At 73.1% G+C, this 114524-nt stretch carries 90 protein-coding genes, 2 tRNA genes, 1 other RNA gene, 18 pseudogenes and 1 riboswitch (2 of these 112 running past the window's edge); of the genes and pseudogenes, 78 read left to right on the top strand and 33 right to left on the bottom strand.

Annotated elements, in window-relative coordinates:
- A protein-coding gene (locus ABEB13_RS16460; protein WP_345706111.1) for an FHA domain-containing protein crosses the window boundary here: on the bottom strand, positions 1-970 show its 5' end (the start). The gene continues 1805 nt to the left of window position 1, outside the view; 970 of the gene's 2775 nt are visible here — the first part of the coding sequence; it begins with the start codon at positions 968-970; its stop codon lies beyond the left edge, outside the window.
- A gap of 279 nt (positions 971-1249) precedes the next feature.
- Between ABEB13_RS16460 and ABEB13_RS16455 the strand changes: the two are divergent.
- The 3 genes and pseudogenes from ABEB13_RS16455 to prfB all read left to right on the top strand — a co-directional run bounded on the left by ABEB13_RS16455 (position 1250) and on the right by prfB (position 5637).
- Positions 1250-3078: pseudogene (locus tag ABEB13_RS16455) on the top strand (serine/threonine-protein kinase).
- Between the two features lie 158 nt (positions 3079-3236).
- Positions 3237-4524 (top strand): annotated as a pseudogene (locus ABEB13_RS16450) (serine/threonine-protein kinase).
- 3 nt (positions 4525-4527) lie between these two features.
- Positions 4528-5637 (top strand): peptide chain release factor 2, encoded by a 1110-nt coding sequence (gene prfB / locus ABEB13_RS16445; RefSeq protein WP_345706110.1) that lies wholly within the window; start codon positions 4528-4530, stop codon positions 5635-5637.
- 169 nt (positions 5638-5806) lie between these two features.
- Here prfB and ABEB13_RS16440 read toward each other — a convergent pair whose 3' ends face one another.
- Positions 5807-6001, bottom strand: a complete 195-nt coding sequence (locus ABEB13_RS16440) for a hypothetical protein (protein WP_100889969.1) — start codon at positions 5999-6001, stop codon at positions 5807-5809.
- 340 nt (positions 6002-6341) lie between these two features.
- Between ABEB13_RS16440 and ftsE the strand changes: the two genes are divergently transcribed.
- The 10 genes and pseudogenes from ftsE (at position 6342) to ABEB13_RS16390 (ending at position 18289) form a co-directional block, all read left to right on the top strand.
- Entirely contained in the window at positions 6342-7031 is a 690-nt protein-coding gene (gene ftsE / locus ABEB13_RS16435; RefSeq protein ID WP_100889970.1) for a cell division ATP-binding protein FtsE, read from the top strand.
- Positions 7032-7097: 66 nt separating this feature from the next.
- A complete protein-coding gene (ftsX, locus tag ABEB13_RS16430; RefSeq protein ID WP_345706109.1) occupies positions 7098-8009 on the top strand; it encodes a permease-like cell division protein FtsX in 912 nt (303 codons plus the stop codon).
- A 112-nt stretch (positions 8010-8121) separates the two neighbouring features.
- The gene (locus ABEB13_RS16425; protein ID WP_345706108.1) at positions 8122-9243 is read left to right on the top strand and encodes a S41 family peptidase; all 1122 of its coding nucleotides are present in this window, start codon (positions 8122-8124) and stop codon (positions 9241-9243) included.
- 44 nt (positions 9244-9287) lie between these two features.
- Entirely contained in the window at positions 9288-9773 is a 486-nt protein-coding gene (gene smpB / locus ABEB13_RS16420; protein ID WP_345706107.1) for an SsrA-binding protein SmpB, read from the top strand.
- Between the two features lie 118 nt (positions 9774-9891).
- Positions 9892-10269, top strand: a transfer-messenger RNA (tmRNA) gene (ssrA, locus tag ABEB13_RS16415).
- 198 nt (positions 10270-10467) lie between these two features.
- A complete protein-coding gene (locus ABEB13_RS16410; RefSeq protein WP_345706106.1) occupies positions 10468-11835 on the top strand; it encodes a nitrate/nitrite transporter in 1368 nt (455 codons plus the stop codon).
- A gap of 215 nt (positions 11836-12050) precedes the next feature.
- Positions 12051-13207 (top strand): annotated as a pseudogene (locus ABEB13_RS16405) (uroporphyrinogen-III synthase); the annotation flags it as partial.
- A 157-nt stretch (positions 13208-13364) separates the two neighbouring features.
- Positions 13365-15653, top strand: coding sequence for a HelD family protein (locus ABEB13_RS16400; RefSeq protein ID WP_345706105.1), 2289 nt, complete (start codon positions 13365-13367; stop codon positions 15651-15653).
- Between the two features lie 382 nt (positions 15654-16035).
- On the top strand, positions 16036-17511 hold the full coding sequence (locus tag ABEB13_RS16395; protein WP_345706104.1) for an NAD-dependent malic enzyme: 1476 nt from the start codon (positions 16036-16038) through the stop codon (positions 17509-17511).
- A 496-nt stretch (positions 17512-18007) separates the two neighbouring features.
- Positions 18008-18289: an HU family DNA-binding protein gene (locus ABEB13_RS16390; protein WP_030271959.1), complete on the top strand. Its 282-nt coding sequence runs from the start codon at positions 18008-18010 to the stop codon at positions 18287-18289.
- A 75-nt stretch (positions 18290-18364) separates the two neighbouring features.
- Here ABEB13_RS16390 and murA read toward each other — a convergent pair whose 3' ends face one another.
- Positions 18365-19705 carry a UDP-N-acetylglucosamine 1-carboxyvinyltransferase gene (murA, locus tag ABEB13_RS16385; RefSeq protein WP_100889978.1) on the bottom strand — a complete coding sequence of 447 codons (1341 nt, stop codon included), beginning with the start codon at positions 19703-19705 and terminating at the stop codon, positions 18365-18367.
- A gap of 320 nt (positions 19706-20025) precedes the next feature.
- Between murA and ABEB13_RS16380 the strand changes: the two genes are divergently transcribed.
- The 6 genes and pseudogenes from ABEB13_RS16380 (at position 20026) to ABEB13_RS16355 (ending at position 27525) form a co-directional block, all read left to right on the top strand.
- Positions 20026-20595: a YqgE/AlgH family protein gene (locus ABEB13_RS16380; protein WP_345706103.1), complete on the top strand. Its 570-nt coding sequence runs from the start codon at positions 20026-20028 to the stop codon at positions 20593-20595.
- A 90-nt stretch (positions 20596-20685) separates the two neighbouring features.
- Positions 20686-20973 (top strand): DUF3039 domain-containing protein, encoded by a 288-nt coding sequence (locus ABEB13_RS16375; RefSeq protein WP_198524093.1) that lies wholly within the window; start codon positions 20686-20688, stop codon positions 20971-20973.
- Positions 20974-21033: 60 nt separating this feature from the next.
- The gene (locus tag ABEB13_RS16370) at positions 21034-22671 is read left to right on the top strand and encodes a beta-N-acetylhexosaminidase (protein WP_345706102.1); all 1638 of its coding nucleotides are present in this window, start codon (positions 21034-21036) and stop codon (positions 22669-22671) included.
- 331 nt (positions 22672-23002) lie between these two features.
- Complete coding sequence (locus ABEB13_RS16365) at positions 23003-23869, top strand: FAD binding domain-containing protein (protein ID WP_345709694.1); 867 nt, start codon at positions 23003-23005, stop codon at positions 23867-23869.
- Positions 23752-24308: pseudogene (locus ABEB13_RS16360) on the top strand ((2Fe-2S)-binding protein); the annotation flags it as partial. The gene ABEB13_RS16365 and the pseudogene ABEB13_RS16360, both read left to right, overlap by 118 nt.
- A 949-nt stretch (positions 24309-25257) precedes the next feature.
- Positions 25258-27525 carry a xanthine dehydrogenase family protein molybdopterin-binding subunit gene (locus tag ABEB13_RS16355; protein WP_345706101.1) on the top strand — a complete coding sequence of 756 codons (2268 nt, stop codon included), beginning with the start codon at positions 25258-25260 and terminating at the stop codon, positions 27523-27525.
- A gap of 119 nt (positions 27526-27644) precedes the next feature.
- Here the strand turns inward: ABEB13_RS16355 and ABEB13_RS16350 are convergent.
- Positions 27645-27719: transfer RNA gene (locus ABEB13_RS16350), tRNA-Cys, on the bottom strand.
- Between the two features lie 245 nt (positions 27720-27964).
- Positions 27965-28027: riboswitch (guanidine-III (ykkC-III) riboswitch) on the top strand.
- A 51-nt stretch (positions 28028-28078) separates the two neighbouring features.
- Between ABEB13_RS16350 and ABEB13_RS16345 the strand changes: the two genes are divergently transcribed.
- Together ABEB13_RS16345 and ABEB13_RS16340 are read left to right on the top strand one after the other, a co-directional pair.
- On the top strand, positions 28079-28393 hold the full coding sequence (locus ABEB13_RS16345) for a DMT family transporter (protein ID WP_345706100.1): 315 nt from the start codon (positions 28079-28081) through the stop codon (positions 28391-28393).
- Positions 28394-28494: 101 nt separating this feature from the next.
- On the top strand, positions 28495-29922 hold the full coding sequence (locus tag ABEB13_RS16340; protein ID WP_345706099.1) for an MFS transporter: 1428 nt from the start codon (positions 28495-28497) through the stop codon (positions 29920-29922).
- A 21-nt stretch (positions 29923-29943) separates the two neighbouring features.
- Here the strand turns inward: ABEB13_RS16340 and ABEB13_RS16335 are convergent.
- Positions 29944-31196: pseudogene (locus tag ABEB13_RS16335) on the bottom strand (polysaccharide deacetylase family protein).
- A 238-nt stretch (positions 31197-31434) separates the two neighbouring features.
- Here ABEB13_RS16335 and ABEB13_RS16330 point away from each other — a divergent pair.
- The 5 genes from ABEB13_RS16330 to ABEB13_RS16310 all read left to right on the top strand — a co-directional run bounded on the left by ABEB13_RS16330 (position 31435) and on the right by ABEB13_RS16310 (position 37445).
- A complete protein-coding gene (locus ABEB13_RS16330; protein WP_345706098.1) occupies positions 31435-32460 on the top strand; it encodes a hypothetical protein in 1026 nt (341 codons plus the stop codon).
- Positions 32448-34127: a phosphatidylglycerol lysyltransferase domain-containing protein gene (locus ABEB13_RS16325; protein ID WP_345706097.1), complete on the top strand. Its 1680-nt coding sequence runs from the start codon at positions 32448-32450 to the stop codon at positions 34125-34127. Before ABEB13_RS16330 ends, ABEB13_RS16325 begins: the two co-directional genes overlap by 13 nt.
- Before the next feature lie 85 nt (positions 34128-34212).
- Positions 34213-34839 (top strand): class F sortase, encoded by a 627-nt coding sequence (locus ABEB13_RS16320; RefSeq protein WP_345706096.1) that lies wholly within the window; start codon positions 34213-34215, stop codon positions 34837-34839.
- A gap of 81 nt (positions 34840-34920) precedes the next feature.
- A complete protein-coding gene (locus tag ABEB13_RS16315) occupies positions 34921-35583 on the top strand; it encodes a rhomboid family intramembrane serine protease (RefSeq protein WP_345706095.1) in 663 nt (220 codons plus the stop codon).
- Positions 35535-37445, top strand: coding sequence for a bifunctional lysylphosphatidylglycerol flippase/synthetase MprF (locus ABEB13_RS16310; protein WP_345706094.1), 1911 nt, complete (start codon positions 35535-35537; stop codon positions 37443-37445). The genes ABEB13_RS16315 and ABEB13_RS16310 overlap by 49 nt, the downstream gene beginning before the upstream one ends.
- Before the next feature lie 16 nt (positions 37446-37461).
- Here the strand turns inward: ABEB13_RS16310 and ABEB13_RS16305 are convergent, their stop codons facing one another.
- On the bottom strand, positions 37462-37899 hold the full coding sequence (locus tag ABEB13_RS16305; RefSeq protein ID WP_100889988.1) for an SsgA family sporulation/cell division regulator: 438 nt from the start codon (positions 37897-37899) through the stop codon (positions 37462-37464).
- 207 nt (positions 37900-38106) lie between these two features.
- On the opposite strand from ABEB13_RS16305, the gene ABEB13_RS16300 reads away from it, so the two are divergent.
- The 5 genes from ABEB13_RS16300 to ABEB13_RS16280 all read left to right on the top strand — a co-directional run bounded on the left by ABEB13_RS16300 (position 38107) and on the right by ABEB13_RS16280 (position 42569).
- Positions 38107-38280, top strand: a complete 174-nt coding sequence (locus ABEB13_RS16300; RefSeq protein ID WP_345706093.1) for a hypothetical protein — start codon at positions 38107-38109, stop codon at positions 38278-38280.
- Positions 38277-38663: a type II toxin-antitoxin system death-on-curing family toxin gene (locus ABEB13_RS16295; protein ID WP_345706092.1), complete on the top strand. Its 387-nt coding sequence runs from the start codon at positions 38277-38279 to the stop codon at positions 38661-38663. The genes ABEB13_RS16300 and ABEB13_RS16295 overlap by 4 nt, the downstream gene beginning before the upstream one ends.
- Positions 38664-38798: 135 nt before the next feature.
- Entirely contained in the window at positions 38799-40628 is a 1830-nt protein-coding gene (locus ABEB13_RS16290) for a DEAD/DEAH box helicase (RefSeq protein WP_345709693.1), read from the top strand.
- A gap of 366 nt (positions 40629-40994) precedes the next feature.
- The gene (locus tag ABEB13_RS16285) at positions 40995-41645 is read left to right on the top strand and encodes an IclR family transcriptional regulator (protein ID WP_345706091.1); all 651 of its coding nucleotides are present in this window, start codon (positions 40995-40997) and stop codon (positions 41643-41645) included.
- A 117-nt stretch (positions 41646-41762) separates the two neighbouring features.
- Complete coding sequence (locus ABEB13_RS16280) at positions 41763-42569, top strand: hypothetical protein (protein ID WP_380231459.1); 807 nt, start codon at positions 41763-41765, stop codon at positions 42567-42569.
- Between the two features lie 13 nt (positions 42570-42582).
- On the opposite strand, the gene ABEB13_RS16275 is transcribed toward ABEB13_RS16280, so the two are convergent.
- Positions 42583-43080: an Lrp/AsnC family transcriptional regulator gene (locus ABEB13_RS16275; RefSeq protein ID WP_345709691.1), complete on the bottom strand. Its 498-nt coding sequence runs from the start codon at positions 43078-43080 to the stop codon at positions 42583-42585.
- 161 nt (positions 43081-43241) lie between these two features.
- Positions 43242-43772, bottom strand: a complete 531-nt coding sequence (locus ABEB13_RS16270; protein ID WP_345706090.1) for a hypothetical protein — start codon at positions 43770-43772, stop codon at positions 43242-43244.
- A gap of 145 nt (positions 43773-43917) precedes the next feature.
- Here ABEB13_RS16270 and ABEB13_RS16265 point away from each other — a divergent pair.
- The 4 genes and pseudogenes from ABEB13_RS16265 to ABEB13_RS16250 all read left to right on the top strand — a co-directional run bounded on the left by ABEB13_RS16265 (position 43918) and on the right by ABEB13_RS16250 (position 49335).
- Positions 43918-44633, top strand: a pseudogene (locus ABEB13_RS16265) (response regulator transcription factor).
- Between the two features lie 17 nt (positions 44634-44650).
- Entirely contained in the window at positions 44651-46048 is a 1398-nt protein-coding gene (locus tag ABEB13_RS16260) for a sensor histidine kinase (RefSeq protein WP_345709690.1), read from the top strand.
- A gap of 179 nt (positions 46049-46227) precedes the next feature.
- Positions 46228-47750: pseudogene (locus tag ABEB13_RS16255) on the top strand (glycoside hydrolase family 18 protein).
- Positions 47751-48072: 322 nt separating this feature from the next.
- The gene (locus ABEB13_RS16250; RefSeq protein WP_345706089.1) at positions 48073-49335 is read left to right on the top strand and encodes a glycosyltransferase 87 family protein; all 1263 of its coding nucleotides are present in this window, start codon (positions 48073-48075) and stop codon (positions 49333-49335) included.
- Positions 49336-49444: 109 nt separating this feature from the next.
- Here ABEB13_RS16250 and ABEB13_RS16245 read toward each other — a convergent pair whose 3' ends face one another.
- Positions 49445-49861, bottom strand: a complete 417-nt coding sequence (locus ABEB13_RS16245; RefSeq protein WP_345706088.1) for an SsgA family sporulation/cell division regulator — start codon at positions 49859-49861, stop codon at positions 49445-49447.
- A gap of 264 nt (positions 49862-50125) precedes the next feature.
- Between ABEB13_RS16245 and ABEB13_RS16240 the strand changes: the two are divergent.
- The 3 genes and pseudogenes from ABEB13_RS16240 to ABEB13_RS16230 all read left to right on the top strand — a co-directional run.
- Positions 50126-50260: pseudogene (locus ABEB13_RS16240) on the top strand (DUF2510 domain-containing protein); the annotation flags it as partial.
- A 1746-nt stretch (positions 50261-52006) separates the two neighbouring features.
- Positions 52007-52402, top strand: a complete 396-nt coding sequence (locus ABEB13_RS16235; protein ID WP_345710009.1) for an RDD family protein — start codon at positions 52007-52009, stop codon at positions 52400-52402.
- Between the two features lie 403 nt (positions 52403-52805).
- Positions 52806-53111 (top strand): RDD family protein, encoded by a 306-nt coding sequence (locus ABEB13_RS16230; RefSeq protein WP_345706087.1) that lies wholly within the window; start codon positions 52806-52808, stop codon positions 53109-53111.
- A gap of 186 nt (positions 53112-53297) precedes the next feature.
- On the opposite strand, the gene ABEB13_RS16225 is transcribed toward ABEB13_RS16230, so the two are convergent.
- Entirely contained in the window at positions 53298-53594 is a 297-nt protein-coding gene (locus ABEB13_RS16225; protein WP_345706086.1) for a hypothetical protein, read from the bottom strand.
- A gap of 254 nt (positions 53595-53848) precedes the next feature.
- Between ABEB13_RS16225 and ABEB13_RS16220 the strand changes: the two are divergent.
- The 6 genes and pseudogenes from ABEB13_RS16220 (at position 53849) to ABEB13_RS16195 (ending at position 58917) form a co-directional block, all read left to right on the top strand.
- Positions 53849-54525 (top strand): annotated as a pseudogene (locus tag ABEB13_RS16220) (endonuclease V).
- 122 nt (positions 54526-54647) lie between these two features.
- The gene (locus tag ABEB13_RS16215; protein ID WP_345706085.1) at positions 54648-55181 is read left to right on the top strand and encodes a hypothetical protein; all 534 of its coding nucleotides are present in this window, start codon (positions 54648-54650) and stop codon (positions 55179-55181) included.
- Positions 55182-55260: 79 nt separating this feature from the next.
- The gene (locus tag ABEB13_RS16210; protein ID WP_345706084.1) at positions 55261-56619 is read left to right on the top strand and encodes a PPE domain-containing protein; all 1359 of its coding nucleotides are present in this window, start codon (positions 55261-55263) and stop codon (positions 56617-56619) included.
- 113 nt (positions 56620-56732) lie between these two features.
- On the top strand, positions 56733-58139 hold the full coding sequence (gene mycP / locus ABEB13_RS16205; RefSeq protein ID WP_345706083.1) for a type VII secretion-associated serine protease mycosin: 1407 nt from the start codon (positions 56733-56735) through the stop codon (positions 58137-58139).
- 101 nt (positions 58140-58240) lie between these two features.
- Positions 58241-58444, top strand: a complete 204-nt coding sequence (locus tag ABEB13_RS16200) for a hypothetical protein (RefSeq protein WP_100890004.1) — start codon at positions 58241-58243, stop codon at positions 58442-58444.
- Between the two features lie 26 nt (positions 58445-58470).
- Positions 58471-58917 carry an HIT family protein gene (locus ABEB13_RS16195; protein ID WP_345706082.1) on the top strand — a complete coding sequence of 149 codons (447 nt, stop codon included), beginning with the start codon at positions 58471-58473 and terminating at the stop codon, positions 58915-58917.
- A gap of 31 nt (positions 58918-58948) precedes the next feature.
- On the opposite strand, the gene ABEB13_RS16190 is transcribed toward ABEB13_RS16195, so the two are convergent.
- Positions 58949-59446: a GNAT family N-acetyltransferase gene (locus ABEB13_RS16190; RefSeq protein WP_345706081.1), complete on the bottom strand. Its 498-nt coding sequence runs from the start codon at positions 59444-59446 to the stop codon at positions 58949-58951.
- Between the two features lie 288 nt (positions 59447-59734).
- Here ABEB13_RS16190 and ABEB13_RS16185 point away from each other — a divergent pair, with 288 nt between their 5' ends.
- Positions 59735-60139: a DinB family protein gene (locus ABEB13_RS16185; RefSeq protein ID WP_345706080.1), complete on the top strand. Its 405-nt coding sequence runs from the start codon at positions 59735-59737 to the stop codon at positions 60137-60139.
- Between the two features lie 74 nt (positions 60140-60213).
- On the opposite strand, the gene ABEB13_RS16180 is transcribed toward ABEB13_RS16185, so the two are convergent.
- The 3 genes from ABEB13_RS16180 to ABEB13_RS16170 all read right to left on the bottom strand — a co-directional run bounded on the left by ABEB13_RS16180 (position 60214) and on the right by ABEB13_RS16170 (position 62882).
- Positions 60214-61317 (bottom strand): DUF2332 domain-containing protein, encoded by a 1104-nt coding sequence (locus ABEB13_RS16180; protein WP_345706079.1) that lies wholly within the window; start codon positions 61315-61317, stop codon positions 60214-60216.
- Between the two features lie 107 nt (positions 61318-61424).
- Positions 61425-61847, bottom strand: a complete 423-nt coding sequence (locus ABEB13_RS16175; RefSeq protein WP_345706078.1) for a hypothetical protein — start codon at positions 61845-61847, stop codon at positions 61425-61427.
- Between the two features lie 570 nt (positions 61848-62417).
- Complete coding sequence (locus ABEB13_RS16170) at positions 62418-62882, bottom strand: hypothetical protein (RefSeq protein WP_345706077.1); 465 nt, start codon at positions 62880-62882, stop codon at positions 62418-62420.
- Positions 62883-63197: 315 nt separating this feature from the next.
- Between ABEB13_RS16170 and ABEB13_RS16165 the strand changes: the two genes are divergently transcribed.
- The gene (locus ABEB13_RS16165; protein ID WP_345706076.1) at positions 63198-64271 is read left to right on the top strand and encodes a hypothetical protein; all 1074 of its coding nucleotides are present in this window, start codon (positions 63198-63200) and stop codon (positions 64269-64271) included.
- Between the two features lie 122 nt (positions 64272-64393).
- Here the strand turns inward: ABEB13_RS16165 and ABEB13_RS16160 are convergent, their stop codons facing one another.
- Together ABEB13_RS16160 and ABEB13_RS16155 are read right to left on the bottom strand one after the other, a co-directional pair.
- A complete protein-coding gene (locus ABEB13_RS16160; protein WP_345706075.1) occupies positions 64394-64984 on the bottom strand; it encodes an isochorismatase family protein in 591 nt (196 codons plus the stop codon).
- Between the two features lie 143 nt (positions 64985-65127).
- Positions 65128-66449, bottom strand: a pseudogene (locus tag ABEB13_RS16155) (nicotinate phosphoribosyltransferase).
- Between the two features lie 149 nt (positions 66450-66598).
- Here ABEB13_RS16155 and clpS point away from each other — a divergent pair.
- The 9 genes from clpS to ABEB13_RS16110 all read left to right on the top strand — a co-directional run bounded on the left by clpS (position 66599) and on the right by ABEB13_RS16110 (position 72615).
- Positions 66599-66892 carry an ATP-dependent Clp protease adapter ClpS gene (gene clpS, locus ABEB13_RS16150; protein WP_100890014.1) on the top strand — a complete coding sequence of 98 codons (294 nt, stop codon included), beginning with the start codon at positions 66599-66601 and terminating at the stop codon, positions 66890-66892.
- A 69-nt stretch (positions 66893-66961) separates the two neighbouring features.
- Positions 66962-67537, top strand: a complete 576-nt coding sequence (locus tag ABEB13_RS16145) for a DUF2017 domain-containing protein (protein WP_345706074.1) — start codon at positions 66962-66964, stop codon at positions 67535-67537.
- Positions 67538-67709: 172 nt separating this feature from the next.
- A complete protein-coding gene (locus tag ABEB13_RS16140; protein WP_345706073.1) occupies positions 67710-69155 on the top strand; it encodes an amino acid permease in 1446 nt (481 codons plus the stop codon).
- A gap of 55 nt (positions 69156-69210) precedes the next feature.
- Positions 69211-69642 (top strand): M67 family metallopeptidase, encoded by a 432-nt coding sequence (locus ABEB13_RS16135; RefSeq protein ID WP_345706072.1) that lies wholly within the window; start codon positions 69211-69213, stop codon positions 69640-69642.
- A 138-nt stretch (positions 69643-69780) separates the two neighbouring features.
- Complete coding sequence (locus ABEB13_RS16130; RefSeq protein WP_345706071.1) at positions 69781-69897, top strand: putative leader peptide; 117 nt, start codon at positions 69781-69783, stop codon at positions 69895-69897.
- A gap of 94 nt (positions 69898-69991) precedes the next feature.
- Positions 69992-70270 carry a MoaD/ThiS family protein gene (locus tag ABEB13_RS16125; RefSeq protein WP_100890018.1) on the top strand — a complete coding sequence of 93 codons (279 nt, stop codon included), beginning with the start codon at positions 69992-69994 and terminating at the stop codon, positions 70268-70270.
- Positions 70270-71238: a PLP-dependent cysteine synthase family protein gene (locus tag ABEB13_RS16120; protein ID WP_345706070.1), complete on the top strand. Its 969-nt coding sequence runs from the start codon at positions 70270-70272 to the stop codon at positions 71236-71238. Before ABEB13_RS16125 ends, ABEB13_RS16120 begins: the two co-directional genes overlap by 1 nt.
- A gap of 242 nt (positions 71239-71480) precedes the next feature.
- On the top strand, positions 71481-71672 hold the full coding sequence (locus ABEB13_RS16115) for a MarR family transcriptional regulator (RefSeq protein WP_345706069.1): 192 nt from the start codon (positions 71481-71483) through the stop codon (positions 71670-71672).
- Between the two features lie 193 nt (positions 71673-71865).
- Positions 71866-72615 carry an MBL fold metallo-hydrolase gene (locus ABEB13_RS16110; RefSeq protein WP_345706068.1) on the top strand — a complete coding sequence of 250 codons (750 nt, stop codon included), beginning with the start codon at positions 71866-71868 and terminating at the stop codon, positions 72613-72615.
- On the opposite strand, the pseudogene ABEB13_RS16105 reads toward ABEB13_RS16110, so the two are convergent.
- Both ABEB13_RS16105 and ABEB13_RS16100 read right to left on the bottom strand, forming a co-directional pair.
- Positions 72612-73516 (bottom strand): annotated as a pseudogene (locus ABEB13_RS16105) (branched-chain amino acid transaminase). The gene ABEB13_RS16110 and the pseudogene ABEB13_RS16105 overlap by 4 nt on opposite strands.
- Positions 73492-73944: a hypothetical protein gene (locus ABEB13_RS16100; RefSeq protein ID WP_345706067.1), complete on the bottom strand. Its 453-nt coding sequence runs from the start codon at positions 73942-73944 to the stop codon at positions 73492-73494. Before ABEB13_RS16100 ends, ABEB13_RS16105 begins: the two are co-directional and overlap by 25 nt.
- A 235-nt stretch (positions 73945-74179) precedes the next feature.
- Here ABEB13_RS16100 and ABEB13_RS16095 point away from each other — a divergent pair, with 235 nt between their 5' ends.
- Positions 74180-74602 (top strand): helix-turn-helix transcriptional regulator, encoded by a 423-nt coding sequence (locus tag ABEB13_RS16095; protein ID WP_345706066.1) that lies wholly within the window; start codon positions 74180-74182, stop codon positions 74600-74602.
- 69 nt (positions 74603-74671) lie between these two features.
- On the opposite strand, the gene ABEB13_RS16090 is transcribed toward ABEB13_RS16095, so the two are convergent.
- A complete protein-coding gene (locus ABEB13_RS16090; protein ID WP_345706065.1) occupies positions 74672-75946 on the bottom strand; it encodes a PTS transporter subunit EIIC in 1275 nt (424 codons plus the stop codon).
- A 240-nt stretch (positions 75947-76186) separates the two neighbouring features.
- A complete protein-coding gene (locus tag ABEB13_RS16085) occupies positions 76187-77479 on the bottom strand; it encodes a PTS transporter subunit EIIC (RefSeq protein ID WP_345706064.1) in 1293 nt (430 codons plus the stop codon).
- A gap of 398 nt (positions 77480-77877) precedes the next feature.
- Between ABEB13_RS16085 and ABEB13_RS16080 the strand changes: the two genes are divergently transcribed.
- The 4 genes and pseudogenes from ABEB13_RS16080 to rdgB all read left to right on the top strand — a co-directional run bounded on the left by ABEB13_RS16080 (position 77878) and on the right by rdgB (position 80076).
- Positions 77878-78111 (top strand): PTS sugar transporter subunit IIB, encoded by a 234-nt coding sequence (locus ABEB13_RS16080; protein ID WP_030060521.1) that lies wholly within the window; start codon positions 77878-77880, stop codon positions 78109-78111.
- 85 nt (positions 78112-78196) lie between these two features.
- Positions 78197-78929: pseudogene (gene rph / locus ABEB13_RS16075) on the top strand (ribonuclease PH).
- Positions 78930-79057: 128 nt separating this feature from the next.
- Positions 79058-79447, top strand: a complete 390-nt coding sequence (locus ABEB13_RS16070) for a hypothetical protein (protein WP_345706063.1) — start codon at positions 79058-79060, stop codon at positions 79445-79447.
- 20 nt (positions 79448-79467) lie between these two features.
- Entirely contained in the window at positions 79468-80076 is a 609-nt protein-coding gene (gene rdgB, locus ABEB13_RS16065; RefSeq protein ID WP_345706062.1) for an RdgB/HAM1 family non-canonical purine NTP pyrophosphatase, read from the top strand.
- Positions 80077-80141: 65 nt separating this feature from the next.
- Here the strand turns inward: rdgB and ABEB13_RS16060 are convergent.
- A tRNA-Leu gene (locus tag ABEB13_RS16060) sits at positions 80142-80223 on the bottom strand.
- Between the two features lie 451 nt (positions 80224-80674).
- Between ABEB13_RS16060 and ABEB13_RS16055 the strand changes: the two genes are divergently transcribed.
- Positions 80675-83080 (top strand): chitinase C-terminal domain-containing protein, encoded by a 2406-nt coding sequence (locus ABEB13_RS16055; RefSeq protein WP_345709689.1) that lies wholly within the window; start codon positions 80675-80677, stop codon positions 83078-83080.
- 66 nt (positions 83081-83146) lie between these two features.
- Here the strand turns inward: ABEB13_RS16055 and ABEB13_RS16050 are convergent, their stop codons facing one another.
- Entirely contained in the window at positions 83147-83380 is a 234-nt protein-coding gene (locus tag ABEB13_RS16050; protein WP_345706061.1) for a hypothetical protein, read from the bottom strand.
- 643 nt (positions 83381-84023) lie between these two features.
- Positions 84024-84500: a thioredoxin-dependent thiol peroxidase gene (gene bcp, locus ABEB13_RS16045; RefSeq protein WP_345706060.1), complete on the bottom strand. Its 477-nt coding sequence runs from the start codon at positions 84498-84500 to the stop codon at positions 84024-84026.
- A gap of 142 nt (positions 84501-84642) precedes the next feature.
- On the opposite strand from bcp, the gene ABEB13_RS16040 reads away from it, so the two are divergent.
- Both ABEB13_RS16040 and ABEB13_RS16035 read left to right on the top strand, forming a co-directional pair.
- The gene (locus ABEB13_RS16040) at positions 84643-84987 is read left to right on the top strand and encodes a DUF3618 domain-containing protein (protein WP_345706059.1); all 345 of its coding nucleotides are present in this window, start codon (positions 84643-84645) and stop codon (positions 84985-84987) included.
- Between the two features lie 172 nt (positions 84988-85159).
- Positions 85160-85461: pseudogene (locus ABEB13_RS16035) on the top strand (GroES family chaperonin).
- A gap of 42 nt (positions 85462-85503) precedes the next feature.
- Here the strand turns inward: ABEB13_RS16035 and ABEB13_RS16030 are convergent.
- Positions 85504-87915 carry a transglycosylase domain-containing protein gene (locus tag ABEB13_RS16030; protein ID WP_345706058.1) on the bottom strand — a complete coding sequence of 804 codons (2412 nt, stop codon included), beginning with the start codon at positions 87913-87915 and terminating at the stop codon, positions 85504-85506.
- A 224-nt stretch (positions 87916-88139) separates the two neighbouring features.
- On the opposite strand from ABEB13_RS16030, the gene ABEB13_RS16025 reads away from it, so the two are divergent.
- From ABEB13_RS16025 to ABEB13_RS16005, 5 genes and pseudogenes are all read left to right on the top strand, one after another.
- Complete coding sequence (locus ABEB13_RS16025) at positions 88140-89057, top strand: ABC transporter permease (protein WP_345706057.1); 918 nt, start codon at positions 88140-88142, stop codon at positions 89055-89057.
- On the top strand, positions 89050-89916 hold the full coding sequence (locus ABEB13_RS16020) for an ABC transporter permease (protein ID WP_345706056.1): 867 nt from the start codon (positions 89050-89052) through the stop codon (positions 89914-89916). Before ABEB13_RS16025 ends, ABEB13_RS16020 begins: the two co-directional genes overlap by 8 nt.
- A 133-nt stretch (positions 89917-90049) precedes the next feature.
- On the top strand, positions 90050-91012 hold the full coding sequence (locus tag ABEB13_RS16015; RefSeq protein ID WP_345706055.1) for an ABC transporter ATP-binding protein: 963 nt from the start codon (positions 90050-90052) through the stop codon (positions 91010-91012).
- Positions 91013-91113: 101 nt separating this feature from the next.
- Positions 91114-92459, top strand: a pseudogene (locus tag ABEB13_RS16010) (DUF445 domain-containing protein).
- Positions 92460-92620: 161 nt separating this feature from the next.
- Positions 92621-93619, top strand: coding sequence for an adenosine deaminase (locus ABEB13_RS16005; protein WP_425559965.1), 999 nt, complete (start codon positions 92621-92623; stop codon positions 93617-93619).
- 47 nt (positions 93620-93666) lie between these two features.
- On the opposite strand, the gene ABEB13_RS16000 is transcribed toward ABEB13_RS16005, so the two are convergent.
- Positions 93667-94437, bottom strand: a complete 771-nt coding sequence (locus tag ABEB13_RS16000; RefSeq protein WP_345706053.1) for a YidC/Oxa1 family membrane protein insertase — start codon at positions 94435-94437, stop codon at positions 93667-93669.
- Positions 94438-94611: 174 nt separating this feature from the next.
- Entirely contained in the window at positions 94612-94908 is a 297-nt protein-coding gene (locus tag ABEB13_RS15995; protein WP_345706052.1) for a DUF6412 domain-containing protein, read from the bottom strand.
- A gap of 332 nt (positions 94909-95240) precedes the next feature.
- On the opposite strand from ABEB13_RS15995, the gene ABEB13_RS15990 reads away from it, so the two are divergent.
- The 4 genes from ABEB13_RS15990 (at position 95241) to ABEB13_RS15975 (ending at position 99016) form a co-directional block, all read left to right on the top strand.
- Positions 95241-95618, top strand: a complete 378-nt coding sequence (locus ABEB13_RS15990) for a hypothetical protein (RefSeq protein WP_345706051.1) — start codon at positions 95241-95243, stop codon at positions 95616-95618.
- Positions 95615-95845, top strand: coding sequence for a hypothetical protein (locus ABEB13_RS15985; protein ID WP_345706050.1), 231 nt, complete (start codon positions 95615-95617; stop codon positions 95843-95845). Before ABEB13_RS15990 ends, ABEB13_RS15985 begins: the two co-directional genes overlap by 4 nt.
- Before the next feature lie 34 nt (positions 95846-95879).
- A complete protein-coding gene (locus ABEB13_RS15980; RefSeq protein WP_345706049.1) occupies positions 95880-97463 on the top strand; it encodes a WXG100 family type VII secretion target in 1584 nt (527 codons plus the stop codon).
- Between the two features lie 134 nt (positions 97464-97597).
- On the top strand, positions 97598-99016 hold the full coding sequence (locus ABEB13_RS15975; RefSeq protein ID WP_345706048.1) for a S8 family serine peptidase: 1419 nt from the start codon (positions 97598-97600) through the stop codon (positions 99014-99016).
- A 73-nt stretch (positions 99017-99089) separates the two neighbouring features.
- Here ABEB13_RS15975 and ABEB13_RS15970 read toward each other — a convergent pair whose 3' ends face one another.
- Together ABEB13_RS15970 and ABEB13_RS15965 are read right to left on the bottom strand one after the other, a co-directional pair.
- Positions 99090-100160: a Gfo/Idh/MocA family oxidoreductase gene (locus ABEB13_RS15970; protein WP_345706047.1), complete on the bottom strand. Its 1071-nt coding sequence runs from the start codon at positions 100158-100160 to the stop codon at positions 99090-99092.
- 36 nt (positions 100161-100196) lie between these two features.
- Entirely contained in the window at positions 100197-101201 is a 1005-nt protein-coding gene (locus tag ABEB13_RS15965; RefSeq protein ID WP_345706046.1) for a lytic polysaccharide monooxygenase auxiliary activity family 9 protein, read from the bottom strand.
- Positions 101202-101611: 410 nt separating this feature from the next.
- On the opposite strand from ABEB13_RS15965, the pseudogene ABEB13_RS15960 reads away from it, so the two are divergent.
- The 3 genes and pseudogenes from ABEB13_RS15960 to ABEB13_RS15950 all read left to right on the top strand — a co-directional run bounded on the left by ABEB13_RS15960 (position 101612) and on the right by ABEB13_RS15950 (position 104630).
- Positions 101612-102390 (top strand): annotated as a pseudogene (locus ABEB13_RS15960) (HAD-IIA family hydrolase).
- A gap of 218 nt (positions 102391-102608) precedes the next feature.
- Positions 102609-103763, top strand: a complete 1155-nt coding sequence (locus ABEB13_RS15955) for a low temperature requirement protein A (RefSeq protein ID WP_345706045.1) — start codon at positions 102609-102611, stop codon at positions 103761-103763.
- 156 nt (positions 103764-103919) lie between these two features.
- Positions 103920-104630 (top strand): uracil-DNA glycosylase, encoded by a 711-nt coding sequence (locus ABEB13_RS15950; protein WP_345706044.1) that lies wholly within the window; start codon positions 103920-103922, stop codon positions 104628-104630.
- Positions 104631-105221: 591 nt separating this feature from the next.
- Here the strand turns inward: ABEB13_RS15950 and ABEB13_RS15945 are convergent.
- Together ABEB13_RS15945 and ABEB13_RS15940 are read right to left on the bottom strand one after the other, a co-directional pair.
- Positions 105222-106485 (bottom strand): annotated as a pseudogene (locus ABEB13_RS15945) (polysaccharide deacetylase family protein).
- Positions 106486-106936: 451 nt separating this feature from the next.
- A complete protein-coding gene (locus ABEB13_RS15940) occupies positions 106937-107494 on the bottom strand; it encodes a DedA family protein (protein WP_345706043.1) in 558 nt (185 codons plus the stop codon).
- Positions 107495-108240: 746 nt separating this feature from the next.
- On the opposite strand from ABEB13_RS15940, the pseudogene ABEB13_RS15935 reads away from it, so the two are divergent.
- Positions 108241-109418 (top strand): annotated as a pseudogene (locus tag ABEB13_RS15935) (LLM class flavin-dependent oxidoreductase).
- On the opposite strand, the pseudogene ABEB13_RS15930 reads toward ABEB13_RS15935, so the two are convergent.
- Positions 109405-111551 (bottom strand): annotated as a pseudogene (locus ABEB13_RS15930) (putative bifunctional diguanylate cyclase/phosphodiesterase). The pseudogenes ABEB13_RS15935 and ABEB13_RS15930 sit on opposite strands and share 14 nt — an antisense overlap.
- Before the next feature lie 494 nt (positions 111552-112045).
- Positions 112046-112471 carry an OsmC family protein gene (locus ABEB13_RS15925; RefSeq protein WP_345706042.1) on the bottom strand — a complete coding sequence of 142 codons (426 nt, stop codon included), beginning with the start codon at positions 112469-112471 and terminating at the stop codon, positions 112046-112048.
- 441 nt (positions 112472-112912) lie between these two features.
- Between ABEB13_RS15925 and ABEB13_RS15920 the strand changes: the two genes are divergently transcribed.
- Together ABEB13_RS15920 and lepB are read left to right on the top strand one after the other, a co-directional pair.
- Complete coding sequence (locus ABEB13_RS15920) at positions 112913-113248, top strand: chorismate mutase (protein ID WP_198524096.1); 336 nt, start codon at positions 112913-112915, stop codon at positions 113246-113248.
- Positions 113249-113675: 427 nt separating this feature from the next.
- Positions 113676-114284: a signal peptidase I gene (gene lepB, locus ABEB13_RS15915; protein WP_345709688.1), complete on the top strand. Its 609-nt coding sequence runs from the start codon at positions 113676-113678 to the stop codon at positions 114282-114284.
- A 97-nt stretch (positions 114285-114381) separates the two neighbouring features.
- On the opposite strand, the gene ABEB13_RS15910 is transcribed toward lepB, so the two are convergent.
- Positions 114382-114524, bottom strand: the 3' portion of a protein-coding gene (locus tag ABEB13_RS15910) for an EamA family transporter (RefSeq protein ID WP_345706041.1). Its footprint extends 898 nt past the window's final position; the window shows 143 of its 1041 coding nt (coding positions 899-1041); its start codon lies beyond the right edge, outside the window — the gene reads right to left on this strand; it ends in the stop codon at positions 114382-114384.

The following is a 114524-nucleotide window of genomic DNA, read 5'->3' as shown; positions in this document are numbered from 1 at the left end:
CGGTGCCGAGCCGCAGGGTCAGGGCGTCGGGGTGGGTCGGGGTGCGCTCCCACAGTCGGGGGCCGGGGCCGAGCGCGGTGAGCAGCAGGGCGGCCGGGTCGGGCCAGCGTTCGCGCCGGTCGGCGGCCTGCCGGGCGCGCGCGGCGGCGTGCTGCCGCTCGGCTCCGGGACGGCCGGTGTCGGGTGCCGGGGTGCGGCTGCGCCGCAGGGAGAGCAGGGCGCGGGCGCGCCCGCCGGTGCCGGGGGCGGGCTGCTCGGCCGGGGGTGCCAGGGGTGCGGCAGCGGCGGTGCGGGCGGTGGGTCGGGGGGCGAGCTGCAGGTGGCCGTCGCCGTCCGGGCGTGGCGCCCCGGAGTTCTCCCCGATTTCCGGCCGGGCGGGGCCGGCGGCCGGGCGGCCGATGCGCAGGGTGGACTCGCCGAGCCGGACGAGCTCGCCGTCGGCGAGCTCGGCGGCCTCGTCGCGCAGGAAGCGCCCGTCGAGCCGGGTGCCGTTGGTGGATCCCAGGTCGCGGACGGTGATGCGGTCGCCGTCGAGGTGCAGCGAGAGGTGGAGCCGGGAGACGTCGGGGTCGTCCAGCGGGACGTCGGCGTCGCTGGAGCGGCCGACCCGGATCTCGTCGCCGTGCAGGTGGTGCACGCCGCCCGCGTCGGGCCCGCCGACGACCCGCAGCTCGGCGGTGGCGGGCAGGTCGGCCGGGTCGGCGTCGGGGTCGCTCTCGCCGAGCGAGAGGACGGCGCCGTCGATCAGGGGCGGCCGCCCGAGGAGCGCCTGGTCGTCGAGGCGTTCGGGGCCCGCGTACAGGTGCACATGGGTCGTCGAGCGCGGGCCGCGCACGCCGACGGCGCCCGCGAGCGCCCCGGCGACCGCGCCGAGCGCGGTGCCGGCGGGGGCCGTGACCAGCACGTCCGTGGACGGTCCGGGGCCTGCCGGGCCGCTGCGCGGTCGGAGGACGGTCAGCCGGATCTGCATCTCGCCCAGGTCCCTTCTGCACGCGTGTGGTGGCTGCCATCCTGCCACCCTGGGCCGACAGTCCGGGCACGGTACCGGATTTGACGATCTTGCGATCATCCCAGGGGTCGGCCCGACGGCATGTCAGCCCTCCCGCCCCCTAGGGGATGCCCCCGAGACTTCCGCCCAGCGCGCCGGGCGCTCGCCTCGGCAAGCCGCCCGGGCACCGTTAGAGTTTGCGAAAACGTGGGTCTCGTCCGTCCGGTCCCGGGCGACGGGGCGGGCGACTAGGAGTCACAGGTGCGGCCGGTCGGCAGCAAGTATCTGATCGAGGAGAGCCTCGGGCGCGGGGCCACCGGTACGGTCTGGCGCGGCCGCGTCCGGGACGACGTCGCCGTGCCGGGGCTGGCTCCCGGCCAGGCGGTCGCGGTCAAGGTGCTGCGCGAGGAGCTCGCGGCCGATCCGGACGTGGTGATGCGCTTCCTGCGGGAGCGCTCCGTGCTGCTGCGGCTGACCCACCCCAACATCGTCAGGGTCCGCGACCTGGTCGTCGAGGGCGAGCTGCTGGCCCTGGTGATGGACCTCGTCGAGGGCCCCGACCTCTTCCGCTACCTGCGCTCCAACGGTCCGCTCAGCCCGATCGCCGGCGCCCTGCTGATGGCGCAGATCGCCGACGCGCTGGCGGTCAGCCACGCCGACGGCGTGGTGCACCGCGACCTCAAGCCGGCGAACGTGCTGCTGGCCACCACCGTCACCGCCGACGGCATCGAGCAGATGCACCCGATGCTCACCGACTTCGGCATCGCCCGGCTGGCGGATTCCCCGGGCATCACGCGCACCCACGAGTTCGTCGGCACGCCCGCCTACGTCGCCCCGGAGTCGGCCGAGGGCCGCCCGCAGACCGCGGCCGTCGACGTGTACGGTGCCGGCATCATGCTGTACGAGCTGGTCACCGGCCGTCCGCCGTTCCAGGGCGACGGGCCGCTGGCGGTGCTCCAGGCGCACCTCGCGCAGGAGCCCGAGCGGCCCCGTTCGATGCCGGAGCCGCTGTGGACGGTGATCGAGCGCTGCCTGCGCAAGAACCCGGCCGAGCGCCCCACCGCCACCTCGCTCGGACAGGCCCTGCGGGCCGTCGCCCTGGGGATCGGCGTGCACTCCTCGCCGGCCGCGGTGGAGGCCGCGCTGGCGGTGGGCGAGCTGCTGGTGCCGGACCCGGCGCTCGCGGCCGCGGCCGCGACCCCGACGGTGTCTGGGGTGTTCGCGGGCGCCGCGGACGCCACCCAGGTGCTGCCCTCGCGCGGCTTCGACCCGGCCGCCGCGACCCAGGTCATGGGCACCGCCCCGGCCGCGGCCGCCGCGCAGGCCGCCGAGGACCGCACCCGGGTGATGCCCCCGATGCCGCTCGGCGCGCCCGGGCAGGGCGCCGGTGCGCCCGGTGCGGAGTCGCCGCACCCGTGGCAGACCCAGCTGCGCGCGGCCCGCGACCGCAACCAGCAGACCGAGGTCGGCTACTACGACCCGGAGGAGCTCGGCCGCCCCCAGGTCGCCCCGCAGCCGTACCAGGGCGGCGGCCAGGGCCGGCCGGCCCAGCAGCCGCCGCAGCCCCCGCCGGGCGACCCGTACGGGGGCCGGCACCAGGGCAACGGGCGGCAGGGCGGCTACGACCGGCGCCCGCCGGTCGCCCCGCCGCCGTACCAGTCCCGGCAGGCGGCGCCGCAGGGCTACCCGCCGCCCGGGTACCAGCAGCCCCCCAGCAGCCGCAGCAGCCGTACCGGCAGGCCGCGCCCGCCCCGCAGTCCTACCCGCCGCCGCAGCCGCCGGCCCCGCAGCGCCGGGCCGAGCCGGCCCCGCAGCGGCGCACCGAGCCGCCCGCGCCGCAGCGGCGCGAGCCCGCCCCGGCCCCGACGCGGGAGCCGCGCGGCCGCAGCCGCAACCGGATGTACATCCCGGGCCTCGGCTGCCTCAAGGGCTGCCTGATGGTGCTGCTGATCCTGGCCATCGCGGCGGTCGCGCTGTGGAACTTCACCGACCTGCCGGTCTACTGGCACCACGTGCGGGACTGGTTCACCACGGTCAGCGACTGGGTGACCAACCTGACCGGGAACGGGAGCGGGAACGGGAAGGCGTGACCTGACGGTCCGGCAGATCGCTCTTTTGGCGCTTTGTCGACAATTCACAAATTTCCCGCAAAAGGGTGTCTCCGCCGAGCCCTTCGGCGTCCCCCGGAGGCCGTGCAGGCGCGTAGGTTGGTCGCTGAGCACCGACCTACCGAGCCCACGGAGCAGCATTGGCACGCAAGATCGGCAGCCGCTACACCGTCCACCAGGTGATCGGCCGGGGATCCGCCGGCACCGTGTGGCTGGGAGAGGGCCCGGACGGGCCGGTGGCCGTCAAGTTGCTCCGCGAGGACCTCGCCACCGACCAGGTGCTGGTCGGCCGGTTCGTCCAGGAGCGCTCCGCCCTCACCGGCCTCGACCACCCGCGGGTCGTCGGGGTCCACGACATGGTGGTCGACGGCGACGACCTGGCCCTGGTGATGGACCTCGTCCGGGGCACCGACCTGCGGACGCGGCTGGAGCGCGAGGGCGTGCTCAGCCCGCTGCACGCCACCTCGATCATCGCGGACGTCGCCGACGGCCTGGCCGCCGCGCACGCCGCCGGCATCGTGCACCGCGACGTCAAGCCGGAGAACGTGCTCCTCGACCTCGCCGCCCCGCCCGGCGTCGGCGGCTCCCCGCGCGCCAAGCTCACCGACTTCGGCATCGCGCGGCTGGTCGACGCCCCCGGCGCACCCGCGCGACCCGGATCATCGGCACCCCCGACTACCTCGCCCCCGAGATCATCGAGGGCCTGGAGCCGCGCGCCGCCGTGGACATCTACGCCCTCGCCACCGTGCTCTACGAGCTGCTGGTCGGCCACACCCCTTCGGCGGCGGCCACACCGGCGCCGTGCTCCGCCGGCATGTCACCGAGAACGTGCCACCGGTCGCGGGCATGCCGGACGGCCTGTGGCGGATCATCTCCGAGTGCCTGGCCAAGGCCCCCGCCTCCCGGCTGCGTGCCGCCGAGCTCGGCACCCGGCTGCGCGAGCAGCTGCCGGTCCTCGCCGGGCTGCCGCCGCTGGCCGTGCCCGCCCAGCGCGGGCCGGCCGACGAGGTGCCCAGCCCCGCCGAGGCGGTCTACGCCGAGACGGACACGGGCGGCGGCGCCCACCGCCGCCGGCGCGGGCCCGCGGTGCCGCTGGTGCCGGCCCCCTCGCCGGACTCCACCCGGGACACCCACACCAGCCTGCGCCGCCCCTCCGCCCAGGAGCTCGCCTCGTACGCCGCGGAGTCGCGCGCCCAGCGCTCGGCCACCGCGCCGGTCACCAGCCACCGGCGGCGCAAGCTGGTGCGCAGGCGCCGGATGGCGGCCGTGCTGATCGCGGTCGTCCTGCTGCTCGCGGGCGCGGCGGCCGCCTGGACGGCGTTCGCCGCCGAGGCGCCCGCCGGGGCCGCCCGCGCGCTTCCCGGGGCGGCCCCGGCCGTGACCGGCCCCCGGTGTAGCCGAACGGTCTCCGCGAACCATTACGCTTGAGGCGTGGCAGCCGTCGATCCTTCCGAAGAGCTCAAGAACCTCGATACGACCATGGGGTCGATCGAGGCCGTCCTCGACCTGGACAGGATCCGGGCCGACATCGAACGCCTCGAGGAGGAGGCGGCCGCGCCGGACCTCTGGAACGACGTGGTGAACGCGCAGAAGGTCACCAGCCGACTCTCCTTCCTCCAGGGCGAGCTGCGGAAGGTCTCCACCCTGCGCAGCCGGGTCGAGGACCTGTCGGTCCTCTTCGAGCTGGCCGAGGCCGAGAACGACGCCGACACCAGGGCCGAGGCCGAGAACGAGCTGACGTCGGTCAAGAAGGCCGTCCAGGAGCTCGAGGTCCGCACCCTCCTGTCCGGCGAGTTCGACGCCCGTGAGGCGCTGGTGAACATCCGCGCCGAGGCCGGCGGCATCGACGCCGCCGACTTCGCCGAGCAGCTGATGCGCATGTACCTGCGCTGGGCCGAGCGGCACGGGTACCCGACCGAGGTCTACGACACCTCGTACGCGGAGGAGGCCGGCATCAAGTCCGCGACCTTCACCGTCAAGGCGCCCTACGCCTACGGCACCCTCTCGGTCGAGCAGGGCACCCACCGCCTGGTGCGCATCTCGCCCTTCGACAACCAGGGCCGGCGCCAGACCTCGTTCGCGGGTGTCGAGGTCCTCCCGGTCGTCGAGCAGTCGGACCACGTGGACATCGACGAGGGCGAGCTGCGGGTGGACGTGTACCGCGCCTCCGGCCCGGGCGGCCAGGGCGTCAACACCACCGACTCCGCGGTCCGCATCACCCACCTGCCGACCGGCATCGTCGTCTCCTGCCAGAACGAGCGTTCGCAGATCCAGAACAAGGCCTCGGCGATGAACGTCCTCCAGGCCAAGCTGCTGGAGCGGCGCCGCCAGGAGGAGAAGGCCGCGATGGACGCCCTCAAGGACAGCGGCAGCTCCTGGGGCAACCAGATGCGCTCGTACGTGCTGCACCCCTACCAGATGGTCAAGGACCTGCGCACCGAGCACGAGGTCGGCAACCCGCAGGCCGTGCTGGACGGCGACATCGACGGCTTCATCGAGGCCGGCATCCGGTGGCGCAAGCAGCGCGAGGCCGCGAGCTGAGGTCCCGCCCCCGTCGGCCTCGATGAACGACGAGCACGGCATCGAGGCCGGCATCCGGTGGCGCAAGCAGCGCGAGGCCGCGAGCTGAGGTCCCGCCCCGACGCGGGCAGGACGTAGGAAGGGCCCCGGAGCTTCGGCTCCGGGGCCCTTCGGGCGTCTGGGGGGACGGTCAGGCCAGGGCCTGCCGGGCGATGAGTGCCACCGCGAACAGTGCCGCGATCAGCGCCAGTAGCGTGGCCGGGCTCAGCGCGGCGAACGGCCCCTGCTGCTCGCGCAGGCGGGCACGGTTGGCACGGCACACCGGGCACCGGCCGTCGCTCACGCGGCCGTTGCAGTTGGCGCACACCAGATGGTCGCAGGTCATGCGATCTCCTCCTTGCTGTCACTGCAAACGCACCGGACGGGCCGATGGTTCCGCTCGTCTCTCCACTGTGCCAGGTTCGGAGGCGCTCGGCGCCCGCAGCGCAGGGCTTCACCGGTACGACTGTGAGATAGATCGCATCTGCGGCCCGGTCGTTTTGGTGACAGATCGGATCAAAAGCTGCCGAAACCACGGTCAGTACCCGACCGGCCACTGCGGGTCGGCGTCGGCTTCGCGTATGGTCCCATGACCTGGAGCGGTGGGGGAGGATGCCGTTCCTACCGCCGCCGCCCGGCCAGGGGCAGTGGGCGGCTCCACCTAGGATGGCCTCCGTGATGCAGCCGTGATCAGATTCGACAACGTCTCCAAGACCTATCCCAAGCAGAACCGTCCTGCCCTGGACAACGTCTCGCTGGAGATCGAGAAGGGCGAGTTCGTCTTCCTGGTCGGGTCCTCCGGCTCGGGCAAGTCCACCTTCCTGCGGCTGTGCCTGCGGGAGGAGCGGCCGAGCGTGGGCGCCGTCCACGTGCTCGGCAAGGACCTCGGCAAGCTCTCCAACTGGAAGGTGCCGCACATGCGGCGCCAGTTGGGCACGGTCTTCCAGGACTTCCGCCTGCTGCCGAACAAGACCGTGGCGCAGAACGTGGCGTTCGCCCTGGAGGTCATCGGCAAGCCGAAGAGCGCCATCGCCAAGGTGGTGCCCGAGGTGCTCGACCTGGTCGGCCTCGGCGGCAAGGAGGACCGGATGCCCGGTGAGCTCTCCGGTGGTGAGCAGCAGCGCGTCGCGATCGCCCGGGCCTTCGTGAACCGTCCGATGCTGCTGATCGCGGACGAGCCGACCGGAAACCTCGACCCGCAGAACTCGGTCGGCATCATGAAGCTCCTCGACCGCATCAACCGCACCGGCACCACGGTGCTGATGGCCACCCACGACCAGGCCATCGTCGACCAGATGCGCAAGCGCGTGATCGAGCTCGACAAGGGGCTGCTGGTCCGCGACCAGGCCCGCGGTGTGTACGGCTACCAGAGCTAGCCGGCACCGTGCCCGCCGCACCGCCTGTCCGCCCCTGCCTGCATCGACCCCTGGATTGAGAGAAGCATGCGCGCCCAGTTCGTCCTGTCGGAGATCGGAGTCGGTCTCCGCCGCAACCTGACGATGACCATCGCCGTGATCGTCAGTGTCGCGCTCTCCCTCGCCCTCGCCGGTGGCAGCCTCCTGGTCCGCGACCAGGTCAACTCGATGAAGGGCTACTGGTACGACAAGGTCGAGGTCAGCATCTCCTTCTGCACCAAGTTCGACGCACCGGCCTCGGCCCAGTGCGCGTCGGGTGCCGCGACCCAGCAGCAGATCCAGGACGTCAAGGTCACCCTCGACAAGATGACCACGCTGGTCCAGAAGGCGACCCTGGAGACCTCCCAGGAGGCGTACAAGCACTGGAAGGAGTCGAACCCGGACAACCCGCTGCTCGCGGCGGTCGGTCCGGAGGCGATGCCCCAGTCCTGGCGGGTGAAGCTGAACGACCCGACCAAGTACGACGTGATCCAGAGCGCCTTCGCCGGCAAGCCGGGCGTGAAGTCCGTCGACGACCAGCGGCGGATCCTGGAGAACCTGTTCGGCCTGCTGAACGGCCTGCAGACGGCCGCGTTCGTGATCATGGTGCTGATGCTCTTCGTGGCACTGCTGCTGATCGTCAACACCGTCCGCGTCTCCGCCTTCAGCCGACGGCGCGAGACCGGGATCATGCGCCTGGTCGGCGCCTCCAACTTCTACGTGCAGATGCCGTTCATCGCGGAGGCGGCGGTCTCCGCGCTGCTCGGCGCCGTGATGGCCTCCGGCCTGCTGCTGCTCGGTCACTTCTTCGTCCAGCACTGGCTGGCCAAGCGGGTGCTGTTCATCCAGTTCATCGGCCTGTCGTCGGTGCTCACGGTGATCCCGCTGCTGGTGGTGGTCGGTATGGCGATGGCCGGCGTGGCGGCGTTCTTCACGCTCCGCAAGTACCTCAAGGTCTGACCTGGTCACGACCCCGCGGCCCCGGACGGCACTGCGCCGTCCGGGGCCGCGTCACGGGTGGGCGCCCGGTTCCGGCACCCGGCTGCGGCTTCGCCCCCTACACTCCGGTGCTATGCCGGGAAGTCCGCGACGGGTCCGTCAGGGAGCCACCCTCACCCTGGTCTTCGGCGCGGTCCTGCTGACCGGAGCCGCGACCGGGGCCTGGGGCGAGCCGCTCCCGGTGCCGCTGCCGCCCTCCATGGACACCGCCGCGCAGGTCGCGGCCGGCCGTGACGTCACCGGCGCCGACCTGACGCCGCAGCAGGCCGAGCAGCTGGTGGACGGCAGCGGCGACCGCTGGGCCGCCTACCTCAGCCCGCAGCAGTACACGCAGTTCCTGCACGGCGGCTACCTCGGCGTCGGCCTCTCCGTGGACCGCACCCGGGACGGCTCCACCGCCGTCACCGAGGTCAGCGCCGGAGGGCCGGCCGCACTCGCCGGGATCGCCGCGGGCGACCGGCTGGAGGCCGTGGACGGCACCCCGGCGGACCGGCTGCCGGTCACCGAGGTGGTGTCCCGGCTGCGCGGCGCCGCGGACCCGGCCCGGGCCGGCACGTCGGTCGCGCTCACCGTGAGCCGCGGCGGCGCGGCCGCCCGCCGGGTGGTGCTCCACCGGGCCCTGCTGTCCGCCCAGGAGGTCGCCGTGGACGACCCCGCGCCCGGCGTGGTCCGGATCGCCGTGCACGGCTTCACCAGCGGCGTGGCCGAGCGGGTCAGGGACGCCGCCAAGGGCGCCCGGGCGGTGGTGCTGGACCTGCGCGGCAACTCCGGCGGCCTGGTCGAGGAGGCGGTGGAGACCGCCTCGGTGTTCCTGGACGGCGGGCCGGTGGCCTCGTACGAGGCGCGCGGCAGCCGGCGGGACCTGACCGCGGCGCCCGGCGGGGACACCGCGACGCCGCTGGTGGTGCTGGTGGACGGCGGCACGATGAGCGCGGCCGAGTTGCTGGCCGGTGCGCTGCAGGACCGCTGCCGGGCCGTCCTGGTCGGCTCCCGGACGTTCGGCAAGGGCACCGTCCAGCAGCCCAGCCGGCTGGCCGACGGCGGCGTGCTGGAGCTCACCGTGGGCCGCTACTTCACCCCCGACGGCCGGTCGCCCGACGGCACCGGCCTGCTGCCCGACGTCGCGGCCGGCGATCCGTCCGCCGTCGACGCCCTCGCCCTGCGCGTGCTGGCGGGCCTGGGGATGCACCCGTAAAGGGGCTGCCGCAGCCCTGTCGGAGATGCGAGAATGTCCGGGCTATGGCAAAGGAAAAGGGCAACAAGCTCATCGCGCAGAACAAGAAGGCGCGGCACGAGTACACCATCCTCGACACCTACGAGTGCGGGCTGGTGCTGACCGGCACCGAGGTGAAGTCGCTGCGCGAAGGCCGGGCCAACCTGGTGGACGGCTACGCGTACATCCAGGGCCACGAGGCCTGGATCGACAACGTCTTCATCCCGGAGTACACCCAGGGCACCTGGACGAACCACTCCGCCAAACGCAAGCGGAAGCTCCTGCTGCACAAGGAGGAGATCCGCAAGCTGGAGTCGAAGTCGAAGGAGACCGGCCACACCCTGGTGCCGCTCTCGCTCTACTTCAAGGACGGCCGGGTCAAGCTGGAGCTGGCCCTCGCGGTCGGCAAGAAGCTGTACGACAAGCGGCAGACCCTGCGCGAGCAGCAGGACCGCCGCGAGTCGGACCGTGCCATCGCGGCGGCCCGCCGCAAGCAGCGCGCCGCCTCCTGATCGGGGCCGTGCGCCCCGCCGCCCGGTAATGCGCTGGACCCTCCCGGGCCCGAGCGCGTACCATGGCTCTCGCACCGCCGGTGGGTCCGCCCTCCGGAGCTGTTTGTCAAATCAACATGGGGATGATCGGTTTCGACAGTGGTAGTCGAAACAGGAGAAGCGAGCCGAGGAACGCGGCAATGATCTCGTTAACCATCTGTCGCAAAAAAATAATCGCCAATTCTAAGCGCGATATCCCGCAGTTCGCTCTCGCTGCCTGATCAGCGAGCGAATAGGGTGTCAGACCGGAGCGTTCCCGATCCGGAACCTGGCATAATCTAGGGAACTCAACCAACCGCCCCGGCTACGGGGGCGGGCGGAAAATCAAACAGTAGCTGGGCCCGTCGGCGGCTTGTCCGCGTGACTGCCGGGGCCGAGAAAAGCACAGCGGACTGCGCTCGGAGAAGTCCTGAATCCACTCCATTGGACCCGGGTTCGATTCCCGGCATCTCCACCACCCCATGTGTACGGCAGGCCGTCCTCCACCCGGAGGGCGGCCTTCGTGCGTCCCGGACTCCTCACATCGCCCGCTCCGGCCGGGTGAGAGGACGGTTCCCAGGGCTTCACAGAGCACACCGGAACCGGAAACCGCGGCCTCCTAACGTCGTTCACGACAGCACGGGCAGGGCAGGCACCGGCACGCAAGGGGAGACCGATGAGCGACACAGCCCAGCGCAGAACAGGCGGCCGCTGGATTCAGGAATGGCAGCCCGAGGACACCGCATTCTGGGAGCGCACCGGCCGACGGGTCGCCAACCGGAACCTGATCTTCTCCGTCCTCTCCGAGCACATCGGCTTCTCCATCTGGAGCCTCTGGTCGGTGATGGTCCTCTTCATGGGGAAGAACTACCACATCGACCCGGCCGGAAAGTTCTTCCTGGTGGCCATGCCCACCCTGGTCGGCTCCTTCGTCCGCATCCCCTACACCTTCGCCGTCGCCCGTTTCGGCGGCCGCAACTGGACGATCGTCTCGGCGCTGATGCTCCTGGTGCCGAGCCTGGCCGGCGCGTACGTGATGCACCCCGGCACCTCGTACAGCACCTTCATGGTGGTGGCCGGCCTCACCGGGTTCGGCGGCGGCAACTTCGCCTCCTCCATGACCAACATCAACGCCTTCTTCCCGCTGCGCCGCAAGGGCTGGGCGCTCGGACTGAACGCCGGCGGCGGCAACATCGGCGTCCCGGTGATCCAGTTGGTCGCGCTCGCCGTGATCACCTGGGCCGGCGCGGACCGGCCCCGCCTGGTGCTCGCCCTGTACATCCCGCTGATCGTCGTCGCCGCCGCCTGCGCCGCCCTGTTCATGGACAACCTGGCGCCGATGAGCAACGACACCGGCACCTTCGCCGCGATCGTCCGGGAGAAGCACACCTGGCTGATGTCGGTCCTCTACGTCGGCAGCTTCGGCTCCTTCATCGGCTTCTCCTTCGCCTTCGGCCTCGTTCTGCAGAACCAGTTCGGCCGCACCCCGCTGCAGGCCGCGCAGCTCACCTTCATCGGCCCGCTGCTCGGCTCCCTGATCCGGCCGGTCGGCGGCCTGCTGGCCGACCGCTTCGGCGGCTCGAAGATCACCTTCTGGAACTTCGTCACCATGGCCGCCGCCACCGGCGTCGTGGTGTACGCCTCCTCGATCAAGTCGCTGCCGGTCTTCCTGGTGGGCTTCATCGCCCTGTTCGTCTTCGCCGGCCTCGGCAACGGATCGACCTACAAGATGATCCCCGGCATCTTCGAGGCCAAGGCGCAGGACCGGATCGCCGCCGGCGAGAGCGCCGCCGACGCCGCCGCCTGGTCGCGGCGGATGTCCGGCGCCGCGATCGGCGTCATCGGCGCCGTCGGCGCCCTCGGCGGCCTGTTCATCAACCTCGCCTTCCGGGAGTCCTTCCTCACGGCCAAGACCGGCACCCCCGCCTTCGTCTCCTTCCTGGTGGGGTACGCGATCTGCTTCGTCCTCACCTGGGCGGTCTACCTGCGCCGCCCCGCGGCCGCCCGCGCCGCGGCCGAGGCCCCGGCGCTCGCCGGGGTCTGACCCACCGGGCCGGGGCCGGTCCGCACCCGCGGACCGGCCCCCACCTGCGAAACACAGCGGAAATCGGACCGACCCGGCGGTGTCACCACGGGACGGGACGATGGCCGTCCACCCACCCACCCCGTCGCCGTCCCGACCAGCCGCCGGGATCGCGACAGGACCCCCGGCCCGCCGACAGCCGAGGGGCCGCCGCTCCACGAAGGACGTCTGTGCCCATGGCCGACCTGAGCGCCAGCGCGACCACCCGCCTCGTCCCCCCGCCGGACACGACCCCGCCCCTGGCCGGCTACACCGTCGGCATCACCGCCGCCCGCCGCGCCGACGAACTCGCCGCCCTGCTCCAGCGCCGCGGCGCCACCGTCCTGCGCGCCCCGGCCCTGCGGATCGTCCCGCTGGCCGACGACGCCGACCTGCTCACCGCCACCCGCGGCCTGATCGCCGCCCCGCCGGACATCGCGGTGGCGACCACCGGTATCGGCTTCCGCGGCTGGATCGAGGCCGCCGAGGGCTGGGGCCTGTTCGACGACCTGATCGGCGCGCTCGGCAAGGCCGTGGTGCTCGCCCGCGGCCCGAAGGCCAAGGGGGCGATCCGGGCGGCCGGGCTCCGTGAGGAGTGGTCACCGGAGTCCGAGTCCTCCGTCGAGGTGCTGGAGCGGCTGCTGGAGCAGGGGGTCGACGGCCGCCGGATCGCCGTCCAGCTGCACGGCGCCCCGCTGCGCGACTTCGTCGAGTCGCTCCGCGCGGCCGGCGCCGAGGTGGTCGAGGTGCCGGTCTACCGCTGGCTGCCGCCCGCCGACCTGGCGCCCGTCGACCGCCTCCTCGACGCCTGTTGCAACGGCTCCCTGGACGCCGTCACCTTCACCTCGGCGCCCGCCGCCATCAGCCTGCTGGACCGCGCCGCCGAACGGAACCTCACCGCGGAGCTGCTGCACGCCCTGCGCCGGGACGTCCTGCCGGTCTGCGTCGGGCCGGTCACCGCCGCCCCGCTGGAGGAGCTCGACGTGGCCACCGTCTGGCCCGAGCGGATGCGGCTCGGCGCGATGGTGCAGATCCTCACCGCCCAGCTGCCCGAACGCGCCCGCCGCCTCGCCGTGGCCGGCCACACCCTGGAACTGCGCGGCCAGGCGGCCCTGGTCGACGGCGACCTGCGGCCCGTCCCACCCGCCGGGATGGCCCTGCTGCGCAGCCTCGCCCGCCGTCCCGGCTGGGTGGTGCCCCGGGCCGAGCTGCTGCGCGCCCTGCCCGGCAGCGGCGACGACGAGCACGCCGTCGAGACCGCGATGGCCCGGCTGCGCGCCTCGCTCGGCACCCCCGGCTGATCGCCACCGTGGTCAAGCGCGGCTACCGCCTGTCGGTGGACCCGGTGGCCGACCCGGGGAGAAGTACGGCGACGGCGCCTGATCCGGCGGTCGTCGCGGGGGTCGCGGGCGGCGCGGCAGCGGCGGCGGGTCGGCCCGCCGCCCGGAGGGCCGGCTCAGGGAGTAGGATCTTCCGTCCGCCGGTTCCCCGCGCCGTACCCACCGAGGCCCATGCACACCACACCAGAGACCACCGACTCCGTCCGCGATCGCGAGATCGCCGAGGAGCAACGCCACCTCGACACCGTGTACCGGCGTCTGGGGGAGAAGCTCGCCGAGGCCGAGTACATCCTCGAGGACGCCGCGAAGCGCGTGCAGGTCGGCACTCCCGGCGCGCTCGCCGAGCGGGACGCCCAGGTCTACCGGGCCGGTGCGCACCTGCACCGGCTCAACAGCGAGTTCGAGGACTTCCTGTTCGGCCGGATCGACCTCCAGCAGGCGGATGCCCCGGAGGAGCACGGCATCCCGTCGCAGACCCCGCTGGACGCGGCCGACCCGGCCGTCGCCGAGACCCTGCACATCGGCCGGCTCGGCGTGCTCGACGCCGAGTACGGCCCGCTGGTCATCGACTGGCGGGCGCCGGCCGCGGCGCCGTTCTACCGTTCCACGCCGCTGGAGCCCGGCCGGGTGATCCGGCGCCGGGTGATCCGCTCCCGCGGCCGCCGGGTCATCGGCGTCGAGGACGACCTGCTGCGTCCCGACCTGACCCCCACCCTGGACGGCCGGGAGCTGCCCGTGGTCGGCGACGGGGCCCTGATGGCCTCGCTCGGCCGGGCCCGCAGCCACTCGATGCGCGACATCGTCTCCTCCATCCAGAAGGAGCAGGACGAGGTCATCCGGGCACCCGCCGCGGGCGCCACGCTGGTCACCGGCGGCCCCGGCACCGGCAAGACCGCCGTCGCCCTGCACCGTGCGGCGTTCCTGCTCTACCAGGACCGCCGCCGCTACGCGGGCGGCATCCTGGTGGTCAGCCCCACCCCGCTGCTGGTCTCGTACACCGAGGGCGTGCTGCCCTCGCTGGGCGAGGAGGGCCAGGTGGCGATCCGGGCGGTCGGCAGCCTGGTCGACGGCATCGAGGCGGCCCGCTACGACACGCCGGAGACGGCCCGGGTCAAGGGCTCGGCCAGGATGGTCCACCTGCTGCGGCGGGCCGCCCGGGCCGCACTGGAGCTCGACGCCCCGACCGAGCTGAAGGTCTTCGCCCGCGGTGAGGCCCTGCGGCTGGACGCCGGCCGGGTGAAGGCCGTCCGGGCGGCCGTGATCGGCGGCGGCGGAACCCCGCTCAACCTGCTGCGCCCGCGGGCCCGCAGGCTGCTGCTGGACGCCCTGTGGCAGGAGGCCACCCGGCACCTGCCCAAGCCGGCCAACCACTTCGAGCGCGAGCAGCGCCAGGACGAGCGGGAGGCCTTCGACGAGTACGTCTCGGACGAGGCGGCCTTCCTGGACTTCCTGGACGCCTGGTGGGTCCCGCTGACCCCGCGGCGGGTGCTGGCCACGCTGCGGCACCCGCGGTACATCAACCGGATCGCCCGCCGGGCGGTCACCCCGGAGGAGGCGCGGCTGCTCGCCGCGTCCTGGCGGCACCTGGACGAGCGCGGCGAGGGCGGCCTGTCGGCGCACGACGTGGCGCTCGCGGACGAGCTGCAGGTGCTGCTCGGCCTGCCGGCCCGGCCGAAGGCGCGCGAGGTGGACGCCGTCGACCTGCTGTCCGGCCTGGACGAGGTCACGACCTACGCCGACCGGATGTCCCGGCAGCGCGAGCGCGAGCCGGTGGAGCGCACCGAGTACGCGCACGTGATCGTGGACGAGGCGCAGGACCTCACCCCGATGCAGTGGCGGATGATCGGCCGGCGGGCCCGGATGGCGACCTGGACGATCGTCGGCGATCCGGCGCAGTCCTCGTGGCCGTTCCCGGCCGAGGCGCAGGCCGCGCTGGACGAGGTGCTGTCCGGCAAGCCGCGGCGCCGCTACACGCTGACCGTGAACTACCGGAACCCGGCCGAGATCGCCGAGGTGGCGGCGAAGGTGCTGGCGATCGCGGCGCCGGGCACGCCGTCGCCGAGCGCGGTGCGCTCGACCGGCGTGGTGCCGCGGTTCGCGGCCGTCCGGGAGGGCGGCGCGGAGGCGTTCGGCCGGGCCGCCCGGGCGGAGCTGGAGCACCTCCTCGGGGAGGTGGACGGCACCGTCGCGGTGGTCGTGCCGATGGACCGCCGGGCGGAGGCCGCGGGCTGGGCCCAGGGCCTGGGCGAGCGCGTGGTGGCGCTCGGCAGCCTGGAGGCCAAGGGCCTGGAGTACGACGCCACGGTGGTCGCCGACCCCACCGGCATCGCCGGGGAGTCCGAGGCGGGCCTGCGGGTGCTGTACGTGGCCCTGACCCGCGCCACCCAGCGGCTGACCGTGCTCTCGGGCCCGGACGACCTGCCGGACGCCGCGGGTGTGCCCGCCCTGCTGCACGGCTGAGGCCGGCGACGGAGACGACGAAGGCCCCCACCTGCCGGTGGGGGCCTTCTCGGGCTGACGACGCCGACCCGCCATGCTCGCCTCGCGGCAAGTGGTCGCTCGAAGCGACGAAGGTTGGGCCCGGGGGCTTGGATCGGGCCGACGTCCCGTCCAATGTAACGCATCCCGACCGGGAGCCAAGGGGGCGCAGGCAGTTTTCCGGAGGACGACACAGGCGGCCGGAGTCCCTTTTGTGGGTTCTGCACACTCAATGAACTTTATTTCTGGCCGGGCGCTGGTAGGTGCGACGATCGAGGTCTAGCATGCGCAGGGCGCGCCAATCAACAAACTGTTGAAGTGCGGCCCGGAGATCCCTCAAGCAGCGGACGGAAGAAGGACGTCGATGGCGACGGTGCCCAGTGTCTCCAACTCGATCACGGTGCGGCTGGAGGTCCCCGCCCGGGGCAACGCCGTCAGCGCGATCACCACGGCCGTGGAGTCCTCCGGCGGATCGGTCACCGGCCTCGACGTGACGGCCTCCGGACTCGAGTCGCTGCGCATCGACGTGACCGTCGCCGCGTCCTCGGTCGCGCACGGCGAGGAGATCGTCGACAAGCTCCGGACGATCGACGGCGTGAGCATCGGCAAGGTCTCCGACCGCACCTTCCTGATGCACCTCGGCGGCAAGATCGAGATGTCCTCGAAGCTGCCGATCCGCAACCGCGACGACCTGTCGATGATCTACACCCCGGGTGTCGCCCGGGTCTGCATGGCGATCGCCGAGAACCCCGAGGACGCCCGCCGCCTCACCATCAAGCGCAACAGCGTCGCCGTGGTCACCGACGGCTCCGCGGTACTGGGCCTGGGCAACATCGGCCCGCAGGCGGCGCTGCCGGTCATGGAGGGCAAGGCCGCCCTGTTCAAGCGCTTCGCGGGCATCGACGCGTGGCCGATCTGCCTGGACACCCAGGACGCCGACGAGATCGTCGCGATCGTGAAGGCCATCGCGCCCGGCTTCGCCGGCATCAACCTGGAGGACATCTCGGCGCCGCGCTGCTTCGAGATCGAGGCCCGGCTGCGCGAGGCCCTGGACATCCCGGTCTTCCACGACGACCAGCACGGCACCGCGATCGTGGTGCTGGCGGCGCTCACCAACGCGCTGAAGGTCGTCGGCAAGGACATCTCCCGGATCCGCGTGGTGATGTCCGGCGCCGGCGCCGCGGGTACCGCCATCCTCAAGCTGCTGATGGCGGCCGGCGTCGTGCACGCCACCGTCGCCGACGTGCACGGCGTGGTCCACGAGGGCCGTGAGGACCTCACCGAGAGCCTGCGCTGGATCGCCGAGCACACCAACCGCTCGGGCCGCACCGGCACCCTCAAGGAGGCCGTGGCCGACGCCGACGTCTTCATCGGCGTCTCGGCCCCGAACGTGCTGGACGGCGACGACCTGGCCACCATGGCCGAGGACGCGGTCGTCTTCGCGCTGGCCAACCCCGACCCGGAGGTCGACCCGGCGATCGCCCGGCAGACCGCCGCGGTGGTCGCCACCGGCCGCAGCGACTTCCCGAACCAGATCAACAACGTGCTGGTCTTCCCGGGCGTCTTCCGCGGCCTGCTGGACGCCCAGAGCCGGACGGTCGACACCGAGATGATGCTCGCCGCGGCCCGCGCCCTGGCCACCACCGTCGCGGACGACCAGCTCAACGCCAACTACATCATCCCCAGCGTGTTCCACCCGGACGTCGCCAAGACCGTCGCCGCGGCCGTCCGGGACGCCGCGGTGGCCGCCCGGGGAGGCCAGGAGCAGGCGCCGTCCCGTCCCACGCCGGGGATCGTCGGCACCCTCGACACCGGTACCTTCCCGCTCGCCGGTCTGTAGACCGCTCCGGGGTGTCCCCGGAGTGTCGTTCTTGCCCGATCGGGTGTGCGATCGGCCCGCCGGCCGCCGGACGCGCCCCTTCCCCTTGCGACACAAGGGGAAGGGGCGTGTTTGGGCTTGTCGGTGCCAGGGCGTACGGTAGCCCTGCACGGGGGCGGCGTGTCCGACAAGTACGGAACGTCCCACCCGCGCTTTCGGCGTGTCGTCCCGGCGCCGACCGCACCGGTGCGCCGGAGCCGACGGAGCGTCACACCTCCGCCGGGCGGGTCGGATCCGGGCCGGTGTCGCCGGAGGCCGATTGGCTTTCTCAGTGCCGGTCGGGGCAGGATTCGTACCCGGGCGGGCATTTTGCGGCGCTTCGGGGGCCGATGCCGACCCCTGACCACCCCTCGCCTGAACGAGCACCAGTGTGCGGACCAGCGGCCCGTCCGGGTTCCCCGGAGGGGGCGACCGAGGGGCCCCTGCACACCGCAAGCAACAGACCACAGGAGTACACATGAACCGCAGTGAGCTGGTGGCCGCGCTGGCCGAGCGCGCCGAGGTCACCCGCAAGGACGCCGACGCGGTGCTTGCCGCCTTCGCCGAGGTCGTCGGTGAGGTCGTCGCCAAGGGTGACGAGAAGGTCACCATCCCCGGCTTCCTGACCTTCGAGCGCACCCACCGTGCCGCTCGTACCGCGCGCAACCCGCAGACCGGCGACCCGATCCAGATCCCGGCCGGCTACAGCGCCAAGGTCAGCGCCGGTTCCAAGCTCAAGGAAGCCGCCAAGGGCGCCTGAGCCGCTTAGCAGCCGCTACGACGACGGCCGGCCTCCCCCGACGGGGAGGCCGGCCGTCGCGCGTCCGGAGGCCGCTCAGACCTTGGCGAGCTCCGGGCTGGGCAGCTCGATGTGCGCGCCGAGGTCACGCAGCTTGGACATGAAGTTCTCGTAGCCGCGGTTGATCAGGTCGATGCCGTGCACGGTGGACGTGCCCTCGGCGGCCAGGGCCGCGATCAGGTACGAGAAACCGCCCCGCAGGTCCGGGATGATCAGCTCGGAGCCGATCAGCTTGGACGGGCCGGAGACCACTGCGGAGTGCTTGAAGTTGCGGGCCCCGAAGCGGCAGGGGGTGCCGCCCAGGCACTCGCGGTACAGCTGGATGTGGGCACCCATCTGGTTCAGCGCGCCGGTGAAGCCGAGCCGCGACTCGTAGACCGTCTCGTGCACGATGGACAGGCCGTTGGCCTGGGTCAGCGCCACGACCAGCGGCTGCTGCCAGTCGGTCTGGAAGCCGGGGTGCACGTCCGTCTCCAGGGCGATCGCCTTGAGCTCGCCGCCCGGGTGCCAAAAGCGGATGCCCTCGTCGTCCACCTCGAAGGCGCCGCCGACCTTCCGGAAGGTGTTGAGGAAGGTCATCATCTCCAGCTGGTGGGCGCCACGGACGTAGATGTCGCCCTTGGTGGCCAGCGCCGCGCAGGCCCACGAGGCCGCCTCCAGGCGGTCCGGCAGGGCGCGGTGGTTGTAGCCGCCCAGCTCGTCCACACCGGTGATCAGGATGGTGCGGTCGGTGCCCATCGAGATGATCGCGCCCATCTTCTGCAGGATGCAGATCAGGTCGACGATCTCCGGCTCGACGGCCGCGTTGCGCAGCTCGGTGACGCCCTCGGCCAGGACGGCGGTGAGCAGGACCTGCTCGGTGGCGCCGACCGACGGGTAGGGCAGCTCGATCTTGGTGCCGTGCAGGCGCTGCGGGGCGACCAGGTAGGTGCCCTGCGGGTGCTTCTCGATGCTCGCGCCGAACTGGCGGAGCACCTCGAAGTGGAAGTCGACCGGCCGGCCGCCGATGTCGCAGCCGCCCAGGCCCGGGATGAAGGCGTGGCCGAGCCGGTGCAGCAGCGGGCCGCAGAACAGGATCGGGATCCGCGAGGAACCCGCGTGGGCGTCGATGTCGGCGACGTTGGCGCTCTCGACGTGCGAGGGGTCGAGGATCAGCTCGCCGTCCTCGTCGCCGGTGCGGACGGTGACGCCGTGCAGCTGGAGCAGCCCGCGGACGACCTTCACGTCACGGATGTCCGGGACGTTGCGCAGTCTGCTCGGCCCCTGGCCGAGCAGGGCGGCAACCATGGCCTTGGGGACCAGGTTCTTGGCACCGCGGATCTGGATCTCGCCTTCGAGCGGGTTACCGCCGTGAACCAGCAGGACGTCGTCGGTCATCGTTCTCGCAATCCGGGTGTGCGCAGGGGGTGGTCGACTGCAAGGGGCGCAGGGGGAAACACGAGTGGAAGGACCTTTCACCACCGGCGAAAGTCCTTCCACCATCCATAGATGGTAGAGGGTGGGCGATTGGTTCCCGTGTGCCCTATTGGTGATCATGCTCCGGCGGGCCCGCGCGGGGCCCTCCGGAGGGCCCCGGGTACGGCCGTTCGGGTGGCCCGGGGGCCCGGTGACCAGGGGTGCGGCGCCCCGCCGCCGGCCGGTCGGGGAGGTTTCGTGTTGGTTGCCCGTACCGGCGCGTACTGCGGGATCATGTGCACATGACCGCGGCCCTCTCCCACACCGGCCGGCTGCTCGTCGCGACGCCGCTGCTCACCGATCCGAACTTCGCCCGGGCGGTGGTGCTGCTGCTGGACCACGACGCGCAGGGGGCGCTCGGTGTGGTGCTGAACCGGCCCACGCCGGTCGAGGTGGCCAGTGTGCTGGACGGCTGGGCCGATCTCACCGGGCAGCCGCCGGTGGTCTTCCAGGGCGGCCCGGTGGCCCTCGACTCGGCCCTGGCGATCGCGGTGGTGCCCGGCGAGCCCGGCCACGGCGAGCCGATGGGCTGGCGGCGGGTGCACGGCGCGATCGGCCTGGTGGACCTGGAGGCGCCGCCCGAGGTGCTGGCCGGTGCGCTCGGCGCGCTGCGGGTCTTCGCCGGGTACGCCGGCTGGTCGCCCGGTCAGCTGGAGGCCGAGCTGGGGGAGGGGGCCTGGCACCTGGTCGACTGCGAGCCCGGCGACGTCTCCGACCCCGAGCCCGAGCGGCTGTGGCGGTCGGTGCTGCGCCGCCAGCGCGGGCCGCTCGCGATGCTGACCACCTACCCGGAGGACCCGTCGCTCAACTGAGGCCCGCCCGACCGGTGTGCGCGACGCCGCACGGGCCGCCGGGCCCGCGTACTGGCCCGGTCCGGAGCGGCCGCCATAGACTTGGCACCCATGAGCACTCTTGAGCCCGAGCGCGGACTCGGCACCGGCACCCTGGTCGAGCCCGTTCCCCAGGTGTCCCACGGGGACGGCGACCACGAGCGCTTCGCGCACTACGTGCAGCGGGACAAGATCATGGAGAGCGCCCTCTCGGGGTCTCCGGTGGTCGCGCTGTGCGGCAAGGTCTGGGTCCCGGGCCGCGACCCGAAGAAGTACCCGGTCTGCCCGATGTGCAAGGAGATCTTCGAGGGTCTCGGCCAGGGCGGCGACGGGGACGGCAAGGGCGGCGACCAGTCGTGACCGCGGGCTCCGCCCGCATTGGTCTATGCCAATGCGGGTGGAGCGGGGCAGGATGGCCGCATGGATCTCATCCCCGCCCCGAGGCGTGTCCACCGCTTCGAGACCGACACCCACGCGTGGAGCTACCGGCTGCGGCCGGAGAGCCGGATCACCGCCGCCCAGGGCGCGCAGGGCGTCGCCCGATGGCTGCGGGCCGAGCTGTCCGCCGCCACCGGTTTCCCCTTCGACGCGCGCTCCCCGGAGGACCGCCGCGGCGGCGAGGCCCTCGACATCCACCTGGAGTTCGACCCCGAGCTGCGCGCGACGCACGGCCGTGAGGCGTACCGCCTCGACGTGCACGAGTACGGCGCCCACCTGCGCGGGGGCGGCCGGGCCGGCCTGTTCTACGCCGCGCAGACCTTCCGGCAGCTGTTCGGGCCGCAGGTCCACCGCCGGGCACCGCTGCCCGGCGCCGAGTGGGCGGCGCCCTCGGTGACCATCGAGGACGCCCCGCGGTTCGGCTGGCGCGGTGTGCTGCTCGACGTCGCCCGGCACTTCCTGCCCAAGGCCGACGTGCTGCGCTTCCTCGACCTGATGGCCGTCCACAAGCTCAACGTGCTGCACCTGCACCTGACCGACGACCAGGGCTGGCGGATCGAGATCGACCGCTACCCGCGGCTCACCGGGGTCGGCGCCTGGCGGGAGCGGTCCATGGTCGGATTCCGCGCCGCCGACCGCCGCGACGACCGCCCGCACGGCGGCTTCTACAGCAAGGACGACCTGCGCGAGATCGTCGCGTACGCCGCCGAGCGGCACATCACCGTCGTCCCCGAGATCGACCTGCCCGGTCACTCGCGGGCCGCCGTCGCGGCCTACCCCGAACTCGGCAACACCGACGTGGTGGACACCTCGGCGCTCGGCGTGTGGACGGACTGGGGCGTCGACCCCCATGTGCTCAACGTGTCCGACGCCACCCTGCGGTTCTTCGAGAACGTGCTGGCGGAGGTGCTGGAGGTCTTCCCGTCCGAGTTCGTCCACCTCGGCGGCGACGAGTGCCCCAAGGAGCAGTGGAAGGCCAGCCCCGCCGCCCAGGCCCGGATCGCGGAGCTCGGCCTCGCCGGCGAGGACGAGCTGCAGAGCTGGTTCATCCGCCACTTCGACCGCTGGCTCGCCGAGCGCGGCCGCCGGCTGATCGGCTGGGACGAGATCCTCGAAGGCGGCCTCGCCCCCGGTGCCGCGGTGTCCTCCTGGCGCGGCTACGAGGGCGGCATCGCCGCGGCGAAGGCCGGGCACGACGTGGTGATGTGCCCCGAGCAGCACGTCTACCTGGACCACCGGCAGGCACCCGGCGACGACGAGCCGATCCCCGTCGGGTACGTGCGCACCCTGGAGGACGTCTACCGCTTCGAGCCCGTCCCGCCGGAGCTGGACGACGCGGCCGCCGCGCACGTCCTCGGGACCCAGGCCAACCTGTGGACGGAGTTCATGACCGGCGCCCGGGACATCGACTACCGGGCCTTCCCGCGGCTGGCGGCCTTCGCTGAGGTGGCCTGGTCCGACCTGCCCCGCGACCCGGCCGAGCGCCCGTACGAGGACTTCGAGCGGCGGATGGCCACCCACTACCGGCGCCTGGACGCGCTCGGCGTGGAGTACCGCCCGCCGGGCGGCCCGCACCCCTGGCAGCGCCGGCCCGGCGTGCTGGGGCGGCCGATCGACTGACCCGGCGGCCGCCTCCGGCCCGGTGGCCGCGGCCACCGGGCCGGAAGGGCGCGCGTCGCCGGACGTCAACATCGGGTGAACATCCGAACCGAACGGTTCCGGATCGGGCGGTCGCGTGGCCTGATTAGTCCGGTATGCCGTTCGATCGCCCACCACCCGGCAGGTGATCACCCAGGATTGTGTGCCAGAGTTGCCCAACCCGGTCCGATCGCCCGTACCCTACGGGCCAGGCCGCAGTCCCCGGCGGGGGCACCGCGGCCGGCGGCGGGCCCGGTGCGGGGCAGTCGATGAGCAAGTGGAGCACGGTGGAATCCTGGTGAACCGGACGATCATGCTGCCGGCCTCGGTCGACGAGGCCGTCGAAGCGCTGGCCGAGACCCCGGGCGCCGTCCCGGTGGCCGGCGCCACCGACCTGATGGAGGCGGTCAACGCCGGGCGGCTGAGGCCCGCCGCCCTGATCGGCCTCGGCCGGATCACCGAGCTGCGCGGCTGGCGCTACGAGGACGGCGGCACCGCCGTCCTGGGCGCCGGGCTCACCCACGCCCGGATGGACCGCCCCGACTTCGCCGCGCTCATCCCCGCCCTCGCCGACGCCGCCCGCACGGCCGGCCCGCCGCAGATCCGCAACGTGGGCACGCTCGGCGGCAACATCGCCACCGCCGCCCCGGCGGGCGACACCCTCCCCGTGCTCGCCGCCCTGGAGGCGACGGCCACCCTGGCCCGGGCCGGAGCCGTCCGCGACGTCCCGGTCAGCCACCTGCTGACCGGCCTCGACCCGATCCGGCCCGGTGAGCTGCTCACCTGGGTCCGCGTCCCGCTGCTGCACGCCCCGCAGGTGTTCCTCAAGGCCGGCGGCCGCAGTGGCCCGTCCCGCGGCGCCGCATCGGTGGCCATCGTCCTCGACCCGGCCCGCCGGGGCGTGCGCTGCGCCGTGGGCGCCGTCGCCCCCGTCCCGCTGCGGCCGCTGGAGGCCGAGGCCTGGATCGCCGGCTGCATCGACTGGGACGCCCGCGGCGAGGAGGGTGCGCAGGCCGTCGACCCCGCGGCGCTCGCCGCCTTCGGCGAGTACGTGGCCGGCGCGTGCGTCCCCGACGCCGCGCTGGACGGCGCCCCCGAGGGGGCGGCCACCACTCTCGTGCGCCAGCGGCGTACCGTGGCGGTGCTGGCCCGTCGGGCACTGGGAAGGGCGCTGAAGTGACGACAGACCCCATCGACCCCGGCCACGCGCCCGACCTGCTCGGCGACGTGCGGCCCTGCGCCTCGTACACGCTGCGGGTCAACGGCTTCGAGCGGCCCGTCAACGATGCCTGGATCGGCGAGAGCCTGCTCTACGTCCTCCGTGAGCGGCTCGGTCTGGCCGGCGCCAAGGACGGCTGCGAGCAGGGCGAGTGCGGTGCCTGCTCGGTGCAGGTCGACGGCCAGCTGGTGGCCGGCTGCCTGGTGCCCGCCGCGCTCGCCGCCGACAGCGAGATCGCCACCGTCGAGGGCCTCTCCGGCGCCGGCGCCGCCAGCGACGTCCAGCAGGCCCTGGCCGAGTCCGGGGCCGTCCAGTGCGGCTACTGCACCCCGGCCTCGCCATGGCCGTGCACGACCTGCTGCAGCGCAACCACCGGCCCAGCGACGTCGAGGCGCGCCAGGCGCTCTGCGGCAACCTCTGCCGCTGCACCGGCTACCGCGGCGTGCTCGCCGCGGTGCAGACGGTCGCCCAGGCACGCGAGGCGGAGCTGGAGGCCGAGCTCGCGGCCGCGGCCGAGCAGGCCGAGGCCGCCGCCGCGGCGGGCGCCGGCACCGGCCCGGACACCGAGCAGCCCGCCGCCGAGCAGCCCGCCCCGGTCGGCCGACAGTCCGCCACCGACCTCCCGCTCGCCGGCGAGCTGCCGCTGTACGCCGACTCCGAGCTCTGGGTCGAGGCCGACCAGTACGCCGCGGCGCACCCCGCCCCGGCCGCGCCCGAAGGCCCCACCGGCCCCGGCGCCACCCACCAGGGCGGCGTGTACGAGCCCGGCTACTACCAGCCCTCCGGGCAGCAGACCGGTGAGCACCCCGCGCCGTACATCCCGGCGCAGGGCAGCCCCTTCGACGGCGGCCAGCACGACACCGGCGGCCACCACGACACCGGCGCCCACCCGGCGGGCGGCTACGACCCGACCCCGTACGACACCGGCCTGTACGAGGCGACGCCGGCGCACGGCACCGCCCACGACGGCCCGCCGCACGACACCACCCCCGCCCACGGCACGCCGTACATCCCGACGCCGGCGCACGGCACCGCCCACGACGGCGGGTACACGCCCACCCCGCCGCACGGCACCCCGGTGTACGAGGCGGCGGCGCCCTACGCCGGCTACGAGGCCGCCGGGTACGGCACCCCCGGCTACGGCGTCCCCGGGTACGACGGCACCCAGCCGTACGACCCCGCCCACGCCACCCCGGCGCACGGCTACCACGGCACACCCGGGTACGACGGCACGCCCGGGTACGACGGCACCGTCTACGACGGCACCGTCTACGACGGCACCACCCCCGCCCACGGCATCCTCATCCAGCCTTCGGCCGGGGGAGCACCATTCCCGAGGACGAGAACGCATGACCGCGCCCACCGACGCACCGGCCGCCGGCGCGGAACCGTTCGGCCTCGGCAGCTCCCCGCTGCGCACCGACGCCCTCCCCAAGGCGCTCGGCATCTTCCCGTACGCGGCCGACCTGTGGGCGGAAGGGCTGCTGTGGGGCGCACTGCTGCGCTCCCCGCACGCGCACGCCCGGATCGCCTCGGTCGACACCTCGGCCGCCCTCGCGCTGCCCGGCGTGCACGCCGTCGTCACCGCCGCCGACCTGGCCTCCTGCCCGCCCGCGGGCGACCGCCCGGTGCTCGCCGCCGACGTCGTCCGCCACCACGGCGAGCCGATCGCCGCCGTCGCCGCCGAGACCCCGGACACCGCCCGCCTCGCCGCCTCGCTGATCGTCGTCGAGTACGAGCCGCTGGAGGCCGTCACCGACCCCGAGGCCGCGTTCAACGCCCCGCCGCTGCACCCCGACGGCAACCTCCTGCGGCACCTCCCGCTGCGCACCGGCGACCCGGAGGCCGTCGGCGAGATCGTGGTCGAGGGCCTGTACCAGGTCGGCCGTCAGGACCCCGCGCCGATCGGGGCCGAGGCCGGCCTCGCGGTGCCCCGCCCCGACGGCGGCGTCGAGCTCCACCTGTCCACCACCGACCCGCACGGCGACCGCGACCGCGCCGCCGCCTGCCTCGGCCTCGACCCGGACCGGGTGCGCACCGTCGTCACCGGCGTCCCCGGCGCCGTCTCCGACCGCGAGGCGCTCGGCTTCCAGGTCGTCCTCGCCCTGCTCGCCCTGCGCACCGGACGCCCGGTGAAGATGACCCTCACCCGCGAGGAGTCCTTCCACACCCACACCTCCCGGCACCCCGCGCTGCTCCGCTACCGCCACCACGCCGACGCCGAGGGCCGGCTGGTCAAGGTTGAGGCGCAGGTCCTGCTCGACGGCGGCGCCTACGCCGACGTCTCCGCCGAGGCGCTGGCCGCGGCGACCGCCTTCGCGGTCGGCCCCTACACCTGCCCCAACGTGTTCGTCGACGCGTGGGCGGTGCGCACCAACAACCCGCCAGCCGGGCGGATGCGCGGCGAGGGCGCCCTGCAGACCTGCTTCGCCTACGAGTCCCAGCTCGACCAGCTCGCCAAGCAGGTCGGGGTGGAACCGCTGGAGATCCGCCGCCGCAACGCGATGGCGACCGGCGACGCGCTGCCCACCGGCCAGGCGGTCACCTGCCCGGCACCGGTGGCCGCGCTGCTCGACGCCGTGACCGAGCTGCCGCTGCCGGCGCTGCCGGTGGACGACCCGGAGGGCGACTGGATGCTGCCGGGCGGGCCGGGCGGCGCGGGTGAGCCGTCCGCCGTCCGCCGCGGCATCGGCTACGCCGTCGGGATGGTCCACATGCTCGGCGCCGAGGGCGAGGACGAGATCTCCACCGCGACCGTGCGGGTCAGCGGCGACCACGCCACCGTGATCTGCGCCGCGGTCGACGCCGGCCAGGGCTTCGCCACCCTCGCCCGGCAGATCGTGCAGAGCGTCCTCGGGGTCTCCGAGGTGTACGTGGCCCCGGCCGACTCCGACCAGTCGCCGGCCGGGCCGTCCGCCCGCGGCCGGCACACCTGGGTGTCCGGCGGTGCGATCGAGCGGGCCGCGCTGATGGTCCGCCACCAGCTGCTGCAGCCGATCGCGGCGAACTTCGGCATGTCGGTGGAGCTGCTCTCGATCGCCGACGGCAAGATCACTTCCTACGACGGCGTGCTCGGCATGCCGGTCGCCGAGGCGCTGGAGGGCAAGGAGCTCTGGGCGACCGCCCAGTGCCGTCCGCATCCCACCGAGCCGCTGGACGAGAACGGGCACGGCGACGCGTTCGTCTCGATCGCGTTCTGCGCGATGCGGGCCGTGGTGGACGTGGACATCGAACTCGGCGCCGTCCGGGTGGTCGACGTGACCGTCGCCCAGGACGTCGGCCGGGCCCTGAACCCCCGCCAGATCGAGGACCGCATCGAGGGCGCCGTCGCCCAGGGCGTCGGCCTCGCCCTGCTGGAGGACCTGCGCACCGAGGGCGGCCGCCCGGTCAACCCCTCGCTCACCGGCTACCGGCTGCCGACCGCGCTGGACACCCCGGAGATCCGGATCGCCGCCCTGGTCGAGGAGCGCGACGTGGTCGCCACCTTCGGTGCCAAGGCGGTCAGCGCCGCCCCGGCCGTGGTCGCCCCGGCGGCCGTCGCCGCGGCCGTCCGGGCCGCCACCGGTCTGCCGGTCGGCCGGCTGCCGATCCTCCCCGAGGACGCCATCGTCGTCTGACGGCGCGGCCGTCCGCCGCGCGCCGGAACTCCCCCGGGAATTCCGGCGCGCGGCCCCGTCTGGATTTCCGGGAATGCCGAATTCCCGGGCGGTGGAATTCGCCGTCCGGGAATGCGGAGTGGAGGCCGTGGCGGGAATTGAACCCGCGTGCACCGATTTGCAGTCGGTTCCCTGGGCCACTCGGGCACACGGCCAGGGGTCGGCGGGGCCCGTCAACAGGGGCCTGCCGGGAGGGGAGGGTGGTGCGCGCTCAGGCGCAGCGACAGCGCGGACAAAAGGTGGCACAGGTGCGGGGCGCGATGATCGCCGCCGTCTTCCTGTTCATGGCCGACCCCTGTCGTCGTGTTCCGTTGCGCTGGTGAATTCATCTTACGGGGTGCGCTGCGGTGCGCGTCAATATCCGAATATGAATTCCGTGTGTCGTCGTGTGTTACGTTCGAAGGAGGCGAGGGATCGCCCCCGGACGAGGTGCGTCGTACCCGGCACGACAAGACGACGCGGTATGCGGGCGGCAGCGCGAGGAGCTGCCGCCGACTACTGCGGAGGTGTCGTCGTGGCCTGGATCGTGCTGATCGTGGCGGGTGTGCTGGAGACCGTGTGGGCGGTCGCCCTGGAGGGGTCGAAGGGGTTCTCCCGCCCGCTGCCGAGCGCGGTGTTCGCCGTCGCCCTGGTGCTGTCGATGGGCGGGCTGGCCTACGCCATGCGCACCATCCCGCTCGGGACGGGCTACGCGGTGTGGGTCGGGATCGGCGCGGTGGGCACCGCGCTGTACGGGATGGCGGCGCTCGGGGACGCGATGACCGCGGCCCGGGTGAGCTGCCTGCTGCTCATCGTCGGCGGGGTGGTCGGGCTCAAGGCGCTGCACTGAGCGGTGCCGTGCCGGCCCGCGGTCCTACGTCCCGGGGCGGAGTCGCGCACCCGTCCGAAGGTCAGGAGTCATCCGGGCCGGTGGGCCTTACGATGGCTGCCATGACCAGCACCGCCGCCACCGCACCCGACCGCACCGCCCTCACCCCCGACGGCGGCGGCGGGGTGCTCGGCGGCCCGTACCGGGCGCTCACCCTGGGGATCGTCTCGGTGGTACTGCTGCTGGCCTTCGAGGCGACCGCGGTCAACACCGCGATGCCGGTGGCGGCCCGGCAGCTCGACGGCCTCGGGCTGTACGCCTTCGCGTTCTCCGGCTACTTCACCACCACGCTCTTCGCGCTGGTCGTCTCCGGCCAGTGGTGCGACCGCAGCGGCCCGATGGCGCCGCTGTTCAGCGGCATCGCGGTCTTCGGTACCGGGCTGGTGGTGGCCGGCACGGCGGTCGGCATGTGGCCGTTCGTGGCCGGCCGGGCGATCCAGGGCCTGGGCGGCGGCCTGGTGATCGTCGCGCTCTACGTGGTGGTCGGCCGGGCGTTCCCGGAGCGGCTGCGGCCGGCGGTCTTCGCGGCGTTCTCGGCGGCCTGGGTGCTGCCGTCGATCCTCGGCCCGGTGGTGGCCGGTGCGGTCACCCAGCACCTGGGCTGGCGCTGGGTGTTCCTGGCCGTGCCGGTGCTGATCCTGCTGCCGCTGGCGGTGATGGGCCCGGCGCTGCGCCGGGCCGAGCGCGCCCAGCCGCCGCAGCGGGCCGGGGTGTTCGACCGCAGCCGGACGTGGGCCGCGGCCCGGGCCGCGGTCGGCGCCGCCCTGCTCCAGTACGCGGGCCAGCGCCTGGACCCGGTCGCCCTGCTGCCCGCGGCGCTGGGTGCGGCCCTGCTGGTGCCCGCGGTGCTGCGGCTGCTGCCGGCCGGCACCCTCCGGGCGGCCCGCGGGCTGCCGGTGGTGATCCTGCTGCGCGGGGTCGCGGCCGGTGCGTTCTTCGCCGCCGAGGCCTTCGTGCCGCTGATGATGGTGACCCAGCGCAACCTCTCGCCGACCCTGGCCGGGATGACGCTGACCAGCGGCGGGCTGTCCTGGGCGCTGGGCTCCTGGCTGCAGGGCCGGCCGCGGGCCGAGCGGCACCGGGAGGCGATGATCCGGCTCGGGTTCGTGCTCTGCGCGGTGGCGATCGCGGGCGCGGCGCTGGTGCTCGTCCCGGCGGCGCCGGTCTGGACGGCGGCGGTGGCCTGGGCGGTCGGCGGCGTCGGCATGGGGATGGCGGTGTCGAGCATCAGCGTGCTGATGATGAAGCTCTCGGCGCCGGAGGACACCGGTGCCAACTCGGCGGCGCTCCAGCTGAGCGACGCGCTGGGCAACGTCCTGCTGATCGGTCTGGCCGGCGTGCTGTTCGCGGCGCTGGGCGGCGGCTCGGCGGCCGCCGCCGCCCAGGACGCTCCCGCCCCGGCGGGGTCGTTCGCGGTGATCTTCCTGGTGATGACGGGGGTGGCCCTGCTGGGCGCCCTGGTGTCCGGCCGCACCCGCGCGGCCGGCTGAGCCCGTCCGGGCCGCCGTCCGTCAGGAGCCGGATCCGCCGAGGAAGGTCCGCCAGCCGCCGCCCGGCGACTCGCCGGGAGCCAGTGACTGGAGCTTGCGCAGCACGGCCGTGTCCTGTGCCTCCAGCCAGTCCACCAGCTGGCGGAAGGAGACCAGCCGGACGTCGGGCTTGTCGGCGATCGCCTTGAGCGCGTCCTCGACGGCGTTCATGTAGATGCCGCCGTTCCACTGCTCGAAGTGGTTCCCGATGATCATCGGCGCCCGGTTGGTGGTGTACGCGCGCTGGAAGCCGGCCAGGTAGGAGTCACGGGCCTGGGTCTGCCAGCCGTCGTACTTGGCGGTGTCGCCCTTGGTGCTGGCTCCGGACTGGTTGTACATGATGTTGTAGTCCATCGACAGCACCTGGAAGCTGTGACCGGGGAACGGGATCGACTGCAGCGGCATGTCCCACAGGGCGCCGCCCTGGATCTTCTGCGGCCAGACCTGGAGGCCGCCGGGGCCGCTGCTGTCGTAGCGCCAGCCGCGCTTGGCGGCGGTGGGCAGCAGCCCGCGCTGGCCCTCCAGGCACGGGGTCCGGCCGCCGATCAGCTCCTTGCGGTAGTCGAAGGGCAGCGCCGGCAGGTCGGTGTAGCCGGTGTTCGTCCGCCAGTTCATGACGAAGTCCATCGCCTGCTGGATCTCGCTGTCCCAGTCCTCGGGGACCACCGGCCGCCGCCGGTCGGGCCGCAGAAGTGCCCGTTGAAGTGGGTGCCGATCTCGTGGCCCTCCAGCCACGCGTCGCCGACCTGCTGCAGGGTCGCGCGCACGTGCTCGTTGCTGAGGTAGCCGATGTCGGAGGCGCCCACCGGGTGCTGCGGCGGGTGGTACAGGTCCTTCTTGGACTCCGGCAGGGCGTAGATGCCGCTCAGGAAGAACGTCATCTTCGCGTCGTGGTCCTGGGCGAGCTTGCGGAACCGGCTGAACAGCTGGTTGTCGAGCTCGCCGGCGCCGTCCCAGGAGAAGACCACGAACTGCGGCGGTGTCTGGCCCGGCTCCAACTGGTCGGTCTCCGGCTGGTGCGGCTGGGGGCCGGTGTCGGAGGTCGAGCCGTCGCCGATCAGGGTGGCGGGCGGCTGGGGCGTGTCCGCGTGGGTGGCGGCGGACTGCGAGGCCCTGACCGGGGGCGCGCCGGCCGGGTCGCCGTTGCCGGTGCCGTGCTCCGCGCAGCCTGCCGCCAGGGTGGCGGCGGTGGCGGCTCCGGCGGCCAGCAGAGTCCTGCGGGAGAGAGCGTCCAAGGTCGTGTCCGTTCGGGTCGGGTCCGGTCGCGGGTGGGCGATCGGACGAGCTGACAGTCCGACAGTCGGATCGACGGGTCCGGGAGGGCGGGTCGGCCCACAGCATGGCACGGCCCCCCTGCGTCCGCGGAGGCGTGACGGTCGGACGGGTGATCGGGTCCGTACCGGCGGATCCGCTCGTCCGTTCGGCCTACGCGCGGGGCGGACCGGTGGCGAGGACCCACTGAGCCGTCGTCAGATGGGGGATCCGCCGATCCCCCGCGCCCCGGAGGTCCCGTACGCCATGTGGCAGTGGGTGCTCGACACCTACCGTGAACGGATCGTCGATTCGGGCCGCGAGCCGCTGTTCCTGCTGCTGCTCGGACTGATCTCCTCGTTCCTGTTCATCCGCTTCAGCGTCCGGATGATCCGGCGCGGCACCAGCTGGTGGCCCGGCAACGTGCAGCCCGGAGGGCTGCACATCCACCACGTCGTCTTCGGCCAGACCCTGATCCTGATCTGCGGGGTCGGCGCGTTCACCGTCCGCGGCGACGGCGGCCAGCTGTGGAACGTCCTCGCCGGGGGCTTCGGCATCGGCGCCGGGCTCGTCCTCGACGAGTTCGCGCTCGTCCTCCACCTGGAGGACGTCTACTGGAGCGAACAGGGCCGCAAGTCCGTCGACGCGGTGATCCTGGCCGTCGCCGTCATCGGGCTGCTCCTGGTCGGCGAACTGCCCCTCGGCGGCTTCAAGGCCCGGCTGACGGCGGGCCAGCTGGTCGGCGCGGGCATCCTCCTGCTCCTGGTCGCCGTCACCCTCTTCAAGGGCAAGCTCTGGACGGGACTGCTCGGCGTGATGCTGCCCCCGCTCGCCATGGTCGGCGCCGTCCGGCTCGCCCGGCCGCAGAGCCCCTGGGCCCGCTGGCGCTACCGCGCCCGCCCCAAGCGGATGGCCCGCGCCGAACGCCGCGACGCCCGCATCCACCGGAGGCTGGTCACCGCCAAGACCTCGTTCTACAACGTGCTCGCGGGCGCCCCGGACACCGCACCGCCCGGCGAGGCACCCGCCGACGGGACGGCCCCCGACGGGGCGGCCCCGGCGGCGCCCCCGGCCTCCCCGCCCAGGCCGCGCCCCCGGCGCCCGCCCCGGCGGAACCGGCCCCGGAGCCCCAGCCGGCACCCCCGGCCCCGCCCGCCCGTCCGCTGCCCGCCTGGCGCCGCCGCTGCGCCGTCGGCGCCGAGTGGTACGTCCGGGTCGCCGCCCTGCTCAACCTGGTGGCCGGACTGATCGAACCCTTCCGCCAGCAGGTCCAACGCGCCAACCGGGGCGAGTTCTTCACCCCCGTGCTGATCGCGTCCGGCTTCACCGGCGCCCTGTTCGCCGGCCTGCTCGCGGTGATGCTCCGCCGCCGCAAACGGGCCGCCTGGCTGGTCACCACCACCGTCGTCGTGCTCTACACCGCGGCCTTCGCGCTCGCGCTGGCCTACCCCGACTACCGCGCGCACCCCTTCAACTGGGTCTCCGTCGCGATCACCGTCGCCCTGCTCGTCGCCCTGCTGCTCGGCCGACCCGCCTTCACCGCCCGCGGCGGGCGCGGCAACACCGTGCTGGCCGCGACCGTCCTCGTGGTCGGCGGCGGCCTGCTCACCGTGCTCGGCGCCGCCGTCGTCCGCGCCACCTACGCCGAGGCACCGCCCGACTGGGGCGACGCCTCGGTGTACGTGCTGCTGCGCCTGTTCACCCTCTCCGGCGTCGTCCAGTACGCCGACGTCGACGTCCCCGGCTGGGTCGACCTCGGCATCAACCTTTTCGGCGCGGCCCTGCTGCTGGTCGCCATGCGGGTGCTCTTCCGCTCCCCGCACGGCCGGGTCCGGCAGCAGCCCGACGACGAGCGCCGGCTGCGCGACCTGCTGGCGCGGCACGGCGCCCGCGACTCGCTCGGCTACTTCGCGCTCCGCCGCGACAAGGCGATCTGCTGGTCGCCGTCCGGGAAGGCCGCCGTCCTCCACCGGGTCGTCAACGGCGTCGCACTCGCCTCCGGCGACCCGCTCGGGGACCCGGAGGCCTGGCCGCAGGCGATCGAGGTCTGGCACCGCGAACTGCGGGCCCAGGGCTGGATCCCCGCCGTCACCGGCGCCGGCGAGCAGGCCGCCACCGTCTACACCCGGGTCGCCGGGCTGCGCGCCCTCGAGTTCGGCGACGAGGCGGTCGTGGAGACCGCCGGCTTCCACCTGGACGGGCGCGCCATGCGGACGCTGCGCCAGACCTGCGGCCGGGTCCGCAAGGCCGGCTACACCGTGGTCGTCCGGCGGCACCGCGACATCCCCGCGGACGAGATGGCGGGCCTCGTCCGGCTCGCCGACGCATGGCGGCACGGGCGGACGGAGCGCGGCTTCTCCATGGCGCTGGGCCGGCTCGGCGACCCGGCCGACGGCGACTGCCTGATGATCGAGTGCCGCGACGAGAACGACCGCACCAGTGCCCTGCTCAGCTTCGTCCCCTGGGGCGCCGACGGACTCTCGCTCGACCTGATGCGCCGTGACCGAGAGTCCGACAACGGCCTCGTCGAATTCATGATCACCGAGCTGCTGCTCCGCGGCGCCTCCGGCGACCTGCCGGTCACCCGGGTGTCGCTCAACTTTGCGATGTTCCGGGCGGTCTTCGAGGAGGGCGGACGGCTCGGCGCCGGGCCGGTCCTGCGGTTGTGGCGGGCCCTGTTGCGGTTCGCCTCCCGCTGGTGGCAGCTGGAGTCGCTGTACCGCTCCAACGCCCGCTACCAGCCCGCCTGGCGGCCCCGCTACCTGCTCTACGAGAAGTCCACCGAGCTCTTCGCGATCGGCACGGCCAACGCCATCGCCGAGGGCTTCCTGACCCGGCCCCGGCTGCCCGCCGTCCGCCGCCGCAGGCCCACCGCTCACCTGGACGGGGCAGCGGCGGATGCCCCGCCCGGCTGACGGGCCTTCACTTGACCTGGGCGGGCCCGCCGGGCCGGCCGCGCGGCACGGGGCGGCGACAAGCCGCCACGACGACGGGAGCACGGTGGGCGCACAGCACAGGAGCCCCTGGCCGGGAGCGCTGGCAGCGGGCGCCGCCCTGGTGCTCGGCGCCTGGATGCTGCACGGCGGGCGGATCCTGCCGCCGCTGCCCGGCGCCGCGGAGGGCCTCGACGTGCTCGGCGCCCCCATCGTCGTCGCGCCGCCCATGCCGCGCGCCGCCCCCACCCGCATCCGCATCCCCGTCGTCGGCATCGACGCCCCCGTCACCGGCCTCGCCCTCGACGGCGGCGGCCACCTCCAACCGCCCCCGGAGGAGGACGCCAACCTGGCCGGCTGGTACGCCGCGGGCACCGCCCCCGGCCAGAGCGGCACCGCCGTCATGGCCGGCCACGTCGACAACAGCCGGGGCCCCGCCGTCTTCTACCGGCTCGGCAGCCTCCACAAGGGCGACCAGGTGCAGATCACCCGCGACGACCGGGCCGTCGCCTACTTCGCCGTCGACGCCGTCGAGGTCTACCCCAAGAAGGACTTCCCCGACCGCACCGTCTACTCCCCGGCGCCCAACGCCCAGCTGCGGCTCATCACCTGCGGCGGCGGCTTCAGCAAGCAGAACGGCTACGACGGGAACGTCGTGGTCTACGCGCACCTGGTGCGCTCCGCCAAGGCCTGACATCCACCGGTGAGGGGAGGACACCCCGCGCCGGCCCGCGAACGGCACCACCCGGCCGGCACACCAGACGGGACGGACCCCATGACCGACCGCACCGCCCCCGTGACCGACCCGGCGCCCGTCCGGCCGCGGCCCCAGGACGGCGGACGCGCCCCGTGGCTGCTCGCCGTCCTCGCGGCGCAGCTGCGCCGGGCCCCGCTCACGCTGGCCCTGCTGGCCGCCCTGTGGGTGGTGGGCGCCGCCACCGGCAGCCTCGGCACCGGGCCCTCGCCCGCGCTGCTGCCGAACGTCGGCGTCGGCATCCCCAGCCTCGCCGCCGGGCACTGGTGGACCCCGGTGAGTTCACTGTTCTGGTGCTCGGGCATCGGCTCGTACGTGGTCACCGGCCTGCTGCTGGCGGTGTTCGGGCCGTTCGCCGAGCTGCGGCTGGGGACGGCCGTCACGGCTGCCGTGCTGCTCGGCGGACAGGTCGCCGGGACGCTGCTGGGCACCGCCGCCGTCCGCGTCGGCGTCGCCGCCGGGCTCGGCTGGACCCAGGAGATCCAGGACCAGATCGCGGTGGGGCCGACCATCGGGCTGTTCGCGCTGGGCGGGGTGGTCAGCTACCGGCTCACCGTGCTGTGGCGCCGCAGGCTGCGGCTGGTCGTCGTCCTCGTCCCGCTCGTCCTCATGCTCTACGTCGGCCACCTGCAGGGGTGCAGCGGGTCGCCGCGGCCCTCGCCGGGCTCGCCGCCGGGGCGCTGATGCACCGCGGACGCAGCCGCCGCCCGCGCCGCGCCTCGCACGCCGAGACCCGGGTGCTGGTCGCCCTCACCCTGGCCGCCACCGCGATCGGGCCGCTGGTCGCCTCGCTCTACCGGGACGCGATCGGCCCCTTCAACACCTTCGCCGGCCTGTACTTCTCGCACGTGCCCTCCGGCGCCGAGGTCGCCGCGGCCTGCCGGGACTCGGCGCAGGCGTGCGCCCGGGCGCACTCCACCGTCCGCTTCCTGGACTCGCCGGGCCGGCTGATGGCGGCGCTGGTGCCGGTGCTGCTGCTCGTCCTCGCCGAGGGGCTGCGCCGGGGGCTGCGGACGGCCTGGTGGATCACCGTGGCCACCGAGCTGGCCTGGGTCGGCGTGCTGTCGTGGCTGCTGGCGATCAACTACGACGACGTCTCGCAGGACGGCGGCACCGGGTACCTGTTCGAGCTGGTCGGCGAGGCCCTGCTGCTGCCCGCGGCCGTCCTCGTCCTGCTGGTGCTGACCCGGCGCAGCTTCGACCAGCGGCTCGCCCGCACGGTGCAGCGGTGGCTGGTGATCGTGGTGGGCGGCGCCCTGGTGCTGTGCTGCGGCGCGTACATCGGCGTCGGGTTGCTGGTCGCCGACCAGTACGAGCCGGACGCGACGGCCGCGGCGCTGGCCCGCGGCCTGCCCGCGGAGCTGCTGCCGCCCGCCTACGACGGTCTGCTGCCCGACCGCCCGATCGCCGCGGGTGGCGGCGCGCAGGCGCTGGAGATCGCCGCCGGCACGGTGTTCTGGGCCGTCACCCTGGTCGCCCTGCTGGTCGCCTTCCGGCGGCCGGCCGTGCACGTGGACGCCGAGGACGCCGTCCGCGCGCGGGCGCTGCTCGCCGCCCACGGCGGCTCCACGCTGTCCTTCCTGTCCACCTGGGACGGCAACCACTACTGGTTCGACGAGGCGGGGACGGCCGCGGTGCCGTACCGGGTGATCGCGACCGTGGCGCTGACCACCGGCGACCCCTTCGGCGAGCCCGAGGCCCGGCGGCACGCGGTCGCCGGGTTCGCCCGGTACTGCGACGGCCGGGGCTGGACACCCTGCTTCTACAGCGTCACCGAGCAGGCCCGTGAGGACGCCGAGGGGCTCGGCTGGCGCTCGCTCCAGGTCGCCGAGGACACCGTGGTCGCGCTGCCGGACCTGGCGTTCACCGGCAAGAAGTGGCAGGACATCCGCACCTCGCTGAACAAGGCCGGCAAGCAGGGCATCACCGCCGAGTGGTGGACCTACCGGGAGGCGCCGATCGGCATCCGCGACCAGATCCGGTCGATCTCCGAGGAGTGGGTCTCCGACAAGGGCCTGCCGGAGATGGGGTTCACCCTCGGCGGCCTGGCGGAGCTGGACGACCCGGCGGTGCGGATGCTGGTCGCGGTGGACGCCGACCGCACCGTGCACGGCCTGACCAGCTGGATGCCGGTGTACGGGGAGGGTGAGCCGGTCGGCTGGACGCTGGACTTCATGCGGCGGCGCGCGGAGGGGTTCCGCGGGGTGATGGAGTTCCTGATCGCCTCGGCGGCGCTGGGCTTCAAGGAGGAGGGCGCGCGGTTCATGAGCCTGTCCGGGGCGCCGCTGGCCCGCTCCGACCGCGGCGGGCCGCCCACCGCGCTGCAGCGGATGCTGGACTGGATCGGTCGGGTCCTGGAGCCGGTCTACGGCTTCCGCTCGCTGCTCGCCTTCAAGGCGAAGTTCCAGCCCGAGTACCGGCCTCTGTACATGGTCTATCCGGACCCGGCGGCGCTGCCCGCCATCACCCGGGCGATCGGCAAGGCGTACCTGCCGCACATGACGCCGGGCCAGGGGGTGCGGCTGATGCGCCGCCTCTCGGCCTGACCCGGCTGGCGGGTGGTCAGCCGAGCAGTTCGGACAGGGCGCGGTCGGCGTCCAGGTACTGCCCCTCGAAGCCCTCCGGCACCGTCCGGTAGCTCTCCCACACGAAGCGCCGCAGGTCGGAGGCGCCGAACTGGAGCAGGGCGACGCCCTCGGCGGCGCGCAGCTCGACCATCGTCCACCGGCCGACGGCCGGGCGGATGTGGACGTCGCCCACCCCGGACGGCAGGTCCAGGCCGGCCGCGAGCAGCTGCCGGGCGAAGACCCACTCGATCTCCGGCGGGGGCTCCGGCAACTCGTCGCCGTCCAGCGAGAACTCGGCGGGGAAGACCATCCGGACGGCCAGCGGATCGTCCGAGCGGTAGCGCAGCGTGACGTGCAGCGGGGCGGTGCGGTGAGCGGAGACGAAGAGGCGTGCTTCGACGACCTGTTCGACGGTGAGGGGCGCAGCGGACATGTCGGTTCCTCCCGGAGGGGTCCTGCCCAGAGGGTGTGAAGCAGAACGTGTGACGTGTGAGGGTTGTGTGACGACGGGGCGGCTGCGCCGCCCGGGGAGGAGAGTCGGCCGAGCGTCCGAGATTACTCCGGTTCCATGTGAGCTGCATCACACGTGCAGGAAAAATCCGCGTTACACGGACGGCCCCGCACCCGTAGGGTCCCCGGTATGAGCGACGACCCGTACGACCACGGACCGAGTCGTCCCGGTTCCGTCCCGGCGCCGTCCGAGGGGGCGGGATCCGGCCGACCCGGGGAGCGGCCGTCGGCGGCCGAGATCCGCCGCCTCGGCGCCAAGTACGCCGCCTGCCACGCCGAGCTGCTGAGGAGGCTGGGGGAGTGATCCACCTCGACGTTCCCGAGCTGCTGGAGCTCGCAGGATTCGCCTGCCAGGGGCGCCCGGCCGAAGTCCGGGAGCCGGGCCTGCTGGCCTCCGCCGCCCACCGGCCGCGCGCCGAGATGTTCGGCTTCCGGGCCTACCCGGGGCTGTTCGAGCAGGCCGGGGCGCTGCTGCACGCGCTGGCCGCCAACCACCCCCTGATCGACGGCAACAAGCGGACCGCCTGGATGGGCACCGTGGTCTTCCTCGACCTCAACGGCGTCGACATGGCCGTGGTCGACCAGGAGGCGGCGTACGACCTGGTGGTGGCCGTCGCGGCCGGCGAACTGACCGACCCGGCGGCGATCTCCCGGCGGCTGCGCGCCCTCCACGACGGCCGAGTCTGAACCGGTCCCGCGGCGCGGCCCGGTAGGCTGGGCTGGTTGTCCGACCGCCGCCCGACTGCGGGCTGGGGCCGCGAAGACTGCCCTGACCTGCGACGATCCCCTCCGGAGCCCGTGAGTACCGCCGCCGCCTCGCCGATGTCGCCGCTGTTCTCCGACGCCGCGCAGCACACGCCCGTCCGTCCGTCCGGCACGAGCAACGCCTCGCACCACCTGTCGCCCGCCTTTCCCGGCCGCGCCCCCTGGGGCACGGCCGGGAAGCTGCGTGCCTGGCAGCAGGCCGCCCTGGACAGGTACGTCGAGAAGCAGCCGCGCGACTTCCTCGCGGTCGCCACCCCGGGCGCCGGCAAGACCACCTTCGCGCTCACCCTCGCCTCGTACCTGCTGCACAACCACCTGGTGCAGCAGATCACGGTCGTCGCGCCGACCGAGCACCTGAAGAAGCAGTGGGCCGAGGCGGCCGCCCGGATAGGCATCCGGCTGGACCCGGCGTACTCCTCCGGGCCGCTCTCCAAGGACTACCAGGGCATCGTCGTCACCTACGCGGGCGTCGGGGTCAACCCGATGCTGCACCGCAACCGCACCGAGGCCCGCAAGACCCTCGTGATCATGGACGAGATCCACCACGCGGGCGACTCCAAGTCCTGGGGCGAGGCCTGCTTCGAGGCCTTCGAGCCGGCCACCCGCCGGCTCGCGCTGACCGGTACGCCGTTCCGCTCGGACACCAACCCGATCCCGTTCGTCGCGTACGAGGCCGACACCGACGGTCTGCGCAAGTCCGTCGCCGACTACACCTACGGCTACGGCCACGCGCTCGCCGACCACGTCGTCCGCCCGGTGATCTTCCTCTCGTACAGCGGCAACATGCGCTGGCGCACCAAGGCCGGCGACGAGCTGGAGGCCCGGCTCGGCGAACCGATGACCAAGGACCTGATCGCGCAGGCCTGGCGCACCGCGCTCGCCCCGCAGGGCGAGTGGATCCCCGCCGTCCTCCAGGCCGCCGACCGGCGGCTCACCGAGGTCCGCAAGGCGATCCCCGACGCCGGCGGGCTGGTCATCGCCACCGACCAGAACGTGGCCCGCGCCTACGCCAAGATCCTCCGCGAGATCACCGGCGAGAAGGCCACCGTGGTGCTCTCCGACGAGAGCGAGGCCTCCCAGCGGATCTCCGACTACGCGGCCGGGGACTCCCGCTGGATGGTCGCCGTCCGCATGGTGTCCGAGGGCGTCGACGTGCCCCGGCTGGCCGTCGGCGTGTACGCCACCTCGATCTCCACCCCGCTGTTCTTCGCCCAGGCCGTCGGCCGTTTCGTGCGCGCCCGCAAGCGCGGCGAGACCGCGTCCGTCTTCCTGCCGACCATCCCGATGCTGCTCTCTTTCGCCAACGAGATGGAGCTCCAGCGCGACCACGTGCTGGACCGGCCGAAGAAGGAGGGCGACGGCCTCTTCGACGAGGAGGACCGGCTGCTCGCCGAGGCCGAGCGGGCCAATGACGGCGCGGACACCGCGGGCGGCGAGGAGTTCTCCTACGAGGCGCTGGGCAGCGAGGCGGTCTTCGACCGGGTGCTGTACAACGCCATGGAGTTCGGCATGCAGGCGCACCCGGGCAGCGAGGAGGAGGAGGAGTACCTCGGCATCCCGGGCCTGCTGGAGCCGGACCAGGTCCAGATGCTGCTCCAGAAGCGCCAGCACCGGCAGATCCAGCGCTCCAAGGCCAAGCCGGCCGAGGAGGCCGACCTGATCGAGCTGCCCGCCGAGCAGCGGCCGGTGGTGACCCACCAGGAGCTGCGCGAGCTGCGCAAGGAGCTGAACGCGCTGGTCGCCGCCTGGCACCACCGCACCAACCAGCCGCACGGCACCGTCCACAACGAGCTGCGCCGCCAGTGCGGCGGTCCGCTCACCGCGCAGGCGACCGCCAACCAGCTCCGGGCCCGGATCGCCAGGATCCGGGAGTGGGCCACCGCCTGACCGACCCGCCCGACGGCCGGAGTCCCCGTGGGGGCTCCGGCCGCGGTGTGTCCGGACTCCGGTCAGATATCGAACACATGGCCGGTGCGGCCCCTGCTTATGGGCGATTTGCCCCGATTCGGTCCACCAGTTTCCTCGGATGATGACCGAATTTTGGACAACCACTATCGCGCGGCGCACCGCGTTCACTACCTTTCCCCCACGCTCTCTCGCGCGCCGACCCAGGACCGAGACGGGCATCGCGGAGCCGTGCCCTCGCCGATGACGCCGAGACCTGCTCCAGCGCGGACACCCACCTGCGCGTGACACCTCCCGTCCCGGCCCGAGCCCGGCGCCGGTGACCGCCGCGGAAAGGACTTGCGCGTCGTGACTGCCGAAACATCCCAGACCCTGGACCGGGGCGTCCGAGTACTGAAACTGCTCGCCGACTCGGAGCGCGGCCTGACCGTGACCGAGCTCGCCGCCCGGCTCGCCGTCAACCGCACCGTGGTCTACCGCCTGCTCGCCACCCTGGAGCAGCACGGCCTCGTCCGCCGCGACATCGGAGGCCGGGCCAGAGTCGGCCTCGGCGTGCTCCGGCTCGCCCACCGCGTCCACCCGCTGCTGCGGGAGGCCGCACTCCCGGCGCTGCGCAGCCTCGCCGAGGACCTCGGCGCCACCGCCCACCTCACCCTGGTCGACGGCAACGAGGCGCTCGCCGTCGCCGTGGTCGAGCCCAGCTGGACGGATTTCCACGTCGCCTACCGCACCGGACTGCGCCACCCGCTCGATGAGAGCGCCGCCGGCCGGGCCATCCTGGAGGCCCGCGGCTTCCCGAACCAGCGCCGCCCCGACCAGGGCTTCGTGATCACCCGCGCGGAGGAGCAGTCCGGTGCCAGCGGCGCCGCCGCCGCCCTGCTCGGCCTGAGCGGCATCGAGGGCAGCGTCGGCGTGGTGATGCTCAACGGACTCGTCCCCGAGCGGGTCGGCCCGCGCGTGGTGGAGGCCGCCACCGAGGTGGCCGACGCCCTGCGCTGAGGGACCGTCGCGGCCGCGGTCCGCCGCGGCCGCCCGGGGCGGAGCGTCCCCGACGCGCCGCCCCGCGGGCGGACGACGGTGTGAGCGGACCGCGTCCGGTGTGGTTCGATGCGGGATGTGTCTCCTGCGAAGCTGCCCCCGGCCCTGACCGCCCCCAAGACCCGCGCCCTGGCGCTGTGCGGTGTCCTGGTCGCGGCGCTCTTCGCGGTGACGGCGTTCGTGCCGCTGCCGTTCACCCTCACCCAGCCGGGCGTCACCGTGGACACCCTCGGCGACTACCACGGCGTCCCGGTCATCACGATCACCGGAACGCCCACCCGGACGACCACCGGGCAGCTGCGCGCCACCACCATCTCCGCCACCAGCGCCGGCCAGAAGATCAGCTTCTGGACGGCGCTCAAGGCCTGGATCCGCCCCGACGAGGCGGTGCTGCCCAGCGAGGCCGTCTACCCCCAGCAGAACCCGGGCAAGGCCGAACAGGAGACCGCCCGGCAGATGACGCAGTCCCAGGACAGCGCCACCGCCGCCGCCCTGGCCTACCTCCACCTGTCGCCCTCCCAGGTCACCGTGAAGCTCGACCTCGGGGATATCGGCGGCCCCAGCGCCGGCCAGATGCTCAGCCTCGGCATCATCGACAAGATCGCCGGCGACGGTCACGGCGGCGACCTCACCGGCGGCCGCGTCGTGGCCGGCACCGGCACCATCGACGACCAGGGCGTCATCGGCGCGGTCGGCGGCATCCCGCTCAAGACCCGGGCCGCCGCCCGGGACGGCGCCACCGTCTTCCTGGTGCCGGTCGCCGAGTGCTCCGACGCCAAGGTCAACACCCCCGCGGGGCTGCGGCTGATCCCGGTCACCACGCTCTCCGACGCCGTCGCCTCGCTCACCGCCCTCGCCGGCGGCCACGCCGTACCCAGCTGCTGACCCGGCCCCGCGGTCACTCCAGGGAGGCCTGCTCCACCAGCGGCAGGATCCGGTACGGCACTGGGTTCTCCAACGCGATCGCCGTCGACGCCCGGACGATCCCGTCGAAGCCCACCACCCGGTCGATCACCCGCTGCAGGTCCGCGTTGGAACGGGCCACGATCCGCACCAGCATGTCGCCCTGCCCGGTGATCGTGTGCAGCTCCAACACCTCGGGCACGGCCGACAGATGGGCCCGTACGTCGACCCCCTGGCCCTGCGAGATCTCCAGCGTGGCGAACGCCGTCACCGGGTAGCCCAGCGCGGCCGGGTCGACCTGCGGCCCGAAGCCGCCGATCACCCCGCGCGCCTGCAGCCGGTCCAGCCGGGCCTGCACCGTGCCGCGGGCCACCTGGAGCCGGCGCGAACACTCCAGCACCCCGATCCGCGGCTCCTCGCTGAGCAGCCGGATGAGCTTGCCGTCGAGGGCGTCGACGGCGTCGTTGGGGAGTGCACGGCGGCTCCGTCCGATGGGCAATCTGTCCAGTGGATGGGGTCATTGTCCGTCCGCCCGGCACGCCTTGCCCAGGCGGAAACGGAACAGTTGCGCGGTGCCGTGCGCCGCGCCACGCTCCCGCACACCCCGGAGCGCGCACCCCCGCACCGCGCCCGGCGTCGCCGGAACCACCCGACTCAGCGGACGACCGTCTGCACGTCCGGCGGATGCCCGTTCCACGTCACGAACACCGAGTTCGCGCTGCCGTCCTTGGTGAAGTCGAAGCGCATCCACTGGTCGCCGTGCCAGTACTGCATCAGCCAGCCGGCGTCCGGCGTCGCCGACACCAGCGTCGCCGCGTCCGGGCTGATGTCCAGGGCCACCCGCCCGCCCGGCACCACGTAGCTGCGCACCGACGACGGGCTCGCCGTCCGCGGCTGCGCCGGACGGCTCGGGTTCGCGGACGCCGCGGCACCGGAGCGGGAGGCGGCGGGCGCGCTCGCCGACCCGCTCGCGGATCCGGTCGGCGAGGCGGACGGTGACGGCTGGTCGGCGGCCGGCGACGGCGGCTCCGGCAGCGGGGTGTCCGGCACCGACGGCAGCGGGACGGCCCGCGGCCGGTCGGTGGCCGCGTCCGCCAGTACGGCGTGCACGCCGTACCAGGACAGCGCCACCGCCGCCCCGGTGGCCGCCGCCCAGGCCCCGATCTGTACCAGTCCGCTCCGCATCGTGCGCACATCCTGCCGCATGTCCGGACGGAGCGGGCCGCCGGGCCCGGCAATCGCGTGAAAGCTTGCAGAAAGCCGTCAGGAATCCGGGAGAGGGCACCCGAGGTACAGACCAATCGCGCCAGATGGCGTACCGTGCGGGGTCATGGCAACAGTGCTCGTCGTCGAGGACGACCCCTTCGTGCGGTCCGCGCTGATCCGTCACCTCGCCGAGACCGGCCACGCGGTACGGAGCGTGGGCACCGCCCTGGAGGCGCTGCGCGAGGTCGCCCAGGTCGGCTGCGACCTCGTGATCCTCGACCTCGGTCTGCCGGACCTCGACGGCAGCGAGGTCCTCAAGATGATCCGCGGCCTGACCAACGTGCCGGTCATCGTCTGCACCGCCCGTGACGACGAGGCAGAGATCATCCGGCTGCTCAACGACGGCGCCGACGACTACCTCGTCAAGCCGTTCTCCGGTGAGCACCTCACCGCCCGGATGACCGCCGTGCTGCGCCGGCTCGGCGGCGGCACCGCGCCCGCCCCCAGGTGCTGCGCGTCGGCGGACTCGCCATCGACGTCCAGCGCCGCGAGGCCGCCCTGGACGGCCGGGCCCTCGACCTGACCCGCCGTGAGTTCGACCTGCTCGCCTTCCTCGCGGGCCGGCCGGGCGTCGTCGTCCCCCGCCGGGAGATCCTCGCCGAGGTGTGGCGGCAGACCTACGGCGGCGACCAGACCATCGACGTCCACCTGTCCTGGCTGCGGCGCAAGCTCGGCGAGACGGCCTCCAACCCCCGCTACCTGCACACCGTCCGCGGCGTCGGCGTCCGACTGGAGGCGCCGTCCGAGGCCGTCGCCGATCCGGTGGGCCGCCGCGCATGAGACGGGTCACCCGCTCGCTGCGCTGGGCCCTCGTCAAGGCGGCCGTCGCCGGCACCACCATGGTCGCGCTGGCCTTCCTCATCCCGCTCGGACTGATGGTCCAGCAGACCGCCAGCGACCGCGCGTTCACCGCCGCCGAACGGCAGGCCGCGGCCCTCGGCCCGGCCCTCGCCATCACCACCGACCAGGACCCGATCGCCCGCGCCGTCGCCTCCACCGACGCCGGCGCCCACGACCGGATCGCCGTCCACCTGCCGTCCGGCGCCCAGGTCGGCGAGGGACGGGCCAGCTCCCGCGACCTCGCCACCGCGAGCGGCGACGGCAGCGGCAGCGTCCGCTCCTTCACCGTCAAGGTCGCCGGCGGCTACGCGCTGCTCCAGCCGGTCGCCGTGGAGGGCGGCCGGATCGCCGTCGTCGAGGTGTACGTCGCCGAGGCCGACCTCACCCGCGGCGTCACCACCGCCTGGCTGGTGCTCAGCCTGGTGGCCCTCGGCCTGGTCGCCATCGCCGTCCTGGTCGCCGACCGGCTCGGCTCCCGGATCGTCGGCTCGGCCCGCCGCCTCGCCTCCGCCGCCCGCTCGCTCGGCTCCGGCAACCTCGCCGTCCGGGTCCCCGTCGACGGCGAGCACGCCCACGGCGCCCCCGACGAACTCCGCGAGGCCGGGCACGCCTTCAACACCATGGCCGACCGGGTCGTCCACCTGCTCGCCGCCGAACGCGAACTCGCCGCCGACCTCTCGCACCGGCTGCGCACCCCGCTGACGGTGCTCCGGCTCAACGCCGCCTCCCTCGGCGACGGCGACGCCGCCGACGCGACCCGGCACGCCGTGGCCCAGCTCGAACGCGAGGTCGACCAGATCATCCGCTCGGCCCGCCGCGACCCGGAGGAGACCCCCGCCGTCGCCATCGGCTGCGACGCCGCCGAGGTGATCCGCGAACGGGTCGGCTTCTGGTCCGCGCTCGCCGAGGACGAGGGCCGGCCCTGGCAGCTCGCCGGCGCCGACCGGCCCGTCCAGGTGCCCGTCCAGCGCGGCGACCTCGCCGCCGCGATCGACGCCCTGCTCGGCAACGTCTTCCGGCACACCGTGTTCGGCACCCCGTTCGCCGTGGACGTGCTGGCCACCGACAGCTCCGTCATCGTCCTGGTCGGCGACGCCGGGCCGGGCTTCACCGACCCGGACGCCGCCATCGAGCGCGGCGCCGGGCACGGCGGCGAGGGCTCCACCGGCCTCGGCCTGGACATCGTCCGCAAGCTCGCCGAGGCCACCGGGGGCGACCTCGCGCTCGGCCGCTCGGCCGTCCTCGGCGGCGCGGAGATCCGCCTGCGCCTGCAGAACCACCCGGTCGCCTCCGCCGACCGGCCGGCCCGGCGCCGGGGCGTCCGGCCGCGCCGCCGCCGGGGGACGACCGTCTGAGCGGCGGCCTCCCGTGACGGTTCCGTGAGGGTCCGGCGGTCTGTCTTAAGCGCGCCCTAAGAGAGCCGTACGCGTCTCTGAGCTGGGGATTTCTCCCCTGCGCGGCCCGCTAGCGTCGGCGTCGCCCGGGTCGCCAGGACCTGGACAGCCCCACCTCATCCCAGCGGAGGTACGCCGACATGCCGAGCCACCAGACCCGAAGCCGCGGACACCGCCGCAGCAGCAAGGGCAAGATCATCGGCTCTGCGGTGGTCGCCACGGCGATCGCCGGGGGCGGCATCGCGTTCCTCGCCTCCACCGCCGGTGCGGCCTCGCTGGGCGCCGTCTACAGCCGCACCAGCGTCTGGGAGACCGGCTACACCGGCCAGTACGTGGTCACCAACCCGGCGTCCGCGACGATCGACGACTGGACGCTCAGCTTCGACCTGCCGGCCGGCGCGAAGATCTCCTCGCTCTGGAACGCCGGCTTCACCGCCTCGGGCCAGCACGTCACGGTCAAGCCCCAGGCGTGGAACAAGACCATCGAGCCGGGCAAGACGGTGAACGTCGGCTTCGTGGTGCAGGGCTCCGGCGGGGCGCAGTCCGAGCCCGCCCACTGCCTGATCAACAACCTCTCCTGCGCCACCGGCACCGGGCCGACCCCCACCCCGACCGGACGGCCCACCACCGCGGCCCCGACCCCGACGGCCACCGCCACGCCCACGGCCAAGCCGACCGCGACCGCCACGACGAAGCCCACCGCCTCGCCGACGCCCACCGCGACCGTGCCGCCCGCGCCGGCCGGCAGCGCGCCGTTCGCCCCGTACGTCGACACCTCGCTCTACCCGGCGTTCGACCTGGTCGGCACCGCCAAGGCGAGCGGCGTGAAGAACTACACCCTCGCGTTCGTCGTCTCCGGCGGAGGCTGCACCCCAAGTGGGGCGGCGTGAGCGACCTGGCCACCGACGCCGTGGCCGCCCAGATCGGCGCCCTGCGCGCCGCCGGCGGTGATGTCCGGGTCTCGTTCGGCGGCGCCAACGGAAGCGAGCTCGCCACCGCCTGCACCTCCGCCGCCGACCTGACCGCCGCCTACCAGAAGGCCGTCGACGCCTACGGCCTCACCAAGATCGACTTCGACATCGAGGGCGGGGCGATCGCCGACTCCGCCGCCAACACCCGCCGCGACCAGGCGATCGCCCAGCTCCAGAAGAACGCCGCGGCCAAGGGCCGCACGCTCGACGTGTCCTTCACCCTGCCGGCGCTGCCCAGCGGCCTCACCCAGGACGGCATCAACCTGGTCGCCGGCGCCAAGAGCGGCGGTGTGCAGATCGGCGCCGTCAACATCATGGCGATGGACTTCGGCGACGGCGTCGCCCCCAACCCGCAGGGCCGCATGGGCACCTACGCGATCGACGCCGCGACCGCCACCCAGGCCCAGGTCAAGAGCGTCCTCGGCCTGGGCGACGCCGCCGCCTGGGCGAAGGTCGCCGTCACCCCGATGATCGGCGTCAACGACGTCAGCACCGAGGTCTTCACCGTCGCCGACGCCGGCCAGCTCGCCGACTTCGCGAAGAGCAAGCACCTCGCCTGGCTCGCCATGTGGTCCGGCACCCGCGACAAGGCCTGCCCCGGCGGCGCCAAGACGTACGCCGACGCCACCTGCAGCAGCATCGACCAGCAGCCGCTGGCCTTCACCCGGGCCCTGGGCGCCTACGCCGGCTGACCGCCGCATCCTGTCCTACTGCCGCCGCACCCCGGAGCCCCGTGCCCCGGGGGTGCCGCGTCTTCCGCTCCGGGTTGCTGCGGGCCCTACGTCCCAGCAGGTCGGGCCGCCGGGCCGGTGGCGTCACGGACCAGGTCCGGTAGTGTCGCTAGCTGGTTCACCGGCAGATGGAGCGGACAGTGACAACGGTACGAGAGGCGGGCCGGGCGCCGCAGCGGCAGCCCGAGCAGACCCCTGCCCCGGACCGGTGGTACCGCTCCGTGCCGGACACGGCCCGGGCGGCCCGCGCGGCAGTACAGGCCGCCCCCGGCGCCCGCTGGCCGTGGCGAGCGCCGTGGCCCTGGTGTCGCTGATCGCCTATGCGACCGTCCGGCACTTCGTCGGCACCTCCATGGTCGACATGGTCGTCTACCGGGCCGAGGGCTCCGCCGTCGCCCACGGCCGGGACCTCTACGCGCTGCGGGTCACCGAGTGGAAGCTGCCCGCCACCTATCCGCCGTTCGCCGCGATGCTCTTCGTCCCGACCACCTGGTTCGGTCTCGGCTTCCTCCGGGTGGCCATCACCGCCGGGAACGTCGTCCTGCTCGGCGTCCTCGCCCACCTGTCGTTCCGCCTGGTCGACTGGCCCCGCCGGGACCTCCGCCCGATCGGTGTCGTCCTCGTCGCAGGGCTCGGCGTCTGGCTCGAACCGGTCTTCACCACCCTGCGGTACGGGCAGATCAACCTCGCCCTGGCCTGCCTGATCCTCTGGGACCTCAACCGGCCCGACGGGCGCCGCTCCAAGGGCATCGCCATCGGCATCGCCGCCGGCATCAAGCTCACCCCGGGCCTGTTCGCCGTCTACCTGCTGATCACCGGCCGGGTGCGCGCCGCGTTCGTCGCCGGGCTGACCTTCCTCGCCACCTTCGCGGTCGGCGCCGCCGTGCTGCCCGGCGCGACCTGGGGCTTCTGGACGAAGTACCTCTACGACTCGTCCCGGGTCGGCAAGACCGAGATCGTCGACAACCAGTCCGTCCGCGGGGCCGTCGCCCGGCTGCTGCACACCGCCGACCCCGGCACCCTCGCCACGCTGGCCGGCGCGGTCGTCGCCGTCGCCGGCCTCGCCACCGCCGCCTGGGCCCACCGCAGCGCCCGCTGGCTGCCGCGCGGCGAGGCCTGGGGCGTCTGCTGCGCGGCCGTCACCGCCGTCCTGATCTCGCCGATCAGCTGGACCCACCACTGGGTGTGGTGCGTGCCGATGCTCGTCCTGCTCGCCGCCGAGGCCGCGCACGAGCGGTCCCGTCCCGCATCGGTGCGACGGCTGCGCTGGCGGCCGATCCTCGCCCTGACCCTGCTCGCCTTCCTGTCCTTCTCGATGTGGATCGTGCCGCACAAGGGCGACCTCGACCAGCACCTGCCGGCGCTGCACCAGGTACCCGCCGCGGTGTATCCGCTCACCGGCACGGCCTTCCTCGCGGTCGCGGCGTTCCGGGTCGCGGCCCGCCGGCGGGCGGCCGGGGAACCTCTCGTCCGGCTGCCTCAGCAGCGGCCCGGCGCCCGGCCGGAGAGCCCGCGATCGCAGGACGACCGCCAGCCCGTCGGCTGAGCGCCGCCCGGGTACGGGCGAGCGCTGTCCGCACCGGGGTGAGAGCCGCCCGCACAGGGGTGAGCGTTTACGCCAGGGCGCCGCATCACCCGTACGAGTAGCGTCCCGCTCACGCCAAGAGCTCTGCGAGGCAGTGGTCCATGTCGAGGGCGGCGAGCTCCCCGCCCGGTGGCACCAGCCGGTGCGCACGCTCCAGCCAGCCCGCCACCGCCGCCAGCGGCGCCTCCAGCAGCGCGTCCCCGGCAGGCGAGCTCAGGGCCAGACAGAGCAGGCTGCGCCGGCCCGCCCTCGTCGGCCAGATCCGCACGTCCCCCTGGCCGCACGGCCGGAAGGTCCCCTCCACCAACAGATCCCGGCCGAAGACCCAGGTCACGGGCGTGCCGGTGTCCAGGTGGAAGGTGATGTGGACGGCGAAGGGATCGTGACTCCCGTACGACAGCCGCGCGGGGACCGGCACGCTCCGCTCCGGTGACAGCACGAGCTCCATGCCCAGCTCCAGCTCGACGACGCTCGGCGACTGCTCCATGACCGGTTCCTCTCCAGCTCTCGTCCAGGTCCTCTGTTCGACCCTTCGGAGGAGGAGAGCCCGCGGTTGGGCCGTTCTTACACGCTTTTGCGCACTCTTTCGAAAACGGTCAGTTCCGGAGAACTCCCGGGCCCCCCGACAGGGACGTACTACCCTTTGTGACTGTCCGGCGACTGTCCGCCTGTGCTCCGGTCCCGCTGCGGGCCCGGTACGAGTGCGGGCGCGGGTACCAGCGGCGCCGGCCCGGGACAAAGGAAGAACCGAATGACGGACCGGCCCAACGGTGGCGGCGCGGACACGGCCGTCGGTCCCATGCCGGGCTACTACCCGGACCCGTCCATCCCGGGCTTCGTCCGCTACTGGGGCGGCACCGCCTGGGTCCCCGGCACCACCAGGCCCGCCCCGGCGGAGGGCGAGATCCTGGAGCCGCCGCGTTTCGTCGGACGGCACGCCCCGCACGTCGTGCCGCCGAGCGCCGCTCCGCCACCGGCGTCGGCCTCCCCGACACCGCACGGGCAGGAGCAGGCGCAGGAGCAGGTACGGGGGCAGGAGCAGGACGGCCGGGAGCAGGGCCAGAACGGTCGGGGGAGGCGCCGCTGCCGCCGTCGAGTGCCGGTGCGGCCCCGCCGGTGGTTCCGGGACGGGGGCGTCCGCCGGGGCCGGTGGGTCGGGACATGCCCGACTGGCCCTCGCTGCCGCTGTCGGGCCCGGAGGCCCGGACCGGCCCCATCTACTTCGACGAGACCTCGGCCGGCGCCACCTTCCGGATGGAACCGCAGCAGGACCTCGAACTGCGCCCGCGCGCCGTCCTCGCCCAGCTCCCGTCCGAGGCCGCGGTGCTGGAGCCCGTACGGTCGCCGTGGGACCGGCCGTCGTCCGGCCCGTCGCCCGCGTCTGCGTCGCCGGCCGCGTCAGCCGCCGACGAGGCCGGGGCACCGGCGGGGCCGAGCGCCGTCGACGCGCCCGCCGACGGTCCTGCCGTTCGGCCGGCCGATCGTCCTGCTGCGCTGTCGACCGGTCTGCCGGCCGCGGGGCAGCTCGGCTCGGGGCTGCCGCCGGCCGGGACTCCGCAGAAGCCGGAGGCGCCCGATGGGTGCGATGGGCCCGAAGGGCCGGGGTGCCGCAGAGGCCGGACGGGTCTGCGGAGGGCGCTGGGAGGGGAGCGGCCGAGAAGTCCGGCTGGCAGGCCGACCCGGCGGCCCAGCGCGGCCTGCTGGAGACCGGTTCCGCTCCGCGCTGGGTGTCGTGGGGCGTGCTCCCGTCGGAGGCCGACCACGATGCGGCCGTCCCCGCGGACTTCTCCGCCCCACCGTCCTTCCCCGCGCCCGCTCCGGTGCGGGCACCCCGGACGGACCGGGACGGAGGAGCGCAGCGCGAGCGACGGGCGGCCGCCCGTGCGGTGCCGGCAGCCGCTTCCCCGGCGGCTCCGAAGGCCCCTGCAGCGGCTGCAGCGTCGACCACGGACACCGCGCCGGCTTCCGAGGCGACGCCCGCGCACGTCCCCGCCCCGGCCCGGCTGCCCGCCCCGACGACGCCCACCCCTCTGCCGGAGCCCACCGCCGCGGCCGATGCCGGTGCGGTACAGGAACCCAGCAGGATCGTGGGGAGGGCGGGCGAGAAGGCGGGGTCCGTGCCCGCACCGGGCGGCAGTGCGCAGCAGCAGGCCGCGGTGCCGTCGGTGTCTGCGGAGACCCGCCGGACACCGGCACCGGCTGCACCGGCTGCACCGGCAGCCCCGGCAGCCCCGGTCCGGGACGGCGGGGTGCCCGCTCGCTCCGGTGCTCATGCGGCGCCCGCATCGGCGCAGGCCCCGGTCCCGCCACCGCAGGCTGTCCCGGCTCCGGCTCCGGTCCCGCGGGCTGTCCCGGTCCCGGCTCCGGTGCCTCCGCCGGCCTCGGCGGCCGGGGCGGGATCGAGGGCTGCGGCGCCGAAGGCGGGCACCCGCGGGCCCGCGGCGCCGCCCCTCCAGACGGCCGGCCTCGGCCGGCGGTTGGCCGCGCGGATCGTCGACACCCTGGTGGTCGCCGTGGTGGCGGTCGCCGCCGGTGTGCCGCTGGCGGCGTCCGCCGTCGCACACATCCAGGACAAGCTGGACCAGGCCCGGGCCGCTTCCTCGCGGCCGGCCACGAGGTCCAGGTCCTGCTGGTGGACGGGGTCGTGCTCGGCAAGGCCGGTGTTCTGGTGGGTGTGCTGGTCGTGCTCGGGCTGCTGTACGAGGTGCTCCCGACGTCCCGGACGGGGCAGACCTTCGGCAAGCGGCTGGCACGGGTGCGGGTGGTCGACGCCCGGGCAGTCGGCACCGGCCGCAGCGCGAAGGGTGGAAAGCCTGCGAACGGTGCGTCGGAGAAGCGGCGCCGTCGGGGTGCGGCAGCGGGGGCGGTGCAGCGTCAGACGCCGCCGTTCGGACGGGCCCTCGTCCGATGGGCCGTCGGGCAGGTCGCGGTCCTGGTGCCGATCGGACTGCTCTGGCCGCTGCTCGATCGCAGGGCCCGTCGTGGCTGGCACGACCGTGCCGCGCGCACCCGTGTGGTGAAGGCCTGAGCGCCGTTCTGTCGGGCCGGTGAGCCCGGCGCGGCGCCGGTGCGACAGCAGGCCAAAACAGTCCGAATGTCCAGAGTTTGCCTGATTTGCGATGTTCTACTCGGGTCATGAGCACCTATGACCCCCGGGCCCCGCGGGCCAGGAGCCGGAGGGCGGCGACAAGCCCTCCTTCGACAAGCAGCCCCCGAACGGGGGGACGCCGTCGGGTGCGCCGTCCGACCCGTACGGTGCACCTCCGCCGCCGCCCGCCGGCGGCAGCCCGTACGACAGCCCGGCCGGTCCGGACGCTCCCGCCGGCTACGACGCCACCTACGGCGCGCCGCCGCCCCAGTACGGCGCGCCCCCGCCGCCCCCGCGGCACGATGCCCCGCCGACGGCACCCGGCGCGGGTCCCGTCCCCGGCATGCCGGCGCTCGGCAGCTGGCCGAGCCGGATCGTCGCGACGGTCATGGACTTCGTGCTGGTGGAGATCGTCGCGGCGCTCCTGGTCCTCCCGTTCGCCAGCCTCACCGAGCAGGACGGCTGGGTCGGCGCGACCTGGCTCGGCTACCTGCTCTTCCTGGTGTACCAGGGAGTGATGCTCAGCCGGGACGGCCAGACGCTGGGCAAGAAGGTGATGAAGGTCCGGGTCGCGATGCTGATCGACGGCAGCCCCCGAGCCCGTCGGCGGCCTGGACCAGGGCGGCCACGTTCATCGTCCCCGCGCTGATCTGCTGCGGCGGCCTCTGGTGGCCGATCGACGGACTGTTCGGCGTCTTCGACAAGCCGTACCGGCAGTGCATCCACGACAAGGCCGCCAAGACCGTCGTGGTGTCGACCGTCTGACGTGGCAGGCTGAGGCAGGAAGACCGGAGCGGCCGGGTGTGCGTCAGTGCCCGGCCGGTCCGAAGCCGCGTCAGCCCTGGTGGGCCAACTCGGGCTGCTGGCCGATGCTCTGGGGCTGGTCGCGGGCCTGCTCCCGATCCTGCGGCTGCGACTGCCGCCGGGTCGACGCCGCGTCGGCCGAAGCCGTGCGATGGGCCGACACGGTGACGAGCAGCGCGGTGGTGAGCGTCCCGAGGGCGATGGCGAAGGCCACCAGCACCGCGACCTCCAGCACGCCGGTCGAGCCCGATACGGCCAGCAGCGCCACGGTGGCGACGACGACGGTGAGAGTCCCTGTGCTGAGCTGGGCGAGGGTCGGTCGCGACATGGCGGTCAGTCCTTCACACAGGTGTCGGGTGTCCGGTCGGCGGAGCGTCAGGCCGGAGCTCCTCCGAAAGCTTTTTACCCAGGGTCGAGGCCCGGTACGTCAAGCCTAACCGGGCATATGCAGGGCACGAGGGGCGCACGGGCTCACGGGAAGCAGCCCGGGATGCCACTGCGCTGCGCCCCTCCTCGCACGCGCCAGGTACGGTGATCGCCAGAACACCGTCAAATCATCAGCAGCGGTGCCACGGGGGAGATGTGAGCGTACCGGCCGACTGGCCCACCGACGAGAGCACGGCCTTGGCCGAACAGCAGCGCCTGCGACCGCTGGTCTCCGCGACCGGCCCCGCCCCGGCCGCCGGCGCCCTGGTCGCCGGGGTCGACGTCGCCTACGACGACGAGCGCGACGTGGTCGCGGCCGCGGCCGTCCTGCTCGACTACACGACGCTCGAAGTCGTCGAACAGGCCACCGCCGTCGGCCCGGTCGCCTTCCCCTACCTCCCCGGCCTGCTCGCGTTCCGGGAAATCCCCGCCGTCCTCGAAGCGTTGGACGGCCTGACCGTCGAGCCCGACCTCGTGGTGTGCGACGGCTACGGCCTCGCCCACCCGCGCCGCCTCGGCCTGGCCAGCCACCTCGGCGTGCGGACCGGGCTGCGCACGATCGGCGTCGCCAAGAACCCCTTCACCTTCACCTACGGACTCCCCGGCGCCGAACGCGGTTCGTGGACCCCCTGGTCGACGCGGGCGAGGAGGTCGGCAGGGCCGTCCGGACCAGGCAGGGCGTCAAGCCGGTCTTCGTCTCGGTCGGCCATCGCATAGGGCTGGACGAGGCGGTGGCCGCCACCCTCGCCCTCACCCCCTCCTTCCGTCTGCCCGAAACCACGCGCCGCGCCGACACCCTCTGCCGCCAGGCACTCGCCGCCGCCGTCAGGTGACGGTCGATCAGCACTGCTGTGCGCAGGCCCCTGAAGGCGCGGGCGGGTCGGGACGGCCGGGCGTGAGGGGGTGGTTCTGGCGCGGAGTGCCATGTGTTAGACATAAGGGTTGGACCTGAGATATGGGCGTGGTGACGTACGGGGGAGGCACGACAGACGTGAGCACGGGGAGCGGTTCGAGCGGCGGCTCCGGCGCCGGCTACCGCGTTGAAGTGGACAGCCTGCGCGCCTTCGCGTCGCAGGTACGGGGACTGCTGAGCGAGTTCGAGGCCTCGGCCGGCGGCACCAAGGTGCACGGCCAGAGCGGCGTGGGCCGCTCGGCCTTCGGGACGTTCGCAGAGGCGGAGGCGCTGCACTCCAAGTACGAGGAGATGCGCGATCGCCTCCGGACCGTGCTGAATGGCCTTCAGGACGCCATCGAGGAAGCACAGCGCAAGGCGGAGGCGACCGCCAACAACTACGAGGAGCACGAGCACGAGACGACCCGCACGCTGCAGGTCGATTCGAGCGACGGCTGGTCCGTCGGCGGCAGCCCGCCGGTGACCACTGCCTCCCTCCGGTCGAACTCCGTCCGCGCGGCGAACCCGATCGGTCCCAAGGGCCCGGCCGGTGGCAGCTCGCCGGCCGGCGGCGGCGACCCGCAACCGTCATGGTGACCTCGCACGTCCCTTTCAGGGGCGATCAGTTGAGGTTTGAAGGCAGCAGTACCGGCACGGACAGGGGAGGCGTCCGACCATGAGCGACGCAGGCGGCATCACCAACTTCAACAGCTTCAGCCACGGTCAGATGCGCTCCATGGTCGAGGGCATGGACTCGGGCAGCGTCATGGCGGCGAGCGACCCTTGGCGGAGGGCCTCCGACAGCCTGAAGCAGATCCGGACCGCGCTCAACACTGCCTCGGCCGACGCCACTTCCTCATGGGAGGGCACCACCAGTGACGCCTTCTACACGAAGATGTCAGGCCTGGCCAACTCGGTGAACAGTGCAGCGTCCTACGCCAATGACGCCGCCGTGGCGATGCAGATGATGGCCGAGGCGATCGACGCGGCCAAGCAGGACATGCCCGAAGAGCCCAGTTTCCTGGACAAGTTGGGTGACGGGATCAGCGATGCGGCGAAGTCGACCGTCGGCGTGACCGACGAGGACACCCGCACCACCGTCACGGAGGAGAAGAAGGCCCAGGCGGTCGCGGTCATGCAGACGCTGTCGCTCAAGTACCGGGCGGCCACGCAGTTCCTCAAGCCGCCGCCGGCCGGATTCATTGATGAGGACTACCGGGACCTGCCGGCATCGGATTCCGGCGGCGCAAGCGCCTTGGCGGGGCTCATCATGGGCGGTGGCATGGGGTTTGCCAGCGCCCAGGGTTCGACTGGCGCTTCGTCTTCGACCCGGGCATCAGCGCAGTCGCCAAGGCAGACCAGCGTCACGTCGCCCAAGGTCTCGCCCGCACCGAAGACCGACTCGGGCATCACCGGAGGCACTGCCAATCCGGCACCCAACCCCAAGGCGCCGAGTGGATCGGCCACCGGGATCGACGGCATCGCCGGTGGCGGCCGGGCCGGTGGGTCCGCAGGCGCTGGCGGTCCGGGCGGCACAGGTGTCATCTCGGGCGGCGGTTCGGGGCGCGGTGGCTCCGGTCTCAGTGGCACCGGGACCTTCGACGGCTTGCCGATCGGCGGTTCCGCCGGAGGCTCCGGCGCCGGCCGTGGTGCAGGCGGCGGACTCGGCTCGGGAACCACCGGGCGTGGCGGCAGCGCCTTCGGAAGTTCCGGCATGGGAGAGTCCGGTGCGGCGGGCGGTGGCCGCGGCGCCGGAGGCCGCTCGGGAAGCCTGACCCGTCGCGGCGGAGGCGTCGTCGGCGAGGCCGGCGAGGGCGGCTCCCGGCGGGGCGCCTTCACCGAGGGCGGCTCGGGACTCGGCCGCGGACGCGGTGGAAGCGGCCAGGGCGCAGCAGGCCAGGGCCACGGGATGCCGGGGGCCGGGCAGGCCGGCAAGAAGGACAAGAAGAAGGGCAAGGACCGCCCCGACTACCTGGTCGAGGACGAGGAGACCTGGGTGTCGGGGGATCACGTCAACCCGAACGTGGTGGAATGATTCCGGCTCCAGGGCCGACAGCTGATCGGCCGCCCGCACCGGAGCGACGGTGCGGGCGGCCAACGACGAGTGGGGTGACGAAGGCTTTGACGACCAGCCGACCGATGCGCGGTATGGCCGTGCTGGCCACCGGAGCCATCATCTGGGGCGTGGGAGCAGGACCAGCCGCTGCCGACAGCATCCGTGATAACCAGTGGGCGTTGAAGAACTATCACGCTGTCACGGACGTCTGGCCTGTCAGCCAGGGCGCGGACGTCATCGTTGCCGTGATCGACAGCGGTGTTACTGCCGATCACCAGGACCTCGTCGGTTCGGTGCTCTCCGGTGCTGACTTCAGTGGTGACAAGACCGACGGCCATGTTGACAGCGACGGCCACGGCACGGCCATGGCCGGCATCATCGCTGCCCACGGGCATGGCAACGGTGACCAGGAGGGCATCAGCGGTCTTGCGCCGAAGGCGAAGATTCTGCCGATCAAGGTCGGCCTTGCGCGGATGGCCGAAGGCGGAGGTTCAGCCGCCGGTGTGCCGGACGCGATTCGCTATGCGGTGGACCATGGCGCGAAGGTCATCAACATGTCCTTTGGTGCCGATGCCAGTGCCGAGTCCCGCGCGGCGGTGAACTACGCCGTCTCCAAGGACGTCGTGCTCGTGGCCGGCTCTGGCAATGACGCGAACTTCGAGGCCAAGGTTGCTTACCCAGCGGCCTTCCCCGGCGTGGTTGCCGTTGGCGCGGTTGATCAGCAGGGAACCGTCTGGGACAAGTCGAACCGGGGGCCGCAGGTCACCCTGGTGGCGCCGGGCGTCGATATCGCTTCGACCAGCCGCAAATCGACAACGGCCTATGGAATGGCGAACGGCACCTCCGACGCCACCGCCTACGTGTCGGCGATCGCGGCTCTCGTCCGCTCCAAGTACCCGGACCTCTCGGCCGGGCAGGTCATCAACCGGATGATCAAGTCGGCGGTGGCGCCGCCCGACAAGTCGGCTGTCCCGAACGACCGGTACGGCTACGGCATCGCTTCTCCGCGCGAGGCCCTCAAGGCGAATCCGGCGGTGGACAACGGGCCCAGGGAGAATCCGCTGCTCGGCCGCGCCGAATCCGGTTCGGGTGACGGCGCTCCGTCGGCGGCGGCTCCGTCGCAGCCGGGCAGTGGCGACGCCGCGAAGCCGGGGCAGGTGGCGAACACCGGCAAGGACGACAGCGGGACGCCCGGCTACGTCTTCGTGATCGCGGGGCTCGTCGCCCTGCTGGTGATCGTCGGAGTCGTGATCGTCATCGTCAGGCGGTCGCGCGGGAACGGCAGCGGCGGCCCGGGCGGACCCGGTGGGGGCGGGGGCGGCGGGTTCGTGCCGCCGGGACCGCCGCCGTACGGGCCGGGGGCGCAGCACTTCCCGCCGCAGCAGCCGCCCTACGCCGGCCAGGTGCCGCAGCCGCAGGGGTCGGTTTACGGCGCCCCGCAGGGGTACCCGCAGCCGCCGGGCGGCACCGGCGGGGGCGGCGGCAACGCGTACCGCTGACCGTCGGCTGACACGCTCACGGACGGCGCAGTATGCGCCGCCCGCCGGGGCCCTTCGGGTAGGGATGGCTCGTCCGTCCCCGACCTGAAGGGCCCTTCGCCATGCTGAAGAAGTTCGCGTCCGTCGTCCTGCTCGCCGCTGCCGCGAGCGCGTTCTCCTGTCCGGCGCCCGCCTTCGCGGACGGGCCGAAGACGCCGGAGGAGGCCGCGATCTGCGCGCAGCTGCTGGCCTGGGCGATGCCCACCGGGCTCACCCCGACGTCGATCGACGCGGTCTGCACCGTGAAGAACAACAGCAACGGCTGAGAGGTCACGGCCGTAGGCTCGCGCGTATGGATGACTGTTGGACGTGCGTCCGGACGGCCGAGTCGGCGGTGCTGCCGCCCCGTGAGCTGATCGACGGCGACGAGCACTGGCGGGCGGCGCACGCGTTCGGGTCCGCCCTGCCGGGTTGGCTCGTGCTGGTGCCGCGCCGCCATGTCACATCGATCGCCGACCTCACGGAGGAGGAGGCGGCGGGCCTGGGCGGCTGGCAGGTGCGGCTGTCGCGGGCGCTCGCCGAGGTGACGGGGTGCGCGAAGACGTACGTGGCGCAGTTCGCGGAGCGGGAGGGCTTCGCGCATGTGCACTTCCACATCGTGCCGCGTCTGCCCGAGTTGCCCGAACACCTGCGGGGGCCGAAGGTGTTCGGGCTGCTCGGCGTCGCGGGTGGCGAGGAGGTCGGGGCGGCCGAGGCGGACGCCGTCGCGCTGCGGCTGCGGGCGGCGCTGCGCCGGTGAGCGGAGCCCGGCCGGTGCGCGCCGGGGGCGCTCAGGCCGGGGCGAGATCCTTGGCCAGCCAGAGTTCGGCGTAGGGGTCGTCGCCGTAGGGAGCGGTGGGCCGGTAGCCGAGCCGCGTGTAGAGCGCGATGGCCTCGGTGAGGTCCTTGCGGGTGTTGAGCAGCATCCGGCGGGCGCCGGTGGCGCGGGCGGCGTCCTCGGCGGCGGTGACCAGCCGGCGGCCCGCCCCGCCTCGGCGGGCGGGACCGGCGACGTACACCCGGGTGAGTTCGGCGGTGCCCGGCGCCGGCAGGCGGACGCCGACGCAGCCGACCGGGAGCTGTCCGTCGCGGGCGACGAGCAGGAAGCCGCGGCTGCCGCGCAGGTCGTCGCCGTCACCGAGTACGTGGGTGACCTCGGCCGGTTCGGCGGGCCGTCCGTAGTAGCGGCTGATCAGCTCGTCCAGGTAGGCGCGCAGCAGAGCGTCCGCGTCCGGGTGGTCGACCGGGGTCGGAGTCACGGTCCAGGTGTCGGGGGTGGGACTGGTCATGGGGTGGATTCTGCGCCGCCCGGTGGTGGGGGCGCCACGCAATTGGGCGCGGACCCCTGGCGGGTGAGCGCCCGCTCCCGGAGCCGCCGATTGGCAGGATCTCGGCGACGGTCGGCCTTTGCGCCCCTGGTGTCCGCGGGCCGGCTGCGGGCATCCTGGGCGCATGATCACTCCTGACACCAAGGACTGGACCTGGGTCCTCGAACGGTCCTGCGACGACTGCGGCCTCGACACCCCGGCGGTGGTCCGCGAGGACGTCGCCGGCATGGTGCGTGCCAACGCCGCGTCGTGGGTCGCGATTCTGGGGGTGACCCCGAGGAGCTGGCCCGCCGTCCGAAGCCGGACGTGTGGTCCGTCCTGGAGTACGGCTGCCATGTCCGGGACGTCTTCCGGCTGTTCGACATCCGGCTGGCGCTGATGCTCACCGAGGACGGCCCGGACTTCGCCAACTGGGATCAGGACGCGACGGCGCTCGCGGAGCGCTACGCGGAGCAGGACCCGGCCCTGGTGGCCGCCGAACTGGATGCCGCCGCAGAGCAGTTGGCGTCCGCCTTCGAGCAGGTCGAGGGCGTCGGCTGGCAGCGCACCGGGAACCGCAGTGACGGCGCCAGGTTCACGGTCGAGACCTTTGCCCAGTACCTGATCCACGACCCGGTCCACCACCTGTACGACGTCACCGGCGTCCGGATCTGAGTCCGGCGGGACGGAATCACCCAAGGTCCGGGTCCTGGGCCGAGCGCCCAGGACCCCGGGCCCGTCGGTGCGTTCTACGGTCCGTCGGTGCCCTCCGGCCCGGCCGCCCGGGCCGGGTCCGCCGCCCAGGCCGGAAGTCCGTGCGGGAAGGCCTCGGCGAGCAGCCGGACGGGGCCGGCGCCGTCCCGCGCCGCGAGCATGAAGCGGTGCTGCCCGGCGACCCGCCGCGGCTCGAAGGCGAGATGGAGGAAGGGCGCCTCGGGAGTCGCGGCGGCGGCGAGCCGGGCCAGTTCGGCCTCCACCCTGTCCCACTCGGGGGTCGGCACGTACTGGCGCATCACCGAGTGCCACACCACGGTCAGCGCCCCCGGCGCGACCTCCACGGACTGCAGGAAGTCGGCCGCGCCGACGGTGTCCACCCGGGTCGGGAGGCCGGCCGCGAGCCGCAGTGCGCCGTCCAGCCGTGCGGTGCGGGCGGGTTGGTCGGGCCAGACGTAGGCGCGCAGCGCGAGCGAGCCGTCGGCCGAGCGCGGGTCGATCGGGCTGAGGTCGCAGCCGCGCCGTTCGGTGAACTCCATTGGCGCGGCGTGGGCCGGCAGCCAGTCCGGGGCCGGGCTGCGCCAGGCGTCGGTGAGCCGTACCGGGGAGTCCTCGGGGCCGTAGACGTATCCGGCGGAGCCGCAGTGGAAGCGGTCCGCGAGCAGGTTCAGTCCGGCGCTCGATCCGAGCTCGAAGAGCCTTACGGGCAGCCGTCGTTCGCCGAGGGTGTGCAGGAGGCCTGCGATCAGGAGGTTGGCCCGGCCGACCTCGTTGGTCTGCGGTGGGCGGGTGAGCCAGTCCCGGACCCAGGGGAGGTTGTCGGCGACGGCGGCCCGGAAGGCGGGCCAGGCGGCGTCGGGCCGGTCCGGGTCGAACGTGCCGCCGGCGCCGGGGTAGTGGGCGGCGAGGGCCGGTGCCCGGCCGGTCAGGACGAGGGCGTGGACCCCGCCGAGCAGGCGCAGCGCGACGGCCTGCGGGCCGGGGGCGTCCTCGTGCCCGGCGACGGCGGCCGCGCACGGCCCGCCGTCGCGGACGTCCTGGGCGGCCCGGCGCAGCAGGGCGGCGTACAGTGGGGAGCCGAGTTCGGCGCAGGCGGTGGCCTGCAGACCGAACATGGCGGCGGTGTGCTCGATGGACACGCGGGTTCTCCGTCCGGTCGACTGGAGATCATCATTCGCCTGCCGACGGTCGCCCGGCAGCAGCCGGGCGGGTGATCCCGATCACCGGAGGCGCGGGGTGCGGCGGGTCACCACTCCTGCGGCATCCGCTGCAGTGCGTGCCGGAGTTGGCCGGCCACACTGGCCCGCTCCGCCCCGACCGTGTCGGCGATCTCCGGTGCGGCCAGGCCGACCACGTAGTGCAGGATGGCGAGATCCTCGTCGGCGGGCGCCGGACGGTGGACGACCGCGGGCTCGGCGTGCGGCCGGTCGCAGGCGGCGACGGTGCCGCGGAGGATCTGCCAGGCGATCGCGGTCGGGTTGGGGCTGCCCAGCACTTCGGGCCAGACGTCCGCGAGGTCCCGCAGGGCCCGGTCGACCACCCGTCGGGCCCTGACCGGATCCTGGATCCAGACCCGCGCGTAGCTCAGGTAGCGGGGCCGGTGGAGCTCGCAGAAGGCGGTGAACTCCAGTGGCATGGCCGCGAGTCCGTCGTCGGTGTCGTCGTCCACGGCAGGGTGGGCCGGTGCCGCGGATGGGACATGACGATCGGTCACATCGGCCTCTCGATCTGGTTGCGACGGAAGGAGCGCCCAGTGCTCACTCTAGGCCCTCGCGCGGCTGCTTTGGGTGACAAGTCTGCTGAGATGCGCGGAACGGTCCTTAATCGGACGAGATTTGACGATCGCTCAGCACGTGGGGCCGGGCCGATGCAGCAGAGAGGCTATCGCACCTGGTCAGGGAGGGTGGAACGACGGTGGTGGGGGCGGGGGCGATGTACCACCCCGGGGCGCGTGGCGAGCCGGTCGCAACCCCGGGAGCTCCCCGATCCGGCCGGAGGGCCACGTCCGGGTGGTGGCGGCCGCCGTCCTCCGTCCGTCACCCCTGAGTGTCCCTGCCAGGCAGGCAAGTAGGGGGCAGGCGGGCGGGATCCCCGTTCGCGGCCGCCCTGCGGCCAGGAGTTCGCGTGCTGCCCCGCGGCGCCCGGGCCTGCCCGCCCGGGTGCCGCTCGGAGTCCGCGGTGCCTGCTGCGCGGTCCGCAGATCGGGGCGCTGCCGGCTGTCCGCCCCGGGGTCGGGGCGTCAGCCGTCGGCGGGCCGGTGTCCGGGTCTGCTGCCGACCCCGGCAACGGCGGCGGCCGCCGCACCGGCGGCTGCGGCCGCGGCCGCAGCCGCGGCGACGGGTGCGGCGGCCTCCCGGCGGGACTGCTCGGGGATCGGCGCCGCCCGGCCGCTGTGGCCGACCTCCTCGACGGCTTCGCGGGCCGCGAGGTAGGCCTGGACGGCGGCGATGCCGTAAACCGGCTGGATGAGCTGGTGGCCCTTGAAGAACGGGCGGGCCGGGGCGAACCCGGCCGCGACGACCAGGTCGCGGATCTCTGCTATCTCGGCTTCCGTGCGCGCGGTGAAGCGGACCTCCCAGCCCTTCTTGTAGGTGTGGCCGTCGTCGCTGTTGCGACGGGCGAGGTCGGGCCGCCGGACATAGCCGGGCAGGCGGCCGAGGCGCAGCTGTGCGGCGCGCAGGCCGGAGATCTCGTCACGTGGCATGAGCCGATGGTAGGCAATCCGGGGGGACGGGGGTGGCCGGGGGTGGTGCTTCACCGTATGGCCTTGGTCACTCTCGGTCAGAATCCGCTGATCATGGAGCTGGGGGCGGAGCCGGGACCCGATGTACCGATTCGATGAAAAGCGGATCGTCATGACCCAAGTCCGATCTAATCCGGCATCCGAGTGAACGTCCTATACGTCGAATGGGTGAGGGTATGGGGACTTTAGTGCGGAGCAGTCCCGTTTTGGCGACGGTTGCGTAACAGGTCGTCAGGTCGGGCGTGCGGTGCCGGGGTCGGTGGGGAAGGTGTCGGCATGACCTACCGGATCCCTTCCCAGTCCTCGTCCCTGGAAGAGTTGGCGAGGCGTCAGCAGAACGTCGTCACCGCCGGCCAGCTGCGGGCGCGCGGGGTGCCAGCCCGGATTGTCACCGAGCACTGCCGCCGCGGCGGCCCCTGGCAGCGGTTGCTGCCGAAGGTGTTCCTGTTGCAGGACGGCGAGCCCACGCCGGAGCAGCGGATGTGGGCGGCGCTTCTCTACGCGGCCCAGGACGACCGGGCGCAGGCGGTCCGTGACGGGGGCGCCCGCGACGGCGGCCACCCCGACGGGGCCGTCCGCGACGGTGCGGTGATCACCGGCGCCGCCGCGCTCGCCCTCTACGGTTTCGCCTCGGTGCCGCGGCTGCCGGCGGTGGTCGGCGTCGAGGTGCTGGTGCCCCGGCAGCGGCGGCTGCGGGACGCCGGTGACGTCCGGATCCGCCGGACCCGGCGCACCGTGGTGGCGCGCTCGGTGCACGGGCTGGCCTGCGCGCCGGTGGCGCGCGCCGTCGCCGACGCCGTCCGGGAGTGGACGGACACCCGCGCGTTCGAGTCGGGGGCGATCCGCCCGGCGTTGCTGCGGGCGATGTTCCGGGAGGCGGTCACCCGCGCCGAGGACGGCTGCACGCTGCGCGAGCTGGTCGGCGAGCTCGGCGACTCCGGGCTGCTCGGTGAGGCCAGGGTCCGTGCCGCCGTCGACGAACTGCTCGCCGCCGAAAGGGAGTCGGTCCTCGGCCGGATCGGCGACCTGGTCGACGAGTGGCTGCTGCCCGTCCCGCTGGCCGGCCCCGAGCTGCGGATGCGCGGCGGCACGTACGTGGCCGTGCCGGACCTGTACTGGCCCGCCGTCGGGGTGGCGGTGGCGGTCGACTCCGACCTGCGCTGTGTCAGCGAGGGCGAGGAGGCGTGGGTGCGCGGGGAGCAGCACCGGATGGAATACCTGGGGGTGCGCGTGGTGTACGTCTCCGGGGACCGGGTGGCCGAGGAGCCGGACGCGGTCGGCGGCGAGCTGCGGGAGGCCTTCCGGGCGGGCGGCACGGACATGGTCGAGCTGGTGGTCACCGAGCGCTGATCCGGGGCGCGGAGGCCCGGCACGGGCCGCCCACCGGGCCGCACCACCCGCACCCCCGTCCCGTCCGGGCCGGTGCCGCCCCGGACCGGCGTCGGATGCCGCCCGTCCGGGCCGGTGGCCGGTCAGCCGCGGAGTACCGGGCTCCCGGTCAACTGCACGCCGGCCGAGTCGAGTTCGAGGAGGGCGGCCTCGGTGCTGGCGGCCGCCACGCCGGCCGTCAGGTCGAGCAGGACGCGGGTGGCGAAGCCCTCGCGGGCGGCGTCCAGGGCGGTCGCCCGGACACAGTGGTCGGTGGCGATGCCGACCACGTCCACCTCGGTCACCTCGCGCCGGCGCAGCCAGCCGGCCAGCGTCTCGCCGTTCTCGTTGACGCCTTCGAAGCCGCTGTAGGCGGCCGCGTAGGCGCCCTTGTCGAAGACCGCCTCGATCGCTCCGGAGGTGACCGACGGCGCGAAGTTGGGGTGGAAGCCGACGCCCTCCGTGCCGGCCACGCAGTGCACCGGCCAGGACCGGTGGTAGTCCGGCTCGGCGGCGAAGTGCGAGCCCGGGTCCACGTGGTGGTCGCGGGTGGCGACGATGTGGGTGTAGCCGGGGCCGGCGTCGGCGATCAGATCGGTGATCGCGGCGGCCACTTCGGCGCCGCCGCCGACGGGCAGGCTGCCGCCCTCGCAGAAGTCGTTCTGCACGTCGACGACGATCAGGGCCCGGTGCATGGCTGGCTTCTCTCACTTCTGGGAACCGATGGGGGACCGATCGAGGGTCCGCGGCCGGGATGCGCGACGCGGGATCGGGCGGTGCGGGGTGTCGACTGACGACTGTAGGCAGTGCCGCGCACCGGCGGAAGGGCCGGTGGGCGTCAGTCCGCGGCGGGGCGGGCGGTCTCGGTGACGATGACCGGCTCGCCCTTGGAGAGCTGGGTGGCCGAGAGCGGCAGCGAGGCGCGGGCGCGCAGGTGGCGCTCGCGCGCCGCGTCCAGCGACTCGCGCCCCACGATCTCGCCGGCCCGGACGAGCGGCACGTGCAGCAGGTGCCGCTCCAGCTCCGCGGGGACGGGGCCGGTGCCGACCACCTCCGCCTCGGCGATGCCGTCCGCGTCGGGCCGCCGGGCCGCCCACTTGCGGCCGCCGACACTGCTCTTGCCGCCGGCCGAGCGCTTGGCGACCGGGACGAGCGGACCGCCCGGCACCGACTCGCGGGCGACCAGCTTGTAGACCATGGCGCAGGTCGGGTGCCCGCTGCCGGTCACCAGGCTGGTGCCGACGCCGTACCCGTCCACGGGTGCGGCCGCCAGGGCGGCGATGGCGTACTCGTCGAGGTCCGAGGTCACGATGATCTTCGTCTTGTGGGCGCCGAGGTCGTCCAGCTGGCGACGCACCCGGTGGGCGAGCAGCGTGAGGTCGCCCGAGTCGATCCGGACGGCGCCCAGGGTCGGCCCGGCGACCTCGACGGCGGTGCGCACGGCCTCGGCGAGGTCGTAGGTGTCCACCAGCAGGGTGGTGCCGCGGCCCATGGAGTCGATCTGGGCGGTGAAGGCGTCCCGCTCGGTGTCGTGCAGCAGGGTGAAGGCGTGGGCGGCGGTGCCGGTGGTCGGGATCCCGAAGGCGAAGCCCGCCTCCAGGTCGGAGGTGGCGCTGAATCCCGCGATGTAGGCGGCGCGTGCCGCCGCGACCGCGGCGCCCTCGTGGGCGCGCCGGGCGCCCATCTCGATCACCGGGCGGTCGCCGGCCGCGGCGGTCATCCGGGAGGCGGCGGCGGCGATCGCCGAGTCGTGGTTGAGGATCGACAGGATCACCGTCTCCAGGATCACCGCCTCGGCGAAGGTGCCCTCGACGGTGAGCAGCGGCGAGCCGGGGAAGTAGACCTCGCCCTCCGGGTAGCCGTGGATGTCGCCGGTGAAGCGGTAGTCGGCCAGGTGGCGCAGGGTCGCGTCGTCGACCACGTTCCGGTCGGCCAGCCAGTCCAGCTGGGGGTGGTGAACCGGAAGTCGGCCACCGCGTCGAGCACCCGGCCGGTGCCCGCGACCACGCCGTAGCGCCGGCCGTCGGGCAGGCGGCGGGTGAACACCTCGAAGACCGAGCGGCGGTGCGCGGCGCCGCTGCGCAGGGCGGCCTGCAGCATGGTGAGCTCGTAGCGATCGGTGAGCAGCGCAGTGGAGCGGTGCGCGGTGATGGCGTCCATGGAGATGATGCTACTACCCCTTAGCGTCACATTGACGATTTCTCGGGTCCGAAGTTGACCCGGATTCGCCCGCGCGTCCCCCGGATGGAAGCATGAGGGAGGGGAGGACGCTCCTTCGCCCCGGTCTGCCGTAGAGGAGAGAGCCAGTCGTGAGTGTCGCGCCGGTCGAGATCGAGCGCCCGGAGGTCGAGAGCCTGCCGGTGGTGGAGCCGGACACACCGTGGGTGACCATCGTCCACAACGACCCGGTGAACCTGATGAGCTACGTCCAGTTCGTCTTCCAGGCCTACTTCGGCTACCCGAAGGACAAGGCCAGGGAGCTGATGATGGAAGTGCACACCAAGGGCCGGGCGGTGGTCTCCAGCGGCACTCGCGAGGAGATGGAGCGCGACGTCCAGGCCATGCACGGCTACGGGCTCTGGGCCACCCTCCAGCACGACTGACCTCCCCCTCATCCACCTGCACCGACCGACACGCAGACGACGACACGTAGACGGGCTGATTCAGAACTCATGGCTGGGTTGTTCGAGAGCGCCGGCGAAGGGGGCGCGGCGATCGCGCTCGACGAGGTGGAGGCTTCCATCCTGCGCTCCCTGGAGGTGCAGATGCTGGAGCTGATCGGCCCCGGGCCGGGCGGGGAGAACGACGACCCGCTGGCCGCACTGTTCGCCGAAGGTCCCACCGAGGCGCCCGCCGATCCGGCGCTGGCCCGGCTCTTCCCCGACGCGTACGGGGAGCCCGGTGAGCCGGTCGACACCGAGACCCGGGCCCGGGCGGGCGAGTTCCGCCGCTACACCGAGCTCGACCTGCGGGCCCGCAAGCGCGACGACGCACTCGTCGTCGTCCGCTCCCTGGACGGCCTCGGCGGGGAGGGCGGGGTGCTGGAGCTGTCCGCCCCGGACTGCCTGCGGTGGCTCGGCGCCCTCAACGACCTGCGCCTGACGCTGGGTGCCCGGCTCGAGGTCACCGACGAGGACGAGCAGGGGCTGTACGCGCTGCCCGACACCGACCCGCGCAAGCCGCTGGTGATGGCCTACCTCTGGCTCGGCGGCATGCAGGAGTCGCTGCTGGAGGCCGTGGCCGGCTGACCCCTCCGTGAGCACCGCCTGCCGTCCGCATGCTGGACGGCAGGCGGTGTCATTTCGGGCATACCCCGCCGAACGGGTTGCAACATGCTCAACCAGTGCTCAGATGCACACCGCTGTACGGACACCTCGTGGTACGAATTCCCACCTCCCCACGACCCGAGGACGGTGGCCCATGGCCGATCAGGCGTACGACGCGGTGGTCACCGCCGCCGAACCCGACGAGGGTGGCTACGCCCGCGGGCTGGGCGGCCGCCAGATCCAGATGATCGCCATCGGCGGCGCGATCGGCACCGGCCTGTTCCTCGGCGCGGGCACCGCGATCTCCAAGGCCGGACCGAGTCTGATCCTCAGTTACGCCGTGGCCGGCGTGGTGATCTTCGTCATCATGCGCGCGCTCGGCGAACTCCTCACCTACCGCCCGGTCTCCGGCAGCTTCGCCGAGTACGCCCGGGAGTTCCTCGGCCCGTTCGCCGGCTTCGCCACCGGCTGGACGTACTGGCTGTTCTGGGTCGTCACCGGAATGGCCGAGACCACCGCGGCCGCGGTCTACGTGCGCTTCTGGCAGCCCGGCATCCCGCAGTGGGCCAGCGCGCTGGCCTTCCTGGTGGTGCTGTACGCGGCCAACCTGATCTCGGTGAAGCTCTTCGGCGAGATCGAGTTCTGGTTCTCCATGGTCAAGGTCACCGCCATCCTCGGGATGATCCTGATCGGCATCGGCGTCCTGACCCTGGGCTTCAGCGATGCCGGGGACACCGCCTCGGTCACCCACCTGTGGCAGGACGGCGGCTTCTTCCCGCACGGCCTCGGCTCGACCGTGATGACCCTTCAGATCGTCATGTTCGCGTACCTCGGCGTCGAACTCGTCGGCGTCACCGCCGGCGAGAGCCGCGACCCGGCCCGCACCCTGCCCCGGGCCATCAACACCCTGCCCTGGCGGATCGCGCTCTTCTACATCGGCGCCCTCGTCATTATCCTCTCGCTGGTGCCGTGGACGGAGTTCCAGCCCGGCACCAGCCCGTTCGTCGCCGCCTTCGAGAAGATGGGCATCCCGGCGGGCGCGTCCGTCATCAACGCCGTCGTGCTGACCGCGGCGCTCTCCTCCTGCAACTCCGGCATGTACTCCACCGGCCGGATGCTGCGCGACCTCGCCCTGCGCGGCCAGGCCCCCGGCCGGATGGCCGCGCTCAACACCCGCCGCACCCCGGCCGTCGCGATCACCGCCTCCTGCCTGCTGATGGGGCTGGGCGTCGTCCTCAACTACCTCGCCCCGGGCAAGGCGTTCGAGTACATCACCTCGGTCGCCACCGTCTGCGGCCTGTGGACCTGGGCGGTCATCCTGCTCAGCCAGCTCCGCTACCGCCGCGCGTGGCGCGCCGGGCGCCTGCCCGCGCCGACCTTCAAGGCGCCCGGCGGCCGCTGGCCCGCCGTGCTCGCCCTCGCCTTCCTCGCCCTCGTCCTGGTGCTGATCGGCTGCGACCGGGACGCCCGGATCTCGCTCTACGTCTTCCCGGCCTGGGTCGCGCTGCTGGCCGGCGGCTATCTGGTGCTCGGGCGGGTCCGCCCGGAGGCCGTCCGCGACCGCGCCGGGGAGCAGTCCCACGCGGAGTCCGCGGGCTGAGACGGGCGGCCGTCCCGGCGCCGGGACGTGCCCATCGGCTGGCTATCCTGACCGCATGCTGACCATCACCCGAGAACTGCGCGACCGGATCGTCGCCCACGCCCGCGCCGACCACCCGGACGAGGCCTGCGGAGTGGTCGCCGGCCCTGAGGGCAGCGGCCGGCCCGAGCGGTTCATCCCGATGCTCAACGCGGCCCGCTCACCCACCTTCTACGAGTTCGACTCCGGCGACCTGCTGAAGCTCTACCGCGAGATGGACGACCGCGACGAGGTCCCGGTGGTCGTCTACCACTCGCACACCGCCACCGAGGCCTACCCCTCGCGCACCGACGTCAGCTACGCCTCCGAGCCCGAGGCCCACTACGTCCTGGTGTCCACCGCCGAGGGCAACGGCGCGGACGACCCGTACGAGTTCCGCTCGTACCGCATCGTGGACGGTGTGATCACGGAGGAAGACGTCCAGGTCGTGGAGGAGTACGCGGCCTGACCGCCCCCGGTCGCGGCCGGCCCCCGGGGGCGCCCCAGGGCCCGCCGCGACCGGCCGCGTCTCACCAGCGGAAACGGAAACATCCGCATACCGAGACGTGGATGCCAGGGCGGGGGCGGGAATCTATACGATGAGTCCATGCGTTCCGTCGATGTGAGCATCCAGGCCCCGGGCACCCGCCTCGTGGCGCGCCTGCACGTCGACCTGTGCCGGCTCGCCAGCGCGATCTGTCCCGGCACCGCCGACGCCCACTGACTCGGCACCGCCCGCCCGGCCCCGGCACCCCCGGGGCCACACCCCCGTGCCGCGACGCGAGCGGCCACCCGACCACCTCCCCAGGAGCGCAGCCATGGCCATCGAGGTCCGCATCCCGACCATCCTCCGCAGCTACACCGACGGCGCCAAGGCCGTCGAAGGTGCCGGTGCCAACCTCGGAGAGCTCTTCCAGGACCTCGACGCCCGCCACCCCGGCATCGCCGCCCGCCTGCTCGACGCCGGCGAGCTGCGCCGCTTCGTGAACGTCTACCTCAACGACGAGGACGTCCGCTTCCTGGAGGGCATCTCCACCGCGGTCGCCGACGGCGACAGCGTCACCATCCTCCCGGCGGTCGCCGGCGGCGCGCGGTAATGCGCTACGACAGCCCGCTGGAGGCGGTCGGCAACACGCCGCTCGTCCGGCTGCCCCGGATCTCGGCCGCCATCCCCGGCAACGCCGACGGCCTGGTCAACCTCTGGGCCAAGCTGGAGGACCGCAACCCCACCGGCTCGATCAAGGACCGCCCGGCCCTGCACATGATCGAGCGCGCCGAGGCGGACGGCCGGCTCACCCCCGGCTGCACCATCCTCGAGCCCACCAGCGGCAACACCGGCATCTCGCTCGCCATGGCGGCCAAGCTCAAGGGCTACCGGATGGTCTGCGTGATGCCGGAGAACACCAGCGCGGAGCGCCGCGAACTGCTCCGCATGTGGGGCGCCGAGATCATCTCCTCGCCCGCCGCGGGCGGCTCCAACACCGCGGTGCGGATCGCCAAGGAGATCGCCGCCGAGCACCCCGACTGGGTCATGCTCTACCAGTACGGCAACCCGGACAACGCCGGCGCGCACTACGCCGGCACCGGCCCGGAGATCCTCGCCGACCTGCCCACCGTCACCCACTTCGTGGCCGGCCTCGGCACCACCGGCACCCTGATGGGCGTGGGCCGCTTCCTGCGCGAGAAGGTCCCCGGCGTGCGGATCGTCGCCGCCGAGCCGCGCTACGACGACCTGGTCTACGGCCTGCGCAACCTCGACGAGGGCTTCGTCCCCGAGCTGTACGACGCCGAGGTGCTCACCACCCGCTTCTCGGTCGGCTCCGCCGACGCCGCCCGGCGCACCCGCGAGCTCCTCCAGGAGGAGGGCATCTTCGCGGGCGTCTCCACCGGCGCCATCCTGCACGCCGCGATCGGCGTCGGCCGCAAGGCCGCGCAGGCCGGCGAACGCGCCGACGTGGTCTTCGTGGTCGCCGACGGCGGCTGGAAGTACCTGTCCACCGGCATCTACACCGCCGAGTCGACCGAGGCCGCGGTCGAGGCGCTGCAGGGCCAGCTCTGGGCCTGACCGCCGCTTGCGCCGAGGGCGCGGACCCCGACGGGGGCCGCGCCCTCGGCGTTTCCCGCCCCCGCCCGCTCCGGCTGCGCCGCCCGCCCCGTCCGTCCCGGTCCGTCGTGACAATCGGGGATTTGTCCGTTCCGTGCTGCCGCCTCGTCACGGAACGGCCACCGCCCCCGGTCCGCGCCGGAACGGCCCGCCCGCACCGTGAAGCTGATCGCGCACCGGACCCCGCGCGAAGGGCGCACCCCATGGCCTCGTCTGCCGATCTGTGGTCGTACGCGGAGATCGCCCGCCACATCAACGTCCAGCCCGACACCGTCCGCAACTACCGGCGGCACGGAATCCTGCCCGAGCCCGACGCCGTCGACCCGCAGGGCCACCCCCGCTGGCGCCCCGACACCATCAGGGCCTGGGCCCGCAACCGCCCCGGCCAACGCTGAACCCCGCCCCCTGATCCACCCCCCGACCGCTCCCCGGACCCGGCCCCGTTCTGGTGATTCCAGCCACAGCGCGGCACGGGGACGGGGGCAAAGTGCCGCCCGGCCCTTACCCTCGACAACGCGACGACATCGCTACCGGCAGGTAGAGCAGGGCAACAGCGGACCATGACCCGGCGGGGCGGAGGGGCTCGGCATGAAACTGACCGTGGTGGGGTGCTCGGGGAGCTTCCCGTCCGCCGACTCGCCCTGCTCCAGCTACCTCGTCGAGGCCGACGGCTACCGCCTCGTCATCGACCTCGGCAACGGCGCCCTCGGCGCCCTGCAGAAGTACACCGGCCTGTACGACGTCGACGCCGTCCTGCTCAGCCACCTGCACGCCGACCACTGCATCGACCTCTGCGCCTACTGGGTCGCCCGGAACTACCGGGTCGAGGGCTGCCCCGCGCCACTGCCCGTCTACGGGCCGCACGGCACCGCCGAGCGCCTGGCGCGCGCCTACGACATGCCGGAGGAACCCGGCATGAAGGAGGTCTTCGACTTCCGCCCGCTCGGCAACCGCACCTTCGACCTCGGCCCGCTGCGGATCACCAGCGCCGGCGTCAACCACCTGAACACCGAGGCGTACGGCTTCCGGATCGAGCACGGCGGCCGCGCCCTCGCCTACTCCGGCGACACCGGCGAATGCGGCGACCTCGTCGAGCTCGCCCGCGACGCCGACCTCTTCCTCTGCGAGGCGGCCTACACGGACGGCAAGGAGACCTTCTCCTCCATCCACCTCAACGGCCGGCAGGCCGGCGAACACGCCACCGCCGCCGGCGCCGGGCGCCTCGTCCTCACCCACATTCCGCCGTGGACGGACGCCGAGCACAACCGCGCCGACGCCGCCACCGCCTTCCCCGGGCCCGTCGACCTGGCCCGCCCCGGCGCGGTCTACGAGCTCTAGACCAGCGTCAGCCACCCCCGGTGGCGCAGGTCCTCGCCGCTCACCGCCGCCCGGTACGCATCCGCCAGACGCTTCGTCACGTCGCCCGGTGCGGACGGCAACTCCCGGTCGTCCACCGAGCCGACCGGCACCACCCCGGCCGCCGTCCCGCAGACGAACACCTCGTCCGCCGCGTACAGGTCGGAGCGCAGCAGGCTCTCCACCCGCACCTCCACCCCCAGGTCCCGCGCCAGCGCCAGCACCGTGTCCTGGGTGATGCCCTCCAGCGCGCCCGCCGCCGCCGGGGAGTGCGCAGCACCCCGCCGTGCACCGTGAACACGTTCTCCGTGCTGCACTCGCTGACCGTGCCGTCCGCGGCCAGCATCAGCGCCTCGTCGTACCCCGCGTCGGTCGCCTCCCGCCGGGCCAGCGCCGAGTTCAGGTACGGCCCGGTCGCCTTCGCCGCCGGCGGCACGCTGTTCGGATCGTTCCGCCGCCAGCTGCTCGTCTTCAGCCGCAACGGCTCCCCGCCCAGGTACGCCGGCCACTCCCAGGACGCGATCACCGTCGTGGTGGGGGAGCTGCGCATGTCCAGCCCCATCGCCCCGTACCCGAGGAACGCGAAGTGCCGGACGTAGCACTCGCGGTGCCCGTTCGCCCGGACGAGCTCCACGGTGGCCGCGGCCAGCTCCCCGGTGCTCTGCGGCAACGGCAGCCGCAGCATCCGGGCACTGCGCTCCAGCCGGCGCAGATGGTCCTCCAGCCGGAACACCGCCGGGCCGTCCGCCGTGTCGAAGACCCGGGTGCCCTCCAGCACCCCGGTGCCGTAGTGCAGCCCGTGCGTGAGCACATGGATCCGCGCGTCCCGCCAGGGGACCAGCGCGCCGTCGAACCAGATCACGGGAGCCTCGGAAATCGCCATGCCGCCCATCCTGGCGGCGCGCCCCGCATCCCGACCGCCCCCGCGACCCGCCGGAACCGGCCATGGCCGGGACCGGATCGACCGTCTCGAATGGCGAAATTCGACGTCCGGATGGCGAATGGCTGACTATCGTCGCCGCCGTGGAGAACAGCACCGCCCTCTACCGCACGCTGCTCGCCGACCCGGCCCGGCCGCTGCCCCACCTGCGCGACGAACTCGGCTGGCCTGAGCACGAGTTCGATGCGGCGGTCGCCGAACTCCGCCGCCTCGGACTGCTCCAGCCCACCACCGGCACCGGCAGCGGCCTCGCCGCCGTCTCGGTCGCCACCGCCGTCCGCCAACTCCTCGGCGACGCCGACAGCACCCTCGGCGAACTCTTCGCCGCGGCCCGCCGCACCGGCGACGGCATCGCCCGGCTGCACAGCCACTACCTCCCCTGCAACCCGGCCCGCCGACCCACGAACTCGTCCACGGCGCCGACCGCATCGCCGCCCTCCTGGAGGACGCCGCCCGCGGCGCCCGCACCGAGGCCCTCTCCCTGCGCCCCGGCCAGGACCCTCCCCGGCCGCCCTCGACGGCAAGCTCGCCCGGGAACGGATCGCCCTCGACCACGGGGTACGGCTGCGCACCGTCTACCCGGCGGCCGCGCTGCGCCACGGAGCCGTGCTCGCCCACGTCCAGGAGCTCACCGCGGCCGGCGCGGGCATCCGGGTCGCGCACAGCCTGCCGCTGTGGCTGATCGCGGTCGACACCACCCTCGCGGTGCTGCCCGCGCCCGGCGGCGCGCCGGACACGGCCCTGGTCGTCCGGGACGCCGCGGTGCTCGCCCTCGTCCGCGAGCTGTTCGAGTACTTCTGGGCCGCCGCCTGGGTGCCCCCGGACCTGCTGGGCCGCCCGGTGCCCGACGACCGGCACCGGGAGGTGCTGCGGCTGCTCGCGGCGGGCCTCACCGACCAGGCGATCGCCCGGAAGCTGGAGATCTCCGAGCGGACGGTCCGCCGGCTGGTCGCCGACCTCACCACCGACCTCGGCGCCCAGAGCCGCTTCCAGGCGGGCGTGCACGCGGCCCGGCTGGGCTGGATCTGAGGACGGGCACAACGCGGCGGACCCCGCCCGGAGCAGTCGGGCGGGGTCCGCTGGGGGAGCGGTGGTGCGTCAGGCCTTGGTGACGTCCTCGATCTCGCCCTCGTCCTCGCGACCGGGGGTCTTGAGGTTGAACTTGGTGATCGCGAAGCGGAAGAGCACGTAGTACAGCGCGGCGAAGACCAGGCCGATCGGGATGATCAGCAGCGGGTGGGTCGCCTTGCTGAAGCCCAGCGCGTAGTCGATCAGGCCGGCCGAGAAGGTGAAGCCGGCGTGCACGCCGAGCGCCCAGGTGACGGCCATGGAGACCGCGGTGAGCACCGCGTGGATGGCGAACAGGACCGGCGCGATGAACAGGAAGGCGAACTCGATCGGCTCGGTGACACCGGTGACGAACGAGGTCAGCGCCAGCGACATCATCATGCCCATGACGGCCTTGCGGCGCTCCGGGCGGGCGGCGTGCGCGATGGCCAGCGCGGCGGCGGGCAGCGCGAACATCATGATCGGGAAGAAGCCGGACATGAACTGGCCGGCGGTCGGGTCGCCCGCGAAGTAGCGGGTCAGGTCGCCGTGCACCACGGTGCCGTCGGCCTTGGTGAAGTCACCCGTCTGGAACCAGGCGTAGGAGTTGACGAACTGGTGCATGCCGACCGGCAGCAGACCGCGGTTGATCAGGCCGAACGCGCCCGCGCCGAGCGCGCCGGCGCCGATCAGGCTGTTGTTCAGGTGGCCGATGGCGTCGCCGACCGGGCCCCAGAGCAGGGCGAAGACCACGCCGACGGCGGTGCCCACGAAGGCCATGATGATCGGCACGAGGCGGCGGCCGTTGAAGAAGCCGAGCCAGTCGACCAGCCTGGTGCGGTGGAACTTCTGCCAGAGCACGGCGCTGAGCAGGCCGATCACGATGCCGCCGAGCACACCGGGGTTCTGGTACGTGGGGCCCACCCACTTGCCGTCGGCGATGTGACCCTCGGTGATCGGGAACGCGGTCAGCACGTTCTTGTACACCAGGAAGCCGACCAGGGCGGCGAGCGCGGTCGAGCCGTCCGCCTTCTTGGCGAAGCCGATGGCGATGCCCACCGCGAACAGCAGCGGGAGGTTGCTGAACACGGCGTCGCCGGCCGTGCTGAACACCGCGGCGACCTTGTCCCAGCCGAGGCCGTCCTTGCCGAAGACGTCGTCCTGGCCAAGACGCAGCAGCAGGCCCGCCGCCGGCAGGACGGCGATCGGCAGCTGGAGGCTCCGGCCGATCTTCTGCAGGCCCTGGAGGGTGCTCTGGCCGATCTTCTTCGCCTGGGAGGGGCCCGGCGCCGCAGCGGGCGCCGGTGCCTGCGCAGTCGTACTCATGGGGATGGTTCCTAACGACAGGCGGTCGGTGGGGTGCATCGGGGGCCCGACACGCAAACTGGTCTACACCACGAGTGGTGTAGACCAGTTTCTAACATGCATCCGACGGAGGGGGAAGGGCGGAAAGCATTGCAGGTCGGAAGCGCTATGAAATCGAAACCTTGTTGCGGATCGGCGATCTTGATTACCCGCCGTTACAGAGATTTTGGCGAGTTGCGCAACAAATGGCCAGTGGCCGTGCTAGGCCTTCGTCACGTCCTCCACCTGGTCGTCGTCCTCGCGGCCCGGTGTCTTCAGATTGAAGTGCACGATGACGAATCGGAACAGGGCGTAGTACACGACGGCGAAGGCCAGGCCGATCGGGATGATCAGCCACGGTTTCGTCGCCAGCCCCCAGTTCAGGCCGTAGTCGATCAGGCCGGCCGAGAAGCTGAATCCGTCGTGCACCCCGAGGCCCCAGGTCACCGCCATCGAGGCGCCGGTCAGCAGGGCGTGGAGGGCGAACAGGGCGGGTGCGATGTAGGCGAACGAGTACTCGATCGGCTCGGTGATGCCGGTCACGAAGCTGGTCAGCGCGACCGAGGTCATCAGGCCGTAGATCTCCTTGCGCCGGTGCGGCTTGGCCGAGTGGGCGATCGCCATCGCCGCGGCGGGCAGCGCGAACATCATGATCGGGAAGAAGCCGGAGGTGAACTGGCCGGCTGTCGGGTCGCCCGCCAGGAAGCGCGGGATGTCGCCGTGCACCACCTCGCCGGTGCCCGGCTTGGTGTAGTCGCCGAACTGGAACCAGACGAAGGTGTTCAGCAGCTGGTGCATGCCGACCAGCAGCAGGGCGCGGTTGGCGACGCCGAAGATCCCCGAGCCGATCGCGCCCAGGTCGGACAGCCACTGGCTGAAGGAGGTCAGGCCGTGGCCGACCGGCGGCCACACCCACAGCCCCAGGCAGGCCAGGATCAGGCCCGTCAGCGCGGTGATCATCGGTACGAGCCGGCGGCCGTTGAAGAAGCCCAGCCAGTCCACCAGTCGCGTGCGGTGGAAGCGCACCCACAGCCAGGCCGTGAGCAGGCCCATCAGGATGCCGCCCAGCACGCCCGGGTTCTGGTAGCTCGCCGCGGCGGCCTTCAGCGACTTCACGTCCACGCACTGGTTGCCGAGCAGCACCGTCGGCGGGGTGCACTTCTGCGGGAAGGCGTGCAGCACGGCGTAGTAGACCAGGAAGCCGACGACCGCGGCGAGCGCCGTCGAGCCGTCCGCCTTCTTGGCCATGCCGATCGCCACGCCGATGCAGAACAGCAGCGGCAGGCCGAGCGAGGAGTCCAGCAGGGCGCCGCCGGCCGCGGCGAAGACCTTGGCGAGGTTGTCCCAGCCCAGGCCGTCCGCGCCGAAGACGTCCGGCTGGCCCAGCCGGTTGAGGATGCCGGCGGCGGGCAGGACGGCCACCGGGAGCTGGAGGCTCCGGCCCATCTTCTGCAGCCCGCCGTAGAAGGTGTGCCACCACGGTGTTTCGGGAATCGCCGCGTCCGCTGTGCTCATCCGTGCCCTCCGAGTGCCCTGGCCGCTGTACCGTCACCGCTGTCGCCGCCGCGCCGCGACCGCGGCGTGCGGCGCCGGCGGGCGGGCCGCGGAACACCGGGGGTCCGTCCCTCGTTGTCCGGAGTGCACCTATATTGGTGTAGACCACTTGCGGAGGCAGGCGGGAGCTCGGGCCGCGGTCCCGATGATCGTCATCCTCCGGCGGCCCCGGCCGGGCGCGCGCGCCGAGCTGGGCCAAAAGTGGACTTACATGGCAGACCGTGACGGAACGGGTGATGCTGGACGCGCTGCCGGGCAGCGCGCCACCTGAACCCGCGTCACCACCGGCCGCACCACCGCACCGACGCAGGACGGCACCCGGCGGCACCGCCGGACAGCCGAGACACAGGGAGAAAGACATGGCCAGCAAGGCTGAGAAGATCGTCGCCGGCCTCGGCGGGATCGACAACATCGAAGAGGTCGAGGGCTGCATCACCCGCCTGCGCACCGAGGTCAAGGACGCCTCCCTCGTCGACGAAGCCGCCCTCAAGGCCGCCGGCGCCCACGGCGTCGTCAAGATGGGCACCGCCATCCAGGTCGTCATCGGCACCGACGCCGACCCCATCGCCGCCGACATCGAAGACATGATGTGACCTGACGGCCCCCACCCCGCGGCCCCGCCGACCCACCCCGGTCGACGGGGCCGCGGCCGTCCCGCAGCGGCTAGGCTCGGTGCCTATGTCACGCATCGACGGCCGCACCCCCGACCAGCTCCGACCCGTCACCATCGAACGGGGCTGGAGCAAGCACGCCGAAGGCTCCGTCCTCGTCTCCTTCGGCGACACCAAGGTGCTCTGCACCGCCAGCGTCACCGAAGGCGTCCCCGCTGGCGCAAGGGCAGCGGCGAGGGCTGGGTCACGGCCGAGTACTCCATGCTCCCCCGTGCCACCAACACCCGCGGCGACCGCGAATCCGTCCGCGGCAAGATCGGCGGCCGCACCCACGAGATCAGCCGCCTCATCGGCCGCTCCCTCCGTGCCGTCATCGATCACCGCGCCCTCGCCGAGAACACCATCGTCCTCGACTGCGACGTCCTCCAGGCCGACGGCGGCACCCGCACCGCCGCCATCACCGGCGCCTACGTCGCCCTCGCCGACGCCATCGCCTGGGCCCGCGACAAGAAGATCCTCCGCGCCAAGGGGCAGCCCATCACCGGCGGCGTCAGCGCCGTCAGCGTCGGCATCATCGACGGCACCCCCATGCTCGACCTCCGCTACGAGGAGGACGTCCGCGCCGAGACCGACATGAACATCGTCTGCACCGCCGACGGCCGCTTCGTCGAGGTCCAGGGCACCGCCGAAGGCGCCCCTTCGACCGCGCCCTCCTCGACCGGCTCCTCGACCTCGGCACCCTCGGCTGCGCCGAACTCGACGAGATCCAGCGCAAGGCCCTCCGCGACCTCGAAGGCTGAACCACCCCGGGCGGCGGGCGCGCATCCTGTACACGGCGCGCCCGCAGCCCGTACCGTTCGGAACCACGGGCAGCCCACCGGCCGTCCCCCACAGCGGACCAGTCGACGCCCCCTCACCGGAGGACCCGATGCCGGACAGGCTCACCCGCTCCGCCACGCTCGCCGTGGCCGGCCTCATCCTGCTCCTCCCGCTGAGCGCCGTCAGCTGCTCCGCCGTCCAGCGTGCCGTCGACTGCGGCAACACCGCCGTCCGCATCACCGGGGACGTCTCCGCCGCGGGCAGCGCCTTCAACAACGCCGCCGGCGACCCCACCGCCGCCGGCCAGGCCCTGCAGAAGCTCCGCACCGACCTCGACCAGCTCGGCCGCAACTCCAGTGACACCGACGTGGCCAAGGCCGTGACCGACCTCCAGACCCAGGTCGACAAAGCCCAGCAGGCCATCGACAACAAGCAGGTCCCCGACCTCAAGCCGCTCGGCGACGCCGCGGGCAACCTCACCAAGGCCTGCACCGGCTGACAAGTCACTAGGGTGGGCACATGACCACCCGACGACTCGTCCTCGCCACCCGGAACCGCCACAAGGTCGGCGAACTCCGCGACATCCTCGGCGCCGCCGGCCTCGACGTCGAACTCGTCGGAGCCGACGCCTACCCCGAGATCCCGGACGTCCCCGAGACCGGCGTCACCTTCGCCGAGAACGCCCTCCTCAAGGCCCACGCCCTCGCCCGCGCCACCGGCCTGCCCGCCGTCGCCGACGACTCGGGGCTCTGCGTCGACGTCCTCGGCGGCGCCCCCGGCATCTTCTCCGCCCGCTGGGCCGGCAAGCACGGCGACGACCGCGCCAACCTCGACCTGCTGCTCGCCCAGCTCTCCGACATCGCCGACCCGCACCGCGCCGCGCACTTCGCCTGCGCCGCCGCCTTCGCCCTCCCCGACGGCACCGAGCGCGTCGTCGAGGGCCGGCTGCTCGGCACCCTGCGCACCGCGCCGGCGGGCGACGGCGGCTTCGGCTACGACCCGATCCTCCAGCCGCTGGGCGAGACCCGGACGTGCGCCGAGCTGACCGCGGCCGAGAAGAACGCCATCAGCCACCGCGGCCAGGCCTTCCGCGCCCTGGCACCCGTCGTACGGGAACTGCTGGGCTGACCGGACGACGAAGGCCCGCTCGGGAGGACTCCCCGAGCGGGCCTTCGATTCTCAGCCGTACTCTGTGCGGCCGAAGGGATTCGAACCCTCAAGCCCTCACGGGCCAACGGACCTAAACCGTTTGCGTCGCCTTTGCGCCACGGCCGCTTGTGTTGCAGTCAGTATGCTACAGGCGGACCCCGGTGGATCGGCGGGTCGCTCCGGCGCGCAGTGCGCCCGCGGTCCGTCCGCGGCCCCCGTGATGCGCGGGGTGTCGGCGCCGTGCCCCGACCGGTGGGCTTCGCCCGGGCGCGGGGCGGGGGCGCCGAGCCTGACCCGGGGCTGGTCGCGAGGGGGCTTCAACAGCTTGTTGGTACAGACCTATTGACCTGGGTGGTCCAGACCACATAGCTTCGGCGCACTCTGTGGTGCGGGCGGCCGGGTGGTTGACGGTGGGTCGGCCGCGGTGTGTCCGACCCTCCCCCACTTGCGCGCCCGTCCCCTCACCCGGGCGCGCCGACACTCTCTCCTGGAGGACCGAGTGTTGAACCGAACCCTGACGGCGCAGCGTCCCGTCACGGGCCGCCGCAGGCTCTCCGGCCGGCGGGCGTCGTTCGCCGTGACGGCCGCGGTGTCGCTGGCCGGGCTGCTGGTGGCGACGCTCGGCGCGTCGCCCTCGCAGGCCGCGGCCGACAACCAGTCCTGTCGTCCGGACGGGATGTACAGCACGCCCGGCGTGGACGTGCCCTACTGCGACGTGTACGACGCGGCGGGCCGCGAGAAGATGGGCGCCGACCACCAGCGCCGGATCATCGGCTACTTCACAGGCTGGCGCACCGGGCAGGACGGCACGCCCGCCTACCTGGTGAACGACATCCCGTGGGACAAGGTGACCCACCTCAACTACGCCTTCGGGCACGTCGGCAGTGACAACAAGCTGTCGGTGGGCACGGACGGTCCGACGAACGCGGCGACCGGGATGACCTTCCCCGGGGTGGCCGGCGCGGAGATGGACCCGAGCCTGCCGTACAAGGGCCACTTCAACCTGCTGACGAAGTTCAAGATGCAGTACCCGAACGTCAAGACGCTGATCTCGGTCGGTGGTTGGGCGGAGACGGGCGGCTACCTCGGGGACGACGGCAAGCGGATCTCCTCGGGCGGCTTCTACGGGATGACGGTGAACGCGGACGGCTCGGTCAACCAGGCCGGGATCGACACCTTCGCGGCCTCGGCGGTCGACTTCATCAAGAAGTACGGCTTCAACGGCGTGGACATCGACTACGAGTACCCGACCTCGATGAAGGACGCGGGCAACCCGCTGGACGCCACGATCTCCAACGCCAAGCGCGGTTCGCTGGTCAAGGGCTATGCGGCGCTGATGAAGACGCTGCGCGAGAAGCTGGACCGGGCGGGTGCCACGGACGGCAAGTACTACATGCTGTCGGTCGCCGCGCCGTCCTCGGGCTATCTGCTGCGCGGCATGGAGACCTTCCAGGTGACGCAGTACCTGGACTACGTCAACATCATGTCCTACGACCTGCACGGCGCCTGGAACCAGTACGTGGGGCCGAACGCGTCGCTGTACGACGACGGCAAGGACGCGGAGCTGGCGTCCGCGAACGTGTACGGGACCTCGCAGTACGGCGGGATCGGGTACCTGAACACCGACTGGGCGTTCCACTACTTCCGCGGGGCGATGCCGGCGGGCCGGATCAACGTCGGACTGCCGTACTACACGCGCGGGTTCAAGAACGTGACGGGTGGCACCAACGGCCTGTGGGGGACGGCGTCGACGACGACCTGCCCGGCGGGTTCGGGGCTGACGACCTGTGGTGACGGCGCGGTCGGGATCGACAACCTCTGGCACGACCTGGACGACAACGGCAAGGAGGCCCCGGCGGGCTCCAACCCGATGTGGCACGCGAAGAACCTGGAGGCCGGGGTCGTCCCGGACTACCTGGGGAAGTACGGACTGACGGACACCGCACTGCAGGGCACGTACACCCGCAACTACAGCTCGTCGCTGGTCGCGCCGTGGCTGTGGAACAGCACCAAGAAGGTGTTCCTGTCCACCGAGGACGACCAGTCGGTGGCGGCGAAGGCCGACTACGTGGTGGCGCAGGGCGCCGGCGGCGCGATGATCTGGGAGCTGGCGGGCGACTACCGGTGGGACGCCACGGCCAACGGCGGCAAGGGCGAGTACGTCCAGGGCTCGACGCTGACCTCGGTCATGTACGACAAATTCAAGGCGGCGTCGGCATACGGCGCGACGCGCTCCACGATCGCGCTGCCGCAGCAGACCCTGCCGATCGACGTGTCGTTCACCAACTTCGCGCTGGGTGACTCGAACTACCCGATCAACCCCAAGATCCACCTGGTGAACAACTCCGCGCTGACCCTGCCGGGCGGTACGGAGTTCCAGTTCGACTACGCCAACTCCGCTCCGGGCAACGCCAAGGACCAGTCGGGCTTCGGGCTGTCGGTGATCCGGCAGGACAACACCGCGGCGAACAACGTGGGCGGTCTGAAGGGCACCTACAACCGGGTGTCGGTGAAGCTGCCGAGCTGGCAGTCGCTGGCGCCGGGTGCCTCGGTGGACATCGACTTCGTCTACTACCTGCCGGTCTCGACCCCGGCGAACTGGACGGTGAACGTCGGCGGCACGCTGTACGGCCTGACGGGCGACTGGACCCGCGGTGCGAGCGGTGCGACCTCGTCGCCGAGCGCGTCCGCCTCGCAGTCGGCGTCGCCGAGCGCGTCGGCCTCGGCGAGTGCGTCCCCGTCCTCGTCGCCGTCGGCCAGTGCCAGTGCCTCGGCGAGCACCAGCGCCTCGGCGAGCGCGAGCGCGAGCCCGACCGGCGGCACCTGCACCGCGCCGGGCTGGAGCGCGACGACGGCGTACGCCACCGCGGGCACCACGGTGTCCTGGAAGGGCCGCACCTACAGCAACAAGTGGTGGACGCAGGGCGAGGACCCGACGACCACCGGCCAGTGGGGCGTGTGGAGCGACCTCGGTCCGTGCTGACCTGAGGTGAGGAACGGCGGTGGCGGTCGACCCGGTCGGGGTCGGCCGCCACCGCTGCGTGCGGGCTCAGTGCTCCAGGTCGGAGCGCATCGCGGCGAAGGTCCGGGCCGCGGCGGCGGGTGCCGTCCTCGGGAAGTACGCGACGGCGGCGGTGGTGGTGTCGGCCCAGCCGCAGAGCGCGTCGGCGCCGTACGGCAGGCACTCCAGCGACCCGCCGAGCGGGCCGGCCGGGTAGGGGTGCCGGTGCCCGGGGTGCCGGTGGCGCCGTTGCCCGCGGCGTAGTCGATCAGGCCGCGCCACAGGTACTCGCGGCGCTTGTTCGGGTCCTCGGGGACGTTGTCCACACCGACGAACAGGATCCGCCGCCCGCCGCCGAGGTAGTTCTCGACGACGAGGTTCATGCCGGCCCGCATCTCGCCCGGGTCGACCGGGACGTCGCTGACGGCGTCCTGGCCGGTGGCTCTGGTGAGGCCGCCGGCGGTCGCGCCGGCGGCCAGCCGGTGCCTGCCCCGGCCGGCGCCCGCGCTCGCGGCGGCACTGCGCGGCGGCGCGGCGGCCGGGGAGGAGGGCGGCGCCACCGGTGCGGTGGATGCGGCGGTGCTCGCCGTGGTCGCGGCGGCGGAGGAGGGGCGGTCGCGGCGGCGTCGGTGCCACCGCTGGGGTCACAGGCGGTGAGGGCCAGCGCGGCGGCGAGCGAGCCGGCGGCGAGCAGGGTGCGGGCGGTGCGGGGTCCGAGACTGGGCACGGCGGGTCTCCCGGTGGCGTGGTGGCTGGGACTGCCGGGCTGCTGGACCCGGTGCACAGCACGCTAGGGGCCGGACGGGCGCCCGCGCGGGGCGCTGTCCGTTCCCTGACCCCACCGGGACATGACGGTGACACAGCGCGGCGGCCCCGGCCGACCGGTGGGTCGGTCGGGGCCGCCGCGGGCGGGGGTGCCGGGGCGTCAGGCGGTGGCGATCTTCAGGTCACGCAGCAGCTTGGCGACGTGACCGGTCGCCTTGACGTTGTAGAGGGCGTGCTCGACCTTGCCCTGCTCGTCGACGACGACGGTGGAGCGGATCACGCCGACCACCGTCTTGCCGTACAGCTTCTTCTCGCCGTAGGCGCCGTACGCCTCCAGGACGGCCTTGTCGACGTCGGAGACCAGGGTGACCTTGAGATCCTCGGTCTCACGGAACTTGCCGAGTTTCTCCGGCTTGTCGGGGGAGACGCCGATGACGTCGTACCCGGCGCCGGAGAAGACCTCCAGGTTGTCGGTGAAGTCGCAGGCCTGGGTGGTGCAGCCGGGGGTGAGGGCGGCCGGGTAGAAGTACACGATCACCTTGCGGCCGAGGTGGTCGGCGAGGGACACCTGGTTGCCGTCGGCGTCGGGCAGGGTGAAGGCGGGGGCGGTGTCGCCGGCCTGGAGGCGCTCGCTCACGGTGGATCTCTCCTCGTGCTGGACGGGTGGTCGTACCCCCGCAAACCTACCTCTGTCGGTGGGTGGTGCTGCGCGATGCGCAGGGCGAGCTGACAGACTGGTGGTGTCGCACAGGACAGCATCAGTGATTGGGGTGGCCCGCGTGGGCGAGGCGAACACGAAGGACACCGTGGAGACGCGGTCGACGGCCCAGATCGAGGCGGACATCACGCACGCCCGTACGCGGCTCGCGTCGACCCTGGACGAGCTGGCGATGCGGGTGCACCCGGCGACGGTGGTCGCGCAGACCAAGGCCCGGGCGATGGCGGCGGTGGAGCAGAAGGCCGGCCGGGTGTACGTGGCGGCCAGCGGTGCGGTCGAGCAGGTGAAGTCGCAGTTCACCGACGAGAAGGGCCGCCCGCGCGCGGAGCGCGTGGTGCCGGTGGCGCTGGTGGGGGTCGGGCTGCTGCTGCTGCTGGCGTCGGCGAAGCGGCGCCGCAAGGGCTGATCGGTCATGTGGGCCGGGGCGCGTCGGCGTCCCGGCCTTCGGCTTGCCGGGGCGCGGTGCACCCGCGGACGGCGGGGCGGGTACGGTCGAGGGCGTGAGCGAGAACGACGAGCAGGCCGCCCGGGACGACCGAGTGCGGCACGACCGGCTGGGCGAGAAGCTGCCGATCAGGATGTTGCACGACCGGGTGCTGGTGCGGACGGAGGCCGGTGAGGGGAGCGCCGTTCGACCGGCGGCATCCTGATCCCGGCGACGGCGGAGCTGTCCCGGCGCTGCGCCTGGGCGGAGGCGGTGGCGGTCGGCCAGAGCGTCCGTTCCGTGGAGCCGGGCGACCGGGTGCTGTACGACCCGGAGGACAAGCTGGAGGTCGAGGTCCGCGGCGCCACGTACGTGCTGCTGCGGGAGCGGGACCTGCACGCGGTGGCCGCGGAGCGGCTCTCCGGCGCGGAGGGGTCGACGGGGCTGTACCTGTGAGGTCCGCGTCCGTGCGGTCCGCACCGTCCGCGCCGGCCGCCGTCAGGGCCGTCCGACCGGTGTGACACCGCCGGGCAGGCCGGGGTCGGGGAGGCCGGGCAGGCCGGGCCGCGGCGCTTCGGGCTGGAAGGGGACGGGCGGTCCGGCCGGTGCGGCGGGGGCGGCGGCCGGGCGCGCGACGGTGGCCCTCGGCTTGGGCAGGACGGCCTTGGGCTTGACCGGCTTCGGCTTGGGCTTCGGCTTGGGCGCGGGGGTCGGCGACGCCGGCGGCTGGGTGTTGCCGGGCCCGGGCTGGAGGTCGAACTGCTGGACGGGGGTGCCGGCGAGGGCGGCACCCATGTAGGAGGTCCAGATGCGGGCCGGGAAGGTGCCGCCGTTGACCCGCTCGTACCCGGCCGTCCCGGCCAGCGACTCCTTGGCATGGGTTTTGGTGTTTTCCCGGAACAGGCCTACTGCGGTGGCGAGTTCGGGGGTGTAGCCGGCGAACCAGGCGGACCGGTTGTCGTCGGTGGTGCCGGTCTTGCCGGCGGCGGGCCGGGCGAGTGCCTGGACGGCGGAGCCGGTGCCCTGCGGGCCGACGGCGTCGCGCAGCACGTCGGTGACGGCGTCGGCGCTGGTGCGGCCGACGGCCGTCCGGGCGTCGTGGGCGGGGAGGGCGGGCACCTCGTCGGAGCCCGGCTTCTCCAGCCTGCTGACCGCCCAGGGGCGGATCGCCTGGCCGTGGGCGGCCAGCGCCGCGTAGACGCCGGCCAGGTCGAGGGCGCTGGGGGTGGCAGTGCCCAGGGTCATCGAGGTGTTGGCCGGGTCCATGCCCTGCAGGCTGTCCGGCAGGCCGAGCCGGATCGCCGTGCGCCGGACGTTGTCGAGGCCGGCGTCGACGCCCTCCTGCGCGTAGACGGCGTTGACGGAGTGGACCATGGCCTCGCGCAGGGTGATGGTGCCGTGGTTCTCGTTGTCCTCGTTGGGCGGCGCGTAGGGGGTCGGGCCGCCGACGACGGCCCGCCCGCTGGTGCCGTCGTAGGGGGTCTGGGTGGTGATCGGCTTGCCGTCCTGGGTGGTGCGGTCGCCTTCGAGTCCGGCGGCGAGGTCGATCGGCTTGAAGGTGGAGCCGACCTGGTTGTCCTGCCGCAGGGCGTCGTTGTACGGCTGGACGGCGTAGTCGGGGCCGCCGTACGCGGCGACGATCCGGCCGGTGGAGGGTTCGACGGAGGCACCGGCCACCCGGACGTCGGTGTCGGTGCCGGGCCGGGCCTTCGGGTCGAGCTCGGTGGTGAGCTCCTGCTTGACCGCGCCGACGAAGGCGTCCTGGCGGGCCTTGTCGAAAGTAGTGGTGATCCGCCAGCCGCCGGCCTTGAGGTCGCCGGCGGCGAGCACGCCGTTCTGGACGAGGTAGTCGTCGGCGATGTCGACGAGGTAGCCGGCCTGGCCGGTGAGGCCCTTGGTGGGCTCGGGGTCGAGCACGTCGGGGAAGGCGGTGGCCTCGCGGGTGCTCTCGTCGAGGAAGCCGAGGGTGACCATGCCGTCGAGGACGTAGTTCCAACGGGCCACGGCCTTCTCGCGGTTGGCGGGGCCGGCGGCCTTGACGTCGTAGGCGCTGGGGGCCTGCAGCAGGGTCGCGAGGTAGGCGCCCTGGGCGAGGGTCAGGTGTGCGGAGTCGACACCGAAGTAGGCCTTCGCGGCGGTCTGGACGCCGTAGGCGTTGCGGCCGAAGTAGCTGGTGTTGAGGTAGCCGGCGAGGATCTCGTCCTTGGTCTCCTGCCGGTCCACCTTGAGCGAGATGAACAGCTCCCGGGCCTTGCGGGTGAAGGTCTGGTCCTGCGTCAGGTAGTAGTTCTTCACGTACTGCTGGGTGATGGTGGAGCCGCCCTGGATGCCCTTGCCGGTGGCGCTGTTCCAGGCCGCGCGGACCATGCCCTTCAGGTCGACGCCCTTGTTGCGGTAGAAGGTGCGGTCCTCGGCGGACACGACGGCGTGCTGGACGTCGAGGGGGATCTGCGCGATGCCGACGTCCTCGCGGTTGACCGAGCCGGTGCGGCCCAGCTCGGTGGTGCCGTCGGCGTAGTAGTACACGTTGCTCTGCGCGACGGCGTGCGCGTTGGGGTCGGGGACGGGCACCAGCACGTACAGCGCGGCGAACGCGGCCGCCCCGAGCGGCACCGATCCGACCAGTCCGACCAGGGTCTGACGCCAGGTCGGCAGCAGTCGGCGCAGCCGGGAGCGGGCGCGGCGCCGGTCGCGGCGGGCGGTGCGGCGGTCCCGTCGGCGGTCGCGGCGGGAGGGCCGCGGACCGGGCCCGGGCGGCGGGTCCTGGGCGGGGATGCCGGGCGCGACGGGGGCGTCGGGGAGGCCCGGGGCGCGGCGCTGCGTGGGCGGCTCGGTGCGTGCGGCGTCGTCCGGCGCGGGTCGGGACTGCCGGTCGCGGCGGGGGTGGCTCGCTCGCTGCGCTCTGCTCATAGGGGGATTATGGGCGATTTGATACCAAATCAGGCGTTTTGCCTGGCGGGCCCCGGCGTGCCGAATTCCCGTGCGGTGCCGATCCGCGGGCGCTACGGTGAAAGGTGACAACCGCATAGCGCAGCAATCGACAGCCAGCTCCGCCCGCCGCCCCGCACCCCCGGGGGTCCGCCGGTCGGAGCTGTTCCGGCCTGCCCCGGTGCCCGGGGTACGGCCTCGTCCGCATGCGCACAGACCCGTGCGACAGAAAGTCGACAAGGAGACATCATGGCGACATCGGTGCAGCTCGGACCGCCCCCGAACCCACGGCCGACCCCGCCCCGCCCCCCGCCGCCGGGAGCCCCGCCCTCTACCGGGCCGTCGCGGCCGGCTCCTTCCGCCGCTACTCCACCTACCGCGCCGCCACCCTCGCCGGCGCCTTCACCAACACCGTCTTCGGCTTCGTCCTCGCCTACACCTTCCTCGCCCTCTGGCGCGCCCGCCCCGGCCTCGGCGGCTACGACACCGCCCAGGCCGTCACCTTCATCTGGATCAGCCAGGCCCTGCTGGCCACCGTCGCCGTCTTCGGCGGCGGCTTCCAGGACGACATCCAGGAGCGCTTCCGCACCGGCGACATCGCGATCGACCTCTACCGGCCGGTCGACTTCCAGGGCTGGTGGCTCGCCGGCGACCTCGGCCGGGCCGCCTTCCACCTGCTCGCCCGCGGTATCGCCCCCGCACTCGCCGGCGCGCTCGCCTTCCACCTCCGCATCCCGCGCGACCCGCTGGTCTGGGGAGCCTTCCTGCTCTCCGTGCTGCTCGCCGTCGTCGTCAGCTTCGGCCTGCGGTTCCTCGTCGCGCTCACCGGCTTCTGGCTGCACGACTCCGACGGCGTCCGGGCCCTCGTCCTGGTCGTCACGCTGTTCTTCTCCGGCATGCTGCTGCCGATCACCCTCTTCCCCGGCCCGCTCGGCACCGCCGCCGCCGTGCTGCCCTTCTCCGGTCTGATCCAGATCCCCGCCGACATCCTGCTCGGCCACCGCACCGGCCCGGCCGCCGCCACCGGTCTGGCCTTCCAGCTCGCCTGGGCCCTCGCCCTGGTCGCGCTCGGCCGGGCCGTCCTCGCGGCCGCCACCCGGAAGGTGGTGGTGCAGGGTGGCTGACCTGCTGCACGGCCCCGCCGCGCCCCCGGCGCGCCGCCCCGGCCACGTCGCCCGGGCCCGCTGGGCCGCCCGCGTCTGGTGGCTGACCGCCGCCATGTGGACCAGGGCCCTGCTGTCCTACCGGACGTCCTTCGTCCTCATGCTCCTGGCCAACACCGCCACCACCTCCCTCGACTTCGTGGTCATCGTCCTGATGTTCCGTCACACCGCCACCCTCGGCGGCTGGACCCTGCCCGAACTCGGCTTCCTCTACGGCACCTCCGCCCTCGCCCTCGGCATCGCCAACCTCTTCGTCGGCTCGGTCGACGCGCTCGGCGACCGGATCCGCGCCGGCACCCTCGACACCATGCTCATCCGGCCCGCCCCCGTCCTCGCCCAGCTCTGCGCCGAACGCTTCTCGCTGCGCCGCCTCGGCCGGACGGTCCAGGCCGCCGCCGTCCTCGCCTGGTCGCTCACCGCGCTGCCCGTGCACTGGACGGCCGACCGCGTCCTGCTCGTCGCGGTGATGCCGGTCTTCGGCAGCATCATCTTCGGCAGCGTCTTCGTCGGCTTCTCCGCGGTGCAGTTCTGGTGGGGAGAGGCCCGCGAGATGCAGAACTCCTTCACCTACGGCGGCGCCACCCTGCTGCAGTACCCGCCGACCGTCTTCGCCAAGGAACTCGTGGCCGGCACCGTCTTCGGCCTCCCGCTGGCCTTCGTCAACTGGCTGCCCGCCCTTCGCGTCCTCGGCCGGCCCGACCCGCTCGGCCTGCCGACCGCCTTCCAGTACGCCTCGCCGCTGGCCGCCGCGCTCTGCGTGCTCGCCGCCGGCCTCGCCTGGCGCGCCGGCCTGCGCGCCTACCAGGGCACCGGGAGCTGACCGGCCCCGCCCGTCCCGACCGTCCCGCCCGTCCCGACCATCCCGCCGGCCCCGCCCGCCCCGACCGGGCCTGTCACCCCGTCACTCGTCATCCCGTCACCCCGTCACCACCCCGGAGAGAAGGAGCCCTGCCATGTCCCCGCTCATCGAACTCGACGACGTCCGCCGCACCTTCACCGTCCGTGCCAGGACCGGCCGGTTCCGCCGCGAACGCCGCGAGGTCACCGCCGTCGACGGCCTGACCTTCACCATCGACGCCGGTCAGTGCGTCGGCTACATCGGCCCCAACGGCGCCGGCAAATCGACCACCGTCAAGATGCTCACCGGCATCCTGGTGCCCACCGGCGGCCGGCTCCGCGTCGCCGGCGTCGACCCCGCCCGCGACCGCGTCCACCTCGCCCGCCGGATCGGGGTCGTCTTCGGCCAGCGGACCACCCTCTGGTGGGACCTGCCGCTGCGCGACTCCTACGAACTCGCCCGCCGCATCTACCGCATCCCGGACGCCCGCTACCGGGCCAACCTCGACCGGTGCGTCGAGCTGCTCGACCTCGGCGGCCTGCTCGACACCCCCGTCCGGCAGCTCTCGCTCGGCCAGCGGATGCGCGGCGACCTCGCCGCCGCCCTGCTGCACGACCCGAGGGTGCTCTACCTCGACGAACCCACCATCGGCCTCGACGTCGTCAGCAAGGCCAGAGTCCGGCAGTTCCTGCGCGAGGTCAACACGGCGGAGGGCACCACCGTCCTGCTCACCACCCACGACCTGACCGACATCGAACAGCTCTGCGACCGCGTCATGGTCATCGACCACGGCCGGGTCGTCCACGACGGCGACCTCGACGGACTGCACGCCACCGGCGAGAGCGAACGCACCCTGGTCGTCGACCTGGCCGTGCCCGCCCCGCCGATCGAGGTGCCGGGCGCGCGCACCGTCAAGGTCGACGGACCCCGCCAGTGGCTGGCCTTCCCCAGCCGGGACAGCGCCGCGCCGATCGTCGCCGCGATCGCCGCCCGCTACCCGCTCGCCGACCTCTCCGTCCGCGAGCCCGCCATCGAGGACGTGATCGCCCGGATGTACGCGGGTGCCTCCATCGGCTGACCCCCACCCGGCCGTCCGCCCACCGGGTGCCCGCCGGACGCCCCGACACGGGATCAGCGGGGGGCACGTGACAGCCGGGCGCCGCGGGGCAGACTGTCCGGGTGAGCGTCGAACAGAGCACCGGGACGGACCCCGGACCGCGGAGCGGCACGCCGGGCGGGGCCGGCGGCCCCGCCCGCGGCACCGGCGTCAGCTTCACCGAGGCCGACGAACGCAAGCGGCAGGGCGTTCGGCGGATGAAGACCATCGCGACCGGCCTGCTGGCCTTCGCCACCGTCGTGTTCGCCCTGGCCACCTGGGCGGACGCGGCGGGTGCGGGCGCCTGGGCCGGCTACGTCGCGGCGGCCGCCGAGGCCGGCATGGTCGGCGCCCTCGCCGACTGGTTCGCCGTCACCGCCCTCTTCCGCCGGCCGTTCGGCCTCCCCATCCCGCACACCGCGATCATCCCCACCAAGAAGGACGTCTTCGGCAAGTCGCTCGGCGACTTCGTCGGAGACAACTTCCTCTCCCCGTCGGTCGTCCGCGCCCGGCTCGACGCGATCGGTGTGGCCCGCCGGCTCGGCGAGTGGCTCGCCGCGCCCGGCAGCGCCGAACGCGTCACCCGGGAGGCCGCGGCCGCCCTCCGCGGCGTGATAGCCGTGCTCCGCGACGAGGACGTCCAGGCCGTCGTCGCCGAAGCCGTCACCCGGCGCGCCGCCGCCACCCCGTCGCCGAGCCCGCCGGACGGCTGCTCGGCAAGGTCGTCGCCGACGGCGGCCACCACGGTGTCGTCGACCTGCTCGCCGTCCGGGTCCACCACTGGCTCACCGAGCACCACGAGGACATCGTCCAGCGGGTCACCCAGAAGACCCCCGGCTGGACCCCGAAGTTCATCGACCACCAGGTCGGCGAGCGCGTCTACAAGGAACTGATGCGCTTCGTCACCGACATCCGCGACGACCCCGAGCACCCCGCCCGCGGCGCCGTCGACAACTTCCTCGCCGACTTCGCCGCCGAGCTCCAGCACGACCCCGAGACCATCGCCCGCGTCGAGCGCGCCAAGGCCGACCTGCTCCAGCGCCAGGAGGTGCAGGACCTCATCGCCTCCTCCTGGGCCGCCGTGCGGACCCTCGTCCTCGGCGCCGCCGAGGACGAGAACAGCGAACTGCGCCGCCGCCTGCGCGACGGCCTGCGCAGCTTCGGGGCCCGCCTCGCCACCGACACCCGCCTCCAGGCCAAGGCCGACGGCTGGCTCCAGGACGCCGCCGCCTACGTCGTCGACACCTACCGGGAGGAGATCACCGCCCTGATCTCCGACACCGTGGCAGGCTGGGACGCCGACGACGCCTCGCGCAAGATCGAGGCCAACGTGGGCCGCGACCTGCAGTTCATCCGGATCAACGGCACCGTGGTCGGCGCTGCCGCCGGACTGCTGATCCACACCGTCGCGCTGGCGCTGGGCGGGTGATCCCCGGTGCCGCGGCGGCGCAGCGCGGGGCGAGCCGCCCCGCGGGCGTCCCGGGCGCGGCCCAGCGGCTTGGATAGCATGCGAGGTCTACGCGAGTTGACAAGGGAGTAGCGGTGGCTGAGGGCACGGGCAAGAGCGGGATCGAGGCGTTCATCGCCGGGATGCCGAAGGCGGAACTGCACGTCCACCACGTGGGCTCGGCCTCACCCCGGGTGGTGGCCGAGCTGGCCGCCCGGCACGAGGGCCGCACCAAGGTGCCGGCCGACCCGGCCGCGCTCGCCGAGTACTTCACCTTCACCGACTTCGCGCACTTCATCGAGGTGTACCTGAGCGTCGTCGACCTGATCCGCGACGCGGAGGACGTCCGGGCCCTCACCTACGGCGTCGCCGAGGACATGGCCCGCCAGCAGATCCGCTACGCCGAGCTGACCATCACCCCCTACTCGTCGACCCGCCGCGGCATCCCCGACGGCGCGTTCATGGAGGCCATCGAGGACGCCCGGCACGCCGCCGAGAAGGAACTCGGCGTCGTCCTGCGCTGGTGCTTCGACATCCCCGGCGAGGCCGGCCTCGAAGCCGCCGAGGAGACCGCCCGCCTCGCCGTCGACCTGGCCCCCGAGGGCCTGGTCAGCTTCGGCCTCGGCGGCCCGGAGATCGGCGTGCCCCGCCCCCAGTTCAAGCCCTACTTCGACCGGGCCCGCGCCGTCGGCCTGCGCAGCGTCCCGCACGCCGGTGAGACCACCGGCCCCGAGACCGTCTGGGACGCGCTGCGGGTCCTCGGCGCCGAACGGATCGGCCACGGCACCCAGGCGGTCAAGGACCCGGCGCTGCTCGACCACCTCGGCGAGCACCGCATCCCGCTGGAGGTCTGCCCCACCTCCAACATCGCGACCCGCGCCGTCGAGCGGATGGAGGACCACCCGATCCGGCAGATGGTCGACGCGGGGCTGCTGGTCACCGTCAACAGCGACGACCCGCCGATGTTCGGCACCGATCTCAACACCGAGTACGCCGTCGCCGCCCGCCTGCTCGGCCTGGACGAGACCGGCGTCGCCGCGCTGGCGAAGAACGCCGTCGAGGCGTCCTTCCTGGACCCGGCCGGCAAGACCCGGCTCGACGGCGAGATCGACGCGTACCTCGCCGCCTGGCCGGGCCGCTGACCGCTGCTGCCGACTGCTGCCGCTCCCGCCGCCCGCGCCGTTATGGGTCAGGCGGCGGGGGTCAGGCGGCGGTGGTCAGGCGGTCGTGGCGACCGGCCGCACCGGGGCGGCGCCGCCCGGCGTCTCCCGGTGCAGCCAGGCCCGCTCGGCCGCCGTCCAGGCGGTGGTGGTGAGCAGGTAGAGGCCCGCCGCGAGCGGGACGAATGCCGCGAACAGCACCGTGCCGAACGACAGGTACGGCAGCAGCGCGCCCCCGGCACCCGGACGGGTGCCCCGGCGGGGGCGGAGCCCGCGGACGGTGCCGGGCTGCCGCCGGCGGCAGCCCGGCGCGCCCGCCGGAAGCCGGCGTAGCCGACCGCGGCCAGCGCCGCGTACAGCCCCGCGAAGACCACGAGCTGCGCCGGCCCGTGCGCGTCGCCGACGTGCAGCCCGAGCGGGACTCCGGCCAGGGTGTGGCCGAGCAGATCGTTCGGGGTGGTGAAGAGCCGGTACATCACCGAGAAGAACGGGATCTGCACCAGCATCGGCAGGATCCCGGCCAGCGGCGAGGTCCGCTCGGCCCGGTACAGCTCGGCGAGCGCCGCCCGGAGCTTCTCCGGGCGGCCCTTGTGGGTGCGCTGGAGCTCCGCGACGCGTGGGGCCAGCCGCAGCCGGGCCTTCTCCCCGCGGGCCGCCGCCCGGGCCAGCGGATGCAGGGCCAGCCGGACGGCCACGGTGAACAGGACCACGGCGAGCGCGGTGGGGACGGCCTGGGCGAGCGCGGAGACCGCGTCGTGGGCCAGGCGGACGGCAGGGTCGAGCACGGCGAACAGGGACATGGGGGAGCGGACCCTCCGGGGCCTCGTCGAAACGGTGGACGGCGAAGGGCGGCCGGGCGTGGACGAGCGCGGACGGGGCGTCCCTGGCCCACCCGGCGGCAGGCGCCGGGGCGCGTGCAGCAGCACGGGCCGGCGGCCGGGCGGGGGAAGGTCGGGACGGGTGCGTGCGCGTCGCTACGCGGCGGCCGCCGGGGCCGCCCCGGGCGCCCTGGGACGCCGGCGGCCCCGGGCGTCCGGATCCCGCTGCGGGAGGAAGGCCGTACCGAACGCCTGCCTGCGCAGCACACCGTCCCGGACGGCGGCCGGAGCGCGTGCCCCGAGCAGCCGTGCGGCGGCGAGCGTGCCCGCCACGGCGCCCGCGACGAGGACCAGGGCGGCCGCCGCGGCAACGGTGGTCAGTGCCCCGGGACCGAGCAGCAGGTCCCCGGTCAGCAGCCGGACGAGGGCGAGCAGCAGTGCGGTCACGGACATGCTCTCGGCCTCCTCGGGCGTGCCAACGGTCTGTCGCCATCGATGGTACGTGACCGGAGAAGTGACCGGGAGGCGTCCGGGGAAGCCTCCGGGAGGGCCCGTTGTTGTGTGTGCGAGGTGACAGGTACGTACCGATACCGGCCCCTCGACGGAGGGCCCCTGACGGGCAGTCGGCGATGGGCGCTATGTTACGGGTGGCGGTTGCTGTCGTCGGTCGGCGGCGCGACCGGCCGCATACGCAGGAATGCCCCGTCCGCGGGGTACGGGAGATGAGTAGTGGAGACACGGCGGGCCGCGGCGGGCCGGTCGTGCACGGGGGAGGTTGATCGACTGTGAACGAGGCAGCAGCCGGTGGCGGCGGTGGTGGCGGCGGGACGTCCGGCATCTTCTACAACGTCGTCTCCACGGTGACGGCGGCGCAGACCGCGGCGATGGTCGCGCAGTCCCAGGCGCTCACCGGGCAGGTCGGCGCGCAGGCCGTCAAGGTCGAGGTCGAGAACCTGCAGACGTTCAAGAACAAGGTCGACGCACTGCTCGCCGACCTCGACGGCTCGCCCGCGAGCCACGGCCAGGTCTCCCAGCAGCAGCTGCAGTCCTGGCAGCTCGGCCAGAACTTCGGCCAGGCAGGCGACCTGCTCAGCGCGTACAACACCGTGCACGCCAATCTCGAACAGCTGTCCAAGACGCTCTCCTCCAGATCGAGGCGATGAGCGCCAGCATCGACATGGCGGCCAAGGGCTACGACAACGCCGACGAGGAGCAGCGCACCAAGTTCCAGACGATCCTCAACCAGGCAGGGGACCAGGCGAGCCAGCCCCCGGCCGGATCGGTGCGCTCCCAGGCCGCCGGCGGCGGCTCCTACGCCCAGCCGGTGGCGTACACGGCGTCGAACCCGGCGCCGGCCGCGGGCAGCACCTCGCAGCAGACCAGCTACTGATGATCACTCCGGCTTCGGAGAGGGGGAACGAACAATGGCCGTAGAGAAGCGCTTCGTCCGCATCAACCACGGGACGATCGGATGCACCAACTTCGGCGACACCAGCCACGAGGAACTCGTGGGCATGGTCGAGCAGGCGGACCCGGTGGCCGTCATGCAGGTCGGCCAGCGACTGCTGCTCGCCGCCCAGAAGATGGACGAGATCAGCAACGACCTGCACGCCCACATGAGCGGGCTCGACTGGCAGGGTGACGCCGCCGACAGCTTCAAGGGCTGGGGCGGCAAGGTCTCCCAGTCGACGATGGACCTCGCCTCGTACTCGCGCAACGCGGGTCAGTACATGGCCTCCGCGGGCGAGACGCTCAGCGAGGTCAAGTCGGGCATGCCCGAGGTCCCGACCTCGGACATCGAGACCGTCCAGCGTTACGAGGGCCAGCCGAACAAGACCCTCAAGGTCGCCGGCGGCGTCCTGGGCGTCGTCGCGGGCCCCGTCGGCATGCTCGGCGGCTACATGGGCGCCGACAAGGTCGCCGACGTGGTCGACCCCAACTGGGTCTCCGAGAGCGAGTACAAGGCTGCCCAGCAGCGCGTCACCCAGGCCCACCAGGACGCCGTCCAGCAGATGACCAAGCTGGGCCAGTCCTACGACGAGTCGGTCTCCCGCCTCGGCTCGGCCCAGCCGCCGGTCTTCCCGCCCCCGCCGGGTGCTAGGGAAAAGTACGGTAGCGAAGACGTGTCGGTCGGTGGCGGCACTGGCGGTACCGGCGGCGGGGCCGCCGGGAGCGGCAGCTACCGGCCGAACCCGACGCCGTACAGCCCGCCGTCGGCGCCGAACTACTCGCCGCCGTCGTCCACGCATCCCGCGCCGGTCAGCCCGGGGCCCGTCCCGGCGCCTGTTCCGGTTCCTGGTGGGCATGGGCCCAGCACCGGCATCGACCACCTGCCGACGTCCCCGACCCTGCCTAACCCGTCCGGCCCCGGCGCGACCCTGCCGGGCCCGGGTGGCGGTGGCGGCCTCGGCGGTGGCGGGCCGCTCGGTGGCGGTGGCGGCGGTCTCGGCGGCGGTGGCCTCGGCGGTGGAGGCGGCATGATCGGCGGCCTCCCCGGTGGGCTCGGCGGTGGCGGTGGGCTCGGTGGAGGCCGTGGCACCACCAGTGCCGGCGGCGCCGGTCGATCCGGAGGTACGGGCTCCGGTGGAGCTGCCGGAGCGGGCGGTCGGTCCGGCGGTGCTGCGGGAACGGCCGCAGGCCAGGCGGGCAAGGCCGGTGCGCCGGGTTCCGGCAACATGCCGCATCTCGGTGGCATGGGCGGCGGCGCCAAGGGCGGCGCCGGCGGCTCGCGCGCCGGTGGTGGCCTGGTCGGTCGCTCCGGAGGAGCGGTCGGCGGGCGCCGTGGTCCTGCAGCGGGTGGCGAGTTCACCCAGGGCGGTACCGGTCTGCGCGGCCGTGCCGAACGCGGTGCCGACGGACGCTCGGGGCAGGGTGGCATGGGCGGCGCCCACGGCGGCGCGGCCGGAAAGAAGGACAAGAACAACCGCAACCGCCCCGACTACCTGGTCGAGGACGAGGACACCTGGACATCCGGTACGGGGCAGGTCAACCCGGGCGTGATTGAGTAGGACTCAGGTCGATTGCCCGGCCACAGGAACGCACCCGTGGCCGGGCACGTCTGTGTAATGGGAACAACGCCGAGGTGAGGGAGAGTGTGATGCGGCGAACGGGCACGGGAGTACGGGGGCGGCGGTTCGCGGCGTTGCTGGCGACGGTGGTTGTAGGTGTCGGTGTATCTGCTGCACCGGCCTTCGGCGTTGACTCCATTCGTGAGCAGCAGTGGCATTTGGATGCCATGCATGCTCCCGATATGTGGCAGACGACCACAGGGGCCGGGATCACAGTGGCCGTCATCGACAGTGGGGTCAAGTCCGATGTGCCGGACCTTCAGGGACAGGTGCTCGCAGGTGAGGACCTCAGCGGTCTGACTGGCGGAGTGACCACCGATCCTGTGGGGCACGGGACAGGTATCTCGACCGAGATCGCCGGAACCGGCAAGGGGCTTGGTGGCAAGGGAGCTTTTGGGTTGGCTCCCGGGGTCAAGATCTTCCCAATAAAGATCAACACCAGGGCTGACGGGGCGACCTATATCGAGCAGATGAATCGAGCCATTGCTCTTGCTGCCGATCGGGGAGCGAAGATCATCAATCTCTCCCAGGGCATCAATGCGCGCGGACTGAGCAAAGCGGAGGTCGACGGCCTGAAGTCGGCTGTCGATCATGCCAACTCGCGAGGCAGTCTGGTCTTCGCAGCGGTAGGCAACAGCGGAGACTCGGGTAATGAGCTCGACTATCCAGCAGGCATGCCGGGAGTCGTCGGTGTGGCGGCCACCGGGCGGGACGGCAAGGCCACGGCAGAGTCCGAGCACGGTTCCCAGGTTGCGCTGTCAGCACCTGGAGTGGACATCTACACCGCGTGCACAGGTCCTTCAGGCTACTGCAAGACGCACGGCACGTCGGATTCCTCTGCGCTGGCTTCCGCCTCCGCTGCTCTGCTCTGGTCCCTGCACCCGGACTGGACCAACAATCAGGTCCTGCGCGTCCTGATCAACACCGCCAGCAGTCCTCAGGAGCGCAGCGACTTCGTCGGCTACGGCGCCGTCCGTCCGCGAATCGCGCTGACGACTCCCGGGGACCCGGGCCCGGCGGACGTCTTTCCCCTGGCTCAGGCGGCGGCGCCGTCGAGTGCGGCCACGCCCACCACCGGCACTGGCGGGCAGACTCCCTCGCAGGCGGTTCCGCCCACCGGGTCGCAGCCGGCGGCGGGGTCGTCCTCCTCCGGGGGCGGGTCGAGCATGGGGCTGATCCTCGGTGGCGTCGGTGTGCTCGTCGTGGTGGCCGTGATCGTGATCGTGCTGGTCTCGCGGCGCAACCGTTCGGCCTCGCCGGCGCCCGTCGCCGGTGCCGTTCCCGGCGGATACCCGGGAGCGCCGCAGCAGCAGCCGTACCCGGGCGGCTTCCCCGGTCAGCAGCCGCCCCAGCAGGCCTACGGGCAGCCGCAGGCGCCCTATGGCCAGCAGCCTCCGTACGGTCAGCAGCCGCCGGTCCAGGGCGGGTTCCCGCCCCAGCCGCCGCAGGGGACGCCGCCGCAGTCGGGCGGCAACAACCCGTACGCCCGCTGACCAGCAACCACTCCGAGGGGCCGACCGCGTTCGCGTGGTCGGCCCCTTGGCGTTCTGCGGGGTGTCCGGTGGGTCAGCCGATCCGGGCGACGGTGCCGGTGGCGGCGGAGCCGCGGGCGGCTTCGAGGACGGCGAGGGTGGCGACGGCGTCGCGCGGGTCGACGGGTGGCGGGGCGCCGGTGGCGAGCGATGCGGCGATGCCTGCGTAGAAGGCGGGGTAGTCGCCCGGTTCGGTGGGGGTGCGCTCGGCGGCGTCGTCGGTGCCGAGGGTGCCGTACGCGATCGGGTCGTCGGCGCCCCAGGGGCGGCCGTCGTCCGGGCGGCGGCCCGCCCTGAGGTCCTCCTCCTGCGGGTCCATCCCGAATTTGACGTAGCCCGCGGTGTCGCCGAGGACGCGCAGGCGTGGGCCGCCGAGCGGGGCGAGGGCGCTGGTCCACAGGTGGGAGCGGACGCCGGACTCATGGGCGAGGGCGATGAAAGCGTCGTCGTCGACGGCCGCGCCGTCCCGGAGGGTCTCGATCTCCGCGTACACGGTCTCGGCGGGGCCGAAGAGGGTGAGGGCCTGGTCGACGAGGTGGCTGCCGAGGTCGTACAGCGTGCCGCCGATCTCGGCGGGGTCGGCGAGCTCGCGCCAGCCCGCCTTCGGCTTGGGACGGAACCGTTCGAACCGGGACTCGAAGCGGTGCACCCGGCCGAGGGCGCCGCCCTCGACGAGGCGGCGGGCGGTGAGGAAGTCGCCGTCCCAGCGCCGGTTCTGGAAGACGGACAGCAGGGTTCCGGAGCGTTCGGCGAGGTCGCACAGTGCGGCCGCCTCGGCGGCGGTGCCGGCCAGCGGCTTGTCGACGACGACGGCGAGGCCGGCCTCGATCGCGGCCTTCGCGAGCGGGACGTGCGTGCGGTTGGGGGAGGCGACGACGACGAGGTCCAGGTCGTCGGCACTGTCCAGGAGCTGCTCGGGGGTGTCGAGGGGCTGGGCGCCGGGGTGTGCTCGGCGCAGCTGGTCGCGGCGGTCCGGGTTGGCGGTGACCACCGCGGCCAGCTGCAGTCCTGGGGTGGTGGCGATCAGCGGGGCGTGGAAGGCGGAGCCGGCCAGGCCGTAGCCGATCAGGCCGACGCGGAACGGGGCGCGGGGCTCGGAGCTCATGCCTCCACTCAACCACGGCCCGCGTCGGCCCACGGGTCAGCGCGTGTGGGCCGCCCGGGTGCGGCGGCGGTGCAGGACGGCGATCACGGCGCCGGACAGCAGGAAGGCTGTCCCGACCGCGGCGAGCAGACCGGTGGCGCGGTCGGTGCCGGTCTGCGCGAGCTGCGCTGCGGCGGGTGCGGTCGCCGGTGCCGCGGCCGCCACGGCGGCGGGGTTCGTCGCCGCGCCGGTGGACCGTGCCGCCGTGGACGCTTTGTCGCCGCTGCCCGCAGGGCCGGTGGTGGCGGTACCCGCGCCGCCGGCCTGGGCGGCGGCGGGTGAGGCGTCGTGCACGTGCTGGACCCCGCTGCCGGCCGCCGGCAGGGCCGCCGTGCCGGCGGTGCTGCCGCTGCCGTCGAAGACCACGTCGGAGCAGGAGTAGAAGGCCTCGGGGCTGTCCGAGCGCTGCCAGATGGCGTAGATCAGCTGGCGGCCGGTCAGCCCGGCGGGGATCCGGCCCGGCAGGACGTACTGGCCGTCGACCAGCTGCGGGTCGGTGACGGTCAGGAACGGCGTCGACTCCAGGTTGGACCAGCCCAGTGGCGACGACGGCTTGTACGTCCGGTTGGTGACGTACAGCCGGAAGGTGCCGCGGTGGGGTGCGGTGGCCCGGAACCGGAAGGTGAAGCCGGAGCCGGCCGTGAGGTTGGTGGCCGGCCAGTCGGCCCGCGGCAGGTCCAGGCCCGCGAACTCGGTGTTGTCGGCGCTGCACAGCCGGCCGTCCGGGATCAGCTGCTGGTGGTGGCCGTCGGCGTTGCCGATCCGGACGCCGTTCCAGTCGTACATCGCCTGGGTGCCGCCGAGGGCGATGGCGGCGGTGCAGGCGGCCGACTTCGGGTGCTCCGGGCCCTCCAGGTAGCAGCCCTCGACGCGGCTGAGCGGGTTCTGCATCGAACCGTGCGCGGCGGCGGTGCCGGAGCCGAGCGTGCCGGAGAGCACGAAGCCGGACAGGATGCCGGCGACGGTGGTGACCCTTCGGCGGGCGATCGGGCGAGCGGGCATGAGGGCTGCTCCTCGGGGGTGACGGTGGCGCTGTGCCTGCACGCTAGCCTTGGTGTGCAAGGAAGTTGAGGCTCGCCCGGTGCCGTTAGGGGCGGCTTAAGGAGAGCTTGAGGAGCGGCCGGGTGCGGCCAGGCGGGCCGGGCCGGCACGGTGGCGGCCGGGTCGGCGGGCCTGGCCGTACAGGAGGGCGCGGAGGCCGGGAGAACCCCGAACAGGAGCGTGCGAGTCCGCTGGGCGGGACGTACTGCCGTTGGGGCAGGTGTGCGGATTAGGCTGGTGCCGTTGGGGCAGCCGGCAGGACCCCCACACGTCGCGGCACGGCCCGGTCCGGCCCCGGGCGGAGGGGTGCAGTTCAAGTACGACCCTCGCACGACCTGGTACGACCTGGTACGACCTCGGGAGAAACGCACGTGGCAGACCGCAAGCCCATCGAGTCCTGGCTGACCGACATGGACGGTGTCCTCATCCATGAGGGCACGCCGATCCCCGGCGCCGAGGAGTTCCTCCGGCGTCTGCGCGCATCCGGCAAGCCGTTCCTGGTGCTCACCAACAACTCCATCTACACCCCCGCGACCTCAGCGCCCGGCTCGCCGGGATGGGGCTGGAGGTGCCGGAGGAGTGCATCTGGACCTCCGCCCTGGCCACCGCCAAGTTCCTGAAGAGCCAGCGGCCCGGCGGCACGGCCTACGTGATCGGCGAGGCCGGCCTGACCACCGCGCTCTACCAGGCGGGTTACATCCTGACCGACAAGGATCCGGACTACGTCGTCCTCGGCGAGACCCGCACCTACAGCTTCGAGGCGCTGACCAAGGCGATCAGGCTGATCAACGCCGGTGCCCGGTTCATCTGCACCAACCCGGACGAGACCGGTCCGTCGCCCGAGGGCGTGCTGCCGGCCACCGGCTCGGTCGCGGCTCTGATCACCAAGGCGACGGGCGTCGAGCCCTACTTCGTCGGCAAGCCGAACCCGCTGATGATGCGCGAGGCGCTCAACACCGCCGGCGCCCACTCGGAGACCGCCGCGATGATCGGCGACCGGATGGACACCGACGTGGTCTCGGGCATGGAGGCCGGCATGGAGACCATCCTCGTGCTGACCGGGCTCACCGCCCCGGCCGACGTGGAGCGCTTCCCGTACCGGCCGACCCGCGTGGTCAAGTCGATCGCCGATCTGATCGACGAGATCTGACGCCTTCCGCAGCCGGACGTGCGGCGCCCCGGTCGACGGCCCTGCTGCCGGCCGGCCGGGTGCGCCGCACGTCCGATGGCCTCCAGCACCCGGTCGTGCGGTGCAGCAGCGGGGTTCACCGGTGCGGTGCGGTGCGCTCGTGAAGTTCAATTGTGCAGTTCATTTGTGTAGTGCAGTTGTGCAGTGCAGTCAGTCGGTGCCGTTCTTGGGGAGGACCGGTGACGGACACGTTGCCGCAGGAGAAGCGGGTCACCTGGGCGGAGCTCTACTTCGACCTGGTCTTCGTCTTCGCCGTGACGCAGGTGTCGCAACTGCTGCACCACCACCACGACGCGGCGGGGATCGGACAGGCCCTGGTGGCCTTCGCGCCGGTCTACTGGTGCTGGGTCGGCACCACCGTTCAGGCCAACATCCGTGACGTGGACAGCCCTCGCGACCGCATCGGCATCTTCGCCGTCGGCCTCGGCGGCCTGTTCATGGCCCTCGCCCTGCCGGGCGCCTACGGGGCGCGTGGCGTGCTCTTCGGCGCTGGGTACTGGGGTGCCCGGCTGGTGCTGCTGTGGCTGCTCCGGGAAGTCCCGGGCGTCTGGCGCGGCCCGTACGGGGTGGGCGCCGCGATCAGTGGCCCGGCGATGCTCGTCGGCGGCCTCCTGGACAGCCCGGCCCGTGAACTGCTCTGGGCCGTGGCCGCGTTCTGCGACCTCGCGGCCCCTCTGGTATTCCGCAGGCGGCTCGCGAACGTCACCTACCACCCCGGCCACCTGCCGGAACGCTTCGGGCTCTTCCTGCTGGTCGCCCTCGGCGAGTCCATCGTCGGCATCGGCGCACCCGTGGCGGAGGGCCGGCTGCACCCGGCCCAACTGCTCTCGGTGGCCGTCGCGTTCGTGATCTCCTGCGCGCTGTGGTGGCTCTACTTCGGCTTCGCCTCCGACGCCATGAGGTTCGCGGTGGAGACCGCGGCCTCGCGCCGCGACATGATCCGCTGGGTGTTCTCCTACGGACACCTGCTGCTGATCGCGGGCGTGATCGCGGTGGCCGTCGGCTTCGGCGAAACCGTGGCCCAACCGGGCCGGGCCCTCGGCATCGGCACCCTCGGACTGCTGTACGGAGGCTGCGCGCTCTATCTGCTGTCCTTCAGCTACACCCGACGGATGATGTTCGGAACGATCTCCCCGACCAGACTTGCCGCCGCCGTCGCGGTGCTGCTGCTCCTGCCGCTCATGGTGCGGCTGCCCGCACTTGCCGCGCTGGCCGTCCTCGCCGTGGTCATGGTGGCCCTCAACGTCACGGAACACGTGCGGGTCCGCAGGGCCCAGGCACGGGAGGGCGGGCCCGTCGGGTCTGACCAGTGCCTCGCCCCGGAGTTGCGCTGACCCGGGGATGCTTCGGCCGGGTGCCGTCATCGGTCGGTCCGTCGGTGTTCCGTCGGTGCGAGCTGTCGGTCCGGGTGTGTAGCGTTCAGGTCGTTGGAAGTCATAGGTCGGAGGCGGCCGCTGCGCGGTGCGGCGCGGCCGGTGGGAGGTTTTGTCGTGACGGATCTGGCTGAGACGGCCGCGGGCGCCGGTATCGAACTGCCCGAGAGCTGGCAGGAGGTGCTGGCGGACGAGGCAGGCAAGCCGTACTTCGCCGAACTGGCCGCCTTCCTGGCGGGCGAGCGGGCCGAGCACCAGGTGTTCCCGCCGGCCGGCCAGGAGTTCTCCGCGCTGGCGGCGACGCCGTACGACAAGGTCCGCGTCCTCGTCCTCGGCCAGGACCCGTACCACGACGACGGCCAGGCGCACGGCATGAGCTTCTCCGTGCTGCCCGGCACCAAGACGCCGCCGTCGCTGCGCAACATCTTCAAGGAGCTGGACGCCGACCTCGGCATCCCCGCCCCGGACAACGGCTACCTGATGCACTGGGCCGAGCAGGGCGTGCTGCTGCTCAACGCGGTGCTCACCGTCCGCGCCCACGAGGCCAACTCGCACAAGGCGAAGGGCTGGGAGAAGTTCACCGACGCCGTGATCAAGGCGGTCAGCGACCGCGCCGAGCCGGTGGTCTTCGTCCTCTGGGGCAACTACGCCAAGAAGAAGCTCCCCCTCATCGACACCTCGCGCCACGTCGTGGTGCAGGGAGCACACCCGTCGCCGCTCTCCGCGAAGCTGTTCTTCGGCAGCCGGCCGTTCTCGCAGATCAACAGCGCTCTTGAGGAGTTCGGCACCGAGGCGATCGACTGGCGGATCCCGAACCTGAAGGCGTAGTCGTCGGGCGCGGGACAGGGGCGGGCGCCGCCTCCGTCCCGACCGCGCCGACGGACGAACATCACCGGCCGGTGCGGCTGCCCTCTGCGGTGGCCGCGCCGGCCGGTGATGCCGTTCCGAGCCGGTGTGACAGAGGGGTGGTGCACGTCGTGGAGGCCAACCACGGATCCGGCGACGACTCCCCGCCGCGTACCGGTACTCCTGGGTGCCCGAGGCGATCCGCCAGGACGGCCGCGAGGCACTCCTGGACGTGGACGTGGACGTGGACGCGGCGACGGCCGTCAACCGACTGCCCTGTCCGGCTGAACTGCTGTGGGCGGAGCGCGGCCTTCTCGACGAGCCGCAGGGCATGTGCGACGCGGACCGGCCCGCACGGGCGGCTCTGGACGAGTCCCGCGTGCGGACCGAGCGGGTACCCGACACGAACCACTACTCGATCATCGGCACAGCGGTGGGCGCTTCCGTCGTTGCAGCACGACTCCTCGCTCCCATCGGCGGCCGACGACGCACCTCCCCCAACCGGCCTGACACGGCGTCGGGTGAGGGAGGGCGGAGTTGGTGGTCGCCCGCCGAGCGGCCGCGCTCCGGTGGTCAGCCGGCGGTGCCGAGGAACGTCTCCCAGCCGCCGGACGGTGCCTTGCCCACACCCAGCGTCCTGAGCTTGCGCAGCGTCGACTGGTCCTGCACCTCCAGCCACTCCACCAGCTGCCGGAAGGACACGAGACGCACGTCGGGCTTCCCGGCGATCGTCTTCAGCGTCTCCTCGACGGCGTCCATGTAGATACCGCCGTTCCACTGCTCGAAGTGGTTGCCGATGAAGAAAGGCGCGCGGTTCGTGGTGTACGCCCGGTTGAAGCCGGCGAGGTAGGCGTCGCGGGCCTGGTCGCGCCACTCGCCGTACTTGGCAGGATCACCCTTGGTGGTGCCGTGGGACTGGTTGGCGAGGATGTTGTAGTCCATCGACAGCACCTGGAAGCTGTGGCCGGGGAACGGGATCCCCTGTAGGGGAAGTCCCAGATCTTCCCGTCCTGGACCTTCTGCGGCCATATCTGGATGCCGCCCGGCGAACTCGCGTCGTACTTCCAGCCGAGCTTGGCGGCGGTCGGCAGCAGCGCCTTCTGGCCCTCCAGGCAAGGAGTGCGGCCGCCGATGAGCTCCTTCTTGTAGTCGAAGGGCAGCGGGTCGACGTCCGTGAAACCGGTGTTGGTCCGCCACTGCGTCACGAACGAGACGGCCTGCTGGATCTCGCTCTCCCAGTCCTCCGGCGACCACTTGTTGACACCGTTGCCGTCACTCCGGGTCGAGCAGAAGTGACCGTTGAAGTGGGTGCCGATCTCGTGGCCGGCCAGCCAGGCCTGGCTGATGAGCTTGATCGTGTTGCGGACGGCTCCCGAGGACAGGAAGGGGATGTCCGACGCGCCCACGGAGTGCCGCGGGGGTGGTAGAGGCCCGACTTCTCCTTGGGCAGGGTGTAGATGCCGGAGAGGAAGAAGGTCATCGAGGCCTTGTACTGCTCCGCGAGCTTGAGGAACCGGCTGAACTGGCCGTCATCGGTCGCTCCGGCGCCGTCCCACGAGAACACGACGAACTGGGGAGGCTGCTCACCCGGCTTGAGCTTCTCCGGCTTGGGCTGGTTGGGCTGACTCCCCGTGTCGGAGTTCGAACCGTCGCCCAGCGGAGTCCCCTGTACAGGCTTGCCCGTACCAGCGGGAGTCCCCGTGCCGCCGTTGCCGCTGCCCGGACCACCGCCCGAGTCCCGCGACGTGGAACCGTTGCTGGAGCAAGCGGCGACGGCCCCCAGTGCCGCGGTGGCTGCACCGGCACTCAGCACAGCCCTGCGAGAGATGCTGCTCATGGTCTCCCCTACCAGTGGTGTCCGCGCGCTCGTGGCTCGCAGCGGCTCCTCGGCGACACCCGCTGCGGCGCCGACAAATTCGGACAATTGATCTGTTTCGCTGCCCAAGGATGTCACGCGCGCGCCGTGGTCGTGCAACGCCGTACCCACCCGGTAGCCACCACGCCATCCACATGGCTGCGGCTCCCTCACCTGGCGCTCTGTTGCTGTCCTGAGACAGAGTCCTGCTGCAGCCGACCGTTCCGAGGGCATCGAATGAGACCGAAAACACAGCCCTGACAGGTCCGTCCGGGCGGTCCTCCGGCGCGCCCCGCGCTGTGACCTCAACTGTTGCGGTGGCGAACCGTCAGCTCTCCGACCGGGGCGGTCGGCATGAGCGGGTCATCCGTCCGCTACGTCGCCCGTTCCCGGAAATCCCCCGCGCCGCGGATTCCGGCGGCCGGATCCGATCTCAGGCCGCGACGAGGGCGCGCCGCCGGCGCCGCACCAGGCGGGCGACCGTGGTGCTGATCAAGCTGGCGGCGGCGCACGAGACGGCCATGCTCAGCCAGGCGGTGTTGAACCAGTGGCTGTTCAGCCAGCCCAGGCTGACGATGTAGGACGCCCATACGACGGCGGCCAGGGCCGACCAGCGGAGGAAGACGCGAGGTGCGGCGGGGGAGTGGCCGACAGCCAGATCGAGGATGGTGCGCCCCGCCGGGACGAACCTGGCGATGATCACGATGAACGCTGCTGTCCTGGTCGTTCGTTGGGCCAGGCTCTCCTGCAGACGCTCCACGCTGGCGGCGAGTTCCGGCCGCCGCGCAAGCCTGCGGTGCAGGGCGGGTGCGCCCTTGCGGGCCAGTCGCAGCAGGATGAGATCGCCGAGAAAGGAGGCGATGGCGACGCCGAGCGCGAGCAGGACGGGCGCTCCGTCCATGTCGGACGTCCGGAGGACGGCAAGGATCACCAGGGTGCCACTGGGCAGAAACGGCAGGAAGGCGTCACCGAGCACGGCACACAGCGCCAAGGCGCAGATCCATGACGGGCCCAACACCGCTGCGGCGTCCAAGGTGGTACTCCCTCCAGACCGCCCAGGAGAGAGCAGTGCTGCGGGGAGTAACGCTAGCGACTCGACCTTTCATGCCGTGAAGCACCCCCCTTGTGGGCGGCCTCACACGCATCCGCACAGCATCCTTACCTCTGCCCACCCGCCTCTGCTCGTCCGCGCCGGGTCGTCGCCGGGGCGAGCCGGCTCGGAGCCCAGCCGGGAGAGCCGGGGTTCGCGCCCCGGCCCCGCCGAGGGCGGCGCGTGGCGCCGTGGCGCCGGAAATGCGGCGAGCCCCCGAAGCGGGGTGCCGCTTCAGGGGCTCGCACAGGTCACACGGGGCTGGTCCAGCTCGGTGGCCTTCGTCGTGAGCGCGGCCGACTGCTCCGCACTGATCAGTAACTTTGCCCGATGCGTGAATCTGACGCGACCTCAGGGCGTGGCGAACCTCGGCGCTGGCATGAAGTCGCCAGCACGGGGCGGATCGGGTGCCCCGGCTTCCCCGGCAGACCGGAAGAGCGGCCAGCAGGGCAGGGCAGGACAGGCCGTGCATCGAGGGCCTCCGGCCCAGCCCGTGTCCGGGAGGACGATGCCGGCTGGTGGACCAGGGAGGGAACCCGCAGGTCCCGCCCGGGAACACACAGGTTCGTCCACGGGTTGTCGTTCGACGGTTGGGGCCGGTCCAGCGTGAGCAGGCCCGTGCCCAGGTGATCAGGAGGACGGACGACATGACCAGCCAGGACCAGCGGACCGGCGACGCGGAGGACGGCGCGACCGGCACCGGCGTTACGAGTAACCCTGGCGCGGGAGCCGACGTCACGGGAGACGACGGTACGAGTACCCGGGGCACCGCAGCCGGGGCACGGGACGATGTCCGCGGCCGGATCAGCGGGACGGCCCCGGCCCCGCTGTCCATCCTCGACCTGGCCACCGTGGGGAATGGATACACCCCGGGTGAGGCGCTTGCGGCGACCACGGAGCTCGCGCGAGGGGCCGAGGCCTGGGGCTACCACCGCTTCTGGGTCGCTGAGCACCACGGCATGCCCGGCGTGGCCAGCTCCAATCCGGCCGTCCTGCTGGCACATCTCGGAGCCAACACCCGTACCCTCCGGCTCGGTTCCGGTGGCGTCATGCTGCCCAACCATGCCCCGTTGGCGATCGCCGAGCAGTTCGGGCTGCTCGAAGCGCTCCATCCCGGGCGGATCGACCTCGGCCTCGGGCGGGCACCGGGCACGGACCAGGCGACAGCCCGCGCCCTGCGGCGCGGGCTGGCCGACGGTGCCGACGACTTCCCGCAGCAGTTGGCCGAGCTCACGCACTTCCTGGACGGCGATTTCCCGGACGGGCACCCCTATGCCCGCCTGCGCGCCGTTCCGCAGGGGGAGAGCCGGCCGCCGATCTGGCTGCTCGGCTCGTCGGGCTTCAGCGCGCGCCTGGCGGGCAGTCTGGGTCTGCCCTTTGCGTTCGCACACCACTTCAGCGCGGCGAACACCGTTCCGGCCCTTGATCTCTACCGTTCGTCGTTCCGCCCGTCGGCGGTCCTGGACGCTCCGTATGCGCTGATCGGGGTCAGCGCGGTGGCCGCGGACGGCGAGCCGGAGGCGCTGCGGCTGGCCCGCTCCGCCGGGCTGGCCATGCTCCGGCTGCGTCAGGGGAGGCCCGGGCCGATCCCCACCCCGGAGGAGGCCGCCGTGCATCCGTACACAGCGGTCGAGGCGGACTTCCTCGAATCCTGGCTGGGGAACGTGGTGCTCGGATCCCCGGGCAGGTCGCCGACGGTTTGGAGGCGTTGCGCAAGCGCGTGGGTGCCGACGAGCTGATGGTGACCTCCCACATCCACGGGCACGAGGCACGTCAGCGCTCGTACCGGCTGATCGCCGAGGCGTACGGACTCACCGGTCGCTGAGGCGGGCCGCCGGGCCGGTGACCGGTCGGCCGTCTGCCGTTCCGTCGGTGCGTGAGCGGCCTTCGCGCAGCATCGCGGACACGCGGTCGGCGTCGCCGGGGCGGGCGAAGTACCAGCCTTGTGCGGTGTCGCAGCCGGTCAGACGCAGCCTTTCTGCCTGGGCCTCGTTCTCGATGCCTTCGGCCGTCACGCTGAGCCCGAGGGCATGGGCGAGCCGGACCATTGCGCCGACAATCTGCTCGTCCGCGTCGGTCCGGCGGCCCGCACCGGAGGCCACCACCGGAGCGGCGGGGCTGGAGGCGATGGTCGCCGGTCCCGTTGTCACCGGTCCCGTGGTCGTCGGTCCGGCCGGGTCGCGGAAGCTCTCGATGAAGCTCCCGTCGAGTTTGAGCACGTGGACGGGCAGCCGCGAGAGATAGGAGAGGTTCGAGTAGCCGGTGCCGAAGTCGTCGATGGCGATCCGGATACCCATGTCAGCGAGGGCCTGCAAGGCCTGCAGCGGCCGTCCGCCCGGGCCCAGGAGGGCGCTCTCGGTGATCTCCAGCTGGAGCAGGCGGGCCGGCAGCCCCGTGCGGTCGAGGACATCGGCGACGTCGGCCACGACGTCGGAGTCCCAGATCTGTCTGGCCGCCAGGTTGACGCTGATGAACATCTCCAGGTCGGGGAATTCCGCCAGCCACTGGCGGGCCTGACGGCACGACTCCTCCAGGACCCACTTCCCGAGAGGAACGATCGCGCCGGACTCCTCCGCAAGCGGGATGAAGCGGTCCGGGGAGAGCGTTCCGTACCGGGGTGTCGCCAGCGGACGAGGGCCTCCGCGCCGTGGACCAGCCCGTCGGCAAGGCCCACCAGGGGCTGGTACTCGACCGCGAACTCGCCGCGTTCCAGGGCCGGCCGGAGTGCCGTCGCCAACCTCTGGGTGGTGAGCTGGTGGGCTCCGCGCGCCGGGTCGTACAGCGTCCAGCGGGCCCGCCCGTCGGCCTTGGACCAGTACAGGGTCGAGTCGGCGTCCTTGAGCAGGTCGGTGGGCGAGGTGCCGCCGACCGGGCGCTCGACGACCCCCACGGAGGCGGTGACGACGAGGTGGTGCCCGCCGGCCTCGAAGGGGCGCTCCAGCGACTCGACCAGTCGGGCGGCGAGCGAAGTCAGCTGGTCGGCGCCCTGGCTGCCCGTCACGAGCACGGCGAACTCGTCGCCGCCCAGCCGTGCCACCAGCCTGTCCTCGTCCTGGCCGAAGTCCTTCTCCAACCTCGCTGCCACGGCGACCAGTAGCTGGTCGCCGACGTGGTGGCCGAGGGTCTCGTTGATCGCGGCGAAGCTGTCCAGGTCCAGGTAGCAGAGTCCGATCCGGTCCCCACCCCGGCCCCGGTCTCCGCCGGACTCCGAGCCGACGCCGGAGTCCGGGCCTCCGGCAGAGCCAGCGCCCCGGGCGGAGCCGTCGAGGCGCTCCGTCCCGTCCGAGGGTCCGTCCTGCCGGTCGCGGTCGCTCCGGTCGTCCGCGGTTGCGGCAGCGCCGGTACGTCCGGCGTCGGCCATCCCTCCGGCGCCCAGGAACGCGGCCTCCAGGCGTTCGAAGAAGAGCGTCCGGTTCGGCAGGCGGGTGAGCGGGTCGTGCAGCGACTGGTAGGCGAGGCGGTCACCCAGCATCCGCCGCTCGGTGACGTCCTCGACCACCGCGAGGGTGGACAGCGGATTGCCCGCGCTGTCGCGGACCAGGGAGACGGTCACCTTGCTCCACACCGAGCGTCCGGTTCGGTGCCTCAGCCGCCGCTCCAGGATCAGCCGATCGTGCGCACCGTCGGCGAGCTCCTTGAAGAGGTGCTGCGGGGCGTCCTCCGAGTCGATGAGCTCGTGCACGTGCAGGTCGCCCAGCTCGTCGGCACTGCGTCCGAGCATGGCCGCCAGGGCCGGGTTGGCCTCGATGATCCGGTCGTCGGTGCCGATCAGCGCCATGCCGACACCCGCGTCCGCGAACGCCGCGCGGAACCGGGATTCGCTGGCCGCGAGGGCCGCCAGGAGCTGTTCGGTGCCCCCGCCGATCGGGGTCGCGCAGGTCGGGCAGACGAGCGGTGAGTCGCCGCCCGGTGTCGCGCCGCCGCGGAGGAGCCGGATGTGGACGGGATCGGCGAGCAGCTGCTCCGGCCGACGGCCCCCGCCGTTCGGCACGTCCGGAGAGGACTGCGGCGGCGCGTGCACCATGTCCGGACGGCTCAGCCGTTCATGGGGAAAGTCCTCGTGCCGCACGCCCAGGCGGTGTGCGTCGACACCCTCGTTCCGGCCCGGCACGGCATGCTCCCGTCCGCTGCTCACGCTGATCCGGACGGTTGCCCGTACGGCGGTGCTCCACGTCCTCGCCCGGTCGTCGTCGCACGACAGGCCCAGCGGCACCCGGGAGGGAATCCCGGGGTCGGACCACCGCCGCCGATCATAGGCCGGAGGCGACCGGAAGGACGACCGCCGCCAGGGTGATTCGTCAGGTTTCTGTGAGAGCAGGGTGATTCACGTGGTCTCACGCCGTCTCATGCCCGCGCACGCGGCCCCCACGACGGCGCCCCCGGTGACCCGTCGTGAGACGGGGCCGAGGGCGACCGGTGTGCTGACCGCGTGCGGTGCGGCAGTGGAGCGGCTCAGGCCAGCTTGGCCGTGAGGGTGATGGTGGTGCCGGTCAGGGCCTGGCTGACCGGGCAGTTCGCCTTGGCGTCCTCGGCCGCCTTGGTGAAGCCCGCGTCGTCGAGACCGGGGACCTCGCCGGTCACGGTGAGGTGGATGCCGGTGATGCCCTTGCCGGGCTGGAAGGTCACGTCCGCCTGGGTGTCCAGCTTGGTGGGCGGCGTGCCCGCGCCGGCGAGGCCGTTCGAGAGCGCCATCGAGAAGCAGGCGGAGTGCGCCGCGGCGATGAGCTCCTCGGGGCTGGTCTTCCCGTTGGGCTCCTCCGACCGGGCCGGCCACGAGACCGGGTACTCGCCGATTCCGGAGGAGGCGAACGTCACCACGCCCTTGCCGTTGAGCAGGTTGCCTTCCCAGGCCGTGCGAGCGGTACGGGTGGTTGCCACGATCAGGTACCTCCTGTGCTGGGGGAACTGCTGGGTCGTCACGTCCGGTGGTGCTGGGACCAGCCTACGGGCCGATTGTCCGCCGGATGGGCGGTCCGCCGGGACCCGCCACGCCGCCGTGCCGGGCTCACGGCACCGGGACGGCAGGGCCCGGAGCGGCCGAAGGCGGAGGGCACCGGGACAAGGTGCTGGCCAAGATGCTGGAACAGGGCACCAGGACAGGGCACCAGAACGGGGCGCGGGTCTGTGGGCAGGGACGGGGCGGAGGGCGGGGTGGGGGAGCGGGCGGGCGCACCGGGAGCCGGCCACTGTCCGGATCGTGGACGCTCGCTCCAAATCGCGGGAGTCCTCGGTGCGGCCCCTGTTAGATTTGCCGAGGCCCGAGCCGGTTACCGCACTGCCCGGGCGTGTCCAGCCGAGCAAGCCCCGGAGCGATCCCCGATGACCGATCAGCACACGAACTCCGCCGCCGCAGCGATGGAGGGGATCGACGAGACGGTGCGCGCCGAGCTGACCAGCCTGCGCGAGAGCATCGACAACATCGATGCGGCAGTCGTCCACATGCTGGCCGAGCGCTTCAAGGCCACCCAGCGGGTCGGCCGGCTGAAGGCCGAGCACAAGCTCCCTCCCGCCGACCCGACCAGGGAGCGCGAGCAGATCGCACGGCTGCGTGAGCTTGCCGCCGGCGCCCACCTGGACCCGGTCTTCGCCGAGAAGTTCCTGAACTTCATCATCGCCGAGGTGATCAGGCACCACGAGGCGATCGCCCGCGCCTGACCCGTCCCGGACCGGGCCCGCCCCGGGCCTGACCCGTCCCGTCCCGGACCGGATCGGTTTCGCCGAGGGCCGGGCTCGCGCTAGCGTGCAGATCTCCTACCGACCGGTCGATCCGACCTCCGATCGGCTCCGTTCCTCCCGGTAGCAGGGTTCGCGGACCGCCGGGGCACGGAGAGGTGGCACTTCAGATGACCAGGCACGACGGCCTTCCGGGCCCCGGACTCCCGCTGCCCGCACACCCCCGGGCCACGACCCCGGCGCGGCAGGTGCGGTCGCCGGCGCGACTCCGGGTACGGGTTCGGCTGCCGGTGCGGCTGACGACGTCGCGTCCGCGATTGTCCCCGGGCCCCGGCGTGCGCGAGGTGCCCGCGGGCGCGCGAACGTCCGGGCGCGCCGCCGTTGGCCGTGGTGGGTGGAACTGCCGGTGATGGCCGCCGTCGGGCTGGTGATGGCGCTGGTGATCAAGACCTGTCTGTTCCAGGTGTTCACCATCCCGTCGGGCTCCATGGAGAACACGCTGCGCATCCACGACCGGGTGGCGGTGAACAAACTCGCCGTCCTGAGCGGCTGGCACCCGCAGCCCGGCGAGCCGGTGGTCTTCCGCGACCCGGGCGGCTGGCTGCCGCCGGAGGCGCAGACGGCGAGCGCGTTGCCGGGAGCCGTGGAGGCGGTGATGAGCTTCGTCGGCCTGGCGCCTCCGCAGGGCGCCGGCTACCTGGTGAAGCGGGTCGTCGCGACCGGCGGCCAGACGGTGCGGTGCAGCGGGACGGTGCTGACGGTGGACGGGCGGCCGGTCTCCGAGCCCTACCTCCACCCCGGCGACGACTCCTGCGCGGGCCTCGACTTCGGCCCCGTGGTCGTGCCTCAGGGTTACCTCTGGGTGGAGGGCGACCACCGCAGCGACTCGGCCGACTCCCGCTACCACCGGAGCGGCCCCGGCGGCGGGGCCGTGCCGGTGGCGGACGTCGTCGGACCGGCCGTCGCGGTCGTCTGGCCGCTCGGCCACGTCGGATGGTTCGGCTGGTCCGGCCGCTGACCGGACCGTCGGTCCCGCGCTCCCCGGCCGGAAGCTCCGAACGGAATGGGCGGGCGCCGGGACGGAAGCCCCCGGAGGCGGCGGACCGCCGTCCCGCTCAGGCCTCCGGCACGGTCCGCATACCGGCGCCGGCCGGTTCCGCACGAACGGACGCCTCGACGGACGCCTCGACGGACGGATCCGCCGGCGCCACGTCCGTGAGCGCGCGCTTCCGGGCCGGCTTGCTGGACTGGGCGGCGA

Source organism: Kitasatospora paranensis (genome assembly GCF_039544005.1).
GTDB lineage: Bacteria > Actinomycetota > Actinomycetes > Streptomycetales > Streptomycetaceae > Kitasatospora > Kitasatospora paranensis.
Note: the sequence above shows the minus strand (reverse complement) of the source record. Positions and strands in the feature narration are given on the sequence as shown.

Excerpts from the sequence above, each read along its gene's own strand:
- ABEB13_RS15970 (WP_345706047.1), bottom strand. The coding sequence starts at position 100,160 with ATGAGCTCCGAGCCCCGCGCCCCGTTCCGCGTCGGCCTGATCGGCTAC.
- rdgB (WP_345706062.1), top strand. The coding sequence starts at position 79,468 with ATGACCACCCGACGACTCGTCCTCGCCACCCGGAACCGCCACAAGGTC.
- ABEB13_RS16390 (WP_030271959.1), top strand. The coding sequence starts at position 18,008 with ATGAACCGCAGTGAGCTGGTGGCCGCGCTGGCCGAGCGCGCCGAGGTC.
- ABEB13_RS16115 (WP_345706069.1), top strand. The coding sequence starts at position 71,481 with ATGGCCTCGTCTGCCGATCTGTGGTCGTACGCGGAGATCGCCCGCCAC.
- ABEB13_RS16135 (WP_345706072.1), top strand. The coding sequence starts at position 69,211 with ATGCTGACCATCACCCGAGAACTGCGCGACCGGATCGTCGCCCACGCC.
- ABEB13_RS16340 (WP_345706099.1), top strand. The coding sequence starts at position 28,495 with ATGACCAGCACCGCCGCCACCGCACCCGACCGCACCGCCCTCACCCCC.
- ABEB13_RS16210 (WP_345706084.1), top strand. The coding sequence starts at position 55,261 with ATGAGCGACGCAGGCGGCATCACCAACTTCAACAGCTTCAGCCACGGT.
- ABEB13_RS16425 (WP_345706108.1), top strand. The coding sequence starts at position 8,122 with ATGCCGGGAAGTCCGCGACGGGTCCGTCAGGGAGCCACCCTCACCCTG.
- ABEB13_RS15995 (WP_345706052.1), bottom strand. The coding sequence starts at position 94,908 with ATGTCCGTGACCGCACTGCTGCTCGCCCTCGTCCGGCTGCTGACCGGG.
- ABEB13_RS16305 (WP_100889988.1), bottom strand. The coding sequence starts at position 37,899 with ATGTCCGCTGCGCCCCTCACCGTCGAACAGGTCGTCGAAGCACGCCTC.
- ABEB13_RS16200 (WP_100890004.1), top strand. The coding sequence starts at position 58,241 with ATGCTGAAGAAGTTCGCGTCCGTCGTCCTGCTCGCCGCTGCCGCGAGC.
- ABEB13_RS16030 (WP_345706058.1), bottom strand. The coding sequence starts at position 87,915 with ATGAGCAGAGCGCAGCGAGCGAGCCACCCCCGCCGCGACCGGCAGTCC.
- ABEB13_RS16215 (WP_345706085.1), top strand. The coding sequence starts at position 54,648 with ATGGGCGTGGTGACGTACGGGGGAGGCACGACAGACGTGAGCACGGGG.
- ABEB13_RS16315 (WP_345706095.1), top strand. The coding sequence starts at position 34,921 with ATGACCGACCGCACCGCCCCCGTGACCGACCCGGCGCCCGTCCGGCCG.
- ABEB13_RS16330 (WP_345706098.1), top strand. The coding sequence starts at position 31,435 with ATGGGGGATCCGCCGATCCCCCGCGCCCCGGAGGTCCCGTACGCCATG.
- lepB (WP_345709688.1), top strand. The coding sequence starts at position 113,676 with ATGGCCGCCGTCGGGCTGGTGATGGCGCTGGTGATCAAGACCTGTCTG.
- ABEB13_RS16370 (WP_345706102.1), top strand. The coding sequence starts at position 21,034 with ATGGATCTCATCCCCGCCCCGAGGCGTGTCCACCGCTTCGAGACCGAC.
- ABEB13_RS16085 (WP_345706064.1), bottom strand. The coding sequence starts at position 77,479 with ATGAGCACAGCGGACGCGGCGATTCCCGAAACACCGTGGTGGCACACC.
- ABEB13_RS16165 (WP_345706076.1), top strand. The coding sequence starts at position 63,198 with ATGACCTACCGGATCCCTTCCCAGTCCTCGTCCCTGGAAGAGTTGGCG.
- ABEB13_RS16090 (WP_345706065.1), bottom strand. The coding sequence starts at position 75,946 with ATGAGTACGACTGCGCAGGCACCGGCGCCCGCTGCGGCGCCGGGCCCC.
- ABEB13_RS16005 (WP_425559965.1), top strand. The coding sequence starts at position 92,621 with ATGCCGAAGGCGGAACTGCACGTCCACCACGTGGGCTCGGCCTCACCC.
- ABEB13_RS16140 (WP_345706073.1), top strand. The coding sequence starts at position 67,710 with ATGGCCGATCAGGCGTACGACGCGGTGGTCACCGCCGCCGAACCCGAC.
- ABEB13_RS16400 (WP_345706105.1), top strand. The coding sequence starts at position 13,365 with ATGCACACCACACCAGAGACCACCGACTCCGTCCGCGATCGCGAGATC.
- ftsX (WP_345706109.1), top strand. The coding sequence starts at position 7,098 with ATGCGCGCCCAGTTCGTCCTGTCGGAGATCGGAGTCGGTCTCCGCCGC.
- ABEB13_RS15985 (WP_345706050.1), top strand. The coding sequence starts at position 95,615 with ATGAGCGCCAGCATCGACATGGCGGCCAAGGGCTACGACAACGCCGAC.
- ABEB13_RS16245 (WP_345706088.1), bottom strand. The coding sequence starts at position 49,861 with ATGGAGCAGTCGCCGAGCGTCGTCGAGCTGGAGCTGGGCATGGAGCTC.
- ABEB13_RS16190 (WP_345706081.1), bottom strand. The coding sequence starts at position 59,446 with ATGACCAGTCCCACCCCCGACACCTGGACCGTGACTCCGACCCCGGTC.
- ABEB13_RS16230 (WP_345706087.1), top strand. The coding sequence starts at position 52,806 with ATGCCGGCGCTCGGCAGCTGGCCGAGCCGGATCGTCGCGACGGTCATG.
- ABEB13_RS16170 (WP_345706077.1), bottom strand. The coding sequence starts at position 62,882 with ATGCCACGTGACGAGATCTCCGGCCTGCGCGCCGCACAGCTGCGCCTC.
- ABEB13_RS15980 (WP_345706049.1), top strand. The coding sequence starts at position 95,880 with ATGGCCGTAGAGAAGCGCTTCGTCCGCATCAACCACGGGACGATCGGA.
- mycP (WP_345706083.1), top strand. The coding sequence starts at position 56,733 with ATGGCCGTGCTGGCCACCGGAGCCATCATCTGGGGCGTGGGAGCAGGA.
- ABEB13_RS16225 (WP_345706086.1), bottom strand. The coding sequence starts at position 53,594 with ATGTCGCGACCGACCCTCGCCCAGCTCAGCACAGGGACTCTCACCGTC.
- ABEB13_RS16195 (WP_345706082.1), top strand. The coding sequence starts at position 58,471 with ATGGATGACTGTTGGACGTGCGTCCGGACGGCCGAGTCGGCGGTGCTG.
- ABEB13_RS16355 (WP_345706101.1), top strand. The coding sequence starts at position 25,258 with ATGACCGCGCCCACCGACGCACCGGCCGCCGGCGCGGAACCGTTCGGC.
- ABEB13_RS16070 (WP_345706063.1), top strand. The coding sequence starts at position 79,058 with ATGCCGGACAGGCTCACCCGCTCCGCCACGCTCGCCGTGGCCGGCCTC.
- ABEB13_RS16015 (WP_345706055.1), top strand. The coding sequence starts at position 90,050 with ATGTCCCCGCTCATCGAACTCGACGACGTCCGCCGCACCTTCACCGTC.
- ABEB13_RS16395 (WP_345706104.1), top strand. The coding sequence starts at position 16,036 with ATGGCGACGGTGCCCAGTGTCTCCAACTCGATCACGGTGCGGCTGGAG.
- ABEB13_RS16290 (WP_345709693.1), top strand. The coding sequence starts at position 38,799 with ATGTCGCCGCTGTTCTCCGACGCCGCGCAGCACACGCCCGTCCGTCCG.
- ABEB13_RS16365 (WP_345709694.1), top strand. The coding sequence starts at position 23,003 with ATGCTGCCGGCCTCGGTCGACGAGGCCGTCGAAGCGCTGGCCGAGACC.
- ABEB13_RS16000 (WP_345706053.1), bottom strand. The coding sequence starts at position 94,437 with ATGTCCCTGTTCGCCGTGCTCGACCCTGCCGTCCGCCTGGCCCACGAC.
- ABEB13_RS16125 (WP_100890018.1), top strand. The coding sequence starts at position 69,992 with ATGGCCATCGAGGTCCGCATCCCGACCATCCTCCGCAGCTACACCGAC.
- ABEB13_RS16145 (WP_345706074.1), top strand. The coding sequence starts at position 66,962 with ATGGCTGGGTTGTTCGAGAGCGCCGGCGAAGGGGGCGCGGCGATCGCG.
- ABEB13_RS16410 (WP_345706106.1), top strand. The coding sequence starts at position 10,468 with ATGAGCGACACAGCCCAGCGCAGAACAGGCGGCCGCTGGATTCAGGAA.
- ABEB13_RS16440 (WP_100889969.1), bottom strand. The coding sequence starts at position 6,001 with ATGACCTGCGACCATCTGGTGTGCGCCAACTGCAACGGCCGCGTGAGC.
- ABEB13_RS16270 (WP_345706090.1), bottom strand. The coding sequence starts at position 43,772 with ATGCGGAGCGGACTGGTACAGATCGGGGCCTGGGCGGCGGCCACCGGG.
- ABEB13_RS16110 (WP_345706068.1), top strand. The coding sequence starts at position 71,866 with ATGAAACTGACCGTGGTGGGGTGCTCGGGGAGCTTCCCGTCCGCCGAC.
- smpB (WP_345706107.1), top strand. The coding sequence starts at position 9,288 with ATGGCAAAGGAAAAGGGCAACAAGCTCATCGCGCAGAACAAGAAGGCG.
- ABEB13_RS16380 (WP_345706103.1), top strand. The coding sequence starts at position 20,026 with ATGACCGCGGCCCTCTCCCACACCGGCCGGCTGCTCGTCGCGACGCCG.
- ABEB13_RS15920 (WP_198524096.1), top strand. The coding sequence starts at position 112,913 with ATGACCGATCAGCACACGAACTCCGCCGCCGCAGCGATGGAGGGGATC.
- ABEB13_RS16160 (WP_345706075.1), bottom strand. The coding sequence starts at position 64,984 with ATGCACCGGGCCCTGATCGTCGTCGACGTGCAGAACGACTTCTGCGAG.
- ABEB13_RS16080 (WP_030060521.1), top strand. The coding sequence starts at position 77,878 with ATGGCCAGCAAGGCTGAGAAGATCGTCGCCGGCCTCGGCGGGATCGAC.
- ABEB13_RS16120 (WP_345706070.1), top strand. The coding sequence starts at position 70,270 with ATGCGCTACGACAGCCCGCTGGAGGCGGTCGGCAACACGCCGCTCGTC.
- ABEB13_RS16375 (WP_198524093.1), top strand. The coding sequence starts at position 20,686 with ATGAGCACTCTTGAGCCCGAGCGCGGACTCGGCACCGGCACCCTGGTC.
- ABEB13_RS16300 (WP_345706093.1), top strand. The coding sequence starts at position 38,107 with ATGAGCGACGACCCGTACGACCACGGACCGAGTCGTCCCGGTTCCGTC.
- ABEB13_RS16130 (WP_345706071.1), top strand. The coding sequence starts at position 69,781 with ATGCGTTCCGTCGATGTGAGCATCCAGGCCCCGGGCACCCGCCTCGTG.
- ABEB13_RS15965 (WP_345706046.1), bottom strand. The coding sequence starts at position 101,201 with ATGCCCGCTCGCCCGATCGCCCGCCGAAGGGTCACCACCGTCGCCGGC.
- murA (WP_100889978.1), bottom strand. The coding sequence starts at position 19,705 with ATGACCGACGACGTCCTGCTGGTTCACGGCGGTAACCCGCTCGAAGGC.
- ABEB13_RS16025 (WP_345706057.1), top strand. The coding sequence starts at position 88,140 with ATGCGCACAGACCCGTGCGACAGAAAGTCGACAAGGAGACATCATGGC.